Origin of the sequence: Candidatus Ichthyocystis hellenicum, assembly GCF_001460935.1 — a bacterium.
GTDB classification, from domain to species: domain Bacteria; phylum Pseudomonadota; class Gammaproteobacteria; order Burkholderiales; family 2013Ark19i; genus Ichthyocystis; species Ichthyocystis hellenicum.
On the sequence record NZ_LN906597.1, the window covers coordinates 99693 to 215035 of the forward strand.

Sequence of the window (115343 nt, forward strand, 5' to 3'; positions counted from 1 at the left end):
TAAAAGTTCAGAATTACTCGGTATGGAAGAAGATATTACAGAAGAAGAGTTAGAAGATGCACTGTCAAATCTACTGAAAGATGCAAAACACCTTACAGAAAAACATGGGATAGGTCAAAGTTCAGGATTGTATGGAGAAGAAATTGAAGGTGATGAGTTAGAGGAGCTAGAAATGGAACTAGCGGAACTCTTGAGGGAAGATACAGCTGAAGCAGAAAGAAGTAGTAGTCCAATATCACTGGAAAATGCTAATATAGGCGATTTACTGAAAGAACTTAAAGGACTAGAGTCATCTATGCATAAAATAATAATGGAGGTAGAAAGAAGATCATCAGGTAGTAATAGTGCACAAAGTTCCAGTCTTCCTCCAAATTAATGGAGCCAAACAATAATCTGATAGGATTATCCATCTTAGGATGGGGAACTAACAAACCTATCTTACTGTTTTTAGATATGCCCGACATTGGCATGTGATTTTGATGATCATCAACATGGAAGAAAGGGCAAAGTCAGACTTTCTTAGTGAGCTTAGTATTGTGCATCAGTTAGATTCTATAAAAGAACTGAAAGAGAATTAAGGGGTATACCCAAAAAACGGTATAAATAAACACATAGATGCCGCAAACACGTAATCACGTGGCTACTATTTGGCCTGCAGTGAAAACAAATCCCTGCAAGCAATTTTTACAGCACAGGAAAATAATAATCACCAATAGAAAAATAATGAGTCAATGCTTACCTCAAAACCCTATAATCATAAAATTACTCATACGCTAATAAAACATACCATTCTATGGTCCATCCAAGCTCAATCACCAAAAAGCAGTACAATCTAAATTTAGAGAAGTAAGACAAAGATAATTACTATGATGTAGCAACCACCCACTACTTCATCCTATGAGTTAAATAAAATTAATAATCACAATAATTTATTTAAAATAATTAACTATTTATGATTAGAAAAATTAATTGCAGTATGGGAACTAAATAGATCATCGTACATGTATTTACCAACATTAAGATCAATCACAAAACACATACCATAAAAATTAAATTTATATATATATATGATTACACTTTTAACTTTAATAACCCTATGAGCAAAAAATTTACTAGTTATTTTAGGTAGATATAACACGTCCCATATCTAAATAAGCTATAAGTACCGGTTAAGTTATATTAAAAAAACTAATATTTCTAGTCATAACATATTTAAAATTGATATAGCAATTGCCGAAAATTGTCAAATTTATTGAATATAGATAAAAATAATACCGTAAATAACTGTGGCTAATATAGAAAGAATGGGGTTTATAAAAATCAATTAATCTAGAAATTAAAGGGGTAGAAAAAATGTGACATGAACCACAAAACTATATGCCTCAGTTTTATTTACCAATGGAAACAAGGTGATGCAACATAACCAAAAGCTTCACCAAAATTTAACCTTACATACTCACACCTTGAAAAACAGTTTCTGTCATATCAACCTAAAATGAGCGCCCACTTAAGATAAATTCTACGGCATGAAAAAATTAGAAATAGGTACCATTACCCCTGGTTCATGGCAGACCTAGAGTAGTAGGTATAAAAGTTTACAGGAAAATTTGGGTATGTTTATACATTTATACATAACTAATAACTAATATATGCACCATGGTGAGTCAGAACATAATATGCAAAATTATAACTCGGGGACTAGTAGAAATCTACCATGCCTCAAAAAAACTGCCGACCGCGCTTAAAGACCTGGACAATCTAATTAAACATGTACATAGTAAGTATCAATTAGACTGTATGGCTTCGGCATTTGTGTTGAATTGAATTTGATAACATATGATTAATTCACATGCTGATTACAAAAGTTCAAAATGAGCACTCTGCTCATGAATGGATAAATGATATATATTTAAATATCTGTACAATTTGTCCCAAAAATAAATAAAAAATGAACCATGAAAACTGCAAAATGTCAGTACGTATTAAGGGAATATAAACTGCCTTATTGCTCTAAAACAGGTCAGATAAATATCGTAATTTATGTGAGTTAATACGATTAATTAAAAAAACAACCATATTATTAGATTAAATAATTACGGTAAATATGAGAGAATGAATTTAATAATTTTGGACTCTAACAGAACAAAAAGAGAGAGCAAAATGAAAATTAACCCTAATCGAGAAGGTGGATTTACACAACGCGTTGACAATAAAGGTGAATCTTCAGACAGTAAACGAGGACTCGATGTAGGTGAAGACAAAAAACAAAGAGCGTCTTTGTCCTCTTCAGTTGGATCATCATCATCCACTTCTTCTAATATAAGTCTTTCTCTTTCTTTAGGAAAAGTAGGAAAAAGAATTAAAAAGGCTAAGAGCAAATTACAAACACAAATGATGGGATTTATTACAAAATCTAGGTCTTCACCTGATATTCATTCTCAATCGAAAACACATAATCTCAATAGCATCAGACAGCGTTCAAGTAGCGCCCCCGATGTTACTTCAAGGGTAAATGGTAATGGATCTCAATCTAATTCAAGATATGCAAGTTATGATTCAGATGAGTATGAAGAAGTAATACTACCACCAGGTGTTCGACCAACCCCAAGACCAAAAACTAGTATCTATCCAACGCCAAGGAATAATGAAGCACAATCTAAATCAGTATATGAAGGCAATGATGCTGATATTCCTGAGTACCTAGAAGTATTACGCGGAGATACTGAGTACCTAGAAATATTGCCAGGATCTTCTTCTACCAGTGATAGTGATGATGAATTTTATTCTGCACATGGGTCTACAATCTCATCTTCATACGAATCTGCAGCTTCTTCTTTATATGGATACGGTGATGATTTCTATGATAAACCTGCTTCTACTGAAAAAATTCATGAATACGAATATATCGAAGAACCTATCTACGATGATGTTAATATAAAAATTGCACCAGAATATATACAGTCAAGACATAGCACTACATTTTTTTCTACGCTGCCGCCGGAATTACCAAAAAGAAATATAATAGGAAAACAAGCAGAAACAGATGCATCGGTTCCTCCTCCCGTACCCCCAAGACCTCAATCAACTTATCCAAATAAAGCTCCCCTGAGACAAAATTCAGTTGAAAACGAAAAACAACAGGAGCTCCACTTAAATACTCCTCGTTCCAGATATGCTATAGTTGGTAATAGAGAAGTCGAGGAAGCTTTACGACAAACCTCACCGTCTAGAAGTAACGCATCATCAAAGCCTCGCCCGAAAAGCTATCCTAGTTAGCGACCATAAAATTTAACATAAAATAAAATTTGAAATTAAATTATAAAGAATAAAATATGCCGATTATTTACATACTAGAATGAGAATGTTATGGAATTTCTAAAATGGAAAAGTTTTATTTTTATAATACTGCACACTATTTTTAAAAAACACCTGCAGTAATACACAAAAATATACAAGTATATGTAAATTTATTCATCGATCAAACTGTTTCATTGAGGATAGAATAGGTGCGAAATCTATAAAGCAATGATAATGTGCAGATAGATAATGATTGTGATACATAGGTTAAATAAATATTATTAATAATAACTTCTAGATAAAAAAAATTGATATTAAAAAGCTGACAATATTCATTGTATACAAAAATAATTTCATTGAACTAACTAAAACAAATTGTCTCAAAACACCTACAGCTACTGATTATGCAATGGATTGAACTGTCGTTGTAATTAATTTTGCTGTCTTTAAAAAATTGATAACAAATAAATTAGTTTGCAATTTACTTTCTGTATGTTTTTGTCATTTCTGTTTCTCGTCAGCAATTAATAGGATGAGAGTGATTTTGTGAGAGGATAAAATGAACCCTTTAAACCCTAATGAAGCGGGTGCAGGTGCCGGAATAGATGAGCCTCGTGCCAATAGAAAACCCGTTGGCGGAAATAGTAGACTTTCAGTTTCTAGTGATGATAGTAATGATAGCAGAGCAGAATTAAGGTCAGATTCATTACCGAAAGCGCCGTCAAACTCAAGTGAGGAGAAAAATCTAAGTCTACCAAGAGATTCTGGTAGAAATGGTGCTAAGGGTGGTGCTATGTCCAGGGCTTTCAGTTCTGAAGTCTTAGAAGCTAATCCCATCTCATCACATGAAAAAACGGGTGCTATAGGAGGAAAAATCAAGGGTGCTGCGAAAAGAGCAATGGATAGATTGAAGGCCCTTCCTAGGAAGGGAGATGATAAAAAACTGATAGTAGAAGTTAAAAAGCGTATACTTGATATGATGGGAGGAATAAGAGAAGAATTAGAAAGTGCAGCGAGAGACAGAGGTGCTAGTAATATTCACACAAAACCCGGCGGCGAGGGGGCAGCATCGGAAGAAAAAATAATAAGGTTAGAGGAGAGATTAGTTTCATTCATGACCTTCATGGAACAAAAGCTAAAATCGCGGGATGTTAAACTTAGCAAGGAACAGTTGCAAGACACAGCAAAAGCATTAGTTAAGCTATCGGTAGAGCTACGTGAGACACGGAAAGAACTGGCAGCACTCGAACGGCAACCTCGCGCATCTAGCTCCAGAGAATATACCTCTTTTCAAATAAAATATGCTGGAATATTAAAGTCATTGGACATATTAATGAAAGGTATTATTAGAGACAAAAATGAAGGTAATGAAACTAGCTGGCCGATGGCTGCCCCTGGAAGTCCGATGGCTGGCAGAAGACAAGCTGCTGCAGCTCCTGCTGCAGCGTCAGCAGGAGCACCGTCGGCAGCACATGGAAGACTAATGGATGAGATGCAGGGGAAATTAGCAGAACGTGCCAGAAACGCTAACAGGAAGCCAGATATGTCTCCCAGACCCCAGCGCCTGAGAAAAAGGTAACACCCATTATAGGGTGCGGAAAGACAAGCGTAGGCATGTACCTAGCGTTGGTTTGGTCGTTTTTTATACGGTAGGTACATACCTAAACCCGAGGTAAAAACTATGTAAAAAATTCACTCCATGATCAAATAAACATGGGTTGTTGACACATTGAAATCCGCACATAAACACAGTGGTATATATATTTATGTGCAGCATACTACTAAACCTCCGAATTTAGGATGAAGCACCGAAATAATAACCAATAACCATAAAAAATCAGGGTTATTAAAGTTAACACTGAGAATTACGGAGACTCCTAGATTGAAAATACTACCGCTACCAATCTAATATGTCATTGGCGCCTTTGTATCCAACACTGACAATTTTAATAACAAATTATATTCTAAAAAATTAAGCAATTAAGTAATAATTATTACTTATAGCCATAAATCACATTTTTAGTTACAGCATCACTGCCTCTAATCAAAGCGATCGTTGCTTTAAAATAATTATCTCGTCAACCCCCAGATAAGTATATATTTTATAAAAATATCCCAGCTCAGTTAACAATCAAGAAATTCAATATACTCTACGACAAATACTACCGCCAAAAAGTAATCCCCCAAGGACTAGTTCAAAAATATATCCGCATTATCGATACCAAAGTCTAGTATAAAACAAAAATTGAAATTAAATTAGCAAGAATATTTATTACTTACACACGCCAACATTATAAATATGTCCAAAATAAAAAATAGCATGCCGCACACAAGAACACATTTGCAGAGTAATTTTTTTAAAATAACTAAATATTAATTAATTTATTTTTGATATGTAGTTATTACTATCATGGCTAATAAAACTCTCACCCTATCGTTATATCATTAAAGACTTCCCAAATGACATTGAAAATCACTTATCTTCATACTAATCTTCATACTAAAATTGTACGCTAGTATATTAGCATCTGTAATTTTACTTCACCAAAATAAATATAAAAATTATTCTTTTTACTATCTTCTGATGAAGATTTAATTATTCATAATTACATTAAAATATGCTAAATATCAAAATTTAACCATATAAAATAACCACTCAAAGAATAAGAACGATTAATTTACCCTAATTATAAAAAAAGAAGATGAAAATATAAAACAAAAAACTAGTAACTAGTACTAATTAAAAAACTCCACATACTTAGTACTTGTAATTAATGTCTCTAATTACATATAAAAATAATTTAATTGAACTAAACTAAATAAATTATCTCGAATCACTTTTAGTAATTAATCCTGTCTTCTACTATGTATAAGTACCTTAAGTAGCTAGAAGTACCTTAAGTAGCTAGTTTTGATTCTTTTACAAGATTATCGGTTAAATAATTATCTTTATTATTTGATAAATATTTAAAAATATTTTTGTGTTACTTCTCATCAATAATTAATAGGATGAGGTTGAGTTTGTGAGAGGATAAAATGAACAGTATAGACCCTAACAAAGTGGGTGGAAATGACGGCGAGAGCCAAGGAGCATCTGGTGCTGATGGTAACAGCAAAGGAGAAGACAATAGTGGCAATAAAAGAATTTCTGTTTCTAGTGATACCAGTAATGTTAGTAGAGCAGGATTACGCCCAGAATCATTACCGAAAGCACCGTCAAGATCACGCCGTGGTGCAATAAGACTGTCTCTACCAAAAGAGGCACCTAACCCCATGCAAAGATCCAGTAGCTCTGAAAGTTTGGCGTCCGAATCTAGCCTTTCATCGACATCATCGGATAAAATAAGAAGAGCTGCAGCAGGAAAAGTTAAAATTGCCGCTAGAAGGGAAATGGGTAGATTAAAAGCATCTGCATTGGAAAGTGATGAAAATCTTAGAGCAGGAGTTAGAAGGCAATTACTTAATTTGACGAGAGAAATAAGAGAAGAACTTAAGGAAGTAGCACAAAAAAGACCCGCCAGATTAGAATCTGGTCATGCGGAATCTGCTCTGGAGGAAAAAGCAACGAAGTTAGAGAAAGAGTTACTTTCATTGGCGGTGTTCGTAGCACAACTACTAGAATCCCATGATAGAGAATCTGAGTTGGGAAAAGCACACAACCTCAATAAAGAACAGATGGATGAAATGACGAAATTGTTGAACACCCAAGCAGCGGAAGCACGCAGTACACAGAAAGAATTGGAACGCGAACAACAGCAACGACCTTCTACATCCATGTCTACCCCACCAGTAGCGGCTCCCAGAACAAAACTAGGCGCTGACACCGGCATACAGAAAGAGCAACAGGCTAGAGATGCACGGAGGGCATCAATTTTTTTTCTCGAGAAATTGAGCAACAAGCAGATGCAGCCCAATTTACATCACGAGCAAACAAAAACAAGGGTAAAGCAGAATCTGCAGCATCAAGTAGCAATACAAGACATGGCCCCAATAGAGGTAATTTAGCAGGCATAAGACCTGAAGCACATAGTTCCAATCAAACAACTACCGGCGGCGGTATACCAAAACATGAACCTAAGACAACAAATCCTAGAGCGGAGATAAATTACAACCTTAATAGATCACCAATGGAAAGTAATTTTGGTAAAAGAGCAGATATTGACAACAGCGACACCTTATCAATTAGTAGTAGTAGCACCATATCAGATACCGATACCTTCGACACTACATCAAGTGGGAGATCAGATACAGATGATAGCATCGATACAGCAACAAATAGCAATAAGAGAGGAGAAAAGCTAAAAAGAGGCAGACGTCTAAATCCTGAGCAAAAAAAGAATTTTATGGCTAGAAGAAGTGTTATTACTAGCTCGTCATCTACAAAAAGTTCTGGTTTATCAGAATCAAAAGGTGTCGGAAAAGATCGTGAAGAGAATATGGGAAATAGTGACGTTAATGAACGTTCACCTGCAAACCGAGGGGCCCATTATATACCAGAAGACGCTGATAGCAGCGACAATGATGGATTAAGTAGCAATAAAACTGCAACAACGCTAAGAAGAGACAGACGTCTGAACCCTAAAAACAAAAAGAATGTTACGACTAGAAGCAATACTAATACTAGCTCTTCATCATATCCAAGTTCTGATCTTTCTGCGTCAGAAGCTAGAAGAAGTTCTAATACTAGCTCTTCATCATATTCAAGTTCTGATTTTTCAGCGCCAGAAAGTAGCGGCAAAAGCAAATCTAGAAAGGTTATGAATGACAGTGAAAAATTATCCAGTAATATAGTTTCGGCAAATTCTATTATCAGTAGCATTGAAAAAAATAGTGTGAAAATAGAAAAAGACCTATCATTACTTGAAAGTAATATGGAGAAATTATCATTTATGGCAGAAGAAGTATCAAAATTCTACATAGATACAGTAAGAGAATTGGAGGGGAAATTACCTGGTGCTGGTCGAGCTTTCGTTGAACTAAAACTTGCTACAGAAGAACATCAATCTATGACTTCTGGGGATTTTGAAGAATCAGTTAGTAATACAATGACTGATTCTAGAATAATCAGTGATAATATAAGATCAGACAAGGAAAAAATGGATGATCTATCAATGAAATTAAAAAGAAGTTCATCACCACAGGAATCAGATGACATATTAAATCAAATAAATTTATTAAAAAGTAGTATAGATGAAGAAATTAAGTCTTTTGAATCAAAACTCTTACCCTTTATGGAAGAGGTAAAAAATAGCCTTTACGATCTGACTGAAAAAACATATTCTGCCAGAGGAAATTTTATGGAATTAGCCTTCCGTTCACTAGAACTTCCAGAAATTAATGAAAAAAATGTTGGGGGCTTTGTAGGAACTAAGGAAGAAAGGTGGGAAAGAATGAAAAACGCATTATCTGCCTGGAAAGATAATGATTTTCCTAAAATCACAACTAATGTTGATTTAAAAATTAATGCACTGATGGTTGACATTTCTTACGCTGAAGCTGCATTCTTGCCCATCCTAAAAATGGTAAGAAAATCTTCTAATTAACAAAACATCAATTTAATATTGTACTTGACAAATTGAAACTTATTTTTTTATAAAAAATCGTTTTTAATAGATGAAAATATAAATATTCACATAAGTAAGACGCATATGAAATCACATAAAAAGGACAATAAACATGATTTCATCACCTACAGGAAATATGAAAAGTAATAATTACACTGATTTGGGTGATGAAGGTACCCAGGAATCATTATTCAACAAAGATGAAATTTTTTCATCTCCCTGCCTTAAAATGTGCCTTAACATATTAGAGTCAGAATTTGCCTCCCCCCAAAAAGCAGAAGAAGAACTCATAAATGTAATGGAAACCATCGATGAATCATACAAAGATGTAACAGCATTATCTAGTAGATACAACCATCCAGAAACAACTATGGCACGCTATGATCAATCAAGATTTGAATTTTCACTCAATAAACTATACAAAGACATATTCACTAGAGATAATACCGAAGATTCATTTGCCAAACTTTGGTTTAGCAGAAATTTTACTATGACCGAAAATAGACAAAAAGTGGAATTTGTAGACTCCTTTTGTTCATTAATCAAATCTGCAGAAAATTTATACTCATCAAAACCACCAAGTAGAGATAAATATCTTACTGTTGTACCTGAAAAAGAATTTCAAGAATCATATCTAAATTTAGTAAGATCATTAAGCCATTACAATGATGAATCAATATCACCAGAAAATGAAAAAAAAATAACAGACAATTTAAAAAAAATGTACTTCCTTTTCTTCCCTGATACCAATCAAAGAGAGTATACAAATTGGATAAGTAAAAATCTCACTGGAACATCAGAAAAAAAAATGGATTTTGCAATTCAAGTAATTGATAAATGCAAGCAGGCTAAATCTGATGCTGAAAAAATGATTAGTATTAAAACTGAAGGATTCTCTGGGGAAAAGTTCTCAAAATTAGCTACATTTCTTTGTGAAGAACTAAGCAATATTAATGGAAACATGATAGATAGCGACACATCAGAATATATTTTATATTCTCTATTGGAAAATAGCATTCCTAACTCAGATTTTCTTAATTGCAATAAATCACCCAATCATCCAAAAGTAAATGGATTACAAAATCTTTTGTCTACCCATATAGGAAAATTGTATAAAAACCAATATGATAGAATTGGAAAAAATGAAGTTGCTGCGCTAATATCTGCTTTGGCTAACTCTACCGGAGAAATTCACCATTCTAATGAAGCAGAAAATTTTGTAAAACGTATTTCTGAAAGGTTTGATATTGAAGCATATACACTAGATGATATTTCTGGTCGCAATTTTTCTGAAGAAGCAAGTTTATTTTTATATTCACAGATTCCTAGCTCCATACGCAAAATGATGATCAATATCCTTAGTGAGCAATCACAAGGTAAATACACGATAAAAAATTTAGAAGAAAGTCTAAATTTAGCAATGGATGGAAAAGATGAGTTTTCAGCTATTATTCGTGACAATGTTAATAAATCATACCAGTACTCTGATGAATTATCAGGATTATTTTGCAGAAATATAATATCATCTTTAAAAACAAAAAGTATAGGGGCAGAAGATAGAAATTCGGTAACAGCAACAAGATTAACATCGGATAAATTAAAGGCGTTAATGGAATTTATAGTTAGCAATGGTGAATTAAAACCGGAAAACCCTCTATTCCAATCTTCCAAAGAATTAATAAGTGAAATTACATTTGATTTATCTCTTTTATCACCTGTACATGCACATAAAATTAGTAGTATATTGACCAACCTTGAACATCCTCAAGCAGAAGATGCCAAATCTATAGCCAACTTAATCACAGAAGAATCACTAAGCAGAGTAGCTTATATGTCTCTACATAGCATTAAAGAAAAACTACTTTCATCCACAACTAATGAAGAAAAGTTTAAAAACTGGGAATCTGTATCTAGGAACATGCAAATAGAAATGTCTCATATTACTGAAGAGGAAAATGGCATAGAAAAAATAATTACCATAATATATGAAAAATTATCTACACAAGAACGTGAAGGTATTAAAAAAATATTATCTGACATTAGTAAAGCTGAAAAAACACTTTCTCACATGGAAGAGCACTCTAGATCTTTTCTGTTAAAAGAGGTAAGAACATCATTAGATTTATGGAAAAAATCTTTTGGTATTAGTAGTGATGCAAGATCAAAATTATTAAGAAACCTTGAAAAACCTCAAAGTAAGTGGCAAAAAATAATATGTGACCACTTGAACTTGTACCATCATAGAAAGTACAATTACTTTTACCAAGTAGACGGAACTCTTCCCCAGTCTACTTTTATGGTTGCTAAGAATAAATGCCTTCCCAACGTTAGTAATGGTAGCCAGCATCCTATTAACGTTGATGGTAAAGAATATATGATACCAGAAGCCTTGTGGCTCGATGCAAATCGCTCTACTTTCATTGTTCAGGACAAAACCATCATGACTGATGGTGATGATGGAAATCAAATCTCTAGGGATGAACTAGCACTTAATAAAACTACAGCTATAATTAGGGAAATTAATAAATTATACTTAACAGATGAAGCACTAGCATCGCTTTTAGCGTTAATGAATCAAAATACTGCCGCCCAATTAGTACTTGCTATTCGACCTACTTCTATCTCAATGTTCCCAAAAGAAAGTGGCATCAGCAGCTCACCCTCTCTTAGCAAAGAAACAATATATTCGGCTAAAAAAACACAAGAAGGTTACTTAATTCTTACCTGTAGTATTTCTGGAGAGATTAAGGCTCTAGAAAAATTACCCGAAGGAATTTCCAAAGAAACAGATGATAGGAATTATTCAAGTGATACTGATATCATACCTCTACATGATCAACAACTTCCTAATCTATCAGCAAATATGAAAGTAAGGATAAATGAAGATGGTACTGTAGATCTTCTTGACATTAGGCACATATTAACAGCTATTACCCCAGATGTAATAGACGGCCTTATTGTGTCCTCTAAGAATCAGGATATGTGAGTAATTAAAATAGATGCATAAGCATTACACAAACAAAAATAGAGCATAACAACTGCTAGATGATAATTAAGATGATTGTATTAGAGCAAATAATTTAAATTTATTTAATTAACAAATATTGCAAATAAAATACTTATGATAATTAAATTAAAAACAGTTAAACAACAAAAATATGTCCACCGACTTCGGGGGTAAGTAGTATTACGACAGTCATGAAGTCATAATAAAATTACAACCATCATGGGAAATAAATCAAACCTATATACATCACAACAAAAATTATTAATAAAGATGGCAATTCTGCAGGCAAAAGCAGTATTAACACCAACTTCACCAACGCAAAGCATACCAAGAAATCTCAAGTTATAACATTGCTTGACAGTTATGACTTCACCTACATAAATACTTTAAGAATATGATTATACCTACATAACCATCAGTAAATAATGGCAAAAAAGCACTAAGCTATTATCCATGCATAATGACATCAAAAAATCACTTCATTAATTAATAACTATAGGAAAATTCTAATTCTTAATTAAAGCTCTAGATTGTATCCTATGTTGTATAAATACTTCAGATATCTGATAAAAAATAAAATAAGTTTTGGAGAAAAGATGAGAACAAATTCACCTTCGTTTACTAATGAAAAAGTAAAGGAAGAAACAACTGACGAGCCTGAACCAATGAGTACAAGTACACCTGATTCACCGAGCTCTACTAATGAAAATATGGGCAATCATCAATCTCCTTACCTAGGTGTTACTACGGAATCAAAAATTGCCGTTGTTATGAAAACCACCAACCCTAGTAAATCAAAAATAAAACGAGAAAAAAGTATTGCCATTATGAGTATAGGCACACCTCAGACCAAGAGAGTTAGTACTATATATAAGGGATATAACCTAATTTATCCTAGTAACAACCATACTAATAAGACTGCCATGCTCCATAGCTTGGGTCTGATTATTAGTTCTACGAAATAAAAAGCAACCTAGAAGGAAATATAAAATGATTTGTGGCAGCTCTACCCCAATTATTTGGCACCCAATTATTTGGTGTCTTAGCTATATAAGAGGTCTCCACTTTCGTTATATTTACATGATAAGACGATTAATCAACATAAGAATCACAAATATTTGTGCACTGAAATAATATAAATTAGAATCCTTGGACAAAAAAAATCAAAGCAACAAGTGAAAGAAAAAAATAGCGAGCAATAACAGTTTTACTTCATCATAGGTTAAAACTTAACAATGACATCCTCACCGTAGTGCAATTTATCCAACTTCAGCGATTTTCATCACACATACCGTTAAAAAATTTACGATATAATTGCTTGTAAATTCTCACAATTTGAAAGAAAATAGAAAAAATATATATTTATATATAAATTCAGAAAAATTATTACAAACCTAATTGCAATAAATTACCAACAATTCAAATAAAATAGGTATCAAGTTGATTTGCTAACATACATCAACGATCACATAGTATCCGCAGATAGTGTTAATTTAGAAAAAAATCAACCCCATTAATAATAAAACAACCAAAACAAACTACTTAATGAGTAATATTTATTATACTAACTCTTATTAATACGCATCAATATACAACAAAGTACTGACAAAAAACCATATCCTAGATAATAATAATTGATTTAATATTGCAATTATCAAATTACAAACAAAATTACTTTTTCATTTAGTATAATGGGCCAACGTTACTGTTTCATTTCATATTTAACTAAAATTACAAATAATTTACACGAACAAACTATATGAAATCACATGCATGGAGAGGATAAACTAAACATGATTTCATTGCCCACAAGCAGCACAGGAGGCTATAGTTACGATACTTCAAATAGCTGCGGCGATCAAGAAGAATCACTTACTAACCAATGCAGGCACGAAAATGACGTATTATCGTGCCTTGATATCTTATCATCTGACTTTACTTACATAGAAGAGGCAGAAAAAAACCTTGATTCCATAATTAAAGATATTGATAATTGTTACGAAAATGTAATTACATTGTCCCGCAAGTACAGTAACGTAGAAAAAACTATGGGAAATAGTGATCAAGTACTGTTTGAGAACAGTCTTAAAAATCTATATGACTCTCTATTCACTAAAGATACGCCTGAAAATTCATTTGCAAAACTATGGTTTAGTAGAAATTTTGCTAATGCAAAAAATGAAAAAAGATTACAGTTCCTGGATGAATTTTTTTCATTAATAAAATCTGCAGAAAATCTATACTCATCAAAATCATTAGATACATCAAAAATTTACAATTATAGCCCAATTGTAACTGACCTAGAGTTTAAAAAATTGTATATGAATTTAACAATAGCATTAACCGCATACAGGAATTTATCAACAGACCTAGAGGATGAAGAAGAAATAAAAAATGATTTAGAAAAAATGTATTTCCTGTTTTTTCCCGATACTGCAAATATAAACTATAAAAATTGGGTGGACAGAAATCTCACCGGATCATCAGAAAGAAAAATTAGATTCGTCACTGGAGCCATCGATATGTGCAAAAACATTAAGTCAAACGATGAAGAAAAACTTAGAACTCACACTAGTTCATTCTCTGGAGAAAAATTTTCAAGATTAGTAGCTTTTATTTGTGAAGAGTTAAATGATATTGGTAATAACTGCACAAGCGACACATTATCAGAATCTATCTTAGATTCATTAATAAAAAATAATATTCATAATCTAAATTTGTTCAAATGCAAAAAATCATCTAATATTCCAAAACTGAAACACTTACAAGATCTTTCATCTCAATGCATATGGAAATTATACAAAAACAATTATGATAAAATTGGAAAAGACACTGTTAAGGCTCTAATATCTATCATAGCTACATCTGCCGGAAAAATTCATAATTCAAATGAGGCAGTAAGTTTCATAGATAAAATTTCTGTCACGTTAAATCTTAAAACAATAAGTAATATCTCATGTCGAAGTCTTTCCGAAGAATCCAGCCTAGTTTTATATTCACAGATTCCCGAGTCAATACGCAAAGAAATGTTTAATATCCTTAGGTCTCAATCACAGAAAACATCGATGTTGGAGAAGTTAGAAGAAAAAATAAAATTAATGCTTAGGAGAAAAGATGAGTTATCAGATGTTATTCGTAAAAACATCAGTGAGTCAAATATCCACACTGCAGAACTAGAGGGATTATTATGCGAATGTATGGTATCATCATTAAGACAAGAGAACGTTAGTAACGATGGCAAAAACTTGGTCGTAGCGACACGTTTAACCTTAGATAAGTTAAAAGCACTAAGTAGATTTATTGAAAACAATGGCGGAATAGACATAGAAAACCGCATATTCTCATCTACTAAAGATTTGCTTAGTAATATTGAATTTGAGTTTTCTCTTTCATCACCTAAAGTAGCACACGAAATTAGTACTATTTTAACTAGATTTGAACACCCTCAATCAGAATACGCTAAACAAAAATCAGATGAGATTATCCAGAAGTCAGAGAAGAGGATATATCATATGGCACTAGATGATATAAGAAATAGATTGCTTTCATCTAAAAATAATGAAGAAAAATTCAAATCATGGTTACATATAGCAAAAAAAATCGAGATAGAATCACACCATGTTACCGAAGGAAAAGAAGAAATAGAAAATTTACTTCTTTTCACAGCCAACGAACTATCAACACAAGAACTTAATGCAGTCAGAACTATGCTATACGATATCAACACTTCTTTGACAACACTTGAATTCATCAACAATCGCTGCCGATCTACAATAATAAAAGATACTATAAATTCGTTAAGTTTATGGAAAAAATCTTTTGGTGCAACTAATAGCATGATGTTAGCTTTTTTTAGAATTCTTGAAAAACCTCAAGCAGAGTGGAAAAAAATAATATGTGAAATCCTAAACCTTTACTACAATGATGAACATGATTATTTTTACCAAGTAAATGGACCCCTTCCTAATAAAGTGCTAATAAAATGTCAGGAACAATGCCTTCCCAACACCAGCAATGGAGTAAGTAATCATATTAGAGTCAACGGAAAGGAATTTACAATTCCCCATTCGGTGTGGTTGGACATTACCCGTTCTATATTCATAGTCCAGGAAAAAACCATTGTAACTAATTATGATAACAAAACAGGAGTTTCTCATAATGAAGTTACACATGCCAAAATCAAAGCCATGATAAAGGAAATTGATAAACTGAACATACCAAGTGAGGCACTATCATCACTACTAGCACTTATGAATCAAAACACTGCAGCTCAATTATTAGATGCAGCTATGACAACATCCATCTGTATATTCCCAGAAGAAAGCAAACTAAGCAGCTCACCATCTATGAGCGAAAAGACAATTTACTCGGTAGTAAAAACACCAGAAGGAGAATTAATTCTAACTTGCAGCATACAGGGAAAAATTAAGGCCCTACAAAAATTACCCCAAGGCGTTTCCAGAAAAGTTGGCGATAAAAATTATCTAGAAGATGCTGAACCTATACCACTAAACATCAACAAACTTCCCGACGGAAAGTTCCCCGATCAATCTGCAAATATGAAGATAAGGATAAATGATGACGGCACCGTAGAAATAATAGAAATCAGGCACCTGTTAACAAACATCACTCCATCCGTAGTAAACAACCTCATAGAGGCCGAGAATTACTAACATTACTCTTAAATAAATCTCACCCCAAGCACGGTATTATGTCATAACAAATTAAAATTAGTAGCATATAGTACAAAAAAACAGGAAATATGATACAACTAGCTATCACGATGGCGTTCTCAAACACCAAAGATTAATTTAATAAAAATTATTGATAATTTTATTTTAATTAAAGAAGATATTTTTCAACGATTATAAGATAAAACATTGATGAAAAAACTTAAATCTGCAATTAATCACGCATTTATAGGAAATATTTCATATAAAATATCAACAAATATGCATTTTAATGGGGGAAATACTAAAAGTTATTAGCTCTGTATATTGCAGTTGCTTAAGATATTTTCATGAATAATTGAAAACACAAATAACACATACTTTTGATTAGACATAAAAATATAAATAGTATAAAAACAGAGCACGTAGTGCTAAATACAAGTTGGAAACCAAAATAATATGTACCTTTGATTAGACGCAAAAATATGAATGGCATAGAAACAAAGCACACATAGGGCCAAATGTAAATCAAAAACTCAAATAATACGTGCTTTTAATTAGATGCAAAAATATAAATGGTATAGAAACAGAGCACATAGTGCCAAATGTACACAGAGGATACAGACATGCTGCAATATACCACTGGTGACGTAGGAGCTCGTAATTGCAGCACCTTAGACGAAGAAGAAACAGAAGGTGGATCAGATTTAAGTAGGGAATGTCATTTATCTTCATGTATCGAAATCCTGTTATCTGATTCCGAATCTGACTCTGAAGAAGAGGCAAAAAAAGAACTGGCTGTAATAATAAAAAAAATTGATTGTTCTTACCAAAATGCAATAGAGTTATCTAGCAAATACAGTGACTCAGAAATAGCCATGGAAGGCAGAGATCAAGCATTACTTGAGAATTGCATTACAGATTTATACAACTCTCTATTCACTAAAGACATTCCTGGAGATTCATTTGCCAAACTCTGGTTTAGTAGAAATTTTACTAATGCTGCAGATGAAGAAAAATTACATTTCCTAAACAGATTTTTTCTATTAATCAGATCTGCAGAAAATCTATACAAATCAAAATTATTAGATAAATCAATAGTATGTAAATACAGAACCTTTATAACTGATCGAGAGTTTGGAAAATTAAACATTAATTTGATGGCAGTATCAAACGTGTATCTCAATACTTCAGTAACACTAGAAGAAGATCAAAAAGTAAAAGATGCATTAGAAAAAATGTATTTTACTCTTTTCCCTGGAACTGTTCATAGCAGTTATACCCATTGGGTAGACACTAATCTTTCTGGGACATCAAGTGAAAAAGAAGAATTCATTATTGAAGCTATTGATATGTGTAAAAAGTCCATGTCAAGTTTAGCAGAAAAAATTAAGACGCATACTAGTGGATTCTCTGGAGAAAAATTTTTAAGATTAGTAGCATTTATTTGTGAAGAATTAAGTGAGGTCAATGATAAATGCATGGATAACAAATTAACCATGGATATTTTAGATTCACTAATAAAAAACGATATTCATAAACTCGAGCTATTCAAGTGCAAAAAATCATCTAATGTTCCAAATTTAACATATCTAAAAAACCTCTCATCCCAATGCGTGTGGAGACTATACAAAAGCAATTATGCCAAAATTAGCAAGAATAGCGTTATATCATTGTTAGCCAATCTAGCTAGCTCCATTGGGAAAATTCATCATTCAAATGCTGCTGTACTTTTTATAATGGACATTCATGCCATATTCGACATCAAAGAAAAAATACTAGATGCCATTTCAGGGCATAAGTTTTCATCAGAATTAAGATTAGTTTTATATTCTCAGGTTCCTAAATCAATACGAAAAGAGATGGTTAACATCCTTAAATATCAATCACAAAAAACATCAATGTTGGAAGAGCTAGAAGAAGAAATAAATTTAGCTGCGAATAGAAAAGATGAATTATCCATGATCATTAATGACAATGTTAGTGAATCGGACAGGTATGCTACAGAACTAGAAGAATCACTGTGTAGATATATAATATCATCTTTGGAACAAAGAAATATCAGCAACGACGATGAAAACCCTGCCGTAGTAGCGACGCGTTCAACTTTAGATAAATTAAAAGCACTAAGCAGATTCATAGAAAACAATGGAGGAATGCATATGGAAAATACCATATTTATACACTCCAAAGATTTTCTTAGTAAAATGGAATTTGATTTTTCTTCTTTATCTCCTAAGATAGCACATGAAATTAGTTGTGCCTTAACCAATTTCTATCACCCACAGGCAGAAAATGCCAAATCTTTAGCTAATGCAATTGCTAACAAATCGGCAAATAAAATATATTATTTGGTTTTAGAAGATATAAGAAATAAATTGATTCCTTCTAAAACTAATGATGAAAAATTTAAAGCATGGGTATCTATAAATAGAGAAATGGAAATAGAAGCATTTCACATTCCTGAGGAAAAATATACCACGGAATCCATACTTTATTTAGTTGTTAAAGAACTATCCTCTAAAGAAAGGGAAGATGTTAAAAAAATACTTCTTGCCATTGATGCAGCTGGAACAGCACTTAAATACATAGACAATCACTGCCGATCTACAATAGCTGCAGATCTAATGATCTCTATAGAAATGTGGAAAAAATCTTTTAGGGTTAGTGATAATGCGATATCAAAACTTTTTGCTATGAGAAAAAAACAACAGCAAGAGGAGTGGAAAAGAACTATATGTGAAAGCCTGTGTCTTTATCACCACAGCAATCACAATTACTTTTATCAAGTAAGCGGTACACTCCCACATGGTATTTTAAAAAATGCCCAAAAGCAATGCCTTCCCAATACCAGTAACGGAGAAAAAGTTGGCATCACAGTTGAAGGCACAGAGTATGAAATTCCGCAGTCGGTATGGCTAGACATTTCTCGTTCCAACTTTATAATTCAGGAAAAACCCATAGTAGCTGGTGACGATTATGAAGGACGGACTCAAAATGAAATTATAAAGTCTTTAGTTACGTCATTGCTAAATGAAGTTAAAAAAATGGACGTAACTAGTGAAGCACTAGCATCACTTTTATCATTAATGAACCAAAACACAACTGCTCAATTGTTAGAAGCATTAGTACAAACATCTGCTTTCATGTTCCCAGAAGAAAGTAGAATAAGCAGCCTACCATCCATGAGCAAAAAAACAATATATTCAGCAACAAAAACTCCAGAAGGTGAACTAATTTTTACTTGCGATATTTCTGGCACCCTTGACTTGCTACAAGAATTGCATCCAGGATCTTCAGCAAAAGTTGGCGATCCCGATTATTTGGAAAATGTCAATACTACTAAGATATCTCCAACATCTATTAGCAAAATTCCTGATCAAAGTGCAAACATGAAGATACGGATAAATAAAGATGGCTCTGTAGATATAATTAATATCGTGCACTCATTAGTAGATGTTACACCAGACATGATAGACAGTCTGATAAAAGCTAAAAAAGATGAATCTGCTTTATGTTCTTAATTCTACATCCTGTAAATACTTCTTAACTGGCGCAAACGAGCGACGGTGTACTGGGGAAGGACCGTATTTATCAAGAAGAAAAAAGTGTTGCTGCGTAGGATATCCTTTATGCTGGATAAAATTGTACTGGGGGTATAACTCATGTAAACCACGGCAGTACCTATCTCTACTGACCTTAGCTAAAATAGATGCAGCACTAATAGCTGGAATTAGGGAGTCCCCCCCAACAACAGCAGAACAAGGATTGTCCAAATGGGGGCAACAAGATCCATCTATATAAACATCTTTGCAAGAAAAATGCCTAACTTTATCGAACGCCCTTTTCATAGCCAATAAGCTAGCCTGAAGTATATTCATCTGATCTATTTCATCTACTGTAGCCTCTGAGACTGCCCAAGCAACAGCTCGATCTTTAATTATAGAAAACAAAGCCTCTCTTTTTTTCTCTGATAGTTTCTTAGAATCATCAAGCCCTGGAATAAAATCACCTTCATTCAAAATAACCGCAGCAGCAAAAACATTTCCGGCTAACGGGCCACGCCCAGCTTCATCAATACCGCAAATTAACATAAAAATTTCTACACCTTAGCGCATAAAAGATCAGCTTCTGCCATTAAATTACCACTACAATAAACTCTAGCTGCATACTTACTAATAGAAGTCCTATTCATAAGCATAGTGACCTTAATTTCCATAGTATCACCTGGAGTAACTGGTGAACGAAAACGAGCACCATCAATGCCAGCAAGATAATAAACACTATTTTTCTCTGATTCACATTCTAGAGACATAGACAACAAAAGACCGGCGGTTTGTGCCATTGCCTCTATAATCATAACCCCTGGCATAACTGGGTTGTCCGGAAAGTGTCCGACAAAAAAAGGTTCGTTAATCGTAACATTCTTGATAGAAACAATACTCTGCCCCGGATCACAGGAAATAACACGATCAACCAGCAAAAACGGATACCTATGAGGAAGCTTAGATACTATGCCACTTATAGTTAACATGATATTAATTCCATGAAAGATATTGTGAAACAATCACTTAGACGAATTACTTGACAAATGACGTAATTGAACCAAAACTTGATCTGTAATATCTACACTTTTACTAACATACACAGCCTCCTGCAGTACGGCGTCATAACGTTCCCGAGAAGCAATACTACGAACCACAGCGTTAGCAGAACGAATAATTTTCTGGTACTCCTCATTGCGGCGATGATTAAGCTCCTCTGCAAACTCTCTCTTAGCCATCCTCAACTCTGATGATATTTCGTTGTATGAGAGCTCTAAATCATGCCTCTCATCATAAGACAGCTTATGACCAGAAATATCCATACGAGACTGAACAGAGTTCAATTTACTCTCAAGATCACTAACTCGTTGCAAACGAGACTCAAATTCTTTTGACAACCGTTGCTCTGCATCATGAGACAACTGAGATTCGCGAAGGATACGTCGCGTATCCACAAAACCAATTTTCGTAGCGTAAGCACAAAACACGGTAAAAAAAAGCAAAAAAACCGCCAAAATAAAGTAACGCACTACACCCACCCCCACTTTTTAGAAAGCTGCGCCAATTGTAAACTGAAAAGCTTGAACCTGATCATCAAAAGCCGGGTTGATAGCATAACCGTAGGAAAATCTAAGAGGACCAATTGGAGATAACCAAGATAGCGCCAAACCAGAAGAGTACCTAATATCCCTAAACCTAAAGCTAGAGTAACGCAGACGATAGTCACCCTTGCCGTAGACCTGACCAAAATCTAAAAACGCTGCTAAGCGAAGCGACCGATCTTTACCCATTCCTGGAATTGGAAACAGAAACTCGACCCCCCCATCAACTTCCGTATCTCCTCCCAAAGCACTGCCATGACTATCATGTGGTCCAAGAGTGCTAGAAGCATAACCACGAACAGTACCTATACCTCCAGCATAAAAGCTCTTGAAAAATGGCAGTGAAAACCCATCAAAGCCTCTACCAAAAGCAAGGTGACCATGCAACAACAAGACAAGTCGATCTCCCACGACAGGAAAATAAGTTTGGTGGAGATAATCAGCATTGTAATATTTCAGATCACTACCAGGCAAAGAAACTTCAGCGGAAATTTGATCGTAGCTACCACGAGTAGGATAAATCAAGCTGTCCCTGTAATCTCTAGACCAGGAAAAATCTTGGGTAAAAACATTGTTAGATGGGCCATATCTACGGACAAAGTTAATAAATTGGCGCGGGCTATTATTGTAAATGGTAAGCCCTATGTTCTCTACACCAATGCCTGTAAACACTGTATCAAATTCGGAAATTGGAATACCAAACCTAACTCTTGCACCAGTACTAACTGCACGGTAATTGGCAATTCCCAAAATACGTTGATCAACAGAATTACGGTAAAATCTCAGACTTCTACTAACACCGTTTGTGGTCCAATACGGATCAGTATAAGTCAAGTCAATAAGCTTATTTACAGCACCCATATTCAAACGAATACTTGCAAAATCACCAGTTCCAAAAACATTAGGGTGCAAAACAGAAAGTTCCAATACCAATTTTTCTGCGGAAGAATAACCAACACTGAATCTAAACTGCCCTGTAGGTCTCTCCTTCACAACAATGTGAATATCAACTTGATCTCCACTACCTAAAACAGGAACGGTATTTAAAGATACACTATAGAAATATCCTAATCTGTTTAGTCGCTCCTTTGAACGATTAACTTTTGAAAGGTCATACACAGCACCCTCATACTGACGAAGTTCACGACGAATAACTTCATCCTTGGTCATAGTATTGCCCTCTATGTCAATACGTCTAACCAAGACCAAAGGACCAGAATGTAAAACCAGATTAACATCAACAACACGAGAATCTGAATTAACATTTGGTTGCACGTCTACATGAGCATATAAATAGCCACTGTTTGCGGCAAAATCGGTCACTTTCTTTACTATACCGAGAAGTCTTTTTCTACTAAAAACCTCGCCGGCACGAATATTAACCATTTTTTCAAATGATTCCTTTGTTAATAGTGGACCTTGAAAAGTAAACTTTCCGAAATGAAAAACTAATCCTTCATCCAATACAACCTTCAAAAAAGCATCAGTAAGATCAGGGTTAATAGAAACTTGCCTAGATGTTACAGAGAAATTTATAAACCCTCGATCATAATAAAAGCTAGTTAAAGCATTCATATCTTCATCAAACTTAAGATCAGAATATCTATCATTCTTCGTATACCAACTAAACAAATTGGTTGGTTGAATAGACATGTAGGACAACAATTCTTCCCGTGAGAAATTGTTGTTGCCATACAATTTTATGCTACGCACCCGCGCTTTATTAGACTCACGCACAACAAATTGGATAGCAACACGATTATTTTCCAAAGGAGTAGTATAAGCAGCAACCTGAGTAGCATACATCGACTCGAACAAATACTGCTGTTTCAACTCTAGAACCGCACGATGGAGCATAGATGGATCGAACAAATTACCAAGAGCAATACCTATGGTAGACAAGCTCTTCTTGACTGCCTTATCACTAAAAGCATCCATGCCAGTAAAAGATATACTGGCAATAGTAGGCGATTCATGGACCTCAACAACCAAATCATTATTACTGGCCTTAAGTAGCCTAATATCAGTATATAAGCCGGTCTTAAAAAGATCATGAATCGCTTGGGAAAAACGCCCATCATCCCAGGCATCCCCCGGATGTATTCCCAAACTATCAATCACCATCTTAGGTTGAGACCTAACTAGCCCACGAACCGATATGCTATTTACATGGTCAGAAACAGCTGCTTCGCTGGAACTGAATACCAAAAATAGGCAGCAAAACACAAACAAAAGTTTTCTCATCAAAATATTCTTTACAACACAAAAACATCTCAATAAAACAGTAAACAGTTTTAGCCATCTTTCACAAATCTGCCAAAGCACAAAATTTTTCTTTAGCAACAATTTTTGAAATAACTCTTACTTCTCGATCGAAGGACAGGATATCACTCAAATTTGAGCAACAAACTGGTGAAATCATGGAGTACGTATCAGCAATAATAGTTTCAATATCTGTAAATTTTACCTGTCCTGACAAAAACATCTGCACTGCAACTTCATTAGCAGCATTTACGATGATACAATCGCTGTGTCCAGCATAAACAGCATCAATAATTATTTTCAAACAGGGATATAAGCTAAAATCAGCTTCGTAGAAAGATAATTTACTGATACTGGCTAGATCGACATTACCCACACCCGAATTACTCCGCTCTGGATAAGATAAAGCATAAGACAAAGCTGTTCTCATATCAGGGTACGACATATGTGTCAACGTTACACCGTCAATGTACTCAACCAAAGCATGAACAACACTCTCAGGATGAATAATAGTACCTACACGATCTGGAGATAAACCAAACAACCAGCAAGCTTCAGCAATTTCAAGACCTTTATTAGCCATAGTGGCAGAATCCACAGAAATCTTCCTGCCCATACTCCAACGAGGGTGGTTACAAACCTGTTCTGGAGTCACATCCCCCAGATTAGCAAATGGTTTAGGCCAAAAAGGACCACCTGAAGCTGTTAGAACCAAACGATTGACCGCATCAGAAACAGGAGTAGCAGATCCATCTCTAGACATCAAGCACTGCAACAAGGCAGAGTGCTCACTATCGATAGGGATAACAGTAGCACCCGAACGACGGGCAACCTCCATTAGCACTGGTCCACCGGCAATCAGTGACTCCTTATTTGCGAGAAGAACGACCTTACCTGCCTCCAAAGCCGCATAAGTAGAAACCATTCCTACAACACCAACAATAGATGCCAAAACAACATCGACCTCAGGAAGCGATACAAGAAAAGGCAGATCACTACCTGATAAAACATGAATATCATGACCAGAAAGAGCATCAAACAAAGATCTATAAGCATCAGGATGTTTAACATAAACATATTCAGGACGAAACTTGCAACACTGCTCATATAAAAGCAGCCACTGATCGTTTGCCGATAATCCAACGACACGATACCGATCGGGGTAATGTTGGATCACATCAAGCGCCTGACGACCAATGGAACCAGTCGAACCAGCAATCACAACATTCTTGATCATCTGTTTCCCCTTCATGGAGAACAAGTCAGCAAACAGAACACGAGTGGCATAACGGAAAAATATGAGTCAAACCGATCCAAAACTCCACCATGACCTGGCAACAATTTTCCACTATCCTTACAGCCAACAACTCTTTTCACGGACGACTCTACCAAATCTCCAGTTACAGCATACAAAACAAAAATTGCTGCAACAAAAAAATACAATCCTAGAGTAGCATGGCGAAAAATACCCAATTTCATGAAATCAGAAAAAATCAGCACAACAACAGCAGAAAAATATGCACCGCATAAACCTTCAAACGACTTACCAGGACTAATAAGTGGCGCCAAAATAGTGCGACCGCAAGATTTACCAACAAGATAGGCACAACTATCCATAACCATCACAATAACAATGGCCCAAAGCAAAAATTTGGCACCGAAAAACTTAAATATCCACAATACAGACAACCAACCGGACAATATACACACCATACCCAAAAAATATACCGCCCATGTAAGCCGCCACCTACCGGAATCATATCCCAACAATCCGAAGGGCGCCAACGCCCAAAAACCTGAAAAAACAAAAGCAACTTCCCTTGCCTGAGATTTAGGAAAATACCATGCCAAAATACCGTATAGCAACAATGATGTGGGAATCATAGCGTTAATAAATAACTTCATCCTCGTCAACGATACAAAAAAATTACCCCACTCCCAACAAGAAAGAGCAAAAAAAACTCCAACAAAAACCACCACAGCCAACAAAGAAAAATACCTCAAAGCTAGCAGCAATACCACAATCAATGAAACAGAAGTCAAGAAACGTAACATCAGCTCCATGAAATGAGATTTTCTTGCCAACAACGGTAAACCCTCCAAGGAGTATTTTAGTTATTTAAGGCCGTCCCCACAGACCCAAAACGCCTATTTCTACGCTGAAAAACATCAATTGCATCTGCAAACGCCTGTTCATCAAAATCTGGCCAAAAAATAGGAGTAAAGTAAAACTCTGTGTAAGCTAACTGCCAAAGAAAAAAATTGCTTATCCGGTGCTCCCCAGAAGTACGAATGAAAAGGTCAGGCTCTGGCAAATGGGAAAGACAAAAGTACGGTCGCAAACGCTCTGAACTAACATCGCAAGGGGACAAAAATGGATTGTCAGCAACAAAAGATCTAAAAGCTTGAACTATATCCCAGCGCCCACCATAATTTAGGGCAACATTAAGAAACAAGCGGTCGTTATTTTGTGTTTCTTTCTCAGCCCTGCTGAGCTCGTCCAACAGACCAGCAAAAGGAGTCAAAGAACCCCTGTCTCCAATGAAGGACAATCTAACGCCCTGCTGTTTCAAAAAATCCACCTGCCTACGAACGGCACTAACAAGCAACGAAAACAACGATTCAATCTCTTGATCTGGACGACGCCAATTCTCGGTGCTAAACGCAAACAGAGTCAAGCACGGAACTCCATAATCAAGACAGGAACGCACAACACACTCAGCAGCATCAACACCCCTCCTATGCCCAGACAAACGGGACAACAAACGCTGCTCAGCCCAACGACCGTTGCCGTCCATAACAATAGCTATATGCCGAGGAATAGTGCCAACTAATGACGACTGCGACAAAATACACCCCTGACGAACAATTAAATAGTCATCACTTCCGTTTCCTTATCCTGCATTATTCTATCAATATCATCCACGAAACGATCAGTCAGTTTCTGGATTTTATCCTGAAGATTACGCTCCTCATCTTCAGAAATTTCCTTCCTTTTCATAGAATCTTTCAAGGAAGAATTTGCTTCCCTCCTAATATTACGAATACTCACGCGTCCAAATTCACACTCAGAACGCACAACCTTTGCCAAATCACGACGTCTCTCCTCGGAAAGCAGCGGCATAGGAACACACACCTCAGCACCCCTAGTAACTGGGTTCAAACCTAAATCAGCAGAATCACGAATAGCCTTCTCTATAACTGGAAGAAGATGCTTTTCCCAAGGCTGAATAAGAATGGTTCGAGAATCGCTCAGCGTCAAACTTGCAATCTGCTTTAAAGGAACAGAAGAGCCATAGTATGGAACTAGCACATCCTCCACAATTACTGTACTAGCACGACCAGTTCTGATTTTAGAAAGCGAAGACCTGAGACTATCCAATGCTTTTTCCATCTTCGTTTGAGCAACTTGATATACAGAATCAATCACTAATCAACCCTTTAGCAAATATTCTTTCTAACAGTAGACCAATGTACCTTCAGGTTCGCCACAAACAATCCTAGACAAAGAGCCATGACGAAAAATATCAAACACAATTATTGGCAAATTTTGATCACGACACAAAGCTAAAGCCGTAGCATCCATAACCCGCAACTCTTTAGCCAAAGCCACATCTACAGATACAGAATCATAACGGACAGCATCCTTATAAATATTGGGATCCTTATCGTAAACACCGTCTACTTTGGTAGCTTTCAAAACTATAGATGCTCCTATCTCCGTTCCACGAAGAGAAGCAGCAGTATCAGTAGTAAAGAATGGATTACCCGTACCAGCAGCAAATATGACAACTAGTCCATCTTCTAGATAAGTAATAGCTTTATTTCGCACATAAAGCTCTATAACCGTCTCGATCTGCAATGCAGACATGGAGCGAGCAGAAACTTTCTTTTGTTTAAGAACTTCTCTCAAAATAATAGCATTCATGACAGTCGCTAGCATTCCAACATAATCTGCATCAGCCCTATCCATTCCCAAGCTCACAAGGTTTGATCCCCGGAACATGTTGCCACCACCAACAACAACCCCAACCTGGACTCCCATCCTACAAACGGAAGCAATTTCGTCAGCAATACGGGAAAGAACATCGGGATCAACACCAAAACCACCCTCACCGGACAGAGACTCACCAGATAACTTCAGCAATATCCGCTTATGGCGAACAACATACATAACGACTCCAGAAACTAGCGACCTGTAACTGCTGCCACTTCCTTTGCAAAATCAATCTGCTCTTTCTCAATACCCTCACCAACAACAAAGAGCTGGAAACGACTAATAGTTGTGCCGGTCTTTGAAAGCATGCCAGCAACAGACTGATCAGTATTCCTCACAAAGGGCTGATCCATCAGGCTAACCTCACTCAAAAACTTGGCGAGACGCCCATCAACCATCTTAGCTACAATATCATCAGATTTGCCAGATTGAACTGCTTGTTGACGATAAATTTCACGTTCTCTATCCAAAACATCAGCCGAAATATCATCCCTAGTAACGCACAAAGGACGAGAAGCAGCAACATGCATGGCAACATCCCTAGCAGCAACACTATCACCACTGTAATCCACCATTACAGCAATACGAGAACCATGCACATAGCAGGCCAAAGCACTATCGCTTTCCCAAAATGTAAAACGCCTGACGGCAATATTTTCTCCGATCCTACCAATCAATGCAATACGCATATCTTCTAAAGTACGGCCATCATCAAGAACTAATCCCATCAGCTGCTCTAATCCATCAGGATGAGACTTAAGAATCATAGTTGCAACGGTATTAGAAAATTCAACAAAACTTTCATTTTTACATACAAAATCGGTTTCACAATTTACTTCCAGAAGAACTCCAGAATGATAATCATCCGCTATAAGGCACAAAACAGCTCCTTCTGAAGCAACACGAGAAGAGGCTTTCGTAGCCCGATTTCCTAAACGAACACGCAATATATCCTCAGCTTTATTGATATCTCCATCAGCTTCAACCAACGCTTTCTTGCACTCAAGAAGCGGAGCATCCGTCTTAAGACGCAAATCACGAACCATAGATGCTGAAACTTCACCCATATAATCACCTACCTTCACACTTCAAAAAAATCATTTACTGTTGCTCCGAACTAGAACCAAGCTCATCAGCGCCACTAACTTCAACAAATTCTTCCGAAATACTTGCCACCAAAGAATCCCTATTTTGCTTACGCCCCTCTAAAACGGCATCCGCTATACCTCTGGCATATAAACTAATTGCGCGACCAGAATCATCATTGCCAGGAATAACATAATCTATTCCCTCTGGAGAGCAATTGGTATCAACAACCCCTACAACTGAGATACCCAATTTTTTGGCCTCAGCAATAGCAATTTTCTGATATCCAACATCCACAACAAACAAAGCATCAGGCAAATTAGTCATTGCAGATATACCTCCCAAACTACACCGCAATTTCTCTAATTCCCTCCGTTTCATAAGCATCTCTTTCTTGTGAAGAGATTGAACCTTTTCCTCGTCGGAAAACAACTCCTCCATCTCATGTAAATGTTTAATTGACTGACGTACGGTCTTAAAGTTAGTAAGCATCCCCCCCAACCAGCGGTGGTGAACATACGGCATACCACAACGACTCGCCTCCTCAGCAATTATATCTCTTGCTGAGCGCTTAGTTCCAACAAACAAAACGTATCCATTGTTAGACGACAACCCGGTAACAAAACGGAGGGCATCACGGTACATTTTCACCGTCTTTTCCAAATTTATGATATGGATCCGGTTACGCTGTCCAAAAATATACGGAGCCATCTTGGGATTCCAAAACCTGGAGCGATGCCCAAAATGGCAACCAGCCTCTAACATTTGACGAATAGTCACTTTCATTAATAATATCCTCTAGCAAGGGTTAGGCACTAACATAGGACAGAGAATCCAGCACCCTTTGCTTGCCCTATGCGCGATTTTAAGATACAAAAAGACCAATCATTCTACGAGACTTAGTTGCGGTACGCAAACTACTTTATGAGGTAAGTGGAATAAAAATTAGTCCCTGAACAAACACTAAAGGGGATATGATGTAATTACATGTTTAGTAGAGATAAACTGTAGCGGAGAACATATGTGCAGTGATAGTAATTCTGTTTTAATAAAAAATTCCGACGAAATCAACAAAATGCGTACAGCAGGAAAGTTAGCATCAGAGCTGTTGGACTTTATAACTCCCTACGTCAAGCCAGGAATAACTACCGAGGAATTGGATAAACTCTGTCACAACTACATGGTAGATGTTCAAGAATCCATACCTGCCCCCTTAAATTATTGTCCACCTGGATATACACCTTACCCTAAATCCATTTGCACATCGGTAAATCATGTCATATGTCACGGAATACCTAACAATCGTCCCTTAAAAGATGGTGACATCGTAAACATAGACGTCACAGTAATCAAAGATAGCTATCACGGAGACACAAGCAGAATGTTTTTCGTAGGAAAAGTCACCCCACATGCAATCAGATTGGTTGAAAAAACATACGAAGCTATGTGGATAGGAATAAAACAGGTTAAACCTGGTAACACACTGGGAGACATAGGCCACGCTATACAATCATTTGCGGAGAAAATAGGTTTTTCTGTAGTTAGAGAATTTTGCGGCCATGGAATAGGAAAAAAATTCCATGAAGCACCGCAGGTACTTCACTACGGAAAACCCAAATCAGGCATCCCCTTGGTCGCCGGCATGGTATTCACCATAGAGCCTATGATCAACCAAGGTAGTCGACACATCAAGGTGCTAAAAGACGGATGGACCGTAACCACAAAGGACAGAAGCTTATCTGCACAGTGGGAACACACTGTTTTGGTCACTGAAACAGGGTATGAGGTTCTAACAATTTAGCCGGACACACCCCACAATCGTAATCCACGTCAAAGGGAGAGTCGTGTACAAATTCAACCAAAAATGACCGCCATTTTCCAAGATCAGACGCAGAAAGCGGCAAATTGTATAGTTGAGCCAAACCCGCTGCAAGTGACAAGTAATTCTCAGAGTAAACCCAAGACGAGTCATCACCGAAACCAACCACTCGCGGCAATAAAGTAACGGCATTGATAACAAAATCTAGATCAACTTGACAATAAAAAGCATTCTGAAGTAACAACAAACCGTTTTGCCACCAATAAGAACCTCTTTGACGACAACATAGGGCCATGAGCCCACCCCAAGCGAAAAAGCGGCTATCATCCCTGCGAGAAATAGACCTACCTAACAACAATTGGCTAACGGAAACTACATCTGGAAAATATGGTTTATCCGTATCAATAGTAAATGCCGGAAAAACTATAGGAAGGGAATACATCTCACTCCAAGCCCTCATCTCTTCATCGTTATCTGCATGATGCCCATGTAACAGAAAATTTCTCACCACTTTATCTGTACATGAACAAGCTGATGATACCAATACTGAACCAAACTGATCATCATTAGCAACTGACGAGTACAAAGACTCCTGCAGGATAGCACCATCACGGTAAATGCCACACTCCACCCGTAACCATCGACGCAACCTAACTGGATCAAAAAATTTCTTAGAGGGCCAATTAGCGCGATCAACACACCACTCCATCCTTAGTAATTTATCATTCCAAACTCTTGTTATACCAAAAGGACCAACGTTACACCGAGGAGACTGTCCTGATGATAAAGAATCATTAATCGTCTCCGAGTCAGAAGATGAGCGCCAAATTTGAACCCCAAGTAATGCCCACAAAACCTCAATAAAACGACGCAGCTTAAGACAAGTGTAAGATGCCCCATGACGAAAATCATACAGAATATATTTATTGTTCTGATTACAAAACTTTTTAGACTTCTTCTTGCCAACCTTTGCAGCTAACACTTTCATTGAATCATGATCTACTTCTCGCAATACCATCAACCACAAAGATCCTATACGAATCATGAGTGGGTAACTAACACTATCATCCGCAATTGCTTCGATCAAAAGAGCAACACTACCAATGGTAATCCACGCCGGTGAATATCGTAACTTTTTCCCAAGACGACTAACCAAAAGTCGATAATTGTTACAACCAATATTTTTATAATTCTGCAGAAAATGATGAACATCAGCGGATGAATTAGACAATAAAGCAGAAGCTGCCGCCAAATCAACCTCTCTATCAGTATGAGGAATCCACTGATCACATGACAAAATTAATCCACCAGAAAATTTTTCCGGCAAAATACCTGACACCTCACTCAACTTTTTACACACGGCATCAGATGTAATCGCAACATATTGCCTTACACTAGAACGAATCAACTTCAGCAGGGTAACAAGTAAAACATTACGATCATCTTCTTTTACCCACGGCAATTCTTTCATTCTATTTTCTATCAAATGATGAAACACCAAGAACAGTGACTCAATCTCGCTATTACCGTAATAGGAAACAAGATTTTTTCGCAAACAGCTCTCTTGGTCATCAGTCACAGCATCCATTACTGAAGTCATAGAAATTACTGCTTGCGCCAATAATATTAGCCTTGAAAATGAAGGCAAGACATTGGTCAACCTAAGACAGTAGGAAAAATAGCTCTCTTGATCCAAGCGCTTTAAGAACAATAATCTGTGCTGAAAATTAGAAGAAAAAAGCTCTGCATCTCGATAAGCATCCAAAACATGCTCCCACTCTGTATTTTTTTCCCCTGTTTTAACAAATGGTGGAAAAACACAATCGAGATTATTAAAAGATTTTCTGAGATCATCTATGGATTTATAATCAATCTTATCAGATGAAGTACGTGGAAACTTATTAACCACAGAACGAAACAGATGAACAGCAATGAACCCAAGCCAAGGATCACTCAAGAACAAATCCTGAATAGAGTTAAATAGATCATGTTTAGAAAAAACAGATGCCAAGCGGCAATATGTATCTGTACCAAGGAGCATGAACAACTGACAAACACGCGCATGAATAACATCGCGATAATCTGAAACCATAAAGGAAGAAAGTCGACTATCCACTATGCGACGCACAATAACAACAGTATCTTCGAAAGAACTCCCATCCAAAGAAATAAGAAAAGACACCAACTCATCGTCCAAAGCACTCACATCTGGATTAGGTGCTATAACTTGTGAAAAAATACTATCCTTTAGAGCAACTTCTTCTGTTGTACAAAAACGAGTTAACAATCTTTCTAGAGCTTGCTGTGAAAAAGGAAAATGAAAAAATTGATCGCGAGAAAGCATCCTACCACCAAAAATTATCGCCCGACACATCATACCTGAGTAGTGATGTGATAAGGAAAAAATCATTGAAAAAAGTTACTATTACCGCAAGGTACGCGTACAGGTTATCCCCAAGGTAAAAACCTTTACAGCAACAATTACCATACATCGGACTAACCCTTTGTATCGACAAAAACACGGCCAATAGTAAAATGAAAAGAAAAAATTAATACCATCTTATATAAGTATTTCCCATAGATCTCGGGAATAACTGTATTTACCCAAGTCAATTAGGTTGCCATAATCTCTCTCACAGACAATAATCTAGTGGGAGAGTGTAAAGATGAACATTCGAAGACCCATATACTTTATTTGGTACGATAGAGACAGTAGCAGCATAAGTCGTAGTATAGTTGTGGGAGTATATTATGTAACTCGTCTTTGTTTATTGCGCCTAGAGATTTCCAGCGATAACTATACATTAGAGTAAACTTTGTGTGTTCTTTCCCCGTTAATAAATCAGCTTAGCAGTGTGATTTTTAGGAGTTTTTGATGTGAGCCAAAGATGGTTGGCTATTTGTTTGGCACTGCTTTTCTTTTTATATTTTTGGCCTTGCTTTACTGCTAGAGCCGCTGAAGGTAGCGGCCGTAGTTTTTCTTTCGCTATATACGACCTCGATAATGATCGCTGGATTAAAAAAAAGGACGAACACGCTCCTATGCTACCAGCATCAACCATGAAGCTTGTAACTGCAATCGCGGCTCTTGACACGCTAGGACCGGGATACCGCTGGACCACTAAAATTTACTCTGACAGCAAACCAAATAAGGATGGAAAAGTATCCAAACTTTGGATTGTAGGATCCGGCGATCCCATGTTTCTGGATGAAGACTTTGACCTCATGCTAAATTCTATCTATGAAAGTAACATAAGAAAGATAGATACGTTAGCAATTGACTTGCATCTTTTTGACCACAAATTTCTAAACACACTCGGCGATAAAAATATATTTGCCCCTTACAACATTGGTCCATTTCCATTTGTGGTCAATTACAAAACAACCGAAGTGGACATATTACACCATGGAAACATGGTATTAGTTACTGCTAATAATTACTTACCTGACAGTGTATCAATAGACAGTCGCATAAAATTATCATCAATACCGTGCTCTCAAGCGTCTATAGACGCATACTACCTACCGGAAAAATATAAATCCAAGGGAAAAATTATTGTACGTGGTACTGACTCGGTGAAATGCTCTCATCATGAAATTTATCTTTCGTTCATGACTCACCGACAATACATAGAAAATTTGTTTCGAAAACGTTGGCGTGAAATTACTGGAAATTATCTTATCAGGAGTGTTTTTGATGATGTGCCTAAGAAAAATGCCATTTTAATAGCCACACACCAATCTCATCCATTATCAACAACTTTGATTGGCATGAATAAATTTAGCAACAACCTAATGTCATCTCTGACATTCTTATCGCTGGGATATGCATCTAATGAAAAAAAAGCAACTTTCGAAGCAGCCCACAAAAAATTACTAGCTTGGCTAAAAGAAAAAAAAATAAGTACAAAACACATTGCAATTAAAGATGGATGTGGTATCTCTAAAGATACCCGCGTAACGGTGTATTTCTTATCAGAACTGCTGCGACACGCCTTTCATCAAAAATACTTTCCTGTTCTTCTTAATTCCCTGCCTATCGCTGGAAAAGACGGAACCTTATCCTATCGCTTCAACAACAGCAAGCTAAAAGACCACGCCTTCATGAAAACTGGAACACTAAACAATGTGCGAGCGCTAGCGGGATACTGGAAAACACCAAACAACCACTGGTACAGCTTCGCGGCAATAATAAACTGTAAATACAAATGCAACGATGACGATCTGGCGTGGCTTGACAAAAAAACAGAGAAAATATACATGTCGCTAGTGAAAAATTCCACCAAAGGATAAGTGTAAAGCTCGCCCAAAAAATGGACAAGCCTTACACTTGTAATCTAAAAATCGTCACGTAGACAAAACGACCGGAGTAAAAAGCCAAGTCTGGTTGTTTATACCTACACCCCAATCTTCCTTACAAGCATCAGCAACTATGCTAGAGGAACTAGGATGACCAGGATCACCATCTGAATAGCAGTACACAATACCAATGGAATCAGTAGCTGCAGTCTGATAGGTATCGTACATCAAAAATTTCTGCACAGACCACCCACCCCATGTAGAAACAGTCTGATGAGAAAGCACATAGCCTGCAGTCATCGACAACACTAACTTATCATCTACAGCACTAATAAGATCACCTTGAGCAAACCCAGTACGAGAAAACTCGCGCCACCAAAGCTGGTGCTTTCCTTTATCCGTAAGAGGATCAGCACAAGGTTCTTGAGAATTGGGCTGCATCTCACCAGTAACAGTCACACACAAACCATAATCGGTCCAATTGACTAAATCCCAGTGATGCAACTGCATGTACACATTAGGAGCACTTATTCCTGAATGCGGCAAGGTAAAAAATACGACTCGGGGAGCACGAGAAGAATCACAAGATACGGCATACACAGGCACATTATTAGTGTTACCGGCACTCAAACATAGCTCACTCTTAATATTTTTGATGCGCCCGTGAGGTAAAAATATCCACTGCAAACTAGGATCATTTTTATCGCACTTGACAAAAGATAAAACATCACCCCGATCAGCGTAGCACATAACAGACTTATCTGAACCCTTAAAAGTTATAAGATACTTTTTCCGAGGGTCTTCAGTATTAGTACTAGAAGGCACTATGCTGAGATTACCAATAGAGACCCCTTTACGATTTTCTCGACAGGACATTGAGATAAGGAGCTTAGAACTAGAATTTTCATCTACACCCAAGCAAAGTCCATTACCTGAAGCAAACACCGTCGGAATTCCAATAACACGTTCACTAAAGTACATCATAGTATCTGGGTTTTTAAGTCCTGATTCATCTACTGGATTCGCAAAAGACCCAGCCAAATCAGCCAAACACCAAACCTTACCCATAGCTTGATCATCTATACAAAACTGCGAGGTATGATCTTCAGAACTACCAAGGCTACCAAAACGCCACACCGAAGCTGACGAAGAATTTTTCATACAATCTACCAGAGATAAATGCGGAGTAGTGGTAGATGAAAAAATTGGGACAAAACACTCTGTTGGGTCAATAGCATAATGTAGCTTTTTAGTGAAACCAGAAGGAGAGCTAACAAGATCACTATGGAGTATGGTGTAGTAAACATCAGAGCCTCCAGATCCTGGTTGCCAATCAATATCAACTTTTTTATCTTTATGATGAACAACAGGAACTGCTGCACGATTGGTCTTGGCAGAAATAATGTTTCCTACAGAAGCCCCAGAAAAAGAGTTTACAAACACAGACGAACAATCGGTACCAGTTTGGGTACTGATTGCTCTCCACAGCTGAGAAGGATCATCCGAGAACGCATCAAGCTCCACCACTGAGCCAACCTTAAAATCTCTATTGACAGTCAAGGCTTGATACATATTCGAGGCATCTAATATAGCAAATGCACCGGGACTAGAACGAGATGAGGAAATAAACCAAGCCTGAGAATCGCTTCCATCGAACTTGCTAATTACTAGGTGAGCAGGAACGAGCTTGGTTCCTTTCACTACGGTAATAGCATAATCCTTATCTTCCCCCCAAACAAGGTTAATAAACAAATATTTCGAAGATGGCAAAAAATCAACTCTAGGTATCCATACTTGTTTAAAGCTGAAAACATTCTTATTGTCTAAAAACACACCACCACGATTAGAGCTATTATTTTCCGCAGAGATAAAAAATTCTTCCGACAAAACAGGTTTCAAGAAAACACTACTACATAAAGATTGAGGATCAACCGTAACAGGAGAGTGATAATTAGATTTTGACAACACCGCTTCGGTGCAATTTTCACCAGTTTCAGTATCTTTAGGAACCCAATAATTCCATTCCTTGGGGTGAACCGAACACGATTGGAAACGAAGAATATCGGTGCCTGGGGCTCTATGAAAGTACTCAGTAATTGGAGACAGGCAAACACTAGTTTGTACCTTCTCCTCGGCCACGGGAGAACGTAAAGTAATTACATCTGGCAAACCCTCAACAGGAACAGCCTCCACAATAGACCACGGAGAATAATCCAAAGGCACCAATTCAGCCTGAAACCAAAATGATCCAAAAAACTCTATACCCCAAATCTTACGCTCATTGTCAGCCAGGGAAACATAGAACATCGCCTTACTACTATCAGGTATGATAGAGCTGTACGCGTTAAACAGGGACCACTTTTGCCCCCTTCCGCCAATGTTGTAATCGGCACTTAGAAAGGTTCGCATAAATTCTCGGTCATCAACGCTGATAACATAATCCTTGTTCATATAGTGTGTAAAAAACACATTTTTACACGATGAAGCCGTAGCAGACGAAATGCCCACCACAAACGACACCAGAAACAAGGACAAAGTTTTAATAAAATCAAGCATTTGACTATTCCCCCCTGTACAATGACGCAAAAACATGCGCACATACGGCAATAATACAACATATCAGTAAAAAAAATACATAGGCCCCTTGCACATAAAAGCAATTACAAGAGCTTAGAGTAAAAAATTATAAGTTATAATTGTAAAACCGTCCCGAGCCACAGACCAACACGATTTACCATTTTCAGATAATTGGTAACCGACCATGAAATGCCTGTAATACCTAAATGCAACAGACAACACAAAGCTGCAACCTAGGCAAACTCCCCATGGTACAACAAATGGAATTAAATCCGTATCATCGATATCCCAATAAAGAACTCATTTTTCAAAAATCACAACCATCATGATTGTAATTTACGCCCATTTTTATCATCATATACGTAGTAAAATAATTCACCTGGACGCACTAAACCCAATCGGTAACGAGCTCGCTCAATCAATACATCCTGTCGACCACGCATCAAATTTTGAACTTCGGCCTCTAGCCTCCTGTTTCGTCTCAACAAGGTCTCGTTATAGGAAATCCAGGTGCTGAGCTCCTCTTGGCGAGACCAAGACTTTAAAAGCCCTTCCTTACCAAACCACAGAGAGTACTGAGCAACGGCGATTAAAACAAGCAAAATAATTGTAATTAGATTGCACCTTATAGTCATCAATTTTTAAGCCACGAGAATGCAGTTTTTCCTGAAAAATAACAACTTTCACCAAGATCTTCTTCTATACGTATCAGCTGATTGTACTTAGAAGTCCTATCTGCCCTACAGGGAGCACCTGCCTTAATTTGTCCAGCACTCCAAGCAACAGAAAGATCGGCAATAAAACTATCACTAGTCTCTCCAGAACGATGAGAAACAACCGTACCATAACCGGAACGACGAGCTAAAAAAAAGGTCTCAAACGTCTCAGTTAAAGTCCCAACCTGATTAAGCTTCAGCAAAATAGCATTAGCAGAGTGAGTATCAATACCCCTACGCAGGAAAGAAGCCTGTGTAACAAAAAGATCATCACCCACGAGCTGCACTGTATCACCCAAGCGCTGGGTCAACAATTGCCAACCCTCCCAGTCGCTTTCAGCCATCCCATCTTCAATGGAAACAATAGGAAATTTACCACAAAGATCAACTAAGTATGAAGAAAAATCGCTTGAGCTAAGCTCATCACCAGAAATTTTATACCGACAATCACTGAAGAACTGGCTACTAGCACAGTCCAAAGCAATCCACACATCTCTCCCTGGCTCAAAACCAGCTAGATGCATAGCATCCATCAATAAACTCAGTCCCTGCTCAATACTACTCAAGTGAGGAGCAAACCCTCCCTCGTCACCAACCATAAATGAAAGACCGATTTCTCTAAGCTTAGTTTTTAGTGATTGAAAAATCAAAACACCGCAGTGCAAAGCATCACGAAAGTAATCACCACAGACAGGAACAATCATCATTTCTTGGAATGGCAATCCATTATCAGCATGCACACCGCCATTGATTATATTCATCAAGGGCACTGGCAACTGCATAAGTCCACAACCTCCTATATACCTGGTCAACGGCAAATTACTTGCAGCAGCTGCTGCTCTGGACACAGCCAAAGAAATAGCCAACAAAGCATTAGCACCCAATCTAGCTTTGCCCTTAGAATGATCAAGATCTACCAGCAACCGATCAATATGAACCTGACAGCTGGGATCCATACCCAACAAAGCATCGCGAATTTCACCTCGTATATGCTCAACAGCACCTTGAACACTCTTTCCCTGATAGTAGTTCATATCCCCATCGCGCCACTCGCAAGCCTCAAATATTCCAGTTGAAGCGCCTGAAGGAACACTAGCACGACCAACAATGCCAGAATCCAAAACTACATCAGCCTCAACAGTAGGATTGCCTCTAGAATCCAATATCTGGCGTGCTCTAACATCAGCAATCTTGTGGGGCATAACGCTCTTCCTCCATTACCCTTCCCTCTCTAGTACATGAAAAAATCTGTGCTGCTCTGATAAAACTGATAAACAAGGGATGACTAGAAAACGGTGAAGAAGTAAACTCCGGATGAAACTGACAAGCCAAAAACCAGGGATGATCTGGTATCTCAACTACTTCACAAACCCCATCAGGAGAGCGGCCACTAACAACCAAACCAGCTTTCTCTAGTACAGGAATGTAGGTACCGCTAACCCTATATCTATGGCGATAACGCTCAAAAACATCCTTAGAATCATAGGCATTAGCAACTAGAGAACATTGAGTCAGAACAATCATCTGCTCTCCCAACCGCATCGTACCGCCTATTCCTGAACACTTGTCTCCCTTCATCAAGGTCGTCATTGGATAAGGAGTAGTAGCAAAAAATTCTACGCTATGTGCACCCTTCAAATTACAAACATTGCGGGCATACTCAATAACCGCCAACTGCATACCCAAGCAAATTCCCAAAAATGGGATCCCACTTTCTCGCGCATGCTTAATTGCCAATATCTTACCCTCAATTCCACGAGACCCAAATCCACCGGGAACTAAGATGGCATCAGCGGCAGAGAAAAAATCACTACTACAATCCTCCAGTTCCTCAGAATCAACATACGAAATGGATATATTACATCCAGTGTGAATACCCGCATGAATCAAAGCTTCGCGCAGAGACGTATAAGACTCATGGTAATCGATGTACTTTCCTACCAAAACAAGATTTATATCCTGCTTAACATCATTCATTCGGTTCAAAATGTCATGCCATGATGACAGATTCGGAGACGAATCACAAAGCCGCATCCGTTTACAAATAAGCTCATCCAATCCTTGTTCATGTAGAACCAGAGGAACACGGTAAATCGACTCCACGTCATACGCGGAAATAACGGCATTCTGGGGTAAATTACAGAACAGCGCCATCTTTTTGCGATGTTCGTCTGAAACAAGCTTAGAGGACCGAGTAACCAAGGCATGTGGCTGTATCCCTATCTCTCTCAAATGGCGCACAGAGTGCTGAGTAGGTTTTGTTTTTAACTCTCCAATAGACAGTGATGGGACCAAAGTCAAGTGAACGAAAAAAACATCATGGGAGTCAACTTCCAAGCTCATTTGCCGGATTGCCTCTAAAAATGGCAGCGACTCAATATCACCTACAGTACCACCGACTTCAACAACCGCTAAATCGTAGTCCCTAGCAGCTAGATTAATAAAATACTTTATTTCATCTGTAATATGAGGAATAACTTGAACCGTTTCACCCAAATACTGACCAGAGCGTTCCTTAAAGATAACAGACTCATAAATTTGACCAGTTGTAAAATTATTTACACGGGACATTTTTACGCCAGTAAACCTCTCGTAATGCCCTAAATCCAGATCTGTTTCTGCACCATCAGCAGTAACAAATACTTCGCCATGCTGGAATGGATTCATAGTTCCAGGATCAACATTAATGTAAGGATCCATCTTTATGTTGGTAACGGACAATCCACGCGAACGCAAAAGTGAACCTAAAGAAGCAGCTGTAATCCCTTTTCCTAAAGAAGATACAACGCCACCAGTAACAAAAATATACTTAGCCATAAGAAGTTGGGAAAGAGCGCGGCCCTGTTGGCGTGGACCAACAAAAAAGCCTTGATTAGTATTATCCGACGTCTTCTCAAGCCACGAAATCATCACAACGCCAGTACCTACGATTGCTACAAAACAAAGTAATAAAGTAGTATTATACCGTTAGAAAAGAAAGCAAACACCATGATTAGTTACTTTTTCAAGCTCATGTTTACTATCGCGGCTTTTGTTGTTGCGATTTGGCCAGCATGGGCAGAAGAACAGGCGCCGTCAATAGATGTTGACCCTGATTGGTCATTAGTTGGTCATTTGGCCTTATCGTTTATCGTCATTATAGTTTTGATTATGCTGTTCCGACTATTTCTGATGAAGTGGCAGCCCCTGCGTGCAAATCCCAGGCTTCCCATTCGCGTCATCGGTGGTGTTTCCCTAGGGTCGCGTGAACGGGTCATAGCGGTTGATATTGAAAGCGAGCGTTTCTACTTGGCGGTTTGCCAAGGAAACATTAGTGTAATTCATCATTCGTCATCTTCTCGATCGCAGAATTCGGAAGTCACTGCTGAAAAAGAACTGTCCGATAAATTTCGAGAGTTGATAAAGGGTAAGGGTTGACGCCTCAGTTTTTTAATAGAAAGAACTGAAAGGCAAACCAGTGATGCGATTAGCACACCTGTGTCCCCATGGAACCTCTGAAAAGGAGTCTTTCCACTATATCCTGACACGACCGTCTCTAGAACAGCGGCTTGAAATAATGGCAGTGACTTTGCATTACCATCAACACCGATGTACCCAGTTGGACCGGAATTACTGATAAACAAAGTGGGACGACCGTTTTCCAAAGATCGCATTTGCCCAACCTGGAAGTGCATATGTGGTGCAGCGGAGCGACCGAACCAAGCATCATTGCTCATAGTCAGCAAAATAGTAGCAGCCTCCCCTCGATCGCGAACATAATCAGAGAATGCATTCTCATAGCAAATATTACCGGCTATGGCCTCTTTATCCAAAAACATAGGAGGCTGGTGATCATCACCGGAAGAGTAGCTTCTTATTTTTGATACCCAAGGATTTAAAAATAACCTCAACCATGGCCATTGGTACTCTCCTAAAGGCAGCAAAAAAAACTTACGATATACTCTATCCACACAACCACTGGGATTAACAAGAACCATAGAATTATAGTAGAGTCCATCAACCCTCTGATGTACTCCTGAAATCAAGTATGGAGCACGATTAAAATTACGAAACAATCGTTTCACCAATTTTGACCAAAAAACATCTGATGGTTCATCAACAGTAAAAGGAATACCTGCCTCTGGAAAAACAACCCAATCAGCACTAGAGAAATTATTCATCAACAACTGATATCTAAGAATAACTTTAAAAATGGTAAGTGGAATATCATCACTTATGGAAGACACCGGCAAATTGGGTTGAACTAGCAAAACCTTGTGAGAAGATCCGGCAATTTTGTGGGTCCAGCTAACTCCCCTAAGAAACATAGACAACAAAATGAATATAAAAAACAAAATTGATCTTGGAAAAATAGCCTCCCGTCGAAAAACAACACGATAAAAACTAGCACAAAAGAATATCATTATAAAATTGATACCATTCATGCCTAAAATTGGCGCCCATACGCTAAGTGGGCTAGGTGGAGTCTGAGAATACCCGAAAGAAAACCATGTGCCACCAACAGCATAGTGTGAGCGCAAGTACTCACTTACAGCAAAAGAAGCGGCAAAAGCCAGAGGCGAATGATCTAAGGTAAAACTTAATACGAACCCTGGCAAAAACAAGATAATTACAAAACTAAAAAACAGGCAAACCGAAATCATCAGCCACACCGACGGCACACCTGTAAAGCTGTGCATAGCATCCACTATCCACAAGGAAGCGGACAACATAACCGAAATGCAGAAGGTAAAAAATACCAGAACTGATAACTTTAAAGATGAGGCAGTTACAAAGGAAGAGTAGAGCACAACTATGCATATGGGAGTCAACCACCAAAAGCAAAGAGGATAAAAACTCAAAACATACATGCCACCAGATAAGCACGCCAGAATACATCTAAATAGAAATGACTCCTTATAATCACGAAGAACTTGAAGGAACACGCTCAATCCTCAGAGAATGCAAACGCCTCGCATCAGCCTGAATAACAGAGAATTTCCAACCATCAACAAAAATTAACTCTCCTCGTTGTAGTACCTTACCCGCATGATGCAATATTAATCCGCCAACAGTATCAAAAGAATCATCCAAAAAATCCGATCCTATAGCTTCATTAAGTGCCGCAATCTCAACGGATGCCTTAACACGCCAACTACCATCATCGTCACACACTATATCATCACCTGGCTCATCGAAATCGAACTCATCCTCAATATCACCAACTATCATCTCGAGAACATCCTCGATGGTAACCAAACCACTAACACCACCATATTCATCTACCACAATCGCCATATGATACCGCTTCATTCTGAAATCCCGCAGCAACAAATTAAGTGGCTTAGATTCCGGAACAAAAACTACTGGACGAACATTGTCGTGCAGATCAAAACCATCTTCTGAAAGACTACGAATAAAATCTTTTGCCAAAAAAATACCCACAACTGTATCTTTTTTGCCATCTACAACAGGAAAACGGGAATGTCCGGTATCGAGAATAACAGACAAAATCTGCTGATTGGTCCAAGATATATCGATAACCTGCATCTGTGTACGCGGAACGAGTATATCTGTAACAGTCATATCCGAAACATGTAGCGCCCGCTCAACAAATAGGGCATCATCAGAGCCGATAATGTTATTATTTGAGAAGAATCTGACCACCCGCACCATAAAGTACCGTGCAGTCTTTGTCTGAAAGGATCTAGCAAGACAAGCCACAAAAAACCACAGCAACCTAGGCCGCCATCCGCCTAGTCGTGATGAATCATCGCCTTCAGTCATATGTCCCTAATGTATCGAGTCGAAAGGCAATGATAGCACAAAATTTTTAATCTTCAGGAAAGACCGATATATACGTACACTAGCAATACTAAATTTTCCAGTACCTACCAAGAGGCACAATCATGAGTTTTTCCGCATTAGAGAAAAAGTCCCTATTTTTCATATCGCTTCTCTATGTTTTCAGATTATCAGGTAATTTCCTCATATTACCCCTTTTCGAGCCTTACTCTAGATCTCTATCTGGGGAAAGCAATGCCTTACTAATAGGATTAGCTCTAGGAATATTTGGGTTTGGTCAAGCTGTCATGCAGCTTCCACTGGGGTGGCTATCAGATAGAGTCGGCAGAAAAATAATCATTATTTCCTGCTTGTCAATATTCTCAGTAGCCACGTATGGGTGTTTCATTGCAAAATCAATAGGTGAATTAGCCCTAGCTCGCCTATTGCAAGGATTGTGCGCTTATTCGTCAGTTCTATCTGCTTTGATGGCAGACTATACTCAACCCAAAAATCTAACAAAAGCATCAGCATTAATTGGCGTAATAATAGGAATAACATTCATATCCTCATTCAGTGCTTCACCGCTTATTGCTCGTCACACTGGAATTAAGAACATATTCTTGATAATAATTTTTCTATCATTTCTATCTCTAATAGTAACCACCTTATTTCTACCCCCTGAACCACCAATAAAAGACATTTCTCAAAAACCTAGTTTTAAGCTTTCCGTCGCAATATTTCATAAAACACCATGTCTGTGGCTCATTACTTTCTCATTTATGACATTACACGCCGTTTTATCAGCATGCTGGATGGTATTTCCAACAACTCTGTCAGGATTGGGTTACTCCCTTGGACAGCAGGGAAAAGTATATGGTTCGGTTATGATTTCATCATTCGTTGTTATGGTTGCACTAGTACTGCTAGCTGAAAAAGCTAAGAGTAAGCGCTTGACAATAGTTAGTGGATTTACCCTTATGTTCATCGGTCAATCTACATTATTTTTTGCTGTACATAAAAAATTGTTATTCATAATAGCAATGACTGTTTTCTTCTCTGGATTTAACTTGCTGGAGGCATACCTCCCAGCAACTATGGCTCGCCTAGCTCCTAAGAAAATACGCGGAACGGCAATGGGTATTAGCAGTACAGCGCAATTCATGGGAATTTTCATGGGAGGCCTACTATCAGGGATAATTATTCGCTACTTACCTAATAGGAAAACAATATTTTTTATCAATGCTCTTGTATGTCTCGTTTTCTCCTGGGTAATTTGGTTACAATGGAATACTTATTCCAAACAAACAGAGGAGAAAAACCGTGGCTTCAATGAATAAGGTAATGTTAATTGGACACTTAGCAGCAGATCCTGAAGTTAGGTTTACAAGTAATGGTGACCCTGTTGCTAATATACGCCTTGCTACTAGTTCATCATGGAAGGATAAAACTACTGGAGAAAAGAAAGAACAAACTGAATGGCACAGGGTAATATTCTTTGGCCGTCTAGCAGAAATTGCTGGCGAATACCTAAAAAAAGGCAAAATGGTTTACATAGAAGGCAGACTGCAAACCCGCAAGTGGCAAGATCAGAGCGGTCAGGATCGTTACACAACTGAGATCATAGCGTCAGAAATGAATATGCTAAGCAGCAAATCTCAGGATCAAAGTGATAATTCCTCAACTGATGCAACTATGATGGCTGCTAGTGCCAGTAGCACAACCCAGTTTGCCGGTATTGATGACGACATTCCGTTCTAATGACGAGCCCCCATGGTAAAATCCCCGCATGACAATATAATTATACGAGGCGCTAAAACACATAATTTACAGAATATTGACGTAGTTATTCCAAAAAATAAGCTCGTCGTAATTACGGGACCATCTGGGTCTGGAAAGTCTTCGCTGGCATTTGACACTTTGTTTGCAGAGGGTCACCGTCGCTATGTTGAGTCATTGTCTACCTATGCTAGACAGTTCCTTGGAGTCATGGACAAACCAGATGTAATAAGCATATCTGGTTTGTTACCGGCAGTAGCGATTGAGCAACGCACATACAGCGGAAGCCCAAGATCAACAGTTGGCACCATTACAGAAATCTATGATTACCTGAGATTACTTTATGCCCGAGTTGGAATTCCCCAGTGTCCAACCCACGGCATGGATTTAAGTTCATACTCCTTAACACAAATTGTGGATGATATAATTTGCACACATACTGAAGAAAAATTGTTTGTTCTAGCACCATGCAAAATACTACCGGGTATACATATACAAGAAGCACTGCAAAAGCTAATCCAACAAGGATTTATTAGATTTATTGCCGATAATGTCATATATTATGAGGAAGAAATTAGCAAATTAACCAAGATTAAATCTTCCCTATTTGTAGTAGTTGACCGAATAATAGTTCGCAACAATTGCCAAGAACGCTTAACTGATTCGATAGAAACAGCAATTAGAATCGGGTCAAATAAAATCAGCTGTTTTTATCCAGAGTTAAACCTTTACCAAAATTACTCAACTCAATACCATTGCCCACTTTGTGATTACTCCATTCCGCCTCCAGCTCCAGCTCTTTTCTCTTTCAACAGCCCACATGGGGCCTGTCCTGGATGTCGTGGTCTCGGTCATCAAAGTGACTGGTCAATAGAAAAAATTGTCACATATCCCCAACTTTCAATTAAAAATGGGGCTATACCTTTGATCAGCAAGTCTTATCCGGAACAACTTGGAAAAATGATTGAAGTTATCAACCACTATCAAATACCAACAGATCAAAGCTTCCAAAATCTGCAAGAATCAGTGCGGCATACCTTACTTGATGGAAATGACAATTATCCTGGATATCAGGGCTTTTTAAATTTTCTAACAAATAGATACTGCCAAGCACAAAATGCCTCTCATCGAGAAAAAGAGGAACTACAAAAATACCGAGTAACCATTTCTTGCCGTAGCTGTCAAGGAGACAAGATCAATAACCAAGCCAAAACGATAAAAATTAATAATTTCCCTATCAATAAAGTCATGAAAATGTCATTGCTTGAAAACAAAACATGGCTTTCAAATTTATCTATTACTGGATACCGCAAAGAAGTGGCCAACAAAATAATAGCTGAAATACAAAAACGACTTCAATTTTTAATTGACGTTGGGGTTGGTTATTTGACATTGGAACGACCAACTGATTCATTATCAGGAGGAGAAGCTCAAAGAATACGCTTAGCTTCACAAATTGGTTCAGGATTAACTGGAGTTTTATATGTGCTAGATGAGCCATCTATAGGACTACACCAAAAAGACAATGAACTTTTACTCAAAACACTAACCAGACTTAGGGACATAGGTAACTCAGTAGTTGTAGTTGAACACGATGAGGACGCAATACGTTCAGCTGACCACATAATAGACATGGGTCCATTAGCAGGAAGTGATGGAGGGAAAATAGTTGCGGAAGGATCCATCGAAGACATACTATCATCGCCATCCCTTACAGGTAAGTATCTATCTCGGTCTATAACAATGCCCCAACCTGAGATAAGAAAGCGTCCTCGTACAAACAGGAAGGTTATCCTGAAAGGTGCCTCTGGCAATAACCTTAAAAAGGTCAATGTTCACATACCAGTGGGATTGCTAGTATGTGTAACTGGTATTTCAGGGTCAGGTAAATCAACTCTGATCAATGACACGTTATACCCTGCAGTAGCACAATATCTCAAGCTAAAAACTAATACTCCGTCGCCGTACGACTCAATAATTGGTGCCGCTTTCTTCGATAAAACAATAGTTATAGATCAACATTCGATTGGTCGTTCATCTAGATCAAATTTAGCATCTTACATGGGCATACTACCGATCATAAGGGAACTACTAGCATCTACATCGTTAGCGCGTCAACGAGCCTACACTCCAGGAAGATTTTCTTCTAACAATAAAGGTGGACGCTGTGAACACTGCACGGGGGAAGGGCAAATAAAGGTTGAAATGCTATTTTTGCCAAACATGTTTATTCCTTGCAATGTTTGCAATGGAAAAAGGTTTAGCAGGGAAACTTTAGAAATTTTCTACAAAGAAAAGAATATCACTGATATTTTAAACATGACGGTCGATGAAACTGCCACATTCTTTGAATCTCACCCCTCAATTCAAAAGAAAATCAGCATACTAAAAGATGTAGGACTTGGATACATGCCCCTAGGACAACAAGCACAGACACTATCTGGGGGAGAAGCACAAAAAATAAAACTAGCGCAAGAAATGTCCCGCACACAAACGGGAAAAACGCTTTACCTACTAGACGAACCTACAACAGGACTACACTTTCACGATATCCATAAATTACTGAACATACTACTTCATCTACGCGACAAAGATAACACCGTGGTGGTAATAGAACACAATATAAACGTCATCAAAGCAGCGGATTGGGTTATCGACATGGGACCTGGAGGTGGCAATGACGGGGGGAAAATAATAGCTACAGGAACTCCCGAGCAAATAGCAGAAAACAAAGACAGTGCTACTGGACATTATCTCAAACAAGCACTATCCCAGAATAAAACTAGTCATCACGGCAGCAATGCTTCGGATAAAAAAACAAACTAAACAACAAACCAAGAAGAGATACAAAAACGGTGTAATAGGTCGCGGAGTAAATAGAGCCAAAGTGAAAAACATTGTACATGATTATAACAGGAACTAACCCCCCCAGTAAGCCGTGCCCCATGTTATAAATAAACGATACCGATGTATAGCGTATTCTGGGAGGAAACATATCCAACAATGCCGCGACGCAAACCCCAAATACCATAGACACGGGAATCATGATAACAAATGAGATCAGCACCATTTTCCAAAAACTCATCCCCACACTGCGACCATCTGGCATATACTTGGCATCTTTCAAGGCCTGTACTAGGCTCGGGCGGTTTTCCAACTCAATTAAACGATTGCCAACAGAAATATATTCTCTAGCAGCCAACTCATCACGAGAAAAATTAATCACATTATCACCCAACCAACGTACAGTTTCCTGGCAAGTGTTAAATGACTTATATCCAACCTTACCTGTAGATAATAAGAAATGCTCCCAAACACCAAATTCACAGTTAGTTGTGGGTCGATAGTGAATGACTATCGGATTCTCAACAATCGCCCTTCCATACGCGGGATAACTAACCTGAACAAGATACTGAAACCCTGGTCTGTAAAACAACACAGTCAGCAAAAAAGCCGCTAGTAAAATAGCCCTTCTACCAAACCTATCAGATAAATATCCGGAATATATCAATATGGGAACATGTAGTAAATAAATGCAAATCAGCATCTTATCTACTATCCCCATATCTACCTTCAAGACATTAACCAAAAACAAAAAGATGATGTAGTCACTTTGGGTAATCCCACTTTCACCTATCATCACGCAAATAAAGGCCAAAAAAATCAACTTCAAGTTTTTTGGAGTGGAAAAGCTCTCCTTAATCGGCGAAGGAGATAGGGCAGATTCCCTAACCATTTTCTCAAATACTGGCGATTCCTTAATCTTTATGCGTGCCAGCAATGACCCCAAGAAAACAAAAAAAGATAACAAAAATGGCAATCTCCAGCCCCAAGAGTTAAAAGCCTCATCATCAATCAGGCTACGAGTAACAAAAAGAACCAAAGCCGTAACGGAAACACCTATTCCTGAAGTAGATAAAACAATCGCAGAAAAAAATCCCCTTCGTTCAAACTTTACATGCTCAGCAATATAAATTGAAGCACCAATAAATTCTCCTCCTAAAGCAAGCCCCTGCAGAACACGCAGTATTACTAGCAAAATTGGAGCTTTAACTCCAACCGTAGAGTAAGTGGGGAGAAGCCCTATGCTAAATGTTGCGATACCCATCATTACTAACGTTATCAGAAAGCTTAGTTTGCGCCCCCAAAGATCACCAACATAGCCAAAAATTAATCCTCCGATAGGACGAGAAACAGACGTAACTGTAATAACAGACAACACCATAACAATCTGTACAACCTTATCCCCTTGGAAAAAAAGTGGCCCCAAGACAGGAGCCATCATAACGTAAACCCAAAAATCGTAGTACTCAAAAACAGAACCAACAGCCGATGCAAAAATAACCTTCTTCATCTCTCCTGTCATATCGTTATTCTTTCCATGATCACAAGTCGCCCACACATACCAACTTAACGTTTAGATAGCTATCAGTACCGTATTTTGATCCCTCACGACCCAAGCCGGATGATTTAATACCGCCAAAAGGGGCATAGGGATTAGAATATATTCCGCAGTTAAAAATAACCATACCAGATTCTAATTTCTCTGCAAACATCATGAAACGACTGATGTCATTAGTGCACACGTAATTAACTAAACCATAATTAGTGCTATTAGATTTTTCAATGACTTCTTCTTCTTCATGAAAACGATACAAAACCACAACCGGACCAAAAATTTCCTCGTTAGCAATACGCATTGACGTATCTGCATTCTCTATAATAGTTGGTTCAAAAAAGCACGGCCCAATGTGAGGCAAACGCTTACCACCCTTCGTAACAACAGCACCCTTGGAACAAGCATCTTCAATAAGTTCTTCAATCTTACGCACCGCCACTTCATCAATCATTGAGCAGATTTCAGATCCAGGATCTGAGCCTGGAGCAACAACCATGGCCTCAAGACGTTCCATTAGCATTCGCAGAAAAGAATCGTAAATTGAATCCTGCAAGTAAATTCGGTTTGGTGCAATACAAGTTTGCCCTGCAAATCTAAACTTAGCTTCAACCAAATTATCGACGGAATTCTTCAGTACAGCATCGGATAGAACAATAAAAGATGCATTTCCTCCTAACTCCAGAGCAACCTTCTTCAATGTAGGCGCACTTTTTTCCATTAACATTTTTCCCACTGCAGTTGATCCGGTAAAACTCAAATGCGCAACTCTGTCATCAGAGCAAAGAACATCTACAATCTTACTAGGATCTCCCATCACAACATTTATAACTCCGTTAGGAAAACCAGCTTTATCCGCCAAATAAGCCAGAGCTAAAGTTGACAATGGAGCCTTCTCTGCTGGTTTAACTACTACAGTACATCCTGTACACAAAGCTGGAGCAACCTTACGAGTCATCATTGCTGCAGGAAAATTGAATGGAGTAATAGCGGCACATACACCCAATGGTTGTTTTATTACTAAGTAGCGACGATCCTTTTGCGGCGAAGGAATCCAATCACCATATACTCTCTTTGCTTCCTCGGCAAACCACTGAACAAAAGATGCAGCGTACTTAACCTCTCCAATAGCACCATTCAAAGTTTTACCGACCTCAGAAACAATAATACGAGCTAAATCATCTGTATTTTCAAGAATAAGTCTACACCAGTCCATCATTATCTGCGAGCGCCTAACAGCAGTCTCATTACTCCAGGAAACAAAAGCATCAGAAGCTGAATTAACAGCCATATGCACTTGGTCGACTGTAGAACACGAAACATCAGCAATTACCATACCTGTTGAAGGATCATATACAGAAAATTTATCACTACTCTCAATCCACTTACCATCTATAAACAATGAATTTCTCACAAGTAAGGAATCAGACAAAGTATCCAAAAAGGAAGACATAGAGGGAACTTTCTAACTGGTTGGCGTAGAGAAAAGATTAGATTGACTCTACATCTAAAGCAAGTAAACAATGCAGTAATGCATCCGTATACAACAAGAGGGGGCAGTAAACTGCCCCCTCTTTGTGCAAAAATCACCAAAAAACATCAGCTAGCTGGACGATCCGTAGTTGGAAAGGGCCATGAATTCTGAGGAGACAAAACAGCATAATCAGAAGTTTTACTATTCAAAGCTGGAGACGAATCCCCCTTATCTGCACGCTTAGAAACAATTTTCTTCGCAGAAGTTTTCTTAACTACAGATTTCCTCGTTGTTGGCTTCCTAGAAGAGGCCTTCTTAGCACTAGCGGAAACTCTGGCAGACGATTTCCTAGTAGTAGCTTTCTTCTTAGAATCAACACGAGCAACTCTCTTAGCACCCTTCTTAGCTGCTTTAACTGCACCCTTCTTAGTTGCAGCTTTCTTCGCTACAACTTCTTTGGCCGCTACCTTACCTCTAGTAGCAGTCTTCCTCGTCGTTGCTTTCTTAGTACCAGAAGCACCAACACGACCACCTGGTCTACCAACTGCAGGTTTCTTAGCCGAAGCAGACTTAGAAACTGATTTCTTAGTGGAAGTCTTACGATTAGCCAACTTCTTAACAACGCGCTTGAGAGAAGAACCCTTAGCTGTTTTCTTAGCAACTGCTTTTTTGGCAACTGCTTTCTTAGCGGTAGTTTTCTTGGCAACAACCTTCTTCGCAGCAGACTTCCTAGCAACAACCTGCTTAGCGGAAGAAGCCCCCTTCCTCTTGGCAGCAGAAGCAGTTTTAGAAGCAGACTTAGCCGCAGTTTTAGAAGCAGACTTAGCCGCAGTCTTAGAAGCAACTTTAGAAGCAGTTTTCTTAGCAGTAGCCGCAGACTTAGCAACAACTTTCTTTGTAGCTGCTTTAGCGGCAGTAGAAACTGCTCTCTTAGGAGCAGCCGCAACTTTCTTAGCTGGACCACGCTTTTTAGAAGCAAGCTTCTTAACTATACTTTTAACTGCCGTTGCCTTTTTGGCAGTAGATTTTCTAGAAACAGCTTTCCTTGTTGCAGGACTCTTCTCTGCAGCAGCGGACGACTCAGAACCAACAACAACCTTCTTAACGACTTTAGATTTCATTTTTTTAGCCTCTTTTTTAGCGGTAGACTTCTTCCCACCAGCCCCCAACTTCACCTTGGCCTTCGACGAAGACCCCTTCAAACCCACCATAACCAACCTCCACAGTTTCACCATTAACAAAACAGAAGGCAAGGGGGGCTTACCCAAAAATCCCCAACGACTAGAAAAGGCCCTTACAAAACTAGATATTCGTTTATCGCCCCCTCCAAAAACAACCTAGAAGAAACAAATCACAAACTCATTACCAAAACGCAAAATTGATTCTTATATAAAAACCTGCTTTCTAGTTGCAACACTCAATCACACCAGTGTAATTAACTAGAAAAACAGGTTCTTGTCAATTTTTTAAACGCCAATATGCCATAAACGTATCGTTAGTGAGACACTTATGCAAAAAAAATTTGAAATTCTAATCCCAACTGAGAGTACCTCCCGACTGATATTCAGTAACACGAGTCTCAAAGAAATTTTTTTCCTTCTTCAAATCTATCATCTCACTCATCCAAGGAAATGGATTTTCTTGACCAGAGAATAAGGGTTCTAGTCCTATTTGTGCCAATCTACGATTAGCAATAAAGCGCAAATACGAACTAAACATATCAGAATTCAAACCCAAAACGCCTCTAGGCATCGTATCAACCGCATAACTATGCTCAAGCTCAACTGCCTCAATCATCAACTCATAGAGCTCATTTTGAAAGGTCGGAGTCCAAAGTTCCGGATTTTCTATCTTTATTTGATTAATTAAATCAATGCCAAAATTACAATGCATGGATTCATCGCGAAGAATGTATTGATACTGCTCAGCGGCCCCAGTCATTTTGTTCTGACGTCCCAGAGCTAAAATTTGAACAAAACCAACATAAAAGAATAATCCTTCCATAATACACGCAAAAACCACAAGAGACTTCAATAATGATTGATCACTATCAAAAGATCCTGTTTTAAAATGCGGATCAGTTAAAACATCGATAAACGGAATCAAAAATTCATCCTTATCGCGTATAGAAGGTATTTCATGATAAGCATTAAAAATCTGTGACTCATCCAACCCCAAAGATTCCACAATATACTGATAAGCATGAGTATGAATGGCTTCCTCAAAAGCCTGCCGTAACAAAAATTGCCGGCACTCCGGAGCAGTTATATGCCTATAGGTACCCAAAACTATATTATTTGCCGCCAATGAATCAGCTGTCACAAAAAATCCCAAGTTGCGTTCCACTATCCGGCGCTCGTCATCAGTTAAGCCATCTGGGCTTTTCCAAAGCATAATATCACGAGCCATACTAATTTCATTAGGCATCCAATGATTGGCACAGGCAGATTGATACTTATTCCATGCCCACTTGTACTTGAAAGGAACCAACTGATTAACATCTGTTTTGCCATTAATGATCCTTTTGTCAGCAACGCGCACACGACGATTAGTCTGAGCCGTGTCAACAACATCATTAAATATAGTCGACATAATATTCATTCCTTTTATTTTCTACTGACACGCTTCACATGTCGGGTCATCCAAAAAACAAGCCATAATAGTTGATCCTGGAACAGGAACAGCATTCAATTGACCAATTTCCGTTGTTGACTTCTCTGCGTGAGTTGCCCCCAAAGTTCTAAGATAGTAGGAAGTTTTTAGACCACGCTTCCAAATCAACTTATATATCTGGTCTAATTTCTTTCCTGAGGCATAGGCTACATAAATGTTCAATGATTGAGATTGATCTATCCACTTCATGCGGCGAGCTCCACACTCCACTAGCCATTTAGGATCAATTTCAAAAGCAGTTGCATAAAGATCTTTTAAATATTGAGGAATACGTCCAATTTTTGATATAGAGCCATCAAAATACTTTAAGTCAGAAACCATGGCATCATCCCACATCCCAAGTTCCTTCAAATCCTTAACCAAATACGAATTGGCAACAGTAAACTCTCCAGATAGGTTAGATTTAACAAAAAGATTCTGATAAGTTGGTTCAATTGAGGCCGAAACGCCCACGATACTAGAAATAGTTGCAGTAGGAGCGATAGCCATGCAATTAGAATTTCTCATTCCATACTTTTTTATTTCTTGCCGCAAATAATCCCAATCTAAAGTCTGACCAATATCACACTCAAAATACTCTGGACCACGAACATCACTCAATATTTTTAATGAATCTATCGGCAATATCCCTTGATCCCAAAGTGAACCATTGAAGGTTTTATAGGAACCCCTCTCTTTTGCTAACTCCACTGATCCTGAGATAGCATAGTAAGAAATGAGTTCCTGAACATAATCAGAAAAATCCACTGCTTGCTGAGATGCATAAGAAATCCTCATCATATATAAAGCATCTTGAAACCCCATCAAACCTATTCCAACTGGTCTATGTAGTTTGTTAGATTTCTCTGCTTTAGAAACTGAGTAATAATTTATATCCAAAACGTTATCCAGCATGCGTATAGCTGTTTTTATTGTCTCCTTTAGTTTAGGCAAATCAAGACAATAAGTACCTCTATCAGGACTATTAACCATGTGAGAAACAAGATTAACTGATCCTAAATTACAAACAGCAATCTCATTATCGGACGTATTTAGAGTTATTTCTGTACACAAGTTAGAGGAATGAACAACCCCAACATGACACTGAGGAGACCTGATGTTGCAAGGATCTTTGAAGGTAATCCAAGGATGTCCTGTCTCAAATAGCATGGTTAAGGTCTTACGCCACAATTGAGAAGCAGAAATACGACGACCTAGGGTAATTACCCCCTCATCAAATTTTTTCTCATAATCCAGATATGCAGCTTCAAACTCTAACCCAAAAAGATCATGAATATCCGAAACATCCGAAGGAGAAAATAACGTCCAATGCTGATCGGATAAAACCCGTTTCATGAATAAATCCGGAATCCAAACCGCTGTATTCATGTCATGAGTACGACGACGCTCATCTCCTGTATTTTTACGCAACTCTAAAAATTCTTCTATATCCAAATGCCACAACTCAAGATAAGAACACAAAGCACCCTTACGTTTCCCCCCTTGATTAACAGCAACCGCAGTATCATTAGCCACCTTAAGAAAAGGAACTACACCCTGAGAGTAACCATTAGTACCCTTTATGTAACTGCCTAGCGCCCTAACTGGGGTCCAATCATTTCCTAATCCCCCAGAAAACTTAGACAATAAAGCATTTTCCTTAACAGCATCATATATTGCAGCCAAATCATCAGGAACAGTGGATAAAAAACATGATGACAGTTGAGGAAGACAAGTACCAGAATTAAAAAGAGTAGGAGTAGAATTCATAAATCTAAACGTAGAAAGAATATTGTAAAATTCTATCGCCTTCTTTGTCCTCAGACTCTTTTCTTCCACTATCGACAATCCCATGGCAACCCGCATGAAAAAAATCTGCGGCAACTCAAGACGCCTGCCACGAGTATGTATAAAGTAGCGGTCATATAAAATTTGTAATCCTAGATACTGGAATAACATGTCCCGATCAGCATCAATAGCTATAGCCAAAGCCTGGTGATCAAACTCATCCATACGAGGATCAAGCAAGCCCAACGAAATAGCATTGCTAATATAATTAGGAAAATATTCCACATATAGCCCAGCCATACTTTCATGGGAAACTTCCTCACCAAAAACCTCGCGACGAATCATGGAAAGCAAAAGCCGTGCCGCTAAAAATGAGTAATCAGGATCTTTCTCAATTAAAACTCTAGTAGCTAAAACTAAAGACTTCGAAACTTCATCATCTGTAATACCATCATAAAAATTGCGATAAGTTTCATCTACAATTCGCTCTGGGTCCACAAATGAGAGTCCTTTGGATAATAAAGTCACCTTATTAACCAAAATATCCCTATCAATCTCAACACGACTACCATCCTTACATGTCATATGGAGAACTTTTGCGGATAAACCTGAACTGCCATGTTCAATACGATTGCGTTCTTGTTTATGTTTTTCACGATACAAAATATAAGCACGAGCAACACCATATTGCTCATTTCTCATAAGAGCCAACTCTACTTGATCCTGAATCAACTCAATATTTATTGCCCCCCCATCTGGCAAGCGCGAAACAATAACTGAATAAACATGATCCGTCATTTTACCTACAAGGTCACGAGTTCTCTCAGAAGTCGCAGTTTGCACTCCCTCAACAGAAATAAAAGCCTTCATCATAGCCGCAGATATTTTACGAAGATCAAACTTGGCAACAGAACCATTCCTGCGAATAACTGTGTACAAACCAATCCCTGCACCAACCACACCATCCCTAACCACTCGAGTTACCCCTAACTCCGAAACTTGCATACTAATTTCTCCCTGCCACACTTCTATAAACAACTCAACAACCTGCACATCGTAACAACAAAATATATTTCTTAAATTTATTCACGTATCTTCCTATATGTAATTAATAAAATATACAATATATAGTGTCTAAAATGTAATGATACCACAAACCATAGTATCTATAGCAATCAACTATGATTGATGTATGATTAATCCGATTTACCCCACTAACACGGAAAATACACGGAATGACCCAAGAAAATTTTATAAATGAACTTCAATTAATCATTAAAAATAATGGATCAGTTATAACTAATACCCAAGAAATGTCCCCATATCTAATCGACTGGCGAAAGAGAATAACTGGACAGACACTAGCAGTAGTAGAGCCCCAACAAGCAGCAGATATTCAATTCATAGTTGATCTATGCAGATCAAAAAGTATTGCCATAACACCACAAGGTGGCAACACGGGGGGATGCGGTGGATGCATACCAGGAAAAATTCCCAACATCGTTCTCTCTCTACGTCGACTTAATAAGGTCCGTGATTATGACCCACTAGCACAGACAATAACAGTGGAAAGCGGATGCACTCTTGATTACGTTCAAACAATCACAAAACCTGACCAACTTTACTTCCCTCTATCCCTCTCTTCATCTAAAAACTGCACCATTGGTGGAAACTTAGCCACAAACGCCGGTGGCTGCTGTGTAGTACAAAACGGCATGACCAGAAATAATGTTCTGGGAATAGAAGTTGTACTAAGCAATGGTCGTCTATATTCAGATTTGAGAAAACTCAAAAAAAACAATGACAGCTACGACCTCAAAAACATCTTTTTAGGATCAGAAGGAACCCTCGGTATAATAACCGCAGCAGTACTGAAACTGAAACACCTACCAATCGATCATGTTGGTGCAACAATTGGATCAACTAACTTGAGTACAGCAACTGAATTTATACACGAGCTAAAAAAATCATTAGAAATAAACATCACAGCGGTAGAGATATTTTCCAACGAATGCCTAGAATTGGCCAAGAAACTGGATGATCAATGCGATACAAAAATAGACAAGTACGACTGGTACGTAATAATTGACCTGGGGGTATACCACCCGGAACAAAAAACCATTTACCGAAACATCCTATATGAAACACTAAAAAAATACGCCCATAGCACGTCGTACCACATGTATAACACAGAAGAGGATCGTTCCCAAGCATGGAGAATACGTAATATTATTCCCCTGGCGGAAAAGCATCACCCCGATTACATAATAAAAAATGACATTTCACTACCTCTGTCGTCATGGTCATCTTTCTATGAAGAAACCAAGAGGCTACATAAACACTACAAAGAAATGTCATTCATTATCTTCGGACACATAGGAGACGGAAGCCTCCACTTCAACATCTTACTCCAGAGAGAAAAAGAAGAACAAATCAAAAAAGATTTATACCAAATCGTAAAACATTATCAAGGCAGTATAGCCGCTGAGCACGGAATAGGACAAACCAAACTACAGGACGTAGAAGAATTTCGCAGCGACAATCAAAATTACCTGATGCTATTACTAAAAAAATCACTTGATCCACAAAATATATTCAATCCAGGTAAGGTAGTGTCATACGATCCCTCATCAAGAAAAAATCACATCCTTTAGATAAAGTTTTCCATCTCGAGCCGTATAAATAGACACACCAACATTACGCCGATTACCCTCCTCATCAAAACTAATATCACCAGTTACGCCACGGTATCTCTTTCCGATTTTATTATCATGAAGATAGATGGCAATTTTAGCAGAATCCAAGGTTTGCAAATCCCGCACAGCATCAGCAATCAACATAGCTGCATCGTATGTATATGGAGAATACAACAAGGGATCACTGCCAAAAAATTCCTTAAAGCTCTTATAAAATTCCTTGTACCCAGGCATACGAGAAGAATCACTGCCGTTAGTAGAACAATAAAAGGGCGCTGCCACTTTGCTAACTTGATCCATGAAAGAAGTCATACACGACATGTCACCAGTAAGCATAGGTATTTTTATGCTTGACTGCCTCATTTGTCTCAATAACGGAACGCTCTGGGAATCCGTGCCACCAAAAAAAATTGCATCAGGATTGAGCAGCCTAATCTTAGCTAAGAGAGCTCCAAAATCATTTGCATAAGAATCAACATATTCCCTAGTCAAAATAGGAGACTCTACGGAATTTTTCTTTGCTACTTGGATAAATATATCAGCTAAACCCCTGCCATAAGCCGTCTGGTCATCAATTACCACCACGCGTTTTAAATTAATCTTATTGATTGCAAACAAAGATATGGCACGACCTTGTTGACGGTCAGCAGCCATAATACGGAAGGCCGTCTTGAAACCCTGTTTCGTGTATCTTATGTTAGATGAAACTGTAATCTCAGTAATTTTGTGATGAGCATAAATAGGCGAGGCAGGAAGAGTAGCCCCTGAATTTAGGTGGCCTACAATAGCAACCGCTCCTGAATCAACCACACGCTGAGCCGCCTCTGTTGCACGACGCGGATCATCCATATCATTGAGAGACAGCAACTCAAATTTCAACCTTCGACCATGCAAAGTTCGATTTTGCTTATTTAGCTCATGAACTGCTAGCGCAACTCCATTTTCGCAGTCTTTACCCAAATGGGCAATACTACCAGTCAAAGGAGAAACTTGGGCAATTTTGACAACCAATGGTCCACTACCAGAATCATCATTTCCCTTTTCCCAAAAACAACCAGCTAGCAGTAAACCAACAGTAGCAACAAAAAATAGTAGAACTAATCGCTTCATAAAAATAGAATCCTATTCTCACCCATCACAACCTCGAGACTAAAAGATGACTAACCGATCAGAATCGCCCCAAAAAATAGTAGTCGACCAAACAAAAAAAGAGGTTGAGTTCAACTACTCCAACGGTAACTACAGACTATCATTCGAATTCCTACGCACCCACGCACCATCGGCGGATGTGAAAAATCCAGTAACAGGAAAATTTAATTTCACCGCCAACAAAAAAGACATAGGTATTACCAACGCAGAATCAGTTGGCAACTACGCTGTACGATTTTTCTTCAGCGATGGCCACAACAGCGGCATCTTTTCCTGGGAGTACATAAAATGGCTTATAAAAAATCACGACGAACTTTGGCAAGCCTACCAAAAAATAGCGAACAACAATCAAACACCATCGTAAACAAGAACGCGGAAACACCTTACAGTAGGCATAGAAGAACCTATAACCATACCAAGTATAGCTACCAATACTCCAATCAGTGTAGAGGGTAAATCTAAATCTAAAAAATAAAATTTGGCAATCACCCATGAAATGAACCCAAGAGAAATTGACAAAAAAGCCCCCTGACTGTTAGCCTTCTTCCAGAAAAATCCTGCCAAAAGAGGAACAGCAGCAGCAACAGACGTCACACTATAGGAGTCTATTATTATGCTGTAAATAGATTTCTTTGCAATAAGAGTCACAAATAGCTGAGAAGCAGCGAGAAAAAATATACAACACCTTGAAATAAACAAGACCTGAGTATCAGTCAAATTTTTATATATCCGGCAAAATACATTTTTTGCAATAGTGGTAGCAGGAGCAAGAAGCGCAGTTCCCCCTCCGCTAAGCAATCCAGCAAATAATGCACCAAAAAATGCAGCCTGAAACACCAACGAAGTCTGTGACAATAAAAACTCCGGCAAAATTAGCTGGCTATCGATCTTGGTATAGTAGGAAATGATTCCAGGAGCTAACAAAGTAGCAGAAAAGGCTATTAGCATCGGAACATTTGACATAATCACATAAATTACACTCAAAATACCGAAAGAACGTGCAGCCACATTCTCATCACGACAAGCAGCTATTCTTTGAAACAAATCCTGCTGTGGAATAAGACCGATAAAAAGACCGATAAAATCAGAAAATTGCAGCAACAATTTGGAAATAGAATGATCAGGGAAAAAAACATATCTCCCCTGTTCAATGGCATGACCAACAAGAACACCAAACCCACCTACTTTATGGGAAAAATATCCCATCAAAAACAACAATCCAGACACAATAACAATGAACTGAAAACAATCAGCCAACGCTAATGACCACATGCCCCCACGTATTCCATACAAGCAAATCATTATAGCGGCCAAAGTATTAGCAAGTGGTATCCCCATCTTCCTTCCAGAAAGGACATCCAAAACCAATCCGATACAAGTAATAACACCAGAAATCCACCCCAAATATGACAAAACAATCACGAATGAGCTCATTGCCTCTATGGTTGAATTATACCTTTTGCGATAAAAATCTCCAATGGTATACACCTTCGATCGAAAAATATGCTTTGCCACACTAATTGCAAGAAAAATAGCACATGCTGTAGAAGCATAAGGATCAGCAATTACCCCCGATGTTCCTCGAGAAATAAACACAGCTGGAGCCGCTAGCATAGAAGAGGCACCAAACCAAGAGGCGAAAGTTGTAGCAACAGCAGTAGGTAAATTGTACTTACCGCTGGCATGCATATAGTCAGACAAATTCTTAACACGTCTAGCCGCAAAAATACTAATAGACATAACGACACATATGTAGACGAAAATAAGTAGCAAAATCACAACTGTAACCTTCCAAATCCACCTAATCACCATATTCAATCACTTGATAAAACTTCGAGCAACTACTATTCTTCCTGAGCGAAAAACACTTAGGTAATCACCAATGAGAAAAAATCACTACTTCGGATTCAAAAAGGTCACTGAAAAAGAGAAAACAGAGAGGGTAAAACAAGTTTTTCAAAATGTCTCGCCGAAGTACAATCTCATGAACGACATAATGTCATTAGGACTTCATCGCCTATGGAAAAAAATAGCAGTTTGCGCAGGAAATATCTATAATCCCGAAACAAAAATACTCGATGTTGCATCAGGAAGTGGTGACTTGGCATTATTATGGGCCGAAAAATCTAATCAAGTAATAGTTACGGACATAAACCAGCACATGTTGGAAATAGCAAAAAGTAGACTCATTAATCAAGGGGTGATACTGCCATCTGTTCTCTGCAGTGGAGAAAAACTCCCGTTTCAAGATAAATGTTTCGAGGTTGTAAGTTGTAGCTTTGGTGTAAGAAACATGACTAATAAAGACCTTTTCTTAAGCGAATCTTATCGAGTACTACAACGGGGAGGAAAACTGATCATATTAGAATTCTCCAAACCATATAACTGGATTAAAAGATGGTACAACCTATATTCTTGGCACGTGATACCATGGCTAGGTGAGGTAGTTGCTCATGACCGAGATAGTTACCAGTACCTAGTAGAGTCTATTCGCATGCATCCATGTCAGGAAACATTCAAGAATATGATTCACAGTAGCGGATTTAACGAAGTTTGCTATCACAACATCATGGGCGGTATTGTTGCGCTGCACGTTGGTATAAAATAGTTTGTTTTACTCTTATAGGTCACAATGGGATTAACATCTACCTTGGCTTTAAGCGTCATCAACTTGAGTCTTCGTCAAGATGAAACTCTGCGCTCTTACCTCAGCAGACACGACCAAAAGATCCTTGCCGTATCATGGAAGGATTGGTTGGGTCAATACAAAGTGGTAGATGGTCAGCTCACCTACTACCCTCAAGGCAAATCACCTAATTTAAAAATTTGTGTACCGGACGACATAATTACGCAGCTATCTTTAGGCAAGAAAAGCTTTAGCAAACAGATCGTCATAGAGGGAGAAACTCACTTTGCTCAGGATATAGACTTTATTGCAAAAAACCTTTCTCTTCCCGTAGAAGAACTGTTAACTACTAAGATAGGACCCACGGCAACACAAATTATCATGAAAATTTTATCATCAATTTCCGACGAATGTGCTTCATTTGCTCAAAATACGGTCGAAACTATAGTTCATTACGGCACTAATCAGGGAGAACTTTTTGTGTCAGAGGAAGAATGGCGCAATACCATGGATAAAGCACAGCAGTTATCTTCCAGGATAAGCAATATAGAGAAACGTATAGATAACTTATTTGACAAGATGAAGCAACACTTATCATGAAAACATTATTAAGAATAATTCACATACTTTGGGTTTTTTACCAGTTTGGTATTTTTGAAATTCTACGAGCACCTAGCAAACATGAAAGCAAAAATAAAAAAGCAAAATATTTTTTCCTAAGAGGCAGAAAAAAAAACGAACTGTATGGTGTTAGGTTACGCAAAGCGTTAGTCATACTCGGCCCTGTGTTTATAAAATTTGGACAGCTTCTTTCTACTCGCCGTGATATGCTAGAAGATGAAATCATAAATGAGTTAGCAATACTACAAGACAATGTCCCGCCATTCTCAGAGGAAGAAGTAAAAAAAACTCTAGAGCGAGAATATGGAAGAGATATAGACAACATATTTTCCAGCTTCTCGTACACCGCCATTGCTAGTGCTTCCATTGCGCAGGTACATCGTGCTCATATTACAGATGGAACAAAAGTTGCAGTAAAAATTATACGTCCAAACATACGCAAGCAAATCAACCAAGACGTTAAATTACTACATTTTTTAGCAACAATTATCAATATTTTCTACTACGATAGCAAAAGACTGCGTACACATGAACTAGTAGACGAATTCGCAAGAGCACTAGAAAGTGAGATGGATCTGATTAATGAAGCAGCCAATGCAGTACAATTTCACCGTCTGTTTGAAAGGTCTGATCAACTATTTGTGCCCCAGGTTTACTGGTCGTATTGTACCTCTTCCATAATAGTCATGGATTGGGTAGAAGGCATTTCTATAAGAAACAAATCCTTACTAAAAATACACGGTATAGACACTAAGAAACTCGCGGCTACTGGTGTAGAAATTTTTTTCACACAAGTATTTAGGGATGGATTTTTCCATGCAGACATGCACCCTGGAAACATTTTTATCCTCAATGACGGACGATATGCTGCAGTTGACTTTGGTATTGTTGGAACCCTTTCAGAAGTTGATAAGAATTATTTAGCCGAAAATTTTGTTGCTTTCTTCAATAGAGATTACCGCCGTGTTGCTATGGCACATATAGAGGCCGGATGGGCACCTCCAGAAACGAGAGTTGACATTTTTGAAAGTGCAATCCGTACTGTCTGTGAACCTATTTTTGACCGTCCCATTAAAGATATCTCATTCGGAAAACTACTAGCCCGTCTCTTCCATACCTCAAGAGAATTTAACGTAGTAATTCAACCTCAACTGCTACTACTGCAAAAAACGTTATTTAATATTGAGGGCATAGGAAGAGATTTAGACCCAAATCTAGATCTATGGAAAACAGGGAAACCATATCTGGAAAAATGGATGTCAGAACAACTGGGATTAAGAGCTTTGTGTAAAAATCTAAGAAAAGAAGGGGTAAGATGGTCAAAAATAATGCCGCAACTACCACGATTGCTGCACAATTACTTGGAAAGTGGTGCATATTTATCACAAACAAAGCCAACAACATCAAATACAATGCCGGCAATTATACTGACCATATCGATTTCTACCAATCTGGTGTTAGCAGTATATCTGCTGTATAGATAGTAAAAGTATCACACTTATAGGTAAAACTTCTATTGGATGGTTAATTCAAGAATGGTACAATTTACGGTCTTTAGCTTTGTATTGTTGTTAGTAGTTAGTACAGTAACCGGGGGGTTAATATGGATTTCGCGCTTTCAATTGCAGGTGCCTCATGCGAGCCCAACAGCCTGCAGAAATACATAAAAAGGGTCATGAGCTACCCTATGCTTTCTGAGGAAGAAGAAAGGGAGTGTGCATATAGTTTCAGATTAAGAAACGATTTGCAATCTGCTCAGCGCTTGGTTCTTTCCCACCTCCGCTTGGTTGTGTCTATATCTAAGGAATATGCCGGATACTCCTTGCCTCAAGCTGATTTGATTCAGGAGGGAACGGTCGGCCTAATGCATGCGGTTAAACGTTTCGATCCAGAAAGAGGAGTACGACTGGTAACTTTCGCTACTTACTGGATAAAGGCGTCTATTACAAGCTACATAGTAAAAAATTGGCGATTAGTAAAAATTGCCACCACCAAAGCTCAGCGCAAATTATTCTTTAATTTGCGAAAATTAAAGAAATCCTTATCCCCATTAACTCAAGCTGAAGCTGAAGATATCGCTGAGACATTAGGAGTCAAAAAGTCTGACGTTATTGAAGCAGATAACCGTCTGAGTTGCCCTGACCTGTCACTGAGTCAAGAGTTATCTCCAGGTGGCGAGGGTTCCATGTGCTGGGAAGATCTCATAAGGGACGAAAGACAAACTCCCGATGAGTCTGTTGAAGCCACTCGTGACGGCAACACAAGATCCGCTGGCCTTGAGGAAGCGCTGGAAAAATTGGACGAGAGAGCACGTCGCATAATATCAGCACGGTGGTTAGTAGCAGGAAAACCACTTACGCTTCAAGAGTTAGCAAAAGAAATGGGTATCTCAGCTGAACGGGTGAGGCAAATAGAATCCCAGTCCTTCTCCAAGCTTCGTACTTATCTAAAAAATCTTGCTTAAACAGCGGAGAAAACAAGCGGGTGCTTGCTCACAGCAGGTGCTCGCTCAGCTTCCCGCGATCATTTTCCTCATGTCCTCTATAACTTTTTCAACTGGAACGGTGCCGTTCCTTACCAATAACCTCAGCCTAGAGTTTCCGTCATATACATAGCTCACTGCACTGTGGTCTATAGTGTAGGGCATCCTCATCGTGTGGCCGTTTTTCTTACCATGCATAGTCATCTTTTCGAAGTACACATGGAATTCCTTTGCAACCTTATTTATCTCAGATAAAGAACCATACAAAGCATCAAAATTACTCTCTCCGAATGAGGAAATATATCTCTTCAGCACATCGGGATGATCATGCTCTGGATCTATAGTAACGAATAACAATCGCAGCTTATTGGCGTCACTTCCCAATGCATGGAATATTGCTTTCCACTCTGACATAGCAACCGGACACGCGGACTTACATCCGGTAAAACCGAAATACACAATCAGCACCTTTCCTCGATAGTCAGACAGGCTAACCATTTTTCCGGTGCGAGCAGATCGCAAAGACATGGATCGAGCAAAATCAACCCCAGTTACATCAACTGAATTAAAAGAAGTCATACTATTTGCAGGCGTGCTACTGGATCCCCAAAAGGAACACCCACACAACAAAGCCGAGGAGACAACCAAAGCACCCAAAGGAAACGCAACAAAACGATAAGTCACAATATTCATCACATTCTAGTCAAGTAAAAGAACCAATAATGATCTAACAACATGAATAAAAAAAGCAAAAATAAGTAGGCAATAGAATAAAAAAATACATACCTAGCTTTTTCATCAGAGTAATCACCAACCAAACAAACAGTCAGTTTAAGAAAATATCCTCCCAAAATGGCAGCACAAACCCCGTATAGTTCACCAGAGAGTGAAACCAAGCAAGGCAAAAAAGATGAAACAACCAATACAAACGTATAAAGAACAATACTTCTAATGGTACCATCAACACCATGCGTAACCGGCAACATCGGAAAACCGGCTTTTGCGTATTCATCTCTACGATATAAAGATAGTGACCAAAAATGAGGGGGTGTCCATAAAAATATTATTAAAAACAAAAGCCATGGATGAACAGTCAAAGTACCAGACATAGCAGACCACCCTAAAACTGGAGGCATAGCCCCTGACGATCCACCAATAACTATATTTTGCGGTGTCATTGGTTTCAAAACAATTGTGTAAAAAAAAGCGTAACCAACAAACGCGAGTAGCGTTAAACCCAAAGTTAAATCATTTACAAAAAAATGAAGTACAAGAACCCCTGCTGCCCCAACCAACAAAGAAAACAAAAGCGCCTCAAGAGGATTAAGCAGGGCCTGAGGTAATGGGCGACGGTTAGTCCGCTTCATTATGGCATCAGTTTTATGTTCTACCAGGCAATTAATAACAGCCGCCGAAGCTGCAACAAGCCAAATACCCAAAATAGAGGCACCAAACAGAAACCAATTTATACTTGACCCAGGTGGAACCGATAGCAGCATCCCTATAGATGCGCAAAACACAATCAAACAAAGAACACCTGGTTTCGTTAATTTCCAAAAAGAACGAAGTCGAACCCAAAAACCAGCACCACTAGGTGCTTTGGTAATAATCATCATGCAACTTACCTGAACAAGAATAAAAAATTACATAATTTACCACCAGCACGGACGCTAATAGCACAGCAGCACATATAGTATGGGAAACAGCAACCAACTTCGGTAAATGAAAAACAATATTACTAATACCTAATATCACCTGCACAAAAACTAAAGACGTCAAAACTAACGATGCTATAACATAACGTTGGCGGTATAACTTAGTGGACAAAAAAACTATAGCAGCAGTAACGAATATAGACCAAAAACGATGAAGCCAAAGAACGGTAACCTGTCCCATAGGATAAATAGTCATGAGAGGAGAAGAACGAGAACTAAATCCAAAGGCACTAGAAAAACTCATATCAGGTACAAACTTACCTCCGCACTTGAACAAACTTTCACACGACAGACCAGCATAATTTGTGCTCACCCATCCACCCAAAACAATTTGTATAACAACCATAATCAATGATAGAACAGAAATTACCCTTAGGTTGGAAGGAATGGGAAGTAATTCAGGTTGGAAATAGCAAACTCGGCATAACATCCACACAGCAAGACAAAAAGTAAGCATACCGCCGATAAGATGTGTGGTTACTATAATCGGCCGCAACTTCAATGTAACGGTCCACATGCCAAACACACCTTGAGCCACAACAAGCAACAACAGAAAAACAGCCCATGGTCGCTCTTTAGTTAGCTCAGAAAAACAAAAACTCAACGAAAACAAGGCAACAATAACTAGACCAAGTGTAGAAACCACATATCGGTGAATCATTTCCTTTGAGGCCAATCCGGAAAAAAAAGCCGAACCATAGGACTTCTCGGATAGATGTATGTCCACCGGAGTTTCAGGAATCCAAAAATGACCGTAACACCCGGGCCAGTCTGGACACCCCAACCCAGCATTAGACAAACGCACATAGGATCCCAAAAAAATCCCAGCAGCAGCTAAAAAAACTACCCCTGCCAAAACACATCTGTAAATCTTAAGTGCCCGCATACTTCCTCGATTATCAATAAAATTTCATTATTTTATCAAGATCTTTCATAATTAGCTGCGGATCTGGTCGCGCCGGCCAGGCCATAACGATAAATCCATTAGGATCAGCCAAATAAATACCCCGCACAACACTAAGTTTACCTATATTAAATGCATCTAACGGTACAAATTCAACATTTTTATACAAAGAAACGTCGCTTGGCCAAGAAACGGGATAAGAAGAGAAAGCAACTCTGCCTAAATTTAGCGACTTAGAACCCATACCCAAACGCATCTGCCTAATTAAGAATAATTGATCACGGCATAAATCATCACAGTTTTTTGGTAATACCACGCAAAGCCTCCAAGGATTCACCTTGACCTCATCAGAAAAATTAATATGCTGAAAAGGAGGAAGCAACAAAGTGCCATAATTGGAAAATTCGTGATAAGAGTGGTGACTATAGAACGAATACAATGCTGCCAAAAATCCTGGAAAAAAAACAAGCAACAGCAATATGACTTTAATGATCTGAAACAGAGGTTTTTTTGTTAACAGAACTGAAGAATTTATACGCGTATCTAACATAAAACACCAAAGAAAAGATTAAGAAAGTCAACCACTGGTAAACATACCCGAGGTGCCTGTCAGGATACACTTCTGGTTGCTGTCTCTTATCATCAAAATTAAGACAAGGGTAACCTAATCTATTTACCACAATCTGCCAATAATCCATAGGATGAGAAAAATTTTTCGAAATACGAGAAAGATCCACCCAGGACCAAACTCGACCGTCGTGAGAGGAAATGGTAGGAAGAAACCACTTTTTTGGTGGCAATCTACGCGCTACTCCAAAAACATCGCTCTTGTTCAAAAGATCTTTACGAACAGCATTCAGACAGGCCTGAGTTGAGGAATAAAAAGCATCATTGACCGGAATCCACCCCATGTCAATCATTACAATTCGACCCGTCTCTTTTATAACAAATGGCACCATAAACACATAGATGCGCCTTCCTTCTTGTGTAGGAGCTTCCCAAAAAAACCACTTTTCTGGCAAATAACTCCCCTTTGAGGATACCAACTTAAACTCCCGCTCTGCGGAAGAAATTGAAGAATATGAAGGATAGTATCCCTTGGACGCATTTTCATTTTGTTGTTCAATTCGGTTCACAATCAATTTTTTATAGTGATACCGATAATTTTGCCAAATTGCAGCACTAGCACACAAAGATATAAATACCACAGTCAATTTGGTAATAAAAAAGAAATTTCTCCACATATCACCAGAATAATCAGTAACCATTTCCTCAACCAATCAAATAAATTGCTGAAAATAAAAAGAGTCGCTAGAATGGGTCACGAATGACCGAAGGAAAAACAATGAAATTCATCGTAATAGCAATGATAGTTGCCATAATTGGATCTTTGGGATCAGCTTTAATGCAGTTGTCAAAACAAGTTAAATCAAAGAGCATGGTTCGCATTCTAGCAACCAGGGTAATATTATCCATAGCTCTATTTGCAGCGCTGATGATTATGTACAAAATGGGAATCATCAGAAATCACATATTGTAACGGGGGAGATTACATCCAGTACACAAAAACAAACAGAATCAGCCACACCACATCCACGAAGTGCCAATACCAAGCAATTGCCTCAAAGGAGAAATGATTGGTTGCCGAAAGGTGACCCCTGTACATCCTTAGCCAAATCACAAACAGCATAATACAACCAACACTAACGTGGAAGCCATGAAAACCAGTTAGCAAATAAAACAATGACCCGTAGACCCCGGAAGATAGAAACAGTCCATCTGCAACCGCATGGTGATACTCAACAGCCTGGCTTACCACGAAAATCATACCCAAAAGTACCGTAAAAGCCAACCAAACAAGCCCAGGAGTCATCTCTTCATCACACAGCGCATTGTGGGACAAAGTCAAAGTAGCACCAGACATCAACAAAACCGCTGTATTAATAGCCGGTATCCCAAAAGCAGCAACCGGGGAAAATGGCAAGACATATTTTGCACCAACCATAGGCCAATGGCCAGAGAAATCAGTACCATACCAACCCCATAGATACGAACTAGCTTCAGCAGTGCTCAAATCCGGCAACGCTACAAGCCGCACGTAAAACAGAGCGAAGAACAACGCTAGAAAAAACATTACCTCTGAGAATATAAACCAACCCATACCCCAACGAAACGAAGCACAAACACGCTCACTATTCAATCCCTTCAAACCCTCTTTGATAACATCACCGAACCATAGCCACATCATTATACTTATGAGAACCAACCCCAAAGAAAGCAGAGGCCAACCCCAAGGCATGTTATTGAACAAAAATGTCGCCCCCATAGCCATAGAAAACAATGCCACGGTACCTAACAACGGACTAGTTGATTCTTCTGGGACGTAATAATAGGGTTGAGTCTGTTTTGATGACGGCAACATCAATCACTCCTTCATTAATTCTTCGAAATACCGTCCACACCAAAAAATGTGTAGGACAAGGTAATAATCTTAGCAGCTCTTGGAAGCTTGGGATCAATAACAAAAACAATAGCAACTCTTCTCTTTTCATGACCTTTCAGCGTTTGCTGAGTAAAACAAAAGCATTGTAACTTCAAAAAATATCTCTGAGCATAATTAGGACCATAACTAGGAATAGCCTGCCCCCTAACATCGTGATCTGTTATATTCTCTATCTCGTAAAAAACTTTCCTAATTTCTCCAGGATGCACATCAACATATCGCTGAAGAGGTCTAAATTTCCAAGGCAACTTAGCAGCAGTGTTAGAGTCAAATTCAATACGAACCGTACGGTCCTTATCAACAGAAATATTACCAACAACATTAGCCCGATCGACATCGTTGAGACCAGCAACATTACAAATCGTTCTATAAATTGGAACTAGGGCGTACGAGAACCCAGCCATAGAAACCACAACCACCAGGAGTCGCTTAAAAAGAACTCGATTACGAAACTTAAGTCGCTCGTTCCTATTCGATATATCAGACATCAAAACTCTTCGTAATACTCCTTCGGAATAGCAGGAGGTTGAATAAAAGAGTGATACTCAGCCGGACAGTCCAAGAGCAACCACTCTAAGCTCTTAGCTCCCTCCCACGGGCGTTTAACAGACTTAGGACCATTTCTATACGAATAAACCATATTCAACAAAAATATGACCTGACTCAAACCAAACATAAAAGAACCCACTGAGGCCACTTGATTAAAGTCCGTAAACATAGGATTGTAATCTGGGTAATGACGAGGCATTCCAGCTAATCCTAAAAAATGCATTGGAAAAAAAGCTATATTGAAAGAAATGACAGAACACCAAAAATGAAACTTCCCCCAGAACTCATTGTACATACGCCCAGACCATTTCGGAAACCAAAAATAGCACCCTCCAAATATTGCAAAAAGAGCACCTGATACCAAAACATAATGAAAATGAGCTATGACGTAGTAAGTATTGTGAACCTGAACATCAACAGGGGTATTTGCCAACACAATCCCAGAAAAACCACCTGTTACAAACAATGCAATAAATCCTATCGCAAACAACATAGGAGACTCAAAAGTCAAACTCCCCCCCCACATTGTAAAAATCCAATTAAACACCTTAACCCCAGTAGGAACTGCAATAATCATGGTGGCATACATAAAAAACAGCTGTCCAGCTGCTGGCATTCCAACAGTAAACATATGATGAGCCCAAACTAAAAATGACTGAATGGCAATCGCCAAAGTAGCAAATACCATAGATTTGTATCCAAACAACGGTTTCCTAGAAAATGCAGGAATAATTTGGGAAACTATACCGAAAGCTGGCAAAGCAATAATGTAAACCTCTGGGTGACCAAAAAACCAGAAAATATGTTGATATAAAATTGGATCTCCACCACCTGCGGCATTAAAAAAAGATGTACCGAAATGACGGTCAAACAAAAGCATAGTGACCCCGCCAGCCAAAACAGGAACAACCGCAACAAGTAAGTACGCCGTAACCAACATTGTCCAGGCGAACATGGGAATTTGCATCATAGACATACCAGGTGCGCGCATGTTCAAAATCGTAACGATGATATTTATTGATCCTAAAACAGACGATATACCTAAAATATGGACAGCAAAAATAACCATATCCATACCTGGCCCCATCTGAATCGACAGCGGAGGATACAACGTCCATCCTGTAGCAGGAGCACCGCCGTGAACAAAGAAAGCCAACACTAACAACAATGCAGCGGGGATGAGCAACCAAAAAGACCAATTGTTCAACCTAGCAAAAGCCATATCAGAAGCACCTAGCATCATCGGCAGATTCAAATTTGCAAACCCAGTGAAAGCGGGCATAACCGCGCCAAAAATCATCACTAAACCATGCATAGTAACCAATTGGTTATACAATTCGGGACGAATCAAGCGCAAACCAGGACTTAGGAGTTCGTATCGTATTAACATGGCGAAAGCACCACCAACAAAAAACATCAGACCACCAAAGATAAGATACATCAACCCAATATCTTTATGATTGGTAGTAGTCAACCAACGAACAATACCTTTCTTGGACGCACCATGATGATCGCCGTGAGACTCTTCACCCAAAACAACAGATGACATACTTACCCCTTTTTATCAAGCACCCTTCAAACGTAACGCATGTACTTCCGAAGGTTGAACCAAATCACCGGTATGATTACTCCATGAATTTCTCTCATAAGTAACGACAGCAGCAATCTCAGTATCTGTCAATACACTACCAAACGCTGGCATAGCTGCCTTACCGAATAAAACTTGATGAATATGAACATTAACTGGACCGGTGGCAACAGGACTACCGTCTAACGCAGGAAAAGCACCGGGAACACCTTTACCATTCTCATGGTGACAAGCAACACAGGCCTGATACATCTCCTTACCCTTGAGCATAAGCTCATCTTTCGTATACTTCTTATTCAAATCTTCCTTAGGAGTCATAGCACCAAGCGTTCCTTTAACCCATTTGTCATAATCAGCTTGGCTAACAGCATGAACCTCTATTGGCATAAACGCATGGTTACGTCCGCATAAGACAGAACACCCTCCGCGATAAATACCTTCTTTATCTACCTGAAACCATGCATCACGCAAAAGCCCGGGAATAGCATCCTGCTTCACACCAAGGGCAGGAACATACCAAGCGTGAACAACATCAGCAGAAGTTGTCAGTATTCGTATCTTTTTGTGTACAGGCACAACGAGGGGATGATCAACCTCCAAAAGGTAGTACGGATTTTTTACCAACTTATCATCCAAAACTTGATCATAGGGAGTAGAAAGAGTAGACAGGAAGGAAATACCAGAACCCTGGCCAGACAAATAATCCAATCCCCACTTCCACTGGTAACCAGTTACCTTAATGGTGATATCAGGGTTAGAAGTATCCCGCATATCAATAACTGTCTGGGTAGCAGAGTAAGCAATATAGACGACTATTACAAGTGGAATCACCGTCCATATTAATTCTAAAACATTGCTATGCTTAAATCTAGAAGGCTTGTGTCCACGACTACTACGATAGGCAAAAACAACCCAAAACAACATCCCAAAAACAACGATGAATATCACTAAAATTATCACCATTGTCAAAACATGAAGATGATATTGCTGCCGAGCCACCGAAGTAACCGGCTCTTGAAGATCCATATGCCAAGATGAGGAACAAAACCCACACTGTGCAAAAAAGGAAAAAAAAACCAACCCAAAAATACGCATCCATCGATTCAACATACAGATCCCTGTGACAAAAATCGCACACCCAACTCTATCGTACGATACCACCAAGGGCTACAGAACATCCCATTTTTCATGATCATAATCGGGACATTATTCTCTTACCAATTCCAGCAAAAAACCCATTGCTCATGATGATAATATCGTCCCCAGGCAAAACTTTGGGCAAAAGATCATCCAGTAGTGCCTCAATATCATTGAACAAGAAAAACTTCCCCTCACCCAGCAACGATAGAGAGCCACGGACATCCCACTCGACACCGTGAAGGTAGCACATAACGTAATCTGACTCAACCAAGCTCTCAGCAAGTATATCGGCCCATAATCCTCGCTTAAAAGAATTAGATGATGGTTCAAACACTACCCATAGTCTTCCGGAACATAGCTCCTTGGCAGCAGAAATAGTAGCTTTTAATGCCGTCGGGTGGTGGGCAAAATCATCAAAAACACGAATTCCATTCTTCTCTAATATGCATTCCAAACGTCTTTTAACACCACGAAAAGAAGAAAGCGCATTAGCTGCTTGCTCAGGAGAAACACCAACATTGACAGCCATCAAAAAGGCTGCCAACGCATTATGACAGTTGTGATCTCCAGTAATTGGGGAAACACTATAACACTCTCCAGAATGTGTCCTGAAAATCACCTGCCTCTGATTTCTAGTCCAGGTCCAATCAGAGTAAGAGGCAAGCTTAGACGAATCTTTGCTAAAAGAAACCCTATTACTCCAACACCCTCCGTTCAATAAAGAATTTACCTGGTTACTGTCATTGGGATAAATAATAGTAGCACTGCCAGAAAGGGTGCGGATTAAGAAGTGGTACTGACGAGTCATATCTTCCAAATCACGAAATATATCAGCGTGATCGTATTCTAGATTATTAATTAATAATGTCTTGGGATGGTAGTGGATAAATTTTGAACGTTTATCAAAAAAAGCCGTATCGTACTCATCAGCTTCAATAACAAACAGATCTGATTCACCCTTATCCGCAGAAAACGTAATCTGCCTAGGAATACCTCCTATTAAGAATCCTGGAGCCAACCCGGCTTCCAGTAAAATCCAAGTGAGCATCGCCGCTGTGGTCGTTTTGCCGTGTGTCCCTGATACAGCCAAAACATGCCGATCAATCAAAATATTATCACCCAACCATTTAGGTGCAGATGTATATGGAATACCTTTATTCAGAATTTCCTCAATTATCGGCATTCCCCTACACATAACATTCCCAACCAAGTAAAGATCTGCCTTAACATAATTTAATTGACCAATATCAAAGTTATCGATCAGATGAATATCAAGTTGGGTTAGAGCATCAACCACAGGAGGGTAGAACTTAATATCACTACCGGTGACTGTATGACCGCACTGGATAGCCAAACGGGCTACATTGGACATCAGTACCCCGGCAATTCCTAAAATATGTATGTGCACCTAAATATCCTTACTGCCTTAGTAAGGCATAACATCTCAGTTAGAGTATACGTAACAAAAAAGCACACACCGTAAAATTCTCGATCACATCAACTGAAAAATAATACCCCTTCCATGACGAGCAAATATCGCCCCCTAAACCAATAAAAATAATATTATCAGTAAGTGTTTTGCAAATTATTTTTGTAACATTCTACCTTCTATCAGAACGGTTGCAATGAATGGAGTATAGTACCGAGATCCAGTATCCCACTTCGAGAACAAACACAGATTGGAATATCAAGCGAAAGCACACCAAACATCCGTGCCAGGTCGGCACGGACACACAAAACTGAGGCACTCACTCAAAAATCGGGGATAGTGATGTAGCAACTAACCGAAATACACTATCTCTGGACAAGCATGACACCTACTTATGTTGCTAACCTTCATTACCATCTAGGAAAGAACGAAGTCTTTCAGAACGAGAAGGATGTCGAAGCTTGCGAAGAGCTTTAGCCTCTATTTGTCTAATCCTCTCACGAGTTACATCGAACTGCCGCCCTACCTCCTCCAAAGTATGGTCTGTAGTAACACCTATACCAAAACGCATACGCACTACTTTTTCTTCTCTCTCAGTAAGGGTTCCCAAAATAGACTCAGTAACCTCCCTCAACCCAGCATACGTTGCCGCATCCGACGGAGCTTGCGTAACAGAATCCTCAATAAAATCACCAATATGAGAATCCTCATCATCTCCTATAGGAGTCTCCAACGAAATCGGCTCCTTAGAAATCTTAAGAATTTTTCTAATCTTATCTTCAGATATTTCCATGCGCTCAGCCAACAAAGAAGCATCTGGTTCCTGACCTGTTTCCTGAAGAATCTGCCGTGCAATACGATTCAATTTGTTAATTGTCTCTATCATGTGCACAGGTATACGTATTGTACGAGCCTGATCAGCAATTGATCTCGTAATGGCTTGGCGTATCCACCAAGTAGCGTACGTAGAAAATTTGTAACCCCGACGATACTCAAATTTATCTACGGCCTTCATCAATCCTATATTCCCCTCTTGAATTAGATCCAAAAATTGCAAACCGCGGTTAGTATATTTTTTAGCAATAGAAATAACCAACCTCAAATTTGCTTCTGTCATTTCTTTCTTAGCGCGCCTAGCCTTAGCCTCACCCATAGACATCTGCTTACTGATATCCCGCAACTCTTGTATAGAAATACGTGACGATTCCTGCAAAACAATTAACTCACGCTGAAGCTCCATGATAACCGCCCTATTTCTTTCAATCATAGGGCCGTATCCAGTATTGGCAGCTTCCTTATCTACCCAAGAAAGATTAGTTTCATTCTCAGGAAAAACATTGATGAAGTGCTGTCTAGTCATGCCACACTTATCAACACACACCTTCATCATCCTACGCTCAATTGACCTAATATCAGCGACACGCGAGCGCACGTTATCACATAAGCGCTCGATAAATTTGGCTGAAAAACGAACAGCACTAAGGTACTGTGCTATCTTTTCCCTAGCCTTGGAACGAGCAACTAAGTTTTCCTTATCATTTGTAATCAGCTCAACCCAAAGATCAAAATCCTCGCGCATCCCTTCAAAACGAGCAAGAATTTTACCTTTGAGTTCTAACAAAGACTGAGCAATAGCCTCCCCATCACCAACAGCTGAACCTGCATCTTCAGCTACCATCAAACTTTCATCATCTGATAAAACTAACTCTTCAACTTCATCAGACAAATCAACTAAACCATCAATAATTTCATCAACACGAATCTCATCGTCACGTATGCGATCAATAATCGACAAAACTTGCTCTATCGTGGAAGGACAAGCGGATATTGCTTGAATCATGGCGCTCAACCCATCCTCGATACGCTTAGCTATCTCAATTTCACCTTCTCGCGTCAAAAGTTCTACCGCACCCATCTCACGCATATACATACGCACAGGATCTGTAGTACGACCAAATTCAGCATCAACAGATTTTAACGCCTCCTCAGCAACCTCCTCTGCCTCCTCTTCCTCTACAACCGAAGGACAGGACATAAATAGAGACTCAACATCGGGCACTTCATCATAAACGACTATGCCCATTTCATGAAATGTCGTAATAATCGACTCTATTTGCTCGGCATCAACTAAACTATCAGGAAGATGGTCATTAACCTCAGCACAAGTCAAAAAACCTCTTTCCTTACCAATAGCTATCAACTGCTTAAGGCGGGTACGACTCAACTCCAAATCTTCTCCGGTAGAACGAGACATCGCCCGCTCAATCTCCATTGCTCCAGCACGAACAGACTTAAAAACCTTTTTAGATTTCTTACTACCAGCTGATGATGTCTCCACTTCAACTTCAGTCTCAGCTGAATCAACCAACAAAAAATCAGCATCATCAGAAATTTTTTCAACATCATCATCGAGATAAATATCATCATCGACCAACAGCCCAGCATCTTCGAATGAATCATCCATATCAGACAAGACATCCGAATCACTATCGGTATCTGCATCAAAATCACCATCAGAAGCATTAACCACCACATCTTGCTCGGGTGGAGCAACAGCAACTGTAATATTTTTATCAGCTTTAGAAGATGTTTTTTTCTTCTTCTTCCCAGCAGAAACAGATTTCACTTCACTACTCCCTCTGTCAGAGGAAAGCGATTCACCACTATCATCAGACACAGTTGAATCAGATTCACTACTCTGCGAATCAGAAGAAACACTGACAGAAGATTCTCCAGAAAAAGATTTAGGCATAGATATCAACCTCGGAAAGAGAGAATAGGGTGAATATTATACTGCACAAATAAAAAAAAGGCTGCTAGACATTGCACTTAAACTCTCACCCAAATTTAGCGCGACTTTAAATCTTGTAACCGGTTCATTATTAAAAAAAATTGATCTTTTTCACAACTATCTATCGTCTTTTTACTAATTTTTTCCAAAAAAATATCACACTTACTCTCTAAGTAATACTTCTCAAGAGCTAAACATGACTCCCTAAAAGCTGCCATCCACTCATCACGACTCAATTCTATCCTATCTAGGGAAAGAACCTTCGAAAACCAACGCGCTCGAGGATGTGACACTAACAAACTATGGATATCATCTAAGTTACTTCCCGGAGATAATTCTGACAGTACCAATATAAGATCCTTCAAAGAACAAAAATCTTCATCCTGAATGTCCAAAAACTGAATAGGAAAAGCAAAATTAGAAATTTCCCTCGGTTTGGAAAGCAGCAACCGCGCTATGCGCTGAGCTAAAGAGGGAACACGATAACGATTATTATCTCGAATATTGGCAGAATAAGACTTACTGTTACTACTATCTCCTCTGTAATCAACTACGCTTGATGTGTCACTGCTAGAAAATCTTCCAGCATCAGTAATCGACAACAACTGTTCCTCAGGAATGTTGGTCAAAACCGACAATTCCCGCATGAGAGAAATCTTGAAAATGGGGGCATTAATACTTAATAAAGTTTCCCGCAGACCATGAATCATAATCGCACGGCCCTCTACTGTATCAAGCTGAAAACGAACCCGCCAATCATCAATTAAAAAAGAAGAGAGAGGCTTAGATTGGAATAGAATATTACGGAAATCATCACAACCTTGCTTAGCAACATATGAATCAGGATCCTCCCCTTCCGGAAGCAATAAAAAATACACCTGCTTACCGTCAACCAAAATGGGCAAAATACTTTCTGCAACACGAAGAGCAGCTTTTCTACCGGCAGCATCACCATCAAAACAATAGTAAACAGTATCCGCGTACCGAAATAGAAGTTTCATTTGTGCCGTAGTACAAGACGTGCCTAAACTAGCGACAACATTATTTATTCCATTTTGGACCAAGGAGAGCAGATCAATATACCCCTCAACCACAATAGCAGCCCTCTCATGACGAATGAAAGACATATTGTGGTACAAACCATACAGCTCATGTCCTTTATGAAACAAAGTCGTATCAGGAGAATTAAGGTACTTCGGCTGCTTGTTTTCAGATAATACTCGCCCCCCAAATCCAATAAAATTACCGCGAACAGAACGTATGGGGAACATAACCCGACCACGAAAACGATCATAAAGGCTACCATTACGTCCTTCTGAAACCAAACCTGCCTCCTTCAAATCAGGAGATGAATACTGCTTGCCAAAAATTGCCCGCAAATTTTGGTACGAATTCGGAGCAAATCCCAAATCAAACCGCTGACAAGTATCAGAACTAAGACCTCGATCAGACAAGTAAGCAATCACACTTTTGCTATTAGACAAATGCTGTTTATAGAAGATCACAGCTTTATTAAGTAATGGACTCAAAACACTTTCAGGATCGCCCTTTTGCGATGACGAAGCAGAAGTCGAGGTGGGAACCAACATACCAACAGAAGACGCCAGTCTAGAAACAGCCTCTGGAAAGGATAAATTGTAGTGCTTCATCAAAAAACCGATAGCAGTACCATGGGCACCACAACCAAAGCAATGGTAGAATTGCTTAGTCGGACTAATAGTAAAAGACGGAGTTTTATCGGAGTGAAACGGACAACAAGAAACGTAATTAGAACCAACCCTTTTAATATCTAAGCACGCTCGCAATACCTCAACTATATCAACACGGCGCAAAAGCTCTTGTATAAAAGCTTCGCTGATCAACTAATACCCTTATTATTACCATCATCAAGATATTTGGCTAACTTTTCCTTAACAAGAAGAGACACTTTCCCAAAATCTGCCCTACCAGACAGAACGGGCCTAAGTGCCAACATCAAAGAAGAAAGATCAGCCATCTTAGAAGGATTAACTGCCGAAAAAACCTCATCTAACTTTTCCGACAGCTCTTCCTCGGAAAAATGGGCAGGCAGATAACGAGATATAATCTCCAGTTCAAATTTCTCTTTATTGACCAAATCGATACGCGCAGCAGCTTGATAGCAATCTATAGAATCCATTCTTTTCTTTTTTTCTTTCAGCAAAACAGAAACTATCATCTCATCACTAAATTCAACTCGCTCATCTATATGCTTCTGCTTAACAGCAGCCCACAAAAAACGCAACACGGCCAAGGTGGCAACATCCTTGTCACGCATGGCCCGCCTAATATCAACCTGTATAGAACTTTCCAATGACATACACCAGCCCTCCCTAACGCGGAGGCAACGCCTGGCTACGCAATCGCTTGAAATGACGCTTAACAGCAGCAGCAAAACGCCTCTTCCGAACTGCAGTCGGCTTCTCGTAATACTCGCGCGACCGAAGCTCAGTCAAGACACCTGCTTTCTCCACTGCCCTCTTAAAACGCCTAACAGCAGCCTCAAACGGCTCATTTTCCTTAACACGTACCCCTGGCATGCAAACCTTCCTAGAAAAAAAATACAAACCCCATTCAGTCTCAGTTAGTATGGAAGACTGATTCAAAAATTGCAATCAAGTATAACCAAATTATCAGACAGGATAATCCATGAAATCCACCCCAAAAAACCCGCAAACATCCCACATAATATTAGGCATCGAAACCTCGTGCGACGAAACCGGACTAGCACTATACGATACACGAAAAGGACTTTTAGCAGAAGCCCTATCATCACAGATTGACATACATGCTAAGTATGGTGGAGTAGTACCAGAAATTGCATCACGAGATCATGCAAATAAAATCACATCATTATTCGACAGCATGTTTATGGCACCAAATATTTCTTTCAAAGATATATCCATGATAGCTTACACCCGCGGTCCTGGACTAGCCGGCTCTTTAATGGTTGGAGCTGCATTCGCTCAGGGTTTGTCCTGGGCCAATGAAACCCCTCTGATGGGAATACATCATCTAGAAGCCCATCTCCTGAGCCCCATGATCAATAACACATCTCTGTCCTTTCCATACCTAGGGGTACTGATTTCTGGGGGGCATACCCAACTCTTCTCCGTAATCAGTCTTGGTAAGTATGACCTACTTGGTGAAACACAAGACGACGCTATAGGAGAGGCTTTTGATAAAACAGCTAAATTACTTGGATTGGGCTACCCCGGAGGACCGGCAATAAGCACCTTATCAAAAGAATTCACAGCATCAGTGCATCAAGAAATACAGTTACCACGTCCTATGATACACAGCTCTAACCTCAACATGAGTTTCAGTGGCATTAAAACTGCCGTAAGATTAGTAGTACAGAAACTACCACAACCCATTACAAAAGATCACAAAATATCCATCGCTTATTCATTTGAAAAAGCTTGTGTGGAAACAATTATAGAAAAAATAAGAAAAGCCTGTGACCAAACCGGTCTCAAAAAATTTGCGGTTACCGGAGGAGTAAGCGCAAATCTCACCCTACGAAATAAAGCTAAAGACATGGCTGAAAAAAATGACTTGCAGTATTTCTTCCCTGAAAACCGCCTTTGCACAGACAACGGAATCATGATTGCCCACGCAGCAGCACAGTACATGAAAATCGGCACAGAGTGGAATCGATGTTCAATTGCCAAACAACCACTAGTACTACCAAGATGGCCCCTAGCAACCACAAATCCGTGAACTATCAACAAGCAGACTCACTCTGTTGCTTTCTATCGCCAAAATTTTCCACATCACCATCAAAACCACGCTTAGCAACATCATCGAGCTTTGGCTTTTTATCTTTTGTCATTTCACTATACATAGTATAGCAATTACACCCTGATTGCTTAGATTTGTACATAGCCTCATCTGCAACCCCAACCAAAACTTCCGCAGTGCTTCCATCTCTCGGGTACAAACTTACTCCAACACTGGCGTATATCTGCACATGCTGCCCACTGATCATGAGCGGTTCACCGACAGAATCAACAACTTTTTGAGCAACATCCTTAACATGGTCAACATTCAGTATGCTAGGTAGTAGAATAATAAACTCGTCACCGCCTAAACGAGCCACAGTATCGGAAGCACGCAGAACAGAACGAAGACGATACGCTGTCATCTCTAGAACACGATCACCAACACTATGTCCTAGAGTATCATTGACAAGCTTAAAACGATCTAAATCAAGCATTAAAACAGCCAACTCACCATCATAGCGATCAAATTGACGAATTGCTTGTTGCAGGCGATCCGTAAATAAGCGCCGGTTAGGCAATCCAGTCAGCTCATCATGCATTGCAAGATATAACATGTGATCTTCTATTTCTTTACTGGGAGTAATATCAGTCGCCATTCCCGCAATACCCATCAAAGCGCCATCCAAAGACCTAATTGGGGACAAACTTAACTTAATTAACTTTACATCCCCATCCGGGTGAAGCATATTTACTTCTTGTTCAAACATTGTTCCTAATTCAATTACTTTAGTTAACACATTCTCGTCAAAGGAGTTTTCACCATCGTGATTAATAATATCTCCGACATATGATCCAATCAAATCATCCGAATATCTCCCCAAAACTCTCATTGAACCCCGCGGGTTGGCATAGGCAAAACAAAAGTCGTTATCCAGATAAAATACCAAATCCTTGGAGGCCTCAACCAACCCCTGATACATAGCTTGCTGTTTACGAACACGATCTTCAACAATCATCCTCTCTGTCAAATCGGATATAATCCAAACAATCCCCTCTTCCTCCTTTGCACCTAAATCCTTAATTGGACTACAAACTACCCCCACCCAAAAATTCCTACCATCAGAATAAACAGCCTCTACCTCCATTGTTTCTTGATTGGAACGCCTATCGTCGGAAAATTTAATCATAGCCGAATAGAGTTTATGTAGAACATCTGAATCCAGAAATAACTTATCGATATTTTTTCCTATTATCTCCGACATTTCATAACCAAACATTCTTGAAACATAATCATTGGCATTTACTATTATTCCTTTTCTGGAAACAATAATCCCGTTTGGAGCCGCATCAAAAATAGATTTTTGCCTTTCAAACAACGCCTTGTTTTCGTAAAATACACGCATTCCCTTTGCTACCACTTTATATTGCCTAAGGTAATACACAGCCAAAATTGGAACCATGATTATGCTCATAACACCCAAAGCTCTAACAGCTTTGTCGGGATGAAAAATTTGGGCTATGCCTATAGGCAAAACTACACTGGGCATATAGAAGAAAAAACCCATTGCAGTATACAAAAGAGTGAATGCCGTACCCATAGCCAAAACGGCACTTATAGAGGTGTACATCATTTGCCAAGAAATAGGTAATATGGCTGAAAATTTCACCAACCCCAAACTGATCGCTAGAGCACTGACCATGCCAACTACAGAATGCACAACTTCAAAACGTTGCAAATTACTCTCCAAAGTGCATCGTTTTAAGGAAATAGCGACAAAAACCCTAGCAGTTGCCAACAAAATAGCCAACACCACCCATGAAAGAACCGAAATTTTGTGATTACTCTCCAGCATTGGTATGCACATACCTATAATCAAAGGTACTGTAATAAACCAAGACGTAGAAACAAGTTGACCTGTTTGCAACAAACGGTCCAAATAAACCATCCTGTCAACATAGGAAATATTAGACTGAGAATGCATATAGACACACAATAAATAAATGGTTTAATTTCTACGATGAGTAAACAATAACTGATGGAATGGTACTACATGCTTGGAAAATCACTGATCCCACCCCTATAATAATAATGACAAAGACAGCATATAGTGATGACTGTTGAATCAAAACATTGTGTCACTATCTATACGTTAAAATGCCATATGAAAACAATAAATTAGTCACGTTATCAATGTATGTAATGCTGTTTTAGTGTCAGAGTGATATGATTGACCGCTTAAGAAAAAACACCTTTAGGAAACAGAAAGATCGGGATCTAATGATAACCTGTAATTGTTATTCTTTTGATGACTGTGCGGCGGCGGGGGAAGATTCTCAAGAAGCTAGCCATGATGACAGCTGCTATGTGGAACAAGAAACACAGTCCCTTTGGGCAAGTAATGGGAAAACTTATCCTATAGAAGCAAATGTGGTAGTCAAAAATGAAAACCCCAAAAAAGAAAGCGACTCCGCAAATATCGGAGATGCTGTGCGGCAATTCAGTTTGTCATGGCTCCGAAAAATTACTCTCTCCCATTATAGGGTTTATCACGGAGCTGCGATTATAGGATCACACACCTCTACAACATGCTCTATAGAACCATCTACTAAAGCCATCGAAAAACTCCGTTCACTGTGTCATAAAGAAGGATCTTTCCTTAACCACTCATCCCCGAAATCAATACTGCTAAGTGCGATAAAAAACTTGGTAGTTTCTTCAAGTGATAGTTTTAGCGAGAAATATCTATGCGACGAAATCTCGTTAGAATTACTCCCCAGAAAGGTTGAAAAAGTATTAACCCTGGTAAGAGAGATACCCTCAGAGCACCTGGAAGATGAAAGTATAGTTGTAGAAACTGCTAAAAAGTGCCTATCCATTTTGCAGAAGGGAAGACACTATGCCGATGATGAAAGTGATGAACAAGAAAGTTTCAGAAAAAAACTGGAAATCTTGGAATCAATGGTAAAACTCTATATGCAGGAAGAAATGCAGGATGGCCAAGGTAACCCTAAATCCGTTGCAGAAAAACTGGAAAGTTTAGACTGCATAATGCAAGAGTACATGGATAGGATGGTACATAAACACAGTAAACACAGGCTTGGAAAGCAAACCTTACAATCAATAATATTGGAACATATAAGCAGAGAGAGAGCACGCGCATGCCAGGATAAACCGATAGTCGTTATGGAAGAAAAACAGGAGAACTTAGCCCCACCGGTAGAATCAGAATCATTTATGCACAAATACATGGGGAAACAAGAGCAAGAAAAAAGTAAAAGCAGTAATGAAAGTACCGATTGCGATGCAATTTCCATTCAAAAGATGTGCCCCTTCCCGCCATATGAAGATAAAACAGACAGCAAAGAGAGGTTATTAGGAGACAAATATTGTGATACTTTCTCGTTTTCAGAAGTATCTGAGCACTACCCATCACACAAAATGAATCTACTTAAAAAAGCAAGAAAGCTAATGTGCCCAAACTTTGAGACAGGCGCCATACTCATGGTTATCATCGTGATAGCCATCCTATCCGCCGCATTCATAGCATTTACCATAAGGTTTGTAATTGAAAAGTAGCCAATCATCCTGGAATGCACTGCTCCATCTCGTATTTCTTCACAACAGCGCCCAGGGCCGCCAGTTTTTCTGGCATAGATTCGTACCCCCGCTCAATAAAATCCGCTCTTTGAATAGTACTAGTACCTTCTGCACACATAGCAGCAATAACAAGTGCCGCTGCTGCACGAAGATCAGGAGCATTAACAATACTTCCTCTCAACAAGTACCCCCCATTAATACAAGCAGTATCCCCTTCAATAGATACACGACAACCGAAACGCCGCAACTCTGGAACATGGATGAACCGACCCTCAAAAATTTTCTCTGTCACACGAGAAAAACCAGAAGCAACTGTATTCACAACCATGAACGGTGCCTGCAAATCCGTAGGAAAGCCAGGATACGGTGCTGTTACAATATCGACACCAGAAAGTTTCATAGAGGACTTCATGTAGATAGTACTCTCATCATAAACTTTAACTACACAACCCGCCGCACGAAAAGCATCAAGTACATCATTTGAAAGGTATGGACAAGCATCTCTTAGCACCAACTCCCCACGGGTAGCCGCAACAGCACACAAATAGGTTCCTGCCTCAATTCTATCTGGCATAACTTTGTACTCCACACCGGATAGTGATGAAACCCCTTTAATGCGAATCGTAGGAGTGCCTGCACCTTCTATGTCAGCACCCATTTGATTAAGGCATTTAGCTAAATCAACAATCTCAGGTTCACAAGCTGCCCTATTTAAAACAGTTACCCCATCGGCCAAAACTGCAGCCATCATCAAATTCTCTGTTCCCGTAACTGTCACACAATCAAATACAACATAGGAACCAGACAATTTGGTGCATGAACCCAATATACTATCGCCCAAGTGATCAAAAATCACCCCCATTCGAGACAAAGCTTTCAGATGCTGATCAATTGGACGCTGACCAATAGCACACCCACCTGGCTCGAGAAACTCCACGCGACCTAGACGAGCTAAAATAGGACCTATGACCAAAATAGAAGCACGCATGTCACGAACCAAAGAAAGGGGAACAACACAGCTAGTCAGTTCTTTAGCGGACAAACTCAACGAATGAGCCGACTGCCACCTCACATCAACACCCAAGGCACGCAAGAGAGCTATCATTGTCTCAACATCCCTCAATCGAGGAACACCATGAAAAACAACGGAAGATGACGTTAGCAAACAAGAACTAAGCAGTGGAAGAATCGCATTCTTAGAACCAGAAACATCAATCTCGCCCTTTAAATTCACTCCACCTTTCACGCAAAAACAGCTCATTTAGCACTTCTCTCCCACTCTAACGGCGTAAAGGTTCTCAAAGAAAGGGCATGAATAACATCTGCTGCAATACGATCACCTAGACCAACCATGACCAAGCGGTGACGACGAAGCAAGGTCAATCCATCAAATCGCTTGCTCACAACTACAGCAGAAAAATGACGACCATCAGCACCATCAACAGTCACAAAAGAATCTTCATCTTCCAAAACTTGCATTATACAAGAGCGAACATCCTCAGGAGTCATAAAAAAATCCTATTCCCTCAGACGGTAACCAGACGCCAAGATACAGTAATTGAAAATAGAGATGCAAACAAAAATAACCAAAAGAACAACGAAACCACGGTGAGGATCGCAGTCAGAATCACCTAAAAAACCAAATCTTACCCCATCAACCATGAAAAAAATAGGATTAGCCAACAAAAAACGCTGAAAAATGGATGGCAATTTTGAAAAAGGGAAAAACACCGCTGACAAAAAGGTCAGCGGAAATACGACAAAGCTATTGAAAAAAGCATGATGATCAAAATCCCTACCCCATATCCCCGCGGTAAGACCTAATCCACCCATAATGGCAGAACCCAAAAGAGAAAACCCTATGAGGTAAAATGGCTCTTTTATCGTTATACTAGAGAACATCATGGAAGATAACAAAACAAAAAGTCCTGCTATCAGTGCCCGAAAAACACTGGCTAAAACATAAGCAGAATAAAATCCCCACGGCCCTATCGGAGCCATCAACAAAAAGTGTAGATTTCCTGTTACTTTTGCTAATATCAAGCTAGTTGAAGAATTCATAAAAGAAGTTTGCAACATTGTCATAATAAACAATCCAGGGATGAGAAAATCTACGTACCCCCATCCTTGCCATGAGAAACTGCTGTAGGCATTAGTTTGAGAAAAAACAACTAAATATAAAACAGAGTTAAAAGCAGGAGATAAAACTGTTTGACCAAATACGCGAAAAAACCTCAAACATTCCTTATAAAATAGTGTACCTACTTTCATCATAATACATCCCTCATCGTGGGTTGCATAATCCGCACATACAAATCCTCCAAACTCATACGCCTAACTAGAAGATGATAAATCCCAAGAGGAACTAAATCTGTCAACATTGAGACCAGCTGATCATATTGGTCCAAAATCAAATGATAACGACCCTCTTCATGGTTTTTCAAAAAATGTTTCCACTGCTCAGGCAACAACACTCCATCTGGCAATAAAAACGATACAGACATCGATCCACCCTCATTAAGATCACCAAGGGAACCTACTTTAATTAACGAACCATTACGCATAAATGCCAATCGATCGCACAACAACTCTGCTTCAGCCAAATAATGTGTAGTCAAAACAATAGTATGGCCATCTTTATTAAGGCGCTTTATGAATTTCCACAATGACAACCGATGCTCTACATCAACCCCCGCGGTTGGCTCATCGAGCACAATAACAGGTGGACGATGAACAAGGGCCAACGCTACCATAACTCGGCGTTTCATCCCCCCAGACAAACGACCCATCATCTGTTTTTCTTTTTCAGACAAACCAAGCTCATACAATAGCTCATCGATCCAAGCACCATTAGATCTAACACCACACAAGCCACTCTGAAGCTCCAAAGCTTCACGAACCTTTAAAAAGGGATCGTAAACTAATTCCTGCGGCACAACACCCAACAACCAACGAGTATCAACAGAGGAAACACTAACCAAACGTCCATCAATTTTAATAGTTCCAGAAGAAGGTTTAACTAATCCCGCCATAAGGCTAATCATGGTTGTTTTACCAGCACCATTAGGACCCAACAACCCAAAAACCTCAGATCTACGTATAGAAAACGTAACATCATTCAAGGCACAAAATAAACCGTAAAATTTGGTTAGATTATTAACTTCCAATATTGTAGAATCAGTCATACGGTGACGTTCTTATGATGGGTAGAAGCTTTATCGAAAAGAAGAGCGCGGACGCCGTACAAATCCGACAGTGAAAGCAGCTCATCAGAAAAATTGCAAAATTCGACGTCGCGCTGTCGCCGACATGAGAGCAAAAACAGCAATACCAAAGAGTCCCACACCAGTAATCCTCCGCCATCAACGCAGGAAAATTCTAGTGAAGAAACGCGCTCGGTGATGACAGACAATTCATGGGCAACGAGCTGCATGGTCCATTGTCCCTCTAGGAAAAGACAATCCTCCCTAAGATACCACACGTTCACTACCCTCCTTCTTAATTTGACGCAAAAACACCATAACTCCATCGAACCCTTTTGTTTGATAAACAGACTCCAATTGCTGGCGATAACTGGAAATCAAACTTATACCTGATACCGAAACATCATATATCATCCACCTACCATCAATACGCAAAAGGTAATAATCAACCCTTGTGGCATGATCAGGCTGTCCGTCACTAACAGACGTACGAACAATAGACTGACGATCATTAGTATCGGAACTAACAACAGAAGATTTGAATCCTAAAAATCTCGACAACCCAGCTGAATAATTTTGAAACAACAGCCCCCGAAATTCATCTATCAATTTGCGCCTTTGATCTATGGTCAACCCTCCCCAATTGCGACCAAAAGCCAACGCTGTCATGCGCGAAAAATCAAAATACCTAGCAGAAACTTCCAGGCCGTGATCAACCACTTCACGCTGCAAAGACCTATCGACCTTACTTTTTTTCAACAAAGTAAGAAAACGATCCGAAAGGCACTCTATAAGCAACGCAGGAGTTTTAGCAGACTGTCCACCATCTTCATCCTGACAATGAGACAACTCCGACCACAGCATCGAATTTTCGGAAGATGGCTTATTTGCTAAAACAACTCCCTTTTTGACTTCCTTAACACCCTTCTTGTCCAGATCAGAAAAAGAACCAGCAGTTCTGGCAAAAACATCTGATACCAGCAGCAACAGTAAGGACACCAAACACAAACCGCACAGCCTTCTTAAAATCATTACTCATCCTTTCTTGTTTTGCAACTGAATTATTTTAGTGGATCTTTCATAATTTCATCCAACTCCAACTGTGACAAAACATTTTTGTAAAAATCACCGTCAGTCATCAGATACACACGTCGCTGCCAATATGCAGAACGAATAAAAGTATACCTATCTATTATTGATGAAAGCACCAATGATTCCACGGAAACTAAATTGGATAAATTATTTACACCCCATAAAAATAAAAGAAAAAATCTACCAGGAAGATACAACACCGGATCCCATACTTGATCAACCAAGGATCCTATGCCTGAACGCATGGTAGCTGGACCGATAATAGGTAAAAACAAGTAAGGACCAGGAGAAAAACCCCATCGCGCTAACGTCAAACCAAAATCCTGGTAATTTTTTGACCACCCCAACACACCAGCAGCATCTCCCAACCCAAACACTCCAAAAAAAGTGTTGAGCAGCACACGAATAAAATCAGAAAAAAACTTTCCTAATCTTGCCTGTAAAAGATCATTAACAACAGTTCTAACATCATTTACATTTTCGAAAAAATTGTTTACTACTAGCGGCACAAAAGAAGGTAATTTTTTAACATACGCTATCGATAATGGACGCGCAATCTCATCATTAATCTTGCAACTAGACCTATAATTTTTTCTATTATAATTCTCCCATGGATCCATCAAAACGTACCCTCTCCTGACAACAGCAACAGAATCTCCATTAACCGGTTTGTCAGAGAAAGGAGCAGAAAAAGACACTCTACTACCCAGCAGCGCTGCCACCAGGTACCACAGAAATAAAGTTTTCGTAATATGTAACATTTACTTGTTTAAGTGATTAACTAGGAACTGTGATAACACTTTTTCTAGAAACCAAGCTGATTGAGTATGAAAAATCCTATCACCATCTTTCAGGAAATTGGAATCTAAACCAGCTTCTAACCCTATGAATTGAACCCCCAGCAGACCAGTAGTCAAAATCGATGCCGTTGAATCTATGGGGAAATGGTAAAAATCACTGATATGCATGCGAACAACAGCCTGGTAAGTCTTAGGGTCTAGATCAATGTCAACAACCCTACCAACCAAAACACCGCTACTCTTTACTGGCGATCCTACGCTCAGTTGCCCAACATTTTGAAAAACTGCCGTTACCTCATAATATTTTTCCCGCTCCCAAAAAGAAACACCCCTAGTAGCCATAGCAGAAATGAAAAAAAGCCCAACAAATGCCAGCAAGAAAAAGAAACCAACGGTCAAATCATAACGACGGTATTCCATAAGAAATCACCCCCTCTGATCTTCTTGTGATTTTGAGACTACATAATCCAATCATCAAATTGAAAACATAAATGAAGTCATCATAAAATCTAAAATGAAAATAAGTAGTGAACTCATCACAACTGTTTGTGTTGTAGCCCTAGACATACCAACAACAGTTGGCGGACAAACATATCCCAAAAATAGGGATATCCAAGTCACCACAATACCAAAAACAAAACTCTTCAATATGCCGTTGCCAACATCCTTCATAAATAGCAAAGAATTAGTAATATTCAGCCAAAAAACCCCTGAATCTATATGGAACCAAGAAACTGAAACAATATAACACCCTAAAATACCAACAACCGAAAACAAAACTGCCAACATTGGAACAACTAAAACAGAAGATGCGAACCGAACAAAAAAAATCTTCTCCCAAATATTAATTCCCATCGCTGATAGGGCCTTAATTTCCTCACGAGACCTCATCATACTAATAGATGCCGTCAAGGCAGACCCGGTACGAGCTGCATACAAAAGTGCCGTCACCACAGGCCCCAATTCTCGAACCAATGACAATGCCACTAAATAGCCCACACTTTCAACAGCACCATAGTAGCTTAGAGCATAGTACATCTGTAGGGCCAAAACCATTCCAACAAAAAAACCAGATAGAAAAATTATTGGTAACGACAAAACCCCACAAAAATGTATCTGCTCCATCCAACTACGCAAATACATCAAACTTGACTGCTCTAGAATGGCCCATAAAAAACGAACGCTCTGGCCTAATATGGCTGGTTTTCCAGCCCATTTCATGATCATCCTAGAACAATATGCAGATATCATGAAATCCTCAAGTTTTCTGCCAACGTCAAATCACTTAATGGAACGGATTTAGATGGTGATTTGTCAAATTTACCACTTATAAAATTTTTAACCATCTCATTTTCACTAGAGAACATATCCTCCGAAGACCCATCAAAAACCAAGGAACCTCCCATCAGAAGAAAAATCCTGTCAAATATGCGGATAGACTCTCCGATATTGTGAGTAATCACCATTGTTGCTGAACGAAAAATATCAGTTACGGAACGAATAAGATTGGCGGTAGTACGAACGGACACAGGATCCAAGCCAGAAAAAGGTTCATCACAAAGCAAAACACGCGGATCGAGCGCAACAGCACGGGCCAGAGCCACCCTACGCGCCATGCCCCCAGATAGCTCAGCAGGAAATAGCTGAGCCGCTGATCTCAATCCAACTGCCTCTAATTTCATCCAAGTCAAATCACGAACGGCATCTTCTGGCAAAAAAGTTAACTCACGAAGAGGAAAAGCTACATTATCAAACACAGATAAATCACCAAACAAAGCACCCGTTTGAAATAGTATCCCCATCTGGCGACGGATACCAAATAATTCACCTGTAGTACAAATATTTAAGTTGCGATGGCAAATTTCAACAACACCCTTCGTTGGAAACAACAACCCAGAGACCAGCTCCAGAAGAGTTGTTTTACCACATCCACTGTGCCCCATAACAGCAACAAGCTCACCAGCCCCAACAGAAAAGCCTATATCGGACAAAACTTTTGTTTGACCACGGAAAAAATCTACACCTGATAAATATATAGCTCTGTAGGAGAAAGCACGCATGAAATCATCTCCTTCCCTCGTTCAGAGTTTTTATTAACAGGTTTCTGTGCATTTTATCCACAAAAGGTATTATTATACACGCGACGCAGGAAAAATATTACCATACCATAACCCTATAATTATGTACTTTCATCCTGAAAAAACAATGATATCCTTGATGCTGAGTCGCCGACATAAGCCCCCACACGTTCTCCTACACGTCTTATCATCTATAGCAAGCGCTACCCAAGCTCTGCTACTAGTCTGCTTTAATGACCTTGACAAAGTCTCAGTGTCAGTAAAAAGCACGTCAGAAGGACTTTTTGTGCTATCTGTTACTAACACGATAATTGCTTTGATAATATATTGGCAGAAAAAATCAGTTTCCTCCCCCAATCAGGTAATAGCCCTACTGATCCTATGGTCAACCCCACTAGTACCCATATGCAGCAACCAAATGTCATTTATCCATCTCACATTTTCGGTACCATGGGCCATGCTATTCGTAACCTATAGCAGTTTATTCCATAATTTTCGCAACAAAATTGCATGGTTGTGGGCGTACACCCTATCGCTAGTAGCTTTCATAAGCGCCTGGTACTTAAACTTACATGTTTCACCAAGCAGCACAACCGCCACTATGATGTGGCAAAGCCCATATCAACAAAATCTAATTTTATTATTCTCCGTCTCTCTACTCATGTACTCAACACATGCAAAAAACCAAAACACTAAGTTGAAAAAAGTTATATCACAAGCATCCATTGAAATTGAAGAAAGACTAAAAACAGAAGAGATATTGCTGAATACCCTACCATTACGCGTCATATTGAGGTTAAAAAAGGGTGAGCAAATAATTGCTGATCGTTTCGGCCATGCAACAATTTTATTTGCTGATTTGGTGGGATTCACACAAATTGCACACAAAGTTGCGCCGTCTCAGTTATTTAGGATGATAAATAAAATCTTTCTCGAATTTGATAAAATCACTAACGAAAAGTACCTAGAGAAAATTAAAACAAACGGTGACTCGTACATGGTTGCCGGCGGAATATCTCCAGAAAGCCCCAATAATCCATCCTTGGCAGCAGTAGAATTAGCATTCAAAATGAAAACTATCATAGAGGAGCTATCCAGACAAAATCCACATAAACTTCAGCTACGAGTTGGAATAAGCACTGGACCCGTAGTAGCTGGGGTTCTTGGTTCGAGGAAATTTATATTCGATGTATGGGGAGATACGGTCAACATAGCTAGCCGGCTGAGTAATGAAGGAAATCCTCAGAGCATACTTGTCGACGAAACCACCTACAATCTTTGCCAAAGTCCTGATCTATTTGATGAACCTCAAGAGATTTGGTTAAAAGGAAAGGGAAAATGCTTGGCCTACCCCCTAAAATAGGCATTTTTACCACAGTATCGTAACAGAAAGACCACAGATGACCAATGAACTTAATTCACAGCAAAGAGAAGCAGTAGACTTTCTAGGAGGAGCGTTGCTGGTCATTGCTGGAGCCGGAAGTGGAAAAACACGAGTAATTGGGTACAAAATAAAACACTTGATAGACATTCAGTACTGCAACCCAAGCCAAATAGCCGCCATAACATTTACCAACAAATCCGCAAGAGAAATGCGGGAACGTTTGAATAAATTAGTTCCTTTGGGTACACGTACTGCTCCCATGATATCTACTTTCCATACTATGGGCCTACAAATTCTGCGCCATGAAGCGTCATTATTGGGACTAAAAAATCAGTTCTCCATCTTTGATAGCCATGATGCCATTGTGACATTACAGGATATAACATCCAATAACCGTCAAAGCCATTTGTCCAAAATTAAGAACAAAATATCAAACTGGAAAAACAATAATATTTTTCCTGATGAAGCACTTTTATCGGCTAAAACAGAAGAAGACACCCAAATTGCACTAATATATGAACGTTACCAAAAAGCTCTAAGAGGGTATCAAGCAGTTGATTTTGATGATCTAATTACCCTTCCATTAAAACTTTTCGAAAATTATCCAGAACGTCTACGATTTTGGCAGAACCGCATTCGTTATTTTCTAGTAGACGAATATCAAGATACCAACTTAGTGCAGTACCAACTAATTAAAAAATTAAGTTACCCAAAAGGGGATTGCACATTCGTTGGAGATGATGATCAGGCGATATATGCATGGCGCGGGGCAACACGCGACAATATCAAACTACTACAACAAGATTACCCTCAACTTAAAATAGTTCGATTGGAACAAAATTATCGCTCAACTAATTCTGTACTGAAAGCAGCAAACAACCTAATCCAAAAAAATGGCACCATATTTGAAAAAACCTTGTGGTCACAACTAGGGGAAGGAAAACCCATCACGCTTACTTCTCACAGAACAGAGGAACTAGAAGCAAAACAAACGATAGAGAATATCATACAGCATCAACTATCAACCAATAGCAACTGGTCACAATACGCTATCCTTTATCGCAGCAACTATCAATCGCGACTATTTGAAAACTATCTGCAACAAAATGGCATTGCATATAATCTCTCTGGGGGACAATCATTCTTCGATCGAACAGAAATCAAAGACATTCTTTCCTATCTACGTCTTATGGTAAACAACGACAACGATGTTTCATTTATACGTGCAGCCACAAAGCCACGAAGAGGAATAGGACCGACGACGCTTGAGAAATTGAGCCAATATGCTTCAGAACGACAAATAAGTCTCTTCGAGGCTGTATTTGAGACTGGACTTACATTTCACTTAAACGAAAAAGCAGTTGAAACACTGAAACTATTTGGTAATTTCATCAATGACCTTGAATTTCGCGCTCAATCTGAACCGGCTGGTACCATAGTACGTGAAATTATAGATAGTATTCGTTACGAAGATTACCTATTAGAGCATCTCAATGAAAGAGATGCTGCAAAAAGATGGGAAAACATCAAAAGCTTTTGTGAATTCATAGAGAGACAACAAAACAAAGATGATCGCAACCTGTCCACCATCACACAAAATATTACTCTTATGAACATAATTTCCCAAAAAAATAGCTCAAAGGAAAAATTATTAGAGATGAGTACACTACATGCAGCAAAAGGACTGGAGTTCGACTATGTATTCATCGTTGGATGCAACGAAGGCGTAATACCTCACCAGGAATGCATTGACAACGATCTGCTAGATGAAGAACGTCGTCTCATGTACGTAGGAATAACAAGAGCTCGAAGGGAATTAACCATAAGCTTTACCGAAAAAAGACGGGTAGGCGGTGAATCAGTAGAAAGCACGCCATCAAGATTCATAGAAGAAATGGGACTAAACACAAAAGAAACGTCGAACAACCAAATTCCATCAAATGAGGAAAAACAACAGTACTTAAAAAGAATGCGCAGTTCAGGCTCTCAGAAAAAAAAGGTTGTTTGTACTACTTCAGATCCATACCACTAGATTTAAGCATGTAGTCAACCGCAGCCTTAACTTCTTCATCTGTAATAGAGGCTCCACCTCTGGGAGGCATAACCCCGTATCCATTTATTGCATGGGCATAAAGCTCAGAAAGCGGCCGCTTATGCTTCTCCCAATCTGCCTTTTGTCCAAACCGTGGCGCCCCCGCAACACCAGCAGCATGGCACACCATACACACCTTCTGATAGACTTGCTGCCCAGTCATAGAAGAAAAGCAAACGGCACAGTGGAATAAACCGGCATAAAACAACACTCTTAGTAAATGTATCATAGAGGCTTTCCTGTAGCTTTAGTCCCAGAACTAGTATCAGATACATTATCTGCAACTACCTTAACTTTTCCCACTGGCTCGATACGCTGCTTAGTCCCCTCAATAATCCCTGGTTTATCCATCATATGATCTGACAACGCAAGAATGGAAAATCGTGCGGCCAAAATACAAAAAAGTACGGGAATAACAAAACTCAAAACCGTAGCAATAATTATCTTAGCAGGCTTTACTTTCTTCGCAGACACTAAGATTCTCCTTTTTCTAGTAACATCCCAACGAAACCGCCGTATAATATCATATAGACGTGCTTTGTATGTTTCTATATCCTCAACCACCTCGATTTTATAAAGAACTGCGCCTGTAGCTCAGCGGATAGAGCGTTGGCCTCCGAAGCCAAAGGTCGTGGGTTCAATTCCCGCCAGGCGCGCCAAAAACTTTAACCATATCAACTTTTCTCAAGGTTAACACTATGGTCAGAACACGATTCGCACCCAGCCCAACTGGGTTGCTTCATTTGGGCGGCATCAGAACCGCCCTTTATGCTTGGGCTTTTGCCCGTCATCACAAAGGAAAATTTATACTACGAATAGAGGATACTGACACATCCCGTTCTAGTGCTGAAGCAACCCAAGTAATACTAAACAGCTTAGAATGGTTGGAAATTGACTACGACGAGGGCCCTTACTATCAGATGAAGCGACTAGACCGTTACAAAGATGTTGTTGCAACTCTTTTAGAAAATGGTCAAGCCTATCACTGCTACATGACTACAGAGGAACTAGATTCATTGCGGGATCAACAACGACAAAACAACCAAAAACCTCGTTACGATGGCCGTTGGAGACCAGAAAACAGGGCAAAACTTGGACTAACCGTTCCAACAGGTTACCAGCCGGTTATACGCTTCCGTAATCCAGACACATCCTCAGTTCAGTGGAACGACATAATAAAGGGAAGCATATCTATCAGCAATGAAGAACTTGATGATTTCGTAATAGTACGACAAGACGGCACACCAACCTACAATTTTTGCGTTGTAGTTGATGACTATGATATGGAAATAACACACGTCATCAGAGGAGACGATCACATAAACAATACCCCTAAGCAAATTAACCTTCTTTGCGCTCTGGGTGCTCCCATACCGCAGTATGCACATTTATCGACCATAAGAACAAAAACTGGACAAAAACTATCCAAACGCTTTGGTGCTACTTCAGTCCTGCAATACCGTGATGACGGTTATCTCCCTGCGGCAATCATTAACTACCTATCAAGATTAGGCTGGTCTCACGGTGATGATGAGATATTCAGCAGAGAACAATTCATTGAATGGTTCGATCTATCTCATGTATCTGGAGTTCCTGCACAATTCGATCCTGAGAAACTTATGTGGCTTAACAAGCACTACCTACACCATACTGAAACGCCCAAACTCGTAGACACCATTGGTATGTTCTTGTCGAGATTTAATATAAATACCAATGATTCGATAAATATAAATACATTGGTAGAAATCAACAAATCCAGATCTCAAACGATTGTTGATTTAGCAGAACAAATAGCTTGTTACTATTCTCCTCGTCCACTTGAGGAAGATAATTTATCCATTATCCACAGCAAAAAAACACAAGACATACTGCTTACCCTAGATAAACAACTAGATTCAATCCCTTGGCAAAGGGAAGAACTAAAAGAGCTGATTAAAAGGATAGCTCAAGATAGCCAATTAAAGCTATCAGATGTAGCTATACCACTACGACTTTGCCTCCTGGGAACGACTCAATCGGCATCATTTGAACAGGTATTAAACGTCTTAGGGCGAAACATCTCTCAGCAAAGAATAAGAAAACATTTGCTCTAGAATTAAGCATCTATGTGGTAGAATGTTAATTTTTCGGGCTCTTGATTCGTAACCATGTTGAATCCGTTAAAACTAGCGGTGGTGCCACTGCTACACAAAGCACTGCTTGCCGCTTACCCTCAATGTAGTGTGTCCAATATCATATTAGACCGCCCAAAAGATCCATCATGGGGAGATATTAGTTCTAACATTGCCTTACAATTAGCAAAACAACTCAAACAACCACCTAAGACCATAGCAAAAAATATTGTCAATTACCTGGTAGACAATGTCCTTATTGCTTCCGTATCCGTAGCTGAAAACGGGTTTATCAATTTTAAGCTGTCCTCTTCTGCATTTATGGATTTTCTAGAAATCATAGACAATAAAAAAGATTCCTACGGATGCGTTGAGGATAAAAAAGGAAAAGTTATAGTTGAATTTGTATCCGCTAATCCTACAGGGCCTCTCCACGTTGGCCATGGCAGACAAGGGGCCATAGGGGACGTTCTATCCAACTTAATGAAAAATCAAGGCTGGGAAATTCATCGCGAATTTTATTATAATGATGCCGGAAATCAAATAGATAAATTAGCTATATCTGTACAAGCACGAATCAAGGGATTTTCTCCCGAAGACACTAATTGGCCCAATGATGGATACCAAGGTGACTACATAATTGATATTGCTAGTAATTACATGAATCGCCAGTGCATAGAAGTGGATGGCATCACAGTAGAAGGCAAAGCGGACCCTGATGATATTGAGGCTATTTGCAATTTTGCGGTTTCTTTCCTCAGAAAAGAACAAAATGCGGATCTGGACCTGTTTGACATAGTATTTGATCAATTCTATCTGGAATCTTCGCTTTACAAAGAGGGAACAGTAAACTTAGTCGTAAACAGGCTAATGGAACAGAATAAGACATACGAACACGAAAACGCATTGTGGCTAAAAACCACTGAGTACGGTGACAGCAAGGACAGAGTTATGCGTAAGACTGACGGGTCTTTTACTTACTTTGTTCCTGACGTAGCTTACCACTTGAAAAAATGGAAAAGAGGATTCAAAAAAGCCATAAATATTCAAGGCACAGATCACCATGGAACGATGATCAGGGTACGCGCTGGACTACAAGGTCTTGGTTACGACATACCCGAAGATTATCCAACTTATTTAATGCACAGTATGGTAAAAGTTTTCCGTGATAGCAAAGAAGTGAAAATATCGAAGAGAGCTGGAAGCTACGTTACGCTCAGAGACCTTATAAAGTGGGTAGGAAAAGATGCCGTTAGATTTTTTCTAGTATCTCGTAAACCAGATTCTGAGTTACTGTTTGATATTGATTTAGCACTAAAGAAAAGTGAAGATAACCCTGTATTCTACGTTCAGTACGCCCATGCAAGGGCTCACTCGATCCTTAACCAAGCTCATAAAGTGGGAGTTTCAACATGTAATCTCAGTGGAGCAGAACTACCTGAACTCAGCATGCAAGCATGTCTTCTCATAAATCAGCTAGCAGAATTTCCAGATATGTTAAAAAAATGCGTAGACGAGTTATCACCGCACTTGCTGCCAAATTACCTAAGAAATTTGGCAGCAACATTCCATGGTTTTTATAATGCGGAACGTGTCCTCGTGAAAGATAGTATTATGCGTGCAATTCGCATGCGCATGGTAATAGCAACCAAGCAGGTTTTGAAAATAGGGTTTACAATGCTAGGCATTAGTGCACCTGAACAAATGTGATAGAGATGAAACACCGGCACTGCAGAACCAAAATTAAATCCCATCGCGATACCTCTGAACACGGAGGTAAAACCATTGTGGCGCTTTTTATCGGCATATTGGTTGGGCTAGGTGTTGCCCTGACAGTTGCCCTATACATAAATTTTAGCCAACTTCCGTTTCTCACGAAAATTGTTGGCCATATAGTTGGTACAGAAAAAAAGGTAGACGAAAGAAGCTCGGCAAATCTTGTTCAAGGGGTAGACATTCTTGGGGGAAGAGCATTCCCATCTGAAGGTGCTGACTCAGATCCCGAATCAAATATCGGGGCACCGGTTGAGCATCTCAATTTTTATGAAAGCAACGCTAACAAAAAAAACCATCCCGCTCCTGAAAAAGAAACTGAAAACACGACCAAAGATAAAAATCAGGCTAAGGAAGAACAAATTTCAACTGAAAATGGCCACCATGAAATACATGTTTATAGACAAAAAGCGGGTAATCTTTATCACCTAGATAATAACAATGAACACCTGTTCTACGTATTGATCGAATCTTTTCGATCAATAGAAAAAGCAGATGCTGCTCGAGCTCATTTAGCACTAGCAGGAATTTCTGCGTCTATACACGGAGCAATAGACCCACAATCTCAAACTATAATCCATCAATTACGTATTGGGCCATTCAAATCACAGGAACAAGCTGCAGATGCACAAGAACAACTTCACTCACACAGCCTAGCGGGTGAAATAATAACAGACTAAAATATACAAATGCTTACCAATATACTACCACCCTGCACTGATTAACATTAATAAGATATACTGGTGACCCCCACGGCGATCACTAAAAATGGAGGATACTAATGCTGTCTGGATTTAGGAAAAAACTACTTGGTATTTTATGTATCGTTATTGCATCATTACCTCTTACGCTTGAGGCTAATGTATACACCTTGGTACCAAGACCTATGCATACCGCTCCGGGAGTCATAACTGTTCAAGAATTCTTTTGGTACAGCTGCCCTCACTGCTACAGCATAGATCCTGAATTTGAGAAGTGGGTGCACAATCTACCTAAAGATGTGAAAGTAGAAATCATACCAGCTGTTGCAAACATCTATTGGAGAAAAATGGCAACGCTGTACTATACTCTTCAGGATCTAGGACAGCTATCAAAATTACACAAAAAAATATTTGATGCTCAACATTTATCTCACATCAACCTATATGATCCTGACGTTTTAAAGAAATTTTTGATAGAGAACGGAATCAGCTGGGAAAAATATCAGAAAATTTCAAATTCTTTTGCGGTAACGGTTAGAGTTAAGAGAAGTGAGGATTTGGTTAAAAATTACGGCATTGAAGGGGTTCCTGCTTTTGTAATAAACGGTCGTTATCGTGTATCCGTGGAAACAATAGGATCTGAAAAAGAATTATTACCTGCTGTTAGCAAAACTATTGACATTGCTAGAAATGAAAAAAGATAATGATACGTTCTCAGAAGCTGACCGAAAGTACATGCAATTAGCATTATCAGCCTCTGAGAATGGCATGTATACGACAACACCTAATCCTCGCGTTGGGTGCGTGCTGGTCAAAGAAAACAAAGTTCTGTCTGTGGGATGGCATCAACGTGCAGGTGATAATCACGCTGAGATTAACTGCTTCAATCAGATAAAAAAAGAGGATTTAATTGATGCTACGGCTTATGTAACCCTTGAGCCTTGTTGTCATCATGGACTTACCCTTCCCTGTGTAGATAGCATAGTAGAAAATCGCCTAAAGAGGGTTGTAATCTCCTCCCTTGACCCAAACCCCTTGGTAAGTGGTAAAGGGCGAGAAAAGCTTCGTGCTAACAACATTGTCGTTCATACTGGATTAATGGCTAACGAAGCTTTAATGATCAATTGCGGTTTTTTTAAACGAATGATGTGCAGTAAGCCATGGATCAGGATAAAAATGGCTTTTTCATTGGATGGAAGAACGGCACTATCCTCAGGAGAGAGCAAGTGGATAACCAACGAAGAGTGCAGACAGGATGTACATCATTGGCGAGCTAGAAGTTGCGGAGTAATAACGGGAATAGGGACGATACTAGCAGATAACCCATCAATGAACGTACGTTATAAAGAAACAACTCGCCAACCAACACTTATAATTCTTGACTCTAAGCTCAGAATACCTCTGTCTTCCAACTGTTTAGGGGTACCTAATAGAAAAATAATAATAGCCCACTCCTCGACCAACAAGGCTAAGGAAAATGATCTTCATGAGAATAATATCTCTACAGTGCTGTGTCCAAAAAAGAACGGTCTTGTAGACATGACATTCCTGCTAAGTTATCTAGGAGAAAAAGAAGAAATGAACGAAGTCATAGTCGAAGCTGGTACCAAAGTAAGCACCAGCCTTCACCAAGAAGAGTATGACGAGCTTATATGCTACGTAGGCGGGAAGATACTCGGACACCAAGCACAACCGATGCTACATCTATCGTTAGAAAAACTACACGAAGCCCAGCAACTTGACCTGATCAATACCAAAGTTATGAAGAATGACATCCGCCTGATTTACCACCATCCGAACAACGCATTGCACAAATGGCACGAAAAATACCAAAACCTAACAACATAGCTAAAGAAAAAAAGAAAACAACAGACAACTCTGGAATCGTTACGACGTCAAGAAAGCGCCACTGAACGACGGCACAATCACCAGCAGAAGAAAACATTTTCGGAAACCATTTCGCAAAAAAAATTTTATTTATAAAGTTCGAAAACTCCAGCCCACACCGAGATACAGCAGAAGGAAAAACCTGCAAGTACACCTGATAAATACCAGCACACAAACCGCAAAGTGCAGACAAAAAACCCATAAATAAGGCCACAAAATGAGCACGGCTACAGGAAGTACATGAAAAAACACTAAAAAACAACACTAGAAAGGCAAAGTAACGTTGAACTACGCACAATGGGCATGGCATCAAAAAAAACTTCTCCTGCATGAAGTACGCGTACAATAACCCTACCAAAGAAAATAATCCGCTCAAAAATAACAAGGCTCGCGGTCTACAAGAGCGCGTGCAGTAATACATATTTATCTCCAAAAAATTAATTAATAAAATAAATATTTAGATATTGCATGAATAAATTAACAGCGGTATATAAAGTCACTCTCCACAAAAATAACTATCTGTCATTCCTAACTTAGCCACAGAATCTTGAAAATCATGCACGTTATCAAAATTATGGTAAACAGATGCAAACCGAACCCACGCAACCCTATCTAGATGAAACAAAACCCGCATAACCTGCTCCCCAACAAACCGAGACGAAACCTCCCGCTCTCCTGTATGAACAAGGCTGGATTCTATATCCATAATTGCTTCATCAAGCTGTATGGCAGAAATTGACCTTTTTCGAAGAGCAATCATCATACTTGACTCTAGTTTCTTGCGGTCATATTCTTCTCGTACACCGCTTCTCTTTACAATTTGCGGAAACTTTTTACTCAATCGCTCATGCGTAGTAAATCTCTTTCCACACAAAGAACACCTGCGCCTACGCCGAACTACCGTCCCCCCAGCTACAACTCGAGAATCAGAAACTTGCGTATATTCTCCATTGCAAAATGGACAATGCATACCTACATCCCGGATAGATACCCAACCCATGTATTGTCGTACACAGGAAAGCGATCACAAAGTTCTATCACGTTCCCACGAACACTCTTTGTAACTAATTCATCCCCAGAAGAATTAATAGCGTCTGCAATAAATCCAGCCACCAGACGCATTTCTTCAATACCAAAACCACGCGTAGTCAAAGCCGGTGTACCGAATCTAACACCAGACGTCTGCCAAGGACTCCTAGTCTCATTTGGCACAGTATTCTTATTAACAGTTATATAACAATGCCCCAAAATTTTCTCTACTTCCTTACCACTAAGATCTGTAGATTCGCGCAAATCAATCAGAAGCATATGTGAGTCAGTGCCTCCAGAAACAACACGAAACCCCCTAATCATAAGTTCTTCGGCTAAAATTTTCGCATTGTCAATTACTTGTTTTTGATAAGAAGCAAATTCTTTCGTCAATGCCTTTTTAAAAGCAATTGCTTTTCCGGCAATTACATGGAGCAATGGACCGCCCTGTAATCCTGGAAAAATACTAGAATTTAGTAACTTTTCATGATCAGATGATGCCAAAATTACACCGCCACGAGGACCACGAAGAGTTTTATGAGTAGTCGACGTAATAAAATCAGCAATACCAATTGGTGACGGATATAATTTAGCTGCTATCAAACCGGCAAAATGAGCAATATCAGCCATAAGATACGCACCAACTTTATCTGCAATATCACGAAAACGCACCCAATCAATAACCCTAGAATAGGACGAAGCTCCTGCAATAATCAGTTTTGCCTTATGTTTCTTAGCCAAAAATTCTACTTGATCGTAATCAATAAGCTCAGTCTTCGAATCAAGTCCGTAGGACACAGCATTAAAATACCTGCCAGACACATTAACTGATGACCCATGAGTCAAATGCCCTCCATCAGACAGAGCCATACCCAACACACAATCGCCTGGATTTAGGACGGATAAAAAAACAGCCTGATTAGCCTGTGAACCAGAGTGAGGTTGTACATTAGCGTACGAACATCCAAACAACTCCTTCAATCTCTCAATAGCACAAGACTCTACTTCATCAACAAACTCACACCCACCATAATAGCGCTTACCCGGATAACCTTCAGCATACTTGTTAGTCAACTGTGATCCCTGAGCAACCATAACTTCAGGGTAAGTGTAGTTCTCTGATGCAATCAATTCTAGATGTTGATGCTGGCGCAAAACTTCCTTACGAATGGAAACCCAAACTTCGTCATCATAACATGGGGAGGGGAAAGCAAAAGACATAACTTAACTCCAAATAAATCTAAGATCCAGCCACAGTCATTCTATCAATCAATACGGACCCACACCTCTTAGATCCACGCACTACCTGATCTGTGCCCACAGCAACTATATGTCGGAACATATCTCTCAAATTAGCGGCAATAGTAACCTCTTCCACTGGAAATTGTATAGCACCATTTTCTACCCAATATCCTGAGGCACCACGAGAATAATCGCCAGTTAAATAATTAACCCCAAAACCTATCAGCTCCGTAATCAATAACCCTCGTCCCATCAAGTTAATTAACTCCTCCAATGATTGTCCTGTATCCAACAAACACAAATTATGAGTTCCCCCAGCATTTCCGGTGGTCTTAAGCCCCATTTTACGAGCAGAGTAAACAGACAAGAAATACCCCGTCAAAATGCCGCGATCAACAACCAGCCGAGACTTAGTTACGACACCATCATCATCGAATGGTGAACTAGCCAATCCCTTAGCAATAAACGGATCTTCCTCCAGTTGAATAAAATCAGGAAACACTTGCTGACCACAAGAATCATTCAAAAACGACATCTTTCGGTAGAGTTGGTGACCCGATGCAGCAACAGCCAAATGTCCAAGCAAACTTATAGCAACAGGAGCTTCAAATATAACCGGAACTTGCTGGGTACTAACTTGCCTAGCACCCAAACGGGACAAAGTTCTTTTGGCAGCATAAACTCCCACTTCAACAGGATCAGCAAGGTCGATCCAATCTCGTTGCGAAGAAAACCACCCATCCCTCTGCTTTCCCTCAGCTACACCTGCCAAAAAAGAACACGACAGTAAATGACGTGACGCCGAATATCCACCCTGAAACCCGCTGGAATTAGCAGATATAAAATGATTTTGCACGGTTGAAACAGTTACTCCCTCGGATTGTCGAATTTCCGAGCTATAACCTAAACCCGCCTCCTCACAAGAACAAGCTAACTCCATAGCAGCAACAGGTGTTAGATCCCATGGATGAAACAGTGACAGATCAGGAATCTCCCCAGAAAACAATTCATCCTCTTCTGGCAACCCAGCAGCAGTATCGCTCTCAGTAAACCGAGCAATAGATACAGCCTTTTTAACCATTTGATCAATAGAAGTCGGAGAAAAATCAGAAGTCGCAGCTGATCCCCTTCTTTGCCCGACATATACATTTACCGAACAAGATTTATCACGGTTAAATTCAACAGTCTCGCTATCACCTTGACGAACGGTAACAGATAATCCGTAGGACTCAGATGCATCAACTGAAGCCTGTGTAGCACCTTCAGCCTTACATAAATCCAAAACTTGAGACGACAAACCAGACAAACACTGCTGACTGAGAAAAAACTCACCTTCTAATTGTTTTTTAGACATACCACTCCCGCATTTGTACACTAACCGCAGGAGAGAATCATAACAACTTCAAAAGATTTGCGCAGTAAATATAAGTAGAGATTCCTTTTTTTTCAATCGGCAAAAATATCTCAACCATCAACAAACCACCCATCAATAGCAGACGAAAAGGCAGAAATATCCTCCTCTGCAGGAACAAAACATCGAACCAACGTAGTTTCAGAAAAAACATCATCAACTTTAGGATTAGAAAAAACTTGATTAAAGTCACTGCTCATAACCGACACCATACACTGATCAAACGACTCACTAATAATACTAGTTGGAACCAAAAATGCATTATGTTCAGAATTATCCTTACCTTTAAGGGAATCATAGTCAGGAAGCGAAAGTATATTTCTCTTAACTACAGGATCTTTTCCTTTGCTTCCTTCAAAGAAAGCAACAACAGGTTGAGAGGAAAGTACCTCTATACCAATAAACCCACGTCCGTCCTCTTTGCGTCTAAATCTCCTAACCAAGCAAACACGCCAGGACATAGCTTCAGGCAAAGCCAAAGCAAAAACAGTGTGAATAACGATAGGGTTATCATCAGCTTTGGGAATAATCACACCAAAACCATTGATGCTCATATCTTCTATATTCCAGCATAACTCGGGGTCAACCTCAGATAGATAATCTTTAGGATTAGATTTGATTATTTTTAAAATATTGTCGTAGCCGAATATCCCAAAAGCGCTAAAACCAGCCAAATGACGCTCGTGCAAACGACGACTGTGCCCAGCACCTTCCCATTGAATCTTAAGCAGTCTCTTCAATCTATTCTTTTGAACATCTAAAATCTCGGAAAAAACATCATCACAAAATACCCTGTCAATATTCCCAGAGATATCATCAAGCCACAAGTAAAGTATTTCTCCTTGTTCTTCCGCGTCTTTTTCACTGATCAGACGAACACCTTTACCTGGATCACTCAAATTAAAATAAAAACGACAAGAATCTGTAGGAAATGATACCAAATTGATATAGTCAGAAATTCTATCAAGTACAGCATCAACAATTAACATTTCAGCTGGACTAAGGGATTGGAGGGAACAAATTTCACAAGTAATCGTACGAATAAAAGCACTCAAAAATGGCCCTGTAGCCTTCGAAGTACGAGCCGAATCAATCTTGGAAACGGTATCAAAAACCAATCTAAAAACTTTTACGCAGTGCACCCACCATTCACTCGACACTGAACGATAATCAGCTGCATACCACAAAAACTTCATCCTCATGATAGAAATATATTCTCTGCACAATCTCAAATTCAACCTAGGAGCATCATCAGGAATAGAATCGATACAGTCGGACACGGCCTCATCAATGTCATCAAAATAAGCACGCCCCTCCATCCAAAATTCTTTGCGATCACCATCCAAGGTAGAATTCAGAGATATCATGCATAATCTAACAACACTGCAAGCAACAGAAGAAGAAAATATACGCTTGATACGCACACCAAGCTTTCCACCATCAGATAGTGCTTGACGCAGCTCTTTTCTGGCTTTTTTTAAATCCAAAAGGAGGGAGGAAAAATTAACACCCTGCATAGAGAAGCTAACGCCACTGCAACCAAATAACCCACCATCACCTTCAGGAACTTTCAATGATTTTTCTTTTTTTATCATATTATGCAAGCATCTTTTCAGTTGGTTGGCATCGGAAACACCTGCAAGAGCAAAAACAACCGATGATTCTCTCACGAAAAATAACAATAAGGTAGATTCGTTATACGGCGATAGGGGCTTTTATCGCTGGATGAAACTGATAATCAACAAAACTAAAATCTTCCTTTTCATATTCAAATAAGCAACCTGGTTTACGCCTAATCACCAATGTAGGTCGCGGATATGGATTGCGCGATAACTGTTCTCTAACTTGATCAAAATGATTACTGTATATATGAGTATCCCCCATATTGACAATAAGCATTCCCGGAGTTAAATCGGTCTGTTGGGCCACCATTGATGTCAGCAACGCGTAGGAACAAATATTAAAAGGGAGCCCCAAAAAACAATCAACACTCCTCATAAAAAATAGGCAATCTAGGAACTTGGATTGACGGACATAAAACTGAAAAAATACGTGACACGGCGGTAAAGCCATCATACCCATAGCAACATTCTGTTGAGGAGAAAGACCTTCATCTGGCAAATAAGCAACGTTATAAGCGCTAACCACAATACGACGAGAATGGGGAGCATTATTGATCTTATCAATAGCCTGAGACAATTGATCTATCGATCCGTTACTATCACGGTTAGGCCAAGATCGCCACTGAAAACCATAAATTGGACCCAATGATCCATCCACATCTGCCCATTCATCCCAAATCGTAACCCCATGTTGATGGAGATCCCGCACATTAGTGCCTCCTGACAAAAACCAAAGCAACTCTGACACCACACTAACCAAGTGGATCTTCTTTGTTGTAATCAAGGGAAACCCATCGGAAAAATCAAAAAAGAGAGTCTGACCAAAAAGACTGACCGTGCCAATACCAGTACGATCAAAACGTTCCTCACCATGAGTCATAACTTTTTTCAATAACTCCAAATACTGCTCCATACAAAATTCCCGTATATTATAGAACCCACGAACGCAATCTTTTAGGAAGAAGGAAAGGCATTGGATATCAACCCCAACGGAAGCGGAACGACACCTAGAAACCGTGCTGTTTACCCTGGAACTTTCGATCCCTTTACGTGCGGACACGAGGACATGGTTAAAAGGGGATTACAACTGTTCGCCCATATTACAATCGCGGTTGCAACACAGTCAACCGCGAAAAAAAACCTCTTCACCATTCATGAGAGAGTAGATATGGTCAGAAAGGTAGCGGGAAAATACCCCAACGTTGACGTAGTAGAATTCGACGGCCTATTAGTAGACTTCATGAAACAATCTGGATTTAACGTGGCCTTGCGAGGATTGCGAATAACTTCCGACTTCGAGTACGAGTCCCAAATGACCCACATAAACAAACTGTTGCACGGCAGTCATGAAACTTTATTTCTCATTCCTTCAGAGGGTAATCAGTTCACATCTTCAACTGCAGTCAGAGAAATTTCCGCCATGGGTGGTGACATTGCGCAGTTTGTGGACCCATACGTAGCAGATAAATTAAAACAGAAGATGAACATCAGGAAAGGAAAGTAGTATGTCTTTGTGGATAACAGACGAATGCATCAACTGCGATGTATGCGAGCCAGAATGTCCAAACCAAGCAATATATGAAGGACCATTGATTTATGAAATAGATGTAAATCGTTGCACCGAATGCGTTGGTCATTTCTCAGAACCTCAGTGCGTACAAGTTTGCCCGGTTGCTTGTATAACCGTTCATCCTAATCACAACGAAACACAAGAACAATTATTAAAGAAATACAACTCCCTAAATTCAAAAACAACTCCCTAAATTCAAAAAAAACCGGAACAACCGGAACTACTATTTAAATTTAAAAACTACTTTTGGCAACCTGGGCAAAAAAAGGTACTTCTCTGGTTAGTACGAATGACCTCTATTTCTTGTAATGAGCAAGACGAGCAAAGCATTCCTGTTCTGCCATAAACACGCAAGCTATTTTGAAATTTCCCCTTCTCCCCAGACACACTTAAAAAATCACGTAAAGTAGTCCCTCCTCTTGCAATAGCAAGTCTCAAAACAGATTTAATTGATTTAACCAAACGTAATAATTCGCTATGAGTCAGAGAGTCTGCTTGACGAAGAGGATGAATTCTAGCATCAAATAAACTCTCATTTGCGTATATGTTGCCTATACCAACTACAATTGCGGAATTCATCAGACAAGCTTTTATGCTAGAACGTCTGCCAATAAGTACCTGACGAAAATACTTGGCACAAAACTTTCTCGACAAAGGTTCGCATCCCAAGTTGTGCAAACATAAAAAATCATCTGGTTTAGCAGCATACAAAAAACACCCGAACCGACGAGGATCATGAAAACGCAAAACCAAATCATTTTGCAAAACAATATCGATAAGATCATGTTTACCAGGTGGAATTTTGGATGAAGTCACTCGCAAACATCCAGACATTCCTAAGTGAATTAAAATGCACCCTCGATTGGATAATCCTAGTATCAAATACTTAGCACGTCTAGTAATGTAACTAACACGTGAACCTTTGCATAATTGAGAAATACCATCGGTAACTGGGTAACGAAGAGACGCCTGACGCACATCAACTCGACTAAGACGAGCACCTATGAAACCTTTCCTCAACTCATTACACACAACCTCAACTTCTGGAAGCTCCGGCATACTAATCACCCAATCATATCCACACGATGTAAAAATTCTACCCTTGGAACATTCAATGATATAGAATGTTAAGGGTCAAGATTATACTATCAACGTATGCTACTGGAAAAAAGGACTATCCATGGACAAGATAGGAGTTTTATTTCAGAGATTGTTATTGATTGGCTGGGTTTTTGCGCTTTCAGCGTGCGTATCAGTGGGTAACAGAACATTTGTTAACCAACCAATCCATTCTACATTCGATGGACCAGAAGTATCTTCTCCTGCAGTAACAGATTCGTCGATCCCGATATATGAAATATCTGGGAGTGTAACTGCAGTTTCTTACCGTGGCATTGTTACTGGAAAAATAAAGATTATTCATGGAAGTCATGATGATCGTGTAACCATCGTTTCTCCTAGTAATGATCTGCTTGCCGATGTAGTTGTGGCTGGCAATAAAATATTTTTCCGTCGCGGCAGCAAACCACCACGTGTAGAATTATTTAGAGATTGGATGCGGACTAATTTCGGTATAAGTACATCCATGGCGGCTGCCCTATCGTGGGTGAAGGGTCACCCTTACGATGAAAAACATGCAATATTCATGGACACCGATAATAGGAAGCGCAAGTGTTTCTTGGAAAACAAGTGGCTAGTTTGCATACAACAACCAACTGACTCGCAGAAAATTGTGAAAAAAATAGTTCAAATATCGGTACCAGGTGTAAACATAAGCCTTTCAGTAGACAGATGAACGACTGCAAATATCACATCAACAGATGGTGGTCACCAGCAAAAATTAACCTGTTCCTAAACGTCGTAAACAAACGCTCAGATGGGTACCACGAAATACAAACAGGGCTTGTAAACATTACACTGTGCGACACCATGAGCTACCACGTAACAAGAAGTAAAAACATACACATTGATGTACAAGGACTCCCTACTAATTGCTCAGCAACAAATAATTTAGCGTACAAAGCTGCCAAGTTGTTGCAAGAAAAAACTGGAACCTCCAGAGGTTGCCGTATTTCGCTGAAAAAAGCTATCCCAACAGGATCTGGTTTAGCAGGAGGAAGTTCAAACGCCGCAACAACTCTAATAGCACTAAACTTATTGTGGGAAATAAATATCAGCAACCAACAACTTCAGCACATAGGCCTGCAATTAGGGCAAGACGTACCGTTCTTTATATCAGGAAAACCCAGCTGGGGAATTGAAAAAGGGGGCATAATCAAAACAATCCCGGACAATAACTTCCTCATACCACAATACTGCATCCTAATAGCACCACGAATCCATGTTACATCAGCAACAATCTATGAAAACCTGAAAGAACCCCGAGGAAAAATTTACCAATTATTCGATAAAAAAGCCTATCAACATGGCAACGACTTAGAAGAAACCGTTCTGAACCTACACCCTAACATCAAAGACGCCAAAACATGGTTAAGCAACTGGGGTATCCCTCAAATCAGTGGATCTGGGGGCAGCATATTTTGTTTACTAGAAAAACTAGAAACAGCAATAGAAATAGCTAGAAATCCGAAAACAAGCCAGCTGGGAGATGTATTCGTAACGAAGATACTGAGGCAACATCCTCATTACCACATGTCTCACAATTTTTATCTCAATTCATCAATGGCTTCATCAAAAAAGTAATGCAAACATAAAGTCGCACAAAGAAAAATCTGAAGATACCTTTATTGGCAGGACATGGGCAAACATAGATTAGTACACTACCTTTTCAACCTAACAGAGATGAGGTGCATTGGCATCGGGTAAAAACAAACGGGAAAACAACCCCGTTAGGTAATGTATCAACCCACTTTCTGATTAAAACACTATGATAATTGATGTCATCAATTATCATAGGTAATCATAAAATTACCTGCAAACACCTATCATGAGCACAACTAGCACACGTGGAAAACAAGGGGAAATAACAACTTCCAATCAACAAACGACCACTTTACGCACAGCAAGACCTGGAACTTCCTTAGACAAATTGCTACACACAAAAACTACCCCAACTCAACCAAAACATCATTAAAAAAATATGGCAAACATACAACATGAGAAGCCAAAATATCTCCCTTGAATCGTACCCAAAAACTCCTTACAAACTTCGACAAAAGAGACCCTTCTCTACAATCACCTTTCTTCACAGACAACAAAACATTACCTGGATAACGCAGAAATTCGATGGTATCAAAAGTATTTTGGGCAGGAGCAATTCGGTCCCCCTCTGGGTGGTATAGCATTACATTCAAATTTGGGCTATTAAAGCGCTCATCGCTACCTGGCAAAGAACCCATAGCAGCAATATTATGCAGTATTGGATAATCTCCGTGAGAATAAAATGATCTCGCAGCCAAAGAACTAACATTACCACTCTCATCAAAAAATTGTCTCATTGTACCTTCATGAAGACCTCGGTAAGAAACTGCTGCTTGGACAATTTTGTAAGCGAATTGGTGAATACCACCTTCATATCCGATGTAGGATTTCGCATACCCTCCAGAACAACGCCTACTTCCAGAAACAACGCAAGCGGCCCCCATAATTGTGCTATGAACATCGTAAGGACCAGACAGAGCCATCAGATGAGACAACTTATGCCTACCATGCTCACCCATAAAGCGACTAAACTCCATGGCATCATGCGCTCCCTGAGAAAACCCAACCAACGCAAGAGGTAACTTGGCAATATCATAACCAAAGTTCTCTCTAAAATACTGCTCTGCCGCCTCAAGAGCGTCTAAGTATTCATAATTAACCGGCAAGGAAATCAAGTAAGGTTCCATCTCACCAGAAGTTACTCCGTGACCCAACAAATCCGACATCACTACCACATTACCACGTGAAGCCAACAACACTCCCAAAAAAACATCTATCGTATCACCATCTGTTTGGGCAGAATTAGATGGCATAGTAGGATGGTGAATACTGACTAAATAAGGGTGGGAAGAAATATTGCCCTCTGGGTAAATCAAGACAGAAGACAATTTTACAGGCCGACCATTAGGAGATACAGATGAGTACACTATTTTTTTTAACTTAACAGGGTACATCGCATCAGGCGAAAATAAACGAGGAAACTGCCTTCTAAGATAATAAATCAATCCCTGCCAAATTATTTGATCACCAAAACTGCCCCCATACCTATAGCTCACAAGTTTTTGATAACTATCAAAATTATAAAATATATCTGCCAACTCACCCATGACGTTATAATCACTCAGCCTAGAACCATCACCAGCAGAAGACGACTTCAGGTTAGTAATATCATCAATATAGTTGGAGAAAAATTTGGAATCTCCATCAGGTAAATAATTTTTCCTCGAAGCAATCAGACCCGTAACAATGTCCTCAAACATGTTGTTTACTAGATCCGGAGTCACCACAGAAACATTTGGAAAATTTTTAAAGTTTAGGAAAAGATCTCGGGAGGATATAAAATGACCTCTTGCGCTGTAATTACTGGTACTTACCCTGAAATTAGAAACCCCTTTACCATCGAATATAACGCTATAACCTTCACCATATATGAACCCATCCTTGGGTTGTACGACTACTCTTCCCCAAATCACGTGCCTGCCACCCACTACCCCATTCCACTCGCGACTGGAAACAATACGAAGGGGTACCATATCACCTCCCGGGTACGTTTCCATCTCAACCATGCTTTTACAAATATTAGGAATATATGATTGATAATAAACAGTTACTTGGTGATTAACAGGAACATTATTAACACCGCCCACTGGATCATTGTAGATGAGTAAACAAGCAGGTTGGGCAAAAACAACCCCACCTCTTAAACCCAAGCTTAACAGTACCACAAAACAAATTCGAACCACATACCGACCGATATTCAAAACAATCACCCCATACAAGTAGAGACAACAAAACACCCACGAACTCACAACAACATTTGCATAAACAGAAAGAACAAATAAACAAAGATCAACTACCAAGCCAAACAAACCGCCGTAACACGGTAAAATTAGTTACTCACAGTACTACAGTTGTAGATTTAAGTCTAATAACTAACGGATTAGTGTGGCAAAAATTGGGAATTACAACTATGACAATCATCAATTATTATGCCTCTGTCTTTTGGGCAAAAACAACCAACTCAACTACGATTTCTGTTTCGAATCATTAATGGAAAATAAATATCCTATATAGAAATCATGCAAACTAAATAAACAAAAATATTTGCAGCATAAGCCAATATAGTAGTAGTTGGAAAATCCAAAATATCCAAGATATCCAAGTCACGTAAATTTGCACTAACAATATTTTTATCCATAGCAGCAGACAATACAAAATGCTAACCGAGGCTACTAGTTATCAAACAAATAGTAAAAACAATACCCTCTGCACTAACATATTTATCACATATAAATTCAATAAATGTAGTAATTAATATGGTAAAAATTGACACTTAATGGTGTACAGGAAATGACATATCC

Annotated in this window: 95 protein-coding genes, 1 tRNA gene and 1 pseudogene; 37 read left to right on the top strand and 60 right to left on the bottom strand. The window is 39.2% G+C overall.

All coding sequences use genetic code 11. From position 1 onward, the window contains the following. From Arg41_RS00485 to Arg41_RS00530, 9 genes are all read left to right on the top strand, one after another. Positions 1 to 376: hypothetical protein (locus Arg41_RS00485; RefSeq protein WP_172792634.1), on the top strand; the 376-nt coding region annotated here is incomplete at its 5' end. A gap of 1784 nt (positions 377 to 2160) precedes the next feature. Further along, positions 2161 to 3276, top strand: coding sequence for a hypothetical protein (locus Arg41_RS00495; protein ID WP_157722198.1), 1116 nt, complete (start codon positions 2161 to 2163; stop codon positions 3274 to 3276). A gap of 580 nt (positions 3277 to 3856) precedes the next feature. After that, on the top strand, positions 3857 to 4876 hold the full coding sequence (locus Arg41_RS00500; protein ID WP_092490405.1) for a hypothetical protein: 1020 nt from the start codon (positions 3857 to 3859) through the stop codon (positions 4874 to 4876). Positions 4877 to 6333: 1457 nt separating this feature from the next. After that, positions 6334 to 7302: a hypothetical protein gene (locus Arg41_RS00505; protein WP_092490406.1), complete on the top strand. Its 969-nt coding sequence runs from the start codon at positions 6334 to 6336 to the stop codon at positions 7300 to 7302. 122 nt (positions 7303 to 7424) lie between these two features. Further along, the gene (locus Arg41_RS00510; RefSeq protein ID WP_092490407.1) at positions 7425 to 8840 is read left to right on the top strand and encodes a hypothetical protein; all 1416 of its coding nucleotides are present in this window, start codon (positions 7425 to 7427) and stop codon (positions 8838 to 8840) included. 133 nt (positions 8841 to 8973) lie between these two features. Beyond that, positions 8974 to 11847: a hypothetical protein gene (locus tag Arg41_RS00515; RefSeq protein ID WP_092343101.1), complete on the top strand. Its 2874-nt coding sequence runs from the start codon at positions 8974 to 8976 to the stop codon at positions 11845 to 11847. Between the two features lie 617 nt (positions 11848 to 12464). Then, a complete protein-coding gene (locus Arg41_RS00520; protein WP_092343102.1) occupies positions 12465 to 12833 on the top strand; it encodes a hypothetical protein in 369 nt (122 codons plus the stop codon). An 828-nt stretch (positions 12834 to 13661) separates the two neighbouring features. Continuing rightward, positions 13662 to 16541, top strand: a complete 2880-nt coding sequence (locus Arg41_RS00525; RefSeq protein WP_092490408.1) for a hypothetical protein — start codon at positions 13662 to 13664, stop codon at positions 16539 to 16541. A 623-nt stretch (positions 16542 to 17164) separates the two neighbouring features. Then, positions 17165 to 20062 carry a hypothetical protein gene (locus tag Arg41_RS00530; RefSeq protein WP_092490409.1) on the top strand — a complete coding sequence of 966 codons (2898 nt, stop codon included), beginning with the start codon at positions 17165 to 17167 and terminating at the stop codon, positions 20060 to 20062. On the opposite strand, the gene rnhB is transcribed toward Arg41_RS00530, so the two are convergent. From rnhB to rpsB, 11 genes are all read right to left on the bottom strand, one after another. Continuing rightward, on the bottom strand, positions 20051 to 20632 hold the full coding sequence (gene rnhB / locus Arg41_RS00535; protein ID WP_092343105.1) for a ribonuclease HII: 582 nt from the start codon (positions 20630 to 20632) through the stop codon (positions 20051 to 20053). The genes Arg41_RS00530 and rnhB overlap by 12 nt on opposite strands. 8 nt (positions 20633 to 20640) lie before the next feature. After that, positions 20641 to 21075, bottom strand: coding sequence for a 3-hydroxyacyl-ACP dehydratase FabZ (fabZ, locus tag Arg41_RS00540; RefSeq protein ID WP_092343127.1), 435 nt, complete (start codon positions 21073 to 21075; stop codon positions 20641 to 20643). Positions 21076 to 21105: 30 nt separating this feature from the next. After that, complete coding sequence (locus tag Arg41_RS00545) at positions 21106 to 21612, bottom strand: OmpH/Skp family outer membrane protein (RefSeq protein ID WP_157722199.1); 507 nt, start codon at positions 21610 to 21612, stop codon at positions 21106 to 21108. 18 nt (positions 21613 to 21630) lie between these two features. Then, positions 21631 to 23928 (bottom strand): outer membrane protein assembly factor BamA, encoded by a 2298-nt coding sequence (gene bamA, locus Arg41_RS00550; protein WP_139057361.1) that lies wholly within the window; start codon positions 23926 to 23928, stop codon positions 21631 to 21633. 61 nt (positions 23929 to 23989) lie between these two features. Continuing rightward, positions 23990 to 25183, bottom strand: coding sequence for a 1-deoxy-D-xylulose-5-phosphate reductoisomerase (gene dxr, locus Arg41_RS00555; RefSeq protein WP_157722200.1), 1194 nt, complete (start codon positions 25181 to 25183; stop codon positions 23990 to 23992). Positions 25184 to 25194: 11 nt separating this feature from the next. After that, the gene (locus Arg41_RS00560) at positions 25195 to 26001 is read right to left on the bottom strand and encodes a phosphatidate cytidylyltransferase (protein ID WP_157722201.1); all 807 of its coding nucleotides are present in this window, start codon (positions 25999 to 26001) and stop codon (positions 25195 to 25197) included. A gap of 56 nt (positions 26002 to 26057) precedes the next feature. Continuing rightward, on the bottom strand, positions 26058 to 26795 hold the full coding sequence (gene uppS / locus Arg41_RS00565) for a polyprenyl diphosphate synthase (RefSeq protein ID WP_092343110.1): 738 nt from the start codon (positions 26793 to 26795) through the stop codon (positions 26058 to 26060). Positions 26796 to 26815: 20 nt separating this feature from the next. Continuing rightward, complete coding sequence (gene frr / locus Arg41_RS00570) at positions 26816 to 27340, bottom strand: ribosome recycling factor (protein ID WP_092343128.1); 525 nt, start codon at positions 27338 to 27340, stop codon at positions 26816 to 26818. A 63-nt stretch (positions 27341 to 27403) separates the two neighbouring features. Continuing rightward, positions 27404 to 28120, bottom strand: a complete 717-nt coding sequence (pyrH, locus tag Arg41_RS00575) for a UMP kinase (RefSeq protein WP_092343111.1) — start codon at positions 28118 to 28120, stop codon at positions 27404 to 27406. A gap of 14 nt (positions 28121 to 28134) precedes the next feature. Then, the gene (gene tsf, locus Arg41_RS00580) at positions 28135 to 29010 is read right to left on the bottom strand and encodes a translation elongation factor Ts (protein WP_092343112.1); all 876 of its coding nucleotides are present in this window, start codon (positions 29008 to 29010) and stop codon (positions 28135 to 28137) included. A gap of 34 nt (positions 29011 to 29044) precedes the next feature. Further along, positions 29045 to 29815, bottom strand: coding sequence for a 30S ribosomal protein S2 (gene rpsB, locus Arg41_RS00585; protein WP_092343113.1), 771 nt, complete (start codon positions 29813 to 29815; stop codon positions 29045 to 29047). A 235-nt stretch (positions 29816 to 30050) separates the two neighbouring features. Between rpsB and map the strand changes: the two genes are divergently transcribed. Further along, positions 30051 to 30830, top strand: a complete 780-nt coding sequence (gene map, locus Arg41_RS00590; protein ID WP_092343114.1) for a type I methionyl aminopeptidase — start codon at positions 30051 to 30053, stop codon at positions 30828 to 30830. Here the strand turns inward: map and Arg41_RS00595 are convergent. Next, complete coding sequence (locus tag Arg41_RS00595) at positions 30796 to 33225, bottom strand: hypothetical protein (protein WP_172792636.1); 2430 nt, start codon at positions 33223 to 33225, stop codon at positions 30796 to 30798. The two genes, map and Arg41_RS00595, sit on opposite strands and share 35 nt — an antisense overlap. A 289-nt stretch (positions 33226 to 33514) precedes the next feature. Here Arg41_RS00595 and Arg41_RS07795 point away from each other — a divergent pair, with 289 nt between their 5' ends. Together Arg41_RS07795 and dacB are read left to right on the top strand one after the other, a co-directional pair. Continuing rightward, positions 33515 to 33661 (top strand): hypothetical protein, encoded by a 147-nt coding sequence (locus Arg41_RS07795; RefSeq protein WP_157722202.1) that lies wholly within the window; start codon positions 33515 to 33517, stop codon positions 33659 to 33661. Positions 33662 to 33725: 64 nt separating this feature from the next. Then, a complete protein-coding gene (gene dacB, locus Arg41_RS00600) occupies positions 33726 to 35141 on the top strand; it encodes a D-alanyl-D-alanine carboxypeptidase/D-alanyl-D-alanine endopeptidase (protein ID WP_092343116.1) in 1416 nt (471 codons plus the stop codon). A gap of 54 nt (positions 35142 to 35195) precedes the next feature. On the opposite strand, the gene Arg41_RS00605 is transcribed toward dacB, so the two are convergent. The 4 genes from Arg41_RS00605 to pyrG form a co-directional block, all read right to left on the bottom strand. Beyond that, a complete protein-coding gene (locus Arg41_RS00605; protein WP_092343117.1) occupies positions 35196 to 37703 on the bottom strand; it encodes a hypothetical protein in 2508 nt (835 codons plus the stop codon). A 344-nt stretch (positions 37704 to 38047) separates the two neighbouring features. After that, the gene (locus Arg41_RS00610) at positions 38048 to 38359 is read right to left on the bottom strand and encodes a septum formation initiator family protein (RefSeq protein WP_092343118.1); all 312 of its coding nucleotides are present in this window, start codon (positions 38357 to 38359) and stop codon (positions 38048 to 38050) included. Next, on the bottom strand, positions 38359 to 39642 hold the full coding sequence (gene eno, locus Arg41_RS00615; RefSeq protein ID WP_092343119.1) for a phosphopyruvate hydratase: 1284 nt from the start codon (positions 39640 to 39642) through the stop codon (positions 38359 to 38361). The genes Arg41_RS00610 and eno overlap by 1 nt, the downstream gene beginning before the upstream one ends. Beyond that, positions 39623 to 41257, bottom strand: a complete 1635-nt coding sequence (gene pyrG / locus Arg41_RS00620; RefSeq protein ID WP_092343129.1) for a CTP synthase — start codon at positions 41255 to 41257, stop codon at positions 39623 to 39625. Before pyrG ends, eno begins: the two co-directional genes overlap by 20 nt. A 171-nt stretch (positions 41258 to 41428) precedes the next feature. On the opposite strand from pyrG, the gene Arg41_RS00625 reads away from it, so the two are divergent. After that, a complete protein-coding gene (locus Arg41_RS00625) occupies positions 41429 to 41857 on the top strand; it encodes a flagellar biosynthetic protein FliO (protein ID WP_092343120.1) in 429 nt (142 codons plus the stop codon). On the opposite strand, the gene lnt is transcribed toward Arg41_RS00625, so the two are convergent. Both lnt and Arg41_RS00635 read right to left on the bottom strand, forming a co-directional pair. Beyond that, positions 41764 to 43365, bottom strand: coding sequence for an apolipoprotein N-acyltransferase (gene lnt / locus Arg41_RS00630; protein WP_092486613.1), 1602 nt, complete (start codon positions 43363 to 43365; stop codon positions 41764 to 41766). The genes Arg41_RS00625 and lnt overlap by 94 nt on opposite strands. Further along, the gene (locus Arg41_RS00635; RefSeq protein WP_242641358.1) at positions 43343 to 44206 is read right to left on the bottom strand and encodes a CorC family transporter; all 864 of its coding nucleotides are present in this window, start codon (positions 44204 to 44206) and stop codon (positions 43343 to 43345) included. The genes lnt and Arg41_RS00635 overlap by 23 nt, the downstream gene beginning before the upstream one ends. Positions 44207 to 44328: 122 nt before the next feature. Here Arg41_RS00635 and Arg41_RS00640 point away from each other — a divergent pair, with 122 nt between their 5' ends. Genes Arg41_RS00640 through uvrA form a run of 3 tightly spaced genes read left to right on the top strand, consistent with a single transcriptional unit; the run spans position 44329 to position 48808 of the window. Beyond that, complete coding sequence (locus Arg41_RS00640) at positions 44329 to 45543, top strand: MFS transporter (RefSeq protein WP_092343131.1); 1215 nt, start codon at positions 44329 to 44331, stop codon at positions 45541 to 45543. Further along, on the top strand, positions 45527 to 45964 hold the full coding sequence (locus Arg41_RS00645) for a single-stranded DNA-binding protein (protein WP_092343122.1): 438 nt from the start codon (positions 45527 to 45529) through the stop codon (positions 45962 to 45964). The genes Arg41_RS00640 and Arg41_RS00645 overlap by 17 nt, the downstream gene beginning before the upstream one ends. Before the next feature lie 12 nt (positions 45965 to 45976). After that, positions 45977 to 48808 carry an excinuclease ABC subunit UvrA gene (gene uvrA / locus Arg41_RS00650; protein WP_092343123.1) on the top strand — a complete coding sequence of 944 codons (2832 nt, stop codon included), beginning with the start codon at positions 45977 to 45979 and terminating at the stop codon, positions 48806 to 48808. Here the strand turns inward: uvrA and Arg41_RS00655 are convergent. From Arg41_RS00655 to Arg41_RS00680, 5 genes and pseudogenes are all read right to left on the bottom strand, one after another. Beyond that, a complete protein-coding gene (locus tag Arg41_RS00655) occupies positions 48765 to 50384 on the bottom strand; it encodes an MFS transporter (protein ID WP_139057363.1) in 1620 nt (539 codons plus the stop codon). The genes uvrA and Arg41_RS00655 overlap by 44 nt on opposite strands. After that, complete coding sequence (locus Arg41_RS00660; RefSeq protein ID WP_092343125.1) at positions 50368 to 51831, bottom strand: NAD-dependent succinate-semialdehyde dehydrogenase; 1464 nt, start codon at positions 51829 to 51831, stop codon at positions 50368 to 50370. Before Arg41_RS00660 ends, Arg41_RS00655 begins: the two co-directional genes overlap by 17 nt. Before the next feature lie 146 nt (positions 51832 to 51977). Further along, entirely contained in the window at positions 51978 to 53120 is a 1143-nt protein-coding gene (locus tag Arg41_RS07800; RefSeq protein WP_157722203.1) for a hypothetical protein, read from the bottom strand. A 262-nt stretch (positions 53121 to 53382) separates the two neighbouring features. After that, positions 53383 to 54411: pseudogene (locus tag Arg41_RS00675) on the bottom strand (ribonucleotide-diphosphate reductase subunit beta); the annotation flags it as partial. Between the two features lie 54 nt (positions 54412 to 54465). Then, positions 54466 to 57297, bottom strand: a complete 2832-nt coding sequence (locus Arg41_RS00680) for a ribonucleoside-diphosphate reductase subunit alpha (RefSeq protein WP_092342551.1) — start codon at positions 57295 to 57297, stop codon at positions 54466 to 54468. 308 nt (positions 57298 to 57605) lie between these two features. Between Arg41_RS00680 and Arg41_RS00685 the strand changes: the two genes are divergently transcribed. Continuing rightward, positions 57606 to 58946 (top strand): FAD-binding oxidoreductase, encoded by a 1341-nt coding sequence (locus Arg41_RS00685; RefSeq protein ID WP_172792638.1) that lies wholly within the window; start codon positions 57606 to 57608, stop codon positions 58944 to 58946. On the opposite strand, the gene Arg41_RS00690 is transcribed toward Arg41_RS00685, so the two are convergent. After that, a complete protein-coding gene (locus Arg41_RS00690) occupies positions 58923 to 60098 on the bottom strand; it encodes a branched-chain amino acid ABC transporter substrate-binding protein (protein ID WP_092342555.1) in 1176 nt (391 codons plus the stop codon). The two genes, Arg41_RS00685 and Arg41_RS00690, sit on opposite strands and share 24 nt — an antisense overlap. Positions 60099 to 60144: 46 nt before the next feature. Here Arg41_RS00690 and Arg41_RS00695 point away from each other — a divergent pair, with 46 nt between their 5' ends. Next, complete coding sequence (locus Arg41_RS00695; RefSeq protein WP_092486463.1) at positions 60145 to 60501, top strand: gamma-butyrobetaine hydroxylase family protein; 357 nt, start codon at positions 60145 to 60147, stop codon at positions 60499 to 60501. Here Arg41_RS00695 and Arg41_RS00700 read toward each other — a convergent pair. Beyond that, entirely contained in the window at positions 60486 to 61877 is a 1392-nt protein-coding gene (locus tag Arg41_RS00700) for a high affinity choline transporter 1 (protein WP_157722204.1), read from the bottom strand. The two genes, Arg41_RS00695 and Arg41_RS00700, sit on opposite strands and share 16 nt — an antisense overlap. A gap of 142 nt (positions 61878 to 62019) precedes the next feature. Here Arg41_RS00700 and Arg41_RS00705 point away from each other — a divergent pair, with 142 nt between their 5' ends. The 4 genes from Arg41_RS00705 (at position 62020) to rpoH (ending at position 65848) form a co-directional block, all read left to right on the top strand. After that, on the top strand, positions 62020 to 62745 hold the full coding sequence (locus Arg41_RS00705; RefSeq protein WP_092342561.1) for a class I SAM-dependent methyltransferase: 726 nt from the start codon (positions 62020 to 62022) through the stop codon (positions 62743 to 62745). Positions 62746 to 62769: 24 nt separating this feature from the next. Then, positions 62770 to 63363: a hypothetical protein gene (locus Arg41_RS00710; RefSeq protein WP_092342563.1), complete on the top strand. Its 594-nt coding sequence runs from the start codon at positions 62770 to 62772 to the stop codon at positions 63361 to 63363. Next, positions 63360 to 64868, top strand: a complete 1509-nt coding sequence (gene ubiB / locus Arg41_RS00715) for a ubiquinone biosynthesis regulatory protein kinase UbiB (protein WP_092342565.1) — start codon at positions 63360 to 63362, stop codon at positions 64866 to 64868. The genes Arg41_RS00710 and ubiB overlap by 4 nt, the downstream gene beginning before the upstream one ends. A 119-nt stretch (positions 64869 to 64987) precedes the next feature. Beyond that, positions 64988 to 65848 carry an RNA polymerase sigma factor RpoH gene (gene rpoH / locus Arg41_RS00720; protein WP_092342567.1) on the top strand — a complete coding sequence of 287 codons (861 nt, stop codon included), beginning with the start codon at positions 64988 to 64990 and terminating at the stop codon, positions 65846 to 65848. Between the two features lie 45 nt (positions 65849 to 65893). Here the strand turns inward: rpoH and Arg41_RS00725 are convergent, their stop codons facing one another. Genes Arg41_RS00725 through Arg41_RS00745 form a run of 5 tightly spaced genes read right to left on the bottom strand, consistent with a single transcriptional unit; the run spans position 65894 to position 69753 of the window. Next, positions 65894 to 66559 carry an SCO family protein gene (locus Arg41_RS00725; protein ID WP_092342569.1) on the bottom strand — a complete coding sequence of 222 codons (666 nt, stop codon included), beginning with the start codon at positions 66557 to 66559 and terminating at the stop codon, positions 65894 to 65896. Further along, positions 66559 to 67482 carry a heme o synthase gene (gene cyoE, locus Arg41_RS00730; protein WP_242641359.1) on the bottom strand — a complete coding sequence of 308 codons (924 nt, stop codon included), beginning with the start codon at positions 67480 to 67482 and terminating at the stop codon, positions 66559 to 66561. Before cyoE ends, Arg41_RS00725 begins: the two co-directional genes overlap by 1 nt. After that, positions 67457 to 68467 (bottom strand): COX15/CtaA family protein, encoded by a 1011-nt coding sequence (locus tag Arg41_RS00735; RefSeq protein ID WP_092342571.1) that lies wholly within the window; start codon positions 68465 to 68467, stop codon positions 67457 to 67459. The genes cyoE and Arg41_RS00735 overlap by 26 nt, the downstream gene beginning before the upstream one ends. A gap of 13 nt (positions 68468 to 68480) precedes the next feature. Further along, positions 68481 to 69035 carry a redox-active disulfide-containing membrane protein gene (locus tag Arg41_RS00740; RefSeq protein WP_092342573.1) on the bottom strand — a complete coding sequence of 185 codons (555 nt, stop codon included), beginning with the start codon at positions 69033 to 69035 and terminating at the stop codon, positions 68481 to 68483. Next, positions 68971 to 69753 carry an SURF1 family protein gene (locus Arg41_RS00745; RefSeq protein ID WP_092342575.1) on the bottom strand — a complete coding sequence of 261 codons (783 nt, stop codon included), beginning with the start codon at positions 69751 to 69753 and terminating at the stop codon, positions 68971 to 68973. Before Arg41_RS00745 ends, Arg41_RS00740 begins: the two co-directional genes overlap by 65 nt. A 137-nt stretch (positions 69754 to 69890) precedes the next feature. Here Arg41_RS00745 and Arg41_RS00750 point away from each other — a divergent pair, with 137 nt between their 5' ends. Continuing rightward, positions 69891 to 70025: a DUF2909 family protein gene (locus Arg41_RS00750; RefSeq protein ID WP_242641431.1), complete on the top strand. Its 135-nt coding sequence runs from the start codon at positions 69891 to 69893 to the stop codon at positions 70023 to 70025. A 9-nt stretch (positions 70026 to 70034) separates the two neighbouring features. Here the strand turns inward: Arg41_RS00750 and Arg41_RS00755 are convergent, their stop codons facing one another. The 9 genes from Arg41_RS00755 to rpsU form a co-directional block, all read right to left on the bottom strand. Continuing rightward, positions 70035 to 70907 carry a cytochrome c oxidase subunit 3 gene (locus Arg41_RS00755; protein WP_092342579.1) on the bottom strand — a complete coding sequence of 291 codons (873 nt, stop codon included), beginning with the start codon at positions 70905 to 70907 and terminating at the stop codon, positions 70035 to 70037. A gap of 14 nt (positions 70908 to 70921) precedes the next feature. Beyond that, on the bottom strand, positions 70922 to 71476 hold the full coding sequence (locus Arg41_RS00760) for a cytochrome c oxidase assembly protein (RefSeq protein WP_172792640.1): 555 nt from the start codon (positions 71474 to 71476) through the stop codon (positions 70922 to 70924). Continuing rightward, positions 71476 to 73086: a cytochrome c oxidase subunit I gene (gene ctaD / locus Arg41_RS00765; protein ID WP_092490413.1), complete on the bottom strand. Its 1611-nt coding sequence runs from the start codon at positions 73084 to 73086 to the stop codon at positions 71476 to 71478. The genes Arg41_RS00760 and ctaD overlap by 1 nt, the downstream gene beginning before the upstream one ends. A 15-nt stretch (positions 73087 to 73101) precedes the next feature. Then, entirely contained in the window at positions 73102 to 74235 is a 1134-nt protein-coding gene (gene coxB, locus Arg41_RS00770) for a cytochrome c oxidase subunit II (RefSeq protein WP_242641360.1), read from the bottom strand. An 82-nt stretch (positions 74236 to 74317) separates the two neighbouring features. After that, the gene (gene mpl / locus Arg41_RS00775; RefSeq protein ID WP_092342583.1) at positions 74318 to 75673 is read right to left on the bottom strand and encodes a UDP-N-acetylmuramate:L-alanyl-gamma-D-glutamyl-meso-diaminopimelate ligase; all 1356 of its coding nucleotides are present in this window, start codon (positions 75671 to 75673) and stop codon (positions 74318 to 74320) included. Positions 75674 to 76094: 421 nt separating this feature from the next. Beyond that, positions 76095 to 78446, bottom strand: a complete 2352-nt coding sequence (gene rpoD / locus Arg41_RS00780; RefSeq protein ID WP_092342585.1) for an RNA polymerase sigma factor RpoD — start codon at positions 78444 to 78446, stop codon at positions 76095 to 76097. Between the two features lie 95 nt (positions 78447 to 78541). Next, entirely contained in the window at positions 78542 to 80347 is a 1806-nt protein-coding gene (dnaG, locus tag Arg41_RS00785) for a DNA primase (protein ID WP_092342587.1), read from the bottom strand. Beyond that, the gene (locus Arg41_RS00790; RefSeq protein WP_092342589.1) at positions 80344 to 80823 is read right to left on the bottom strand and encodes a GatB/YqeY domain-containing protein; all 480 of its coding nucleotides are present in this window, start codon (positions 80821 to 80823) and stop codon (positions 80344 to 80346) included. Before Arg41_RS00790 ends, dnaG begins: the two co-directional genes overlap by 4 nt. A gap of 13 nt (positions 80824 to 80836) precedes the next feature. Continuing rightward, positions 80837 to 81043 (bottom strand): 30S ribosomal protein S21, encoded by a 207-nt coding sequence (rpsU, locus tag Arg41_RS00795; protein WP_092342591.1) that lies wholly within the window; start codon positions 81041 to 81043, stop codon positions 80837 to 80839. Positions 81044 to 81152: 109 nt separating this feature from the next. On the opposite strand from rpsU, the gene tsaD reads away from it, so the two are divergent. Continuing rightward, positions 81153 to 82226 (top strand): tRNA (adenosine(37)-N6)-threonylcarbamoyltransferase complex transferase subunit TsaD, encoded by a 1074-nt coding sequence (tsaD, locus tag Arg41_RS00800; protein ID WP_092342593.1) that lies wholly within the window; start codon positions 81153 to 81155, stop codon positions 82224 to 82226. A gap of 4 nt (positions 82227 to 82230) precedes the next feature. Here tsaD and Arg41_RS00805 read toward each other — a convergent pair whose 3' ends face one another. Then, entirely contained in the window at positions 82231 to 84210 is a 1980-nt protein-coding gene (locus Arg41_RS00805) for a diguanylate cyclase domain-containing protein (protein WP_092342595.1), read from the bottom strand. 242 nt (positions 84211 to 84452) lie between these two features. Between Arg41_RS00805 and Arg41_RS00810 the strand changes: the two genes are divergently transcribed. Continuing rightward, positions 84453 to 85805, top strand: a complete 1353-nt coding sequence (locus Arg41_RS00810) for a hypothetical protein (protein WP_092486469.1) — start codon at positions 84453 to 84455, stop codon at positions 85803 to 85805. Positions 85806 to 85809: 4 nt separating this feature from the next. Here the strand turns inward: Arg41_RS00810 and murA are convergent, their stop codons facing one another. Genes murA through Arg41_RS00860 form a run of 10 tightly spaced genes read right to left on the bottom strand, consistent with a single transcriptional unit; the run spans position 85810 to position 92981 of the window. Further along, positions 85810 to 87087, bottom strand: a complete 1278-nt coding sequence (gene murA, locus Arg41_RS00815) for a UDP-N-acetylglucosamine 1-carboxyvinyltransferase (protein WP_092342599.1) — start codon at positions 87085 to 87087, stop codon at positions 85810 to 85812. Next, positions 87084 to 87335, bottom strand: a complete 252-nt coding sequence (locus tag Arg41_RS00820; protein ID WP_092342602.1) for a BolA family protein — start codon at positions 87333 to 87335, stop codon at positions 87084 to 87086. The genes murA and Arg41_RS00820 overlap by 4 nt, the downstream gene beginning before the upstream one ends. A 9-nt stretch (positions 87336 to 87344) precedes the next feature. Continuing rightward, positions 87345 to 88100 carry an ABC transporter permease gene (locus tag Arg41_RS00825; protein WP_092342604.1) on the bottom strand — a complete coding sequence of 252 codons (756 nt, stop codon included), beginning with the start codon at positions 88098 to 88100 and terminating at the stop codon, positions 87345 to 87347. Then, entirely contained in the window at positions 88097 to 89011 is a 915-nt protein-coding gene (locus tag Arg41_RS00830) for an ABC transporter ATP-binding protein (RefSeq protein ID WP_092342606.1), read from the bottom strand. The genes Arg41_RS00825 and Arg41_RS00830 overlap by 4 nt, the downstream gene beginning before the upstream one ends. After that, positions 89008 to 89259 (bottom strand): hypothetical protein, encoded by a 252-nt coding sequence (locus Arg41_RS00835; RefSeq protein ID WP_141663162.1) that lies wholly within the window; start codon positions 89257 to 89259, stop codon positions 89008 to 89010. The genes Arg41_RS00830 and Arg41_RS00835 overlap by 4 nt, the downstream gene beginning before the upstream one ends. A 34-nt stretch (positions 89260 to 89293) precedes the next feature. Continuing rightward, positions 89294 to 90061, bottom strand: coding sequence for an MlaC/ttg2D family ABC transporter substrate-binding protein (locus Arg41_RS00840; RefSeq protein ID WP_092342610.1), 768 nt, complete (start codon positions 90059 to 90061; stop codon positions 89294 to 89296). 29 nt (positions 90062 to 90090) lie between these two features. Beyond that, entirely contained in the window at positions 90091 to 90843 is a 753-nt protein-coding gene (locus Arg41_RS00845) for an MlaA family lipoprotein (RefSeq protein ID WP_157722206.1), read from the bottom strand. Positions 90844 to 90882: 39 nt separating this feature from the next. After that, entirely contained in the window at positions 90883 to 91341 is a 459-nt protein-coding gene (mlaD, locus tag Arg41_RS00850; RefSeq protein ID WP_092342614.1) for an outer membrane lipid asymmetry maintenance protein MlaD, read from the bottom strand. Positions 91342 to 91395: 54 nt separating this feature from the next. Further along, positions 91396 to 92172, bottom strand: a complete 777-nt coding sequence (locus tag Arg41_RS00855) for an MlaE family lipid ABC transporter permease subunit (RefSeq protein WP_242641361.1) — start codon at positions 92170 to 92172, stop codon at positions 91396 to 91398. Next, positions 92169 to 92981 (bottom strand): ABC transporter ATP-binding protein, encoded by an 813-nt coding sequence (locus tag Arg41_RS00860; protein WP_092490414.1) that lies wholly within the window; start codon positions 92979 to 92981, stop codon positions 92169 to 92171. The genes Arg41_RS00855 and Arg41_RS00860 overlap by 4 nt, the downstream gene beginning before the upstream one ends. Before the next feature lie 121 nt (positions 92982 to 93102). Between Arg41_RS00860 and Arg41_RS00865 the strand changes: the two genes are divergently transcribed. Both Arg41_RS00865 and Arg41_RS00870 read left to right on the top strand, forming a co-directional pair. Further along, positions 93103 to 94362, top strand: coding sequence for an adenylate/guanylate cyclase domain-containing protein (locus Arg41_RS00865; RefSeq protein WP_092342618.1), 1260 nt, complete (start codon positions 93103 to 93105; stop codon positions 94360 to 94362). 37 nt (positions 94363 to 94399) lie between these two features. After that, positions 94400 to 96415 (top strand): ATP-dependent helicase, encoded by a 2016-nt coding sequence (locus Arg41_RS00870; protein ID WP_092342620.1) that lies wholly within the window; start codon positions 94400 to 94402, stop codon positions 96413 to 96415. Here the strand turns inward: Arg41_RS00870 and Arg41_RS00875 are convergent. Continuing rightward, positions 96393 to 96704: a c-type cytochrome gene (locus Arg41_RS00875; RefSeq protein ID WP_092342622.1), complete on the bottom strand. Its 312-nt coding sequence runs from the start codon at positions 96702 to 96704 to the stop codon at positions 96393 to 96395. The genes Arg41_RS00870 and Arg41_RS00875 overlap by 23 nt on opposite strands. Next, the gene (locus Arg41_RS00880) at positions 96701 to 97039 is read right to left on the bottom strand and encodes a hypothetical protein (protein WP_092342624.1); all 339 of its coding nucleotides are present in this window, start codon (positions 97037 to 97039) and stop codon (positions 96701 to 96703) included. Before Arg41_RS00880 ends, Arg41_RS00875 begins: the two co-directional genes overlap by 4 nt. Positions 97040 to 97058: 19 nt before the next feature. Here Arg41_RS00880 and Arg41_RS00885 point away from each other — a divergent pair. From Arg41_RS00885 to ribD, 6 genes are all read left to right on the top strand, one after another. Next, positions 97059 to 97134 (top strand) — tRNA-Arg (locus Arg41_RS00885). 39 nt (positions 97135 to 97173) lie between these two features. Further along, complete coding sequence (gene gltX, locus Arg41_RS00890; RefSeq protein ID WP_092342626.1) at positions 97174 to 98568, top strand: glutamate--tRNA ligase; 1395 nt, start codon at positions 97174 to 97176, stop codon at positions 98566 to 98568. 54 nt (positions 98569 to 98622) lie between these two features. Further along, on the top strand, positions 98623 to 100296 hold the full coding sequence (gene argS, locus Arg41_RS00895) for an arginine--tRNA ligase (protein WP_092342628.1): 1674 nt from the start codon (positions 98623 to 98625) through the stop codon (positions 100294 to 100296). Positions 100297 to 100301: 5 nt separating this feature from the next. Continuing rightward, positions 100302 to 101039: an SPOR domain-containing protein gene (locus Arg41_RS00900; RefSeq protein ID WP_139057347.1), complete on the top strand. Its 738-nt coding sequence runs from the start codon at positions 100302 to 100304 to the stop codon at positions 101037 to 101039. Between the two features lie 101 nt (positions 101040 to 101140). After that, positions 101141 to 101764 carry a thiol:disulfide interchange protein DsbA/DsbL gene (locus Arg41_RS00905; protein ID WP_092490415.1) on the top strand — a complete coding sequence of 208 codons (624 nt, stop codon included), beginning with the start codon at positions 101141 to 101143 and terminating at the stop codon, positions 101762 to 101764. Continuing rightward, positions 101751 to 102908, top strand: coding sequence for a bifunctional diaminohydroxyphosphoribosylaminopyrimidine deaminase/5-amino-6-(5-phosphoribosylamino)uracil reductase RibD (ribD, locus tag Arg41_RS00910; RefSeq protein WP_092342634.1), 1158 nt, complete (start codon positions 101751 to 101753; stop codon positions 102906 to 102908). The genes Arg41_RS00905 and ribD overlap by 14 nt, the downstream gene beginning before the upstream one ends. Here ribD and Arg41_RS00915 read toward each other — a convergent pair. The 6 genes from Arg41_RS00915 to Arg41_RS00940 all read right to left on the bottom strand — a co-directional run bounded on the left by Arg41_RS00915 (position 102820) and on the right by Arg41_RS00940 (position 109164). Then, positions 102820 to 103368: a disulfide bond formation protein B gene (locus Arg41_RS00915; RefSeq protein WP_092486475.1), complete on the bottom strand. Its 549-nt coding sequence runs from the start codon at positions 103366 to 103368 to the stop codon at positions 102820 to 102822. The genes ribD and Arg41_RS00915 overlap by 89 nt on opposite strands. 75 nt (positions 103369 to 103443) lie before the next feature. Then, on the bottom strand, positions 103444 to 103917 hold the full coding sequence (gene nrdR, locus Arg41_RS00920; protein WP_092342638.1) for a transcriptional regulator NrdR: 474 nt from the start codon (positions 103915 to 103917) through the stop codon (positions 103444 to 103446). Between the two features lie 2 nt (positions 103918 to 103919). Next, positions 103920 to 105197, bottom strand: coding sequence for a serine hydroxymethyltransferase (gene glyA, locus Arg41_RS00925; protein ID WP_092486478.1), 1278 nt, complete (start codon positions 105195 to 105197; stop codon positions 103920 to 103922). A gap of 19 nt (positions 105198 to 105216) precedes the next feature. Next, positions 105217 to 106572 carry a metalloprotease PmbA gene (gene pmbA / locus Arg41_RS00930; protein WP_092342642.1) on the bottom strand — a complete coding sequence of 452 codons (1356 nt, stop codon included), beginning with the start codon at positions 106570 to 106572 and terminating at the stop codon, positions 105217 to 105219. A 110-nt stretch (positions 106573 to 106682) separates the two neighbouring features. After that, positions 106683 to 108299, bottom strand: coding sequence for a hypothetical protein (locus Arg41_RS00935; protein ID WP_092342644.1), 1617 nt, complete (start codon positions 108297 to 108299; stop codon positions 106683 to 106685). Positions 108300 to 108324: 25 nt separating this feature from the next. Further along, complete coding sequence (locus Arg41_RS00940; RefSeq protein ID WP_092342646.1) at positions 108325 to 109164, bottom strand: thymidylate synthase; 840 nt, start codon at positions 109162 to 109164, stop codon at positions 108325 to 108327. A 153-nt stretch (positions 109165 to 109317) separates the two neighbouring features. On the opposite strand from Arg41_RS00940, the gene coaD reads away from it, so the two are divergent. Then, positions 109318 to 109755 (top strand): pantetheine-phosphate adenylyltransferase, encoded by a 438-nt coding sequence (gene coaD / locus Arg41_RS00945; RefSeq protein ID WP_242641362.1) that lies wholly within the window; start codon positions 109318 to 109320, stop codon positions 109753 to 109755. Between the two features lies 1 nt (position 109756). Next, positions 109757 to 110014, top strand: coding sequence for a YfhL family 4Fe-4S dicluster ferredoxin (locus tag Arg41_RS00950; protein ID WP_092342648.1), 258 nt, complete (start codon positions 109757 to 109759; stop codon positions 110012 to 110014). Between the two features lie 47 nt (positions 110015 to 110061). Here Arg41_RS00950 and mutM read toward each other — a convergent pair whose 3' ends face one another. Next, positions 110062 to 110880 carry a bifunctional DNA-formamidopyrimidine glycosylase/DNA-(apurinic or apyrimidinic site) lyase gene (mutM, locus tag Arg41_RS00955; RefSeq protein ID WP_092342650.1) on the bottom strand — a complete coding sequence of 273 codons (819 nt, stop codon included), beginning with the start codon at positions 110878 to 110880 and terminating at the stop codon, positions 110062 to 110064. A gap of 121 nt (positions 110881 to 111001) precedes the next feature. On the opposite strand from mutM, the gene Arg41_RS00960 reads away from it, so the two are divergent. Together Arg41_RS00960 and ispE are read left to right on the top strand one after the other, a co-directional pair. Further along, entirely contained in the window at positions 111002 to 111616 is a 615-nt protein-coding gene (locus tag Arg41_RS00960) for a hypothetical protein (RefSeq protein ID WP_092490416.1), read from the top strand. After that, entirely contained in the window at positions 111613 to 112524 is a 912-nt protein-coding gene (gene ispE / locus Arg41_RS00965) for a 4-(cytidine 5'-diphospho)-2-C-methyl-D-erythritol kinase (RefSeq protein WP_092486481.1), read from the top strand. Before Arg41_RS00960 ends, ispE begins: the two co-directional genes overlap by 4 nt. Positions 112525 to 112886: 362 nt before the next feature. Here the strand turns inward: ispE and Arg41_RS00970 are convergent, their stop codons facing one another. Continuing rightward, a complete protein-coding gene (locus Arg41_RS00970; protein ID WP_172792641.1) occupies positions 112887 to 114851 on the bottom strand; it encodes an alpha/beta fold hydrolase in 1965 nt (654 codons plus the stop codon). Between the last annotated feature and the right edge of the window lie 492 nt (positions 114852 to 115343).

Excerpts from the sequence above, each read along its gene's own strand:
- Arg41_RS00495 (WP_157722198.1), top strand. The coding sequence starts at position 2,161 with ATGAAAATTAACCCTAATCGAGAAGGTGGATTTACACAACGCGTTGAC.
- Arg41_RS00500 (WP_092490405.1), top strand. The coding sequence starts at position 3,857 with ATGAACCCTTTAAACCCTAATGAAGCGGGTGCAGGTGCCGGAATAGAT.
- Arg41_RS00505 (WP_092490406.1), top strand. The coding sequence starts at position 6,334 with ATGAACAGTATAGACCCTAACAAAGTGGGTGGAAATGACGGCGAGAGC.
- Arg41_RS00510 (WP_092490407.1), top strand. The coding sequence starts at position 7,425 with ATGGAAAGTAATTTTGGTAAAAGAGCAGATATTGACAACAGCGACACC.
- Arg41_RS00515 (WP_092343101.1), top strand. The coding sequence starts at position 8,974 with ATGATTTCATCACCTACAGGAAATATGAAAAGTAATAATTACACTGAT.
- Arg41_RS00520 (WP_092343102.1), top strand. The coding sequence starts at position 12,465 with ATGAGAACAAATTCACCTTCGTTTACTAATGAAAAAGTAAAGGAAGAA.
- Arg41_RS00525 (WP_092490408.1), top strand. The coding sequence starts at position 13,662 with ATGATTTCATTGCCCACAAGCAGCACAGGAGGCTATAGTTACGATACT.
- Arg41_RS00530 (WP_092490409.1), top strand. The coding sequence starts at position 17,165 with ATGCTGCAATATACCACTGGTGACGTAGGAGCTCGTAATTGCAGCACC.
- rnhB (WP_092343105.1), bottom strand. The coding sequence starts at position 20,632 with ATGTTAATTTGCGGTATTGATGAAGCTGGGCGTGGCCCGTTAGCCGGA.
- bamA (WP_139057361.1), bottom strand. The coding sequence starts at position 23,928 with ATGAGAAAACTTTTGTTTGTGTTTTGCTGCCTATTTTTGGTATTCAGT.
- dxr (WP_157722200.1), bottom strand. The coding sequence starts at position 25,183 with ATGATCAAGAATGTTGTGATTGCTGGTTCGACTGGTTCCATTGGTCGT.
- Arg41_RS00560 (WP_157722201.1), bottom strand. The coding sequence starts at position 26,001 with ATGTTACGTTTCTTGACTTCTGTTTCATTGATTGTGGTATTGCTGCTA.
- frr (WP_092343128.1), bottom strand. The coding sequence starts at position 27,340 with ATGGAAAAAGCATTGGATAGTCTCAGGTCTTCGCTTTCTAAAATCAGA.
- pyrH (WP_092343111.1), bottom strand. The coding sequence starts at position 28,120 with ATGTATGTTGTTCGCCATAAGCGGATATTGCTGAAGTTATCTGGTGAG.
- tsf (WP_092343112.1), bottom strand. The coding sequence starts at position 29,010 with ATGGGTGAAGTTTCAGCATCTATGGTTCGTGATTTGCGTCTTAAGACG.
- rpsB (WP_092343113.1), bottom strand. The coding sequence starts at position 29,815 with ATGAAAGTGACTATTCGTCAAATGTTAGAGGCTGGTTGCCATTTTGGG.
- map (WP_092343114.1), top strand. The coding sequence starts at position 30,051 with ATGTGCAGTGATAGTAATTCTGTTTTAATAAAAAATTCCGACGAAATC.
- Arg41_RS00595 (WP_172792636.1), bottom strand. The coding sequence starts at position 33,225 with ATGATGTGTCGGGCGATAATTTTTGGTGGTAGGATGCTTTCTCGCGAT.
- Arg41_RS07795 (WP_157722202.1), top strand. The coding sequence starts at position 33,515 with ATGAACATTCGAAGACCCATATACTTTATTTGGTACGATAGAGACAGT.
- Arg41_RS00605 (WP_092343117.1), bottom strand. The coding sequence starts at position 37,703 with ATGCTTGATTTTATTAAAACTTTGTCCTTGTTTCTGGTGTCGTTTGTG.
- Arg41_RS00610 (WP_092343118.1), bottom strand. The coding sequence starts at position 38,359 with ATGACTATAAGGTGCAATCTAATTACAATTATTTTGCTTGTTTTAATC.
- eno (WP_092343119.1), bottom strand. The coding sequence starts at position 39,642 with ATGCCCCACAAGATTGCTGATGTTAGAGCACGCCAGATATTGGATTCT.
- pyrG (WP_092343129.1), bottom strand. The coding sequence starts at position 41,257 with ATGGCTAAGTATATTTTTGTTACTGGTGGCGTTGTATCTTCTTTAGGA.
- Arg41_RS00625 (WP_092343120.1), top strand. The coding sequence starts at position 41,429 with ATGATTAGTTACTTTTTCAAGCTCATGTTTACTATCGCGGCTTTTGTT.
- Arg41_RS00635 (WP_242641358.1), bottom strand. The coding sequence starts at position 44,206 with ATGACTGAAGGCGATGATTCATCACGACTAGGCGGATGGCGGCCTAGG.
- Arg41_RS00640 (WP_092343131.1), top strand. The coding sequence starts at position 44,329 with ATGAGTTTTTCCGCATTAGAGAAAAAGTCCCTATTTTTCATATCGCTT.
- uvrA (WP_092343123.1), top strand. The coding sequence starts at position 45,977 with ATGGTAAAATCCCCGCATGACAATATAATTATACGAGGCGCTAAAACA.
- Arg41_RS00660 (WP_092343125.1), bottom strand. The coding sequence starts at position 51,831 with ATGTCTTCCTTTTTGGATACTTTGTCTGATTCCTTACTTGTGAGAAAT.
- Arg41_RS00680 (WP_092342551.1), bottom strand. The coding sequence starts at position 57,297 with ATGCAAGTTTCGGAGTTAGGGGTAACTCGAGTGGTTAGGGATGGTGTG.
- Arg41_RS00685 (WP_172792638.1), top strand. The coding sequence starts at position 57,606 with ATGTCCCCATATCTAATCGACTGGCGAAAGAGAATAACTGGACAGACA.
- Arg41_RS00690 (WP_092342555.1), bottom strand. The coding sequence starts at position 60,098 with ATGAAGCGATTAGTTCTACTATTTTTTGTTGCTACTGTTGGTTTACTG.
- Arg41_RS00695 (WP_092486463.1), top strand. The coding sequence starts at position 60,145 with ATGACTAACCGATCAGAATCGCCCCAAAAAATAGTAGTCGACCAAACA.
- Arg41_RS00700 (WP_157722204.1), bottom strand. The coding sequence starts at position 61,877 with ATGTCTATTAGTATTTTTGCGGCTAGACGTGTTAAGAATTTGTCTGAC.
- Arg41_RS00705 (WP_092342561.1), top strand. The coding sequence starts at position 62,020 with ATGAGAAAAAATCACTACTTCGGATTCAAAAAGGTCACTGAAAAAGAG.
- Arg41_RS00710 (WP_092342563.1), top strand. The coding sequence starts at position 62,770 with ATGGGATTAACATCTACCTTGGCTTTAAGCGTCATCAACTTGAGTCTT.
- ubiB (WP_092342565.1), top strand. The coding sequence starts at position 63,360 with ATGAAAACATTATTAAGAATAATTCACATACTTTGGGTTTTTTACCAG.
- rpoH (WP_092342567.1), top strand. The coding sequence starts at position 64,988 with ATGGATTTCGCGCTTTCAATTGCAGGTGCCTCATGCGAGCCCAACAGC.
- Arg41_RS00725 (WP_092342569.1), bottom strand. The coding sequence starts at position 66,559 with ATGAATATTGTGACTTATCGTTTTGTTGCGTTTCCTTTGGGTGCTTTG.
- cyoE (WP_242641359.1), bottom strand. The coding sequence starts at position 67,482 with ATGATGATTATTACCAAAGCACCTAGTGGTGCTGGTTTTTGGGTTCGA.
- Arg41_RS00735 (WP_092342571.1), bottom strand. The coding sequence starts at position 68,467 with ATGCGGGCACTTAAGATTTACAGATGTGTTTTGGCAGGGGTAGTTTTT.
- Arg41_RS00740 (WP_092342573.1), bottom strand. The coding sequence starts at position 69,035 with ATGTTAGATACGCGTATAAATTCTTCAGTTCTGTTAACAAAAAAACCT.
- Arg41_RS00745 (WP_092342575.1), bottom strand. The coding sequence starts at position 69,753 with ATGGTTACTGATTATTCTGGTGATATGTGGAGAAATTTCTTTTTTATT.
- Arg41_RS00750 (WP_242641431.1), top strand. The coding sequence starts at position 69,891 with ATGCAGTTGTCAAAACAAGTTAAATCAAAGAGCATGGTTCGCATTCTA.
- Arg41_RS00755 (WP_092342579.1), bottom strand. The coding sequence starts at position 70,907 with ATGTTGCCGTCATCAAAACAGACTCAACCCTATTATTACGTCCCAGAA.
- Arg41_RS00760 (WP_172792640.1), bottom strand. The coding sequence starts at position 71,476 with ATGTCTGATATATCGAATAGGAACGAGCGACTTAAGTTTCGTAATCGA.
- ctaD (WP_092490413.1), bottom strand. The coding sequence starts at position 73,086 with ATGTCATCTGTTGTTTTGGGTGAAGAGTCTCACGGCGATCATCATGGT.
- coxB (WP_242641360.1), bottom strand. The coding sequence starts at position 74,235 with ATGTTGAATCGATGGATGCGTATTTTTGGGTTGGTTTTTTTTTCCTTT.
- rpoD (WP_092342585.1), bottom strand. The coding sequence starts at position 78,446 with ATGCCTAAATCTTTTTCTGGAGAATCTTCTGTCAGTGTTTCTTCTGAT.
- Arg41_RS00790 (WP_092342589.1), bottom strand. The coding sequence starts at position 80,823 with ATGTCATTGGAAAGTTCTATACAGGTTGATATTAGGCGGGCCATGCGT.
- rpsU (WP_092342591.1), bottom strand. The coding sequence starts at position 81,043 with ATGCCAGGGGTACGTGTTAAGGAAAATGAGCCGTTTGAGGCTGCTGTT.
- tsaD (WP_092342593.1), top strand. The coding sequence starts at position 81,153 with ATGAAATCCACCCCAAAAAACCCGCAAACATCCCACATAATATTAGGC.
- Arg41_RS00805 (WP_092342595.1), bottom strand. The coding sequence starts at position 84,210 with ATGCATTCTCAGTCTAATATTTCCTATGTTGACAGGATGGTTTATTTG.
- Arg41_RS00810 (WP_092486469.1), top strand. The coding sequence starts at position 84,453 with ATGATTGACCGCTTAAGAAAAAACACCTTTAGGAAACAGAAAGATCGG.
- murA (WP_092342599.1), bottom strand. The coding sequence starts at position 87,087 with ATGAGCTGTTTTTGCGTGAAAGGTGGAGTGAATTTAAAGGGCGAGATT.
- Arg41_RS00820 (WP_092342602.1), bottom strand. The coding sequence starts at position 87,335 with ATGACTCCTGAGGATGTTCGCTCTTGTATAATGCAAGTTTTGGAAGAT.
- Arg41_RS00825 (WP_092342604.1), bottom strand. The coding sequence starts at position 88,100 with ATGATGAAAGTAGGTACACTATTTTATAAGGAATGTTTGAGGTTTTTT.
- Arg41_RS00830 (WP_092342606.1), bottom strand. The coding sequence starts at position 89,011 with ATGACTGATTCTACAATATTGGAAGTTAATAATCTAACCAAATTTTAC.
- Arg41_RS00835 (WP_141663162.1), bottom strand. The coding sequence starts at position 89,259 with ATGCAGCTCGTTGCCCATGAATTGTCTGTCATCACCGAGCGCGTTTCT.
- Arg41_RS00840 (WP_092342610.1), bottom strand. The coding sequence starts at position 90,061 with ATGATTTTAAGAAGGCTGTGCGGTTTGTGTTTGGTGTCCTTACTGTTG.
- mlaD (WP_092342614.1), bottom strand. The coding sequence starts at position 91,341 with ATGGAATACCGTCGTTATGATTTGACCGTTGGTTTCTTTTTCTTGCTG.
- Arg41_RS00855 (WP_242641361.1), bottom strand. The coding sequence starts at position 92,172 with ATGATATCTGCATATTGTTCTAGGATGATCATGAAATGGGCTGGAAAA.
- Arg41_RS00860 (WP_092490414.1), bottom strand. The coding sequence starts at position 92,981 with ATGCGTGCTTTCTCCTACAGAGCTATATATTTATCAGGTGTAGATTTT.
- Arg41_RS00865 (WP_092342618.1), top strand. The coding sequence starts at position 93,103 with ATGTACTTTCATCCTGAAAAAACAATGATATCCTTGATGCTGAGTCGC.
- Arg41_RS00870 (WP_092342620.1), top strand. The coding sequence starts at position 94,400 with ATGACCAATGAACTTAATTCACAGCAAAGAGAAGCAGTAGACTTTCTA.
- Arg41_RS00875 (WP_092342622.1), bottom strand. The coding sequence starts at position 96,704 with ATGATACATTTACTAAGAGTGTTGTTTTATGCCGGTTTATTCCACTGT.
- gltX (WP_092342626.1), top strand. The coding sequence starts at position 97,174 with ATGGTCAGAACACGATTCGCACCCAGCCCAACTGGGTTGCTTCATTTG.
- argS (WP_092342628.1), top strand. The coding sequence starts at position 98,623 with ATGTTGAATCCGTTAAAACTAGCGGTGGTGCCACTGCTACACAAAGCA.
- Arg41_RS00900 (WP_139057347.1), top strand. The coding sequence starts at position 100,302 with ATGAAACACCGGCACTGCAGAACCAAAATTAAATCCCATCGCGATACC.
- Arg41_RS00905 (WP_092490415.1), top strand. The coding sequence starts at position 101,141 with ATGCTGTCTGGATTTAGGAAAAAACTACTTGGTATTTTATGTATCGTT.
- ribD (WP_092342634.1), top strand. The coding sequence starts at position 101,751 with ATGAAAAAAGATAATGATACGTTCTCAGAAGCTGACCGAAAGTACATG.
- Arg41_RS00915 (WP_092486475.1), bottom strand. The coding sequence starts at position 103,368 with ATGTATTACTGCACGCGCTCTTGTAGACCGCGAGCCTTGTTATTTTTG.
- nrdR (WP_092342638.1), bottom strand. The coding sequence starts at position 103,917 with ATGCATTGTCCATTTTGCAATGGAGAATATACGCAAGTTTCTGATTCT.
- glyA (WP_092486478.1), bottom strand. The coding sequence starts at position 105,197 with ATGTCTTTTGCTTTCCCCTCCCCATGTTATGATGACGAAGTTTGGGTT.
- pmbA (WP_092342642.1), bottom strand. The coding sequence starts at position 106,572 with ATGTCTAAAAAACAATTAGAAGGTGAGTTTTTTCTCAGTCAGCAGTGT.
- Arg41_RS00940 (WP_092342646.1), bottom strand. The coding sequence starts at position 109,164 with ATGGAGCAGTATTTGGAGTTATTGAAAAAAGTTATGACTCATGGTGAG.
- coaD (WP_242641362.1), top strand. The coding sequence starts at position 109,318 with ATGGTTAAAAGGGGATTACAACTGTTCGCCCATATTACAATCGCGGTT.
- Arg41_RS00950 (WP_092342648.1), top strand. The coding sequence starts at position 109,757 with ATGTCTTTGTGGATAACAGACGAATGCATCAACTGCGATGTATGCGAG.
- mutM (WP_092342650.1), bottom strand. The coding sequence starts at position 110,880 with ATGCCGGAGCTTCCAGAAGTTGAGGTTGTGTGTAATGAGTTGAGGAAA.
- Arg41_RS00960 (WP_092490416.1), top strand. The coding sequence starts at position 111,002 with ATGGACAAGATAGGAGTTTTATTTCAGAGATTGTTATTGATTGGCTGG.
- ispE (WP_092486481.1), top strand. The coding sequence starts at position 111,613 with ATGAACGACTGCAAATATCACATCAACAGATGGTGGTCACCAGCAAAA.